The following is a 115,343-nucleotide window of genomic DNA, read 5'->3' as shown; positions in this document are numbered from 1 at the left end:
GCGCTTCGCGAGTCGATCGGCGAGCGTTGGCTCGCGTTTCAGAACGCGCAGCTCGAGAGCATCCCGCCTGCGGATATCTCCGTACTCATGCGCACTCTGAAGCGTTTGATCGAGCAAACCACGCAGGAACGCACTGCGACGGAGGCGGTCAGCGGAGAATGAAGTATCTTTTTCAGATGCGATAAATTTCGATCTGCCGCCGGCCAGGTCTGGCCTCCGCTTTCGGACGATGAAGCGCTCGCCCATCCACATCACCGGAATAGACACAAGACAATGACTTGGGATTTCATCATCATCGGTGCTGGTTCAGCTGGATGTGTCCTGGCCAACCGCTTGAGCGCCGATCCTCAGCACAAGGTATTGCTTCTCGAAGCGGGAGGCGACGACAATCGCTTTGCCATCAAGATACCTGCGCTGGCCATGAAGGCGATGAACAATCCAGAGACCGACTGGATGTTTCCCACTGAGCCTGACCCCACACGAAACAACCGGACCGAGATCGTACCGCGGGGCAGGGTACTGGGCGGTTCGAGTTCCATCAACGCTACGTGGTACGTCCGCGGCAATCGCGGCGACTATGATCATTGGGCGGAACTCGGAAACAAGGGGTGGTCATACGACGAACTGCTGCCTTATTTCCACAAGGTCGAGTGCAATCGCGATGGCGTGAGCGACACCTATGGAAAGTCGGGTTCCATCGTGATCAGCGAAATCCGCGGCGTGCCAAAGTTGACGCGTATCTTCCTCGACGCGATGGAGGAAATCGGCTATCGGAAGAACCCATCGTTCAATGCCGAGCCCACCGAAGGCGTCGCGATTCTGCATTCGACACAACATCGCGGCATCAGATGGAGTGCGGCAAGAGGATATCTCGATCCGGTAAAAGACAGGGAGAATCTCAAGATCATCACGGGAGCACTAGTACGCCGGATCATCATCCAGAACGGCATGGCAGTCGGCGTTGAATTCGACATGGACGGCCGAACGCATCTCGAGCGATGCACGGGAGAAGTCGTCCTCAGCGCGAGCGCGATCAATTCGCCCAAAATACTCATGCACTCCGGGATTGGGCCGCATCAACAATTGGCCTCCGCAGGGATCAGAACCATTGTCGGCAACGAGGCGGTTGGACGCAATCTGCAGGAACATCCCGCATGCCAGGTCAAGGCGTTTGTCAACGTCCGCACGGCGAACCAGGAGTTCAACGCGATAGGGATGATCAAGCACGGCTCCCGCTTCATCGTGTCGCGCTCGGGGCAGGCCACGTTCTCATACAGCGGAATAGGTCTGGTCCGCACCAGGCCCGATCTTGTCTATCCGGATATCCAGTATCACTTCGGTGCCTTCTCTTCGAGCTACACCGACGAAGGAATACGCATGGAGAAGGAAGCGGCGGTGAACCTGCAGCCGAACGTGAATCGTTCGAGGAGCCGCGGCTATGTCCGTCTCAAGTCCGCAGATCCGTTTGCACCCCCAGGCATCCAGTTCAACATGCTGAGCGATCCGTACGATTGCGAGACGCTGATGGCGGGCGCCCGGATCGCGCGGTCGGCGCTCCGTTCAAAAGCGTTCGCCCCGTACGTGACGGGCGAATGCAAGCCTGGCGAAGATGTTCAGACCGACGACGAGTGGCTTGCCTATCTTCGGGAGAACGCGGGCGGGAGTTTTCATCCGTGCGGGACCTGCAAGATGGGGATCGACGCCGACGCAGTTGTTACGCCGGATCTCAAAGTGATCGGCATAGACCGTTTGCGCGTAGTGGATTCGTCGATCATTCCGCAGATTCCAAGTGGCAACCTGAACGCAATCAGCCTGGTGATCGGTGAAAAAGGCGCCGACATGATTCTGGCAGAACGGGCCCGCGCCATGTCCCAGGCTTTTGCAAGCGGGACAACAAAGTAACCACACAACGGCACTTCAAAGAGGAAACCATTGTATGAAATCGTTACTCGTATTGTCCGCAGCTGTCTTGCTCGGTTCGATGTCCGTCCCGGCATGGTCCGCGGAATGTGGCTCGGTGACCATTACGGAAATGAACTGGTCGTCAGCGGCAGTGGTGACCGCTGTGTCGAGCTTTCTCATGGAGCAGGGGTACGGCTGCAAGGTACAGAAGGTGCCGACGTCGACCGTTCCAGCGTTGACCTCGCTTGCCGAAACCGGTAAGCCCGACATCCTGACCGAAGTCTGGCCTGCGGTGGCCGACGTCTACTACACGCTCGAGAAGGAGGGCAAGATCGTGCCGGTCGCGAAGGTGCTCTCCGACGGCGGGCAAGACGGTTGGTGGGTACCGAAGTACCTCGTGGACAAGCATCCTGAACTCAAAACGCTGAATGGCATCCTCGCCCATCCGGATCTCGTTGGAGGACAGTTCAACAACGGCCCGCCGGGATGGGGGTCGACCGTTTCGAACAATAACCTCGTGAAGGCATTCGATCTTCAGGGGCACGGCGTCAAAGTCGTCAGCTTCGGGTCCGGTGAAACGCTGGCGGCCTCGCTTGCCGCAGCCTACAAGGATCAGAAACCCTGGTTCGGTTACTACTGGGCACCGACCTCGCTGCTCGGCAAGTATCCGATGGTCAGTGTGGACATGGGGCCGATCGTTCCCGATATCGCGAAGTGCAATGCACGTCTGGATTGCGCTTCGCCCGGCAAGACCGGGTGGCCGACGGCGCCTGTCCTCACGACGATGTCCAAGCCGTTTCATGACGCGCATCCCGACATCGTCGCCCTGATGAGTCATGTTTCGTTTACCAATTCCACCATGAACCAGCTGCTCTCATGGCAAGAGGCGAACAAGGCCACGGCTGACGAGACTGCCGCCTATTTTTTGACGCATTATAAGGATCTCTGGAAAGGCTGGCTGTCCCCTGAGGCGGCCACCAAGGTCGGTGCGGTGATCAAATAGCGCGACCGTAGCCGTTCAACGGCGGCCCTGGTTGCCTTGTTCCTTGATTGCTTGCGTTGCGCCTCATCGGCTTGGGGCGTAAATGTCAATGCTGAAAACACGGACGCTGGATCGAGTGTATGAACATCTACAACGCTTTTTTTGGCTCGCCGGCCGTCCGGCAGTGGTGCGACGCTGACGCGCAGACGGGACCGGTGTCGCTGGCGCAACTCATCGCGAAGTCGGGTTCTGCCGCGTCAAAAGATGGGAGCGGATGGAATGTGCCGTTTCCTTCCCTGGATGCGCTCAATGCAGACTGCCCGGCCATCCCACGGACGCGCGATTTCACTTCGGGGATCGAGCACGGCTTCCTGCACATTCGCCATGCGTTGAAGCTGGTGCTTGATCCGTTGACGCAACCATTGTCGTGGCTGCTCGACTTCTCGCTGCGTGTGGTAGACGTGGTGCCGTGGTGGCTCGTCACGCTCGCGCTGCTCCTCGTGACTTACGGCCTTTCGCGTTCGAAAAGGATTACAGCGCTCGCTGCCGGGATTCTGCTTTGCCTCGGACTGGTCGATCACCTGCACTACGCGTTGCAGACAACCGCGATCGTCTTCACGTGCACGATTATCTGCATCATGCTGGGCATGCCGATCGGTATCGCGATGTCAAAGAGCGACAAGCTGAAAAGCAGTCTCTTGCCTGTGCTGGACATGCTGCAGACGCTGCCCTCGTTCGTCTATCTGATCCCGCTGATCTTTCTGTTCAGCGTCACGGAGCCGAAGCTCTACGGTATCGCCATCATCCTGTATGCGATCGTTCCCATGATACGACTGACCGACCTGGGCATCCGTCAGGTCGACGGGAGCGTTGGGGAAGCGGCATCTGCGTTCGGCATGAGCTGGTTCCAGAAGCTTGTTGGCGTAGAACTTCCGCTTGCTCTTCCGAGCATCATGGCCGGCGTCAACCAGACCATCATGATGTCATTGTCGATGGTGGTGATCGCCTCGCTCGTATCGGCGCCTGGACTGGGTGTGCTGGTACTTCGAGGAATCAACAACCTCGAGCTTGGCGTAGGTCTGGTAGCAGGTCTTTCGATCGTCTTTCTGGCGATACTTTTCGATCGCGTCACCAAAGCGTCGATGTCGCGCCTTAGCGCCCACACTCAGGGAGAACGGTCATGAGCGGGGACGTGAAAATATCGGTCCGCAACTGCTTCAAGGTCTTCGGACCGAATGCCAAAGCGATGATGCCGCTAATCCGTGACGGCGTCTGCAAATCGGAACTGCTCGAAAAGCATGGCCACGTGATTGGTCTTCACGACATCAACGTCGACATGCGCGCCGAAGAGATCACCGTCATCATGGGTCTTTCCGGATCGGGAAAGTCGACGCTCATTCGTCACCTGAACGGCCTGATTGTGCCTACTGCCGGGCAGATCCTCATGGACGGCCGGGATATCACGGAGCTGTCGGGCCGGGCCTTGCTGGATTTCAGGCGATCCTGCGTGTCAATGGTGTTTCAGAACTTTGCCTTGATGCCGCATCTCACCGTGCTCGAGAACGTGGGACTGGCGAAGAAGGTATGCGGCAAGTCCCGAGAAGCCACGACGCAGGATGCACGGCGCTGGATAGACCGTTTGGGCCTCAGTGGGTTCGAGAGCCGGTACCCGCATCAGCTGTCCGGCGGCATGCAGCAGCGGGTGGGCATTGCACGGGCGTTGACCTCGGATGCGGGCGTGCTGTTGATGGACGAAGCGTTCTCCGCTCTCGATCCTTTGACGCGTGCCGACATGCAGGATCTGCTCATCGAGCTTCAACGCGAACTCTTCAAGACGATCGTATTCATTACACACGATCTCGAGGAAGCACTGAAGATCGCCGATCACATTGTTATCCTGAAGGATGGAAAGGTCGTTCAGCAGGGCGCACCGCAAAGCATCATTCTGAATCCACGCGACGAATATATCGAGCGGTTCGTCAACGACATCAACCGGGCGCGCGTACTCAGAGTCAGGTCAGTCATGCAGCCGGGCGTGTCTACGGTGGCACAGACGACGGACGTCATCGATGGGAATGAGACGCTCGAGGCCGCCATGGTGAAATCGCAAGGCGATCCAGACAGGACTTTCACTGTCACCGAGGCTGGCGCGGTGATCGGTACGCTGGCCATGCGGGACCTGATACGCGCGATCGTGCCGCGTAGCGTGCGCGGCGGACCGCAACAAGGGAATCAAGCTGCAGCCGACGCCCAACCGGTCACCGCCGTTCAAACGACGGTTGTCTGAATTCGGTCGGGCCGCGTCATCGAGCACGAGTTGTTCAGGTCCGCCCCAAACCCGTATCGAACCGAGGAAATGCAGTGCGCTATCTAGACCATTTTTACATCGACGGAAAGTTTGTTCCCGCCTTGGATCGTACGCGGCGTCCGGTGATCAATCCGGCGACTCTCGAACCGGTTGGCGAAATCGCAATGGGAACCCAGGCGGACACCGACGCTGCCGTCAACGCGGCGAGGCGAGCCTTCGAATCGTTTTCGAAATCCGACGTGCGTTTCAGGCTGGAGATGCTTCGCCGTATCGCGGCGCTCTTCGAAAAGCGCCGGGAGGATTTCGCGAGGCTGATGACGCTGGAGATGGGAACCCCGATTTCGTTTTCCCGATCGGCCCAGGTGGAAGGATCTCTGGCTCACATCCAGAATGGAATCGAGATTCTTCAACGCTTCGAGTTCGAGAAAAAGCAGGGCAAGACAACGCTGGTTCTGGAGCCTGCGGGGGTGTGCGGCCTGATCACACCCTGGAACTTTCCGGTCTTGCAGATCATTACCAAGCTCATTCCCGCGCTGGCCGTGGGTTGCACCGTGGTCCTCAAGCCGAGCGAATATTCCCCGCTGAGCGCGATAAGTCTTGCTGAGTTGCTGCACGATGCGGATGTACCGGCGGGTGTGTTCAACCTGATCAACGGCGATGGCGCAACGGTGGGGGCTGCAATGTCGGCCCATCCGGGGCTGGATATGATCTCGTTCACGGGTTCCACCCGAGCAGGGATTCTTGTCGCCAAGGCGGCCGCGGAGACGGTGAAGCGTGTGCACCAGGAACTCGGCGGAAATTCGGCGAACATCATCTTGCCTGACGCCGATATAAGGACAGCAGTCAAGGCGGGTGTGCACGCTGCCTATCGCAATGCCGGACAGTCGTGTACCGCGCCCGGACGAATGCTGGTTCATCGTAGCCGGTACGAAGAGGCGATCGAAATTGCCCGGGATGCAGCAGAGCATTTTCGTTGCGGCGACATATTCGATGAAGCCACCTTGCTCGGCCCGGTAGTGAACGAAGCGCAATACACCCGCGGCAAGGAGTTGATCGCGTCTGCATTGGAGGAGGGCGCGACGCTGGTGACCGGTGGAGCCGATCTCCCCGCCGGCATCGAGACAGGGTATTTCATCCAGCCGACCGTGTTCGCCAATGTGACCCGGAACATGCGAATCGCAAAGGACGAAACCTTCGCGCCGATCGTATCGTTGATTGCCTACGACGATGTCGACGAGGCTGTCGATATCGCGAACGATACCCCATACGGGCTCGCGGGATACGTGCAGGGCAGCGATGAAAGCGCCTCAAAAGTCGCGTCCCAGTTGCGGGTGGGGCAGGTACAGATCAATCAACCGCAATGGGATCCGTCCGCACCGTTTGGCGGCTTCAAGCAGTCAGGCAATGGACGGGAATGCGGCGAATCGGGTTTTGAAGCCTATCTCGAGATCAAGGCAATTCTCAAATCCTGATGTTCCGCGAAATAGGCAGTTGAAAAGTGTTCTCCATCGACAACAGGAACCCGCAAACACCTGCTTTGGACGACACGCATTTCGGAGCAAGACTGCGGTCGGCCAGACATTTCTCTTTTTTGCTGGTCCCGAACTTCAGCATGATTGCGTTCGTGAACGCGCTCGAAGTATTGAGGATGGCAAATCAGGTCAGTGGGCATGACAGTTTCAAATGGTCGGTGTCGGGTATCGACGCGTCAACCGTCCGGGCGAGCAATGGCTTGATGATCCCCGCATTTGCCGCCGACCGGATGGACGAGGCGGACGTTTTTCTGGTTTGTGGCGGCAACGACATCGAGCGAACGACAACCGAGGCTCATCTCAATCTGGTGAAGCGCTACGCGCGCTGCGGCAAGTTCCTCGGCGGAATATGCACCGGCACCTATGTGCTCGCAAAGGCCGGACTGCTAAAGGGCTACACGTGCGCAATCCACTGGGAATATCTCTATGCTCAAACAGAGAGATTTTTCGACGTCGGCTTTGAAGAACGTGTCTTCAGGATCGACCGGGACAGGCTGACCTGCGCAGGCGGCATCGCGCCCGTGGACATGATGCTGGATATCGTCAGACGGTCGATGGGATTGGGTACCGTTGCCATGATCTCGAATCAATTTTCCTTGAATAGCGTCAGAAGCACCGATGCGAGGCAGAAGACGACACGGCATGGATCGTCGAGAAGCTTGGTGTCCGCTATCACCGAGCTGATGGAAAGCAACATCGAAGCGCCCTTGTCGCTCGACACGTTGTCAGGGCGCAGCGGCCTTTCCGAGCGGCAGCTCTCGCGTACATTCAAGATCGCGGTAGGTCAGCCCGTCATGAAATATTACCGCTCGCTCCGGTTACGGCACGCGCGGCAGCTCCTTTTGCAAAGCAGCTTCTCTCTGACGGAGGTGTGCGTCGCGAGCGGGTTTCAATCGCACGCTCGTTTCGCAACCTCGTACAGAGAGGAATTCGGCCTGACACCCGGTCAGGAAAGGGAGCGTGGTGAACACAGGCCGGCGGCCGGGGATCCACGCTACAATTCCAATAGTGGATCAGCGCTCGCATCGCTGGTTGCACGGTAGCGTGAGCAGCCTCGCATGAGTTTCAGCCCGTTCATCGATCAGGTCCGGGAGCTGCGGTAATCGTGACGTTGCTTCGTCGCCAACGGAGATTGTGCACATGGGCTCACTGAAGGAAACACTTCCGCCGCCGAACATGCTGATCACGTTTGAGGCCGCGGGGCGCCATCTGAGTTTTTCGCGCGCAGCCGTCGAGCTGAACGTGACACGGGTCGCGGTAAGCCAGCAGATTCAGGCCTTGGAAGCGTTTCTGGGTGTTCAGCTGTTCCATCGAGTCGACCGCGCTGTGCGGCTCTCAGACAATGGCGCTCGTTACCATGCCGCGATTTCATCCGCTTTGCGGCAGGTTCTTCACGCAACCACGGAAATCAGTTCGCGGCCCATCGACAACATCGTGACGATCAGTGCCACGGCGGGTTTCACCACCTACTGGCTTTTGCCAAACCTCGGTGCGTTTCGCGCGCTGCACCCGGACATCGAACTTCGGTTTATCGTCGCCGACCAGTACGCAGACGGTGACAATAGTGTCGACATTGCCGTCACCTACGGGCTGACGCCGCCGGAAGGGGATTCGGTTCTTCTCACGTCACAGACGATCGCACCCACGTGTTCGGCCACCTATCTCGCGACCAGGGAAGCACCGGAAAAGCCGGCTGACCTGCTCAAGCATCAGTTGATCCATCTTGAGGGGCCTTTTGACCGGCTGACGAGATGGTCCACGTGGTTCACCAATCAAGGTGTGAACATGGATGCCGCCAAGTCCACCATCACGGTGAACACCTATACGAATCTTGTTCAGGCCGTGTTCGATGGACAGGGGTTCGCGCTGATCGGGCCTCCGCTGATGGAGCGGTTCCTGACCAACAAAACGCTGGTGCAGCCCCTCAGAATGGAGCCGGTTCGCTGCCACGGGTTTCATCTGACCGTCCTCCGGCATTCGCCAGTCGCGGCTGCCACGGGAGCCGTAGCAGATTGGATCAAGGGGTCTTTTCTCTGCGATCGCGACGCTGCATAGGTCATCACGCACTGTTGGCACAGGCCTTCGATCTATATCAGGCCGCACCGATCAGCATCAGTCGGCTCCAACCATCGCGTTAACCTTGAGTTAACCTCGCCGCTTATTTTTCCTGCGTTTACGGCGCAATAGTCAACGCGCACCATCTGTCAGTCTCGATCGTTGTCAGACATAGCGCTGCGTGCCGGTCTGCTCGCGCAGGTTCGCCAAGCTCTGTTTGCGATCGCCTACCACCGATGCAGGGAACCCTATGGACATCCGCTATAAGAGTGAAGCCAACGCCTCTAACTCACACCTTGCAGCCGATCGGATCTTCCGTTGCGACGAACTGGTCGCGGAGCATTACGTCAGCAAAGTCGATAGTTCGATAATTGCCGCGTTCGAAGCTATCGATCGCCCGGCTTTGCGCGCGTATCGACTCGAACGACTTCGCGCGCAACTGCGATTGCACGACTATGCCGGGATGTTGCTGGCCGATCCGATAAATATCCGCTATGCGACGGATACGAACAGCCTGGGCGTATGGGTGATGCACGCGCCGAGTCGCTATGTTTTCGTGGCGACCGATGGTCCTGTCATTTTGTTCGATTTCACGACCAGTCGGCACAATAGCGAAGGCATCGAGACAATCGATGAAATCCGCCCGACGATCGCGTGGAATTATTTTCTTGCGGGGCCGCGCGTGCAGGAAAAAGCGCGAGATTGGGCACGCTGCATCGCCGACGTGGTGCGTCAGCATGGCGGCGGCAACAGGCGATTGGCCGTCGACAAGTGCGATCCCTGGGGAGCGGAACTGCTGAAAACTGAGGGAATATCGCTGCATGACGCACAGCCGCTCTCGGAAATGGCGCGCCTGATAAAAGGCCCGCAAGAGATCGAGCAGCACAGAGTGTCGATGGCCGTATGTGATCTCGGCGTTTCGAGAATGAGAGAGGCACTGCAGCCCGGCATCACCGAAAATCAGCTATGGAGTGTTCTCCAGGATACGAACACGGCGCATGGAGGGGAGTGGAGTGAGGCGCGTCTTCTGAGCTCCGGGCCGCGAACGAATCCGTGGTTCAGGGATGTCTCGAACCGCGTGATCAACGTCGGCGATATCGTTGGGTTCGATACCGACATGGTGGGTCCTGGCGGATACCTGTCCGATATTTCCAGAAGCTTCATCTGTCCGGGGAAAGGTCCGTCAACGGAACAAAGGACGCTGTTTGGTCACGCAAGGGATCAGATTGCTCATAACTGCGCTCTGCTCAAACCCGGTGTGACGTTCCGGGAGTTTGCCGAGAAGTGTTGGGAAGTGCCAGAGAAGTACGTGCACAACCGCTACATGATGATGGTGCACGGATGTGGCCTTGTCGACGAATATCCGAGTGTCGCCTATGCCGTTGATTTCGAGGAATGGGGTTACGACGGTACGTTCGAAGAAAATATGGTGGTGTCGGTCGAAAGTTTCATTGGCGAGAAGGGTGGGCAGGAGGGCGTCAAACTGGAAGAGCAGGTGATGATCACGGCGAACGGATCTGTACCACTGTCGAGTTGCCCGTTGCTCGGTGATCTATTGATCTGATCACGTCAATACAGTGGATAGTCGATGGCGTCGAAAGCCGGCGCTAGCCTATCCTGCGATCACTTTTTCAATACCGTTATTCTATTGCGTATTTCGACGTTTTCCTCGAGGTCTTCTGCGTGAGTTTGCGAGGTCGTTCATGTGATTCCGTTAGCTTGATGCCGGAAGTCAGCACGCTTCTTCGCTCTGTGCGGACACTTGCTCGAAGTGAGACGGCGAAACTGATGGGCGGCACGCTAAGGCTCATCCGATAAGGCCGCTTCACTACTTCGACGAGAACGAGTAATCCGGCTCGAGAAGCTGATTCCTGGCCGCTCCCGGCGTGGTGCAAGCGCTCGAAGCGAGTGCCCGCCGAGGCGCTTCGCCCGTGTGCTGGGCGTGACTGAAAATCTAGAACACGCCGAAATCGTCGTTGCTGTCGGGAATCGCGGCGAGCAGGTCGGCAAGCGCGCGCCAGCCGATCAGGCTCGATAGCGTCATCCCTATGCGCAGCCAGCGCTCGGCACGCGAGCCGGACTTCGTTGGCGATGTTGGCGCTCTACGCCGCATTTGTTGGGTTGCGCTTTTCGTTGTTCGGGCGTCGATCGATGCGCGACGCAACAGGCAGGTCTGCATGCCGTTTCTCCAGTGTTGAACGCCTCCGACGCTGCTCGCATCGCGCCTCGCCTCGCGTTTGCCGCAGCTCCACACGGCTTACCGGGCCGCCGTTTCCGTACCGGTCACGCGCGATAGCAGCGCCCCCAATACATGTCGCAACGACGTGGCGCCCAAGCGTCGCTCGCTGACGTTCGCCTCCACGTCGATGCGGCCGGCGTTGTGCGCGTCGTACAGATCGGCGATCAGTTGCGCGTGCCGCTCGCCGAGCCCGGCGCCGCGCAGCATGGCACTCCATTCGTCGCGAGGCAGCCGGTGGGCGGCGATCGTCCGCCCCGACAGTTCCGCCAGGGTGCGCGCGACGTCGAGCGCGCTGACCCGCTCTTTCCCTTCGATACTGACCACTCGCGGCATCGCGCGCGAAGGTCCCTCGTCGAGCAGCAACTGCGCGGCAAGCTCGCCGACGTCCTGCGCGGCGACAGTCGGAAATAGCTTGTCGAGCGGATCATGCAGACTCGGCAGTACACCCCGGCCGAGCGCGACCGGCAGCACGCGGGCCCAGTTCTGCATGTGCTCGGCGGCGCGCAACAGGATCAGCGACGAAGCGACGCCGCGCAACTGCGTTTCGAGGTAGTGGAACAGCGTCGTGATACCGGTGCCGTGCGCGTGCTCGGCGCCGTAGTCGGATAGCGCGAGGAGCCGCGGCGGCGCGGCCGAGCGCAATGCGGTGACGCCCGCGTCGATGATCTGCCGCATCGCGGCCGCGGGATCGTCGTGCGCGTGCGGCACCGGACAGAGCCATTGCACTGCCCGCGCGCCGCGGATGGCGCGCGCGACCGAACCGGCGTCGTTCAGGTCGGCGAGCGCGATCTCGCAACCCATTGCCGCGAGCGTTTCGGCCCGCGTTGCGTCGCGCACCACCGCGCGTACTTCCTGGCCCGCCCGACGCAAGGCGGTTGCACTCGCATGTCCCACGTGACCGGTCGCTCCGAAAATGACGAACACGTCGTGCTCCTTTTGAGGATGGCGTTGACGTGATGGTAGGGACGCCGCGCCCGCGTGGCGCGCAGATCCGGATGACTTTGCGCGGATATGGATGATTTTTTTCGACGATGCCGCGCAGGTCGCGCGAATCGCGTCGGCTGTTGGCGAGCTACGAAATTCCGTCACTCCGGCGAACCCGCCGAAAACGCCGCACAATGCTGGCATCTCGCCGTCATTCAGATCCCTCAGGAGACAAGCGATGAACGCCGTCACTCCGATTCCCGCGCCTGCGCCGCACAGCGGCTCGCGCATCGCCGTGCGCACCAGCGGGGCGCTCGGCTGGCAAGGCTTCGGTGCGGAGCTGGTCGACGTGTCGGCCGGTTTGCATCGGATGCCCGCGTTTCGCCATCACCGGGTGGGCGTACACGTCGGCGCGCCGGTGACTGCGCGCTGTCTGTGCGATGCGCGCCGTCACACGCGGATTCAGGCGCACGGCGATGCGGACGTGATCCCCGCGGGGCTAGAAGGTCAGTGGAGCGATGACGCCGCCTGCACGATTTTCAGCGTCTGGTTCGCCGAAGACTTCGCGCGACGGACCGTCGAGCAACTCGCGTTGAGCTCGCGCGACGCGCAGCTGCGGCCGCGCTTCCAGATGCGCGATCCGCGCTTTCAGCATCTCGCGTGGGCGCTGCGCGCGGAGCTCGAAGCGGACGACGCGTCCGATCCGCTCTACGCCGAAAGTCTGTGCACGGCGATGCTGGTGCGTCTGATGGGCGTCGAACCCATCCCCGCCAACCGGCGGCGCACGCTCGCGCCGCGCACGGCCGCGCGCGTGATCGAGTTCATCGACGCGCATCTCGATCAGCGTCTGACGCTCGACGAGCTCGCCGCGCACGCGCAACTGAGCGTGCCGCATTTCAAGGCGCTGTTCCGCGACACGCTCGGTGTGCCCGTGCATCAGTACGTGATACAGCGCAGGGTTGAGCGTGCGCGAACGCTGCTGCTGCAAGGACGCCTCAGCGCAAGCCAGATCGCGCTCGAGACCGGCTTTGCGCATCAGAGCCATATGGCGCACTGGATGTCGCGTTTGCTGGGCGTGACGCCGCGTGAAGTGCGCGGCGCCGCGCGCGACGACGCGGCGATGTCGGGGCTGGTGAGACTACAGCGTTAGGGCGCGAGTCCTGCGGCGCGCCACCCTTGTCCCTGTGGCGCAACGCATGTCCGCTTCAACCGGGCGCGGCCCCCGTCAACTGCGCATAGACATCATGCGCGAGCTGCAACAGCTCCTTGCGATCGATCCCCCCCGACACCGCATAGCCGAAATCGCCGTCGACCCAATAGAACACGTTGACGGGCCCCGCCTGATACAGCTTGAACGCCGTCGTATTCGCGTTCTCGCGACGATGCGAGATGCACAGCGTGACGCGCTCGCCGTTCGGTCCGCGGTACATGAACTGCGCGGTCGGGCCGTCGTCGCCGGGCAGCAGGCGGCCGCCCGACAGCATGAAACCGCTTTTCGACAGCATCGGCGGGTGGACCTGGGTGCCGAGCCGGTTTGCGAGCCATTGCACGAAGTCCTGCTCGTGATCGGCGCTCATCTCGCTCGGCCGATCGATCGCCGGCATGTACACGACATGCGCGAGCGCCGCCTGGCGCGCGAAGCTCTCGGCGCTGTCCGCGCTGACTGGACGATTTCCTGCCTGGGTAGCGGCCCCTGTGTCGGCCCCTGTGTCGGCTCGATCGATCGCAACGGGCGGAATCAAATCGTTCCTGTGCATGCCGATGCCCACGCCGAGCACGAGCGCGGCAGCCATGCCCGCGAACTGCGCGGCAAAACGCGGCCAGTTCGCGGCCGCTCGCGCGCGGCGCGGCGCGACGGTCTGCAGACGCTTCGGCACCGGCTCGCTGAGCACGCGGTCGTAGCGCTCGTGAAGCAGACCATTGAGCGAAAAGTAATCGCTGACCCGCGCGGCCAGCTCCGGATTCTGTTCGAGCGCGCGCTCCACGTCGTCACGCCGCTCGCCGGACAGCGTGCCGTCCACGTACGCGTGCAAGTCTTCTTCGCCGATCGGCATTTGCGGCTCGCTCATCGCACCACCTGTAATTTCGCACCGGGCTGGGCGCCCGCCATCAAAGCCCGCAGCCGTTCGCGTCCGCGCGACAGCCGCGACATCACCGTGCCGATCGGAATGTTCAGCGCGAGCGCGACATCGGCATAGCTCATTTCCTCCAGACCGACCAGCAGCACCACCTCGCGCTGTTCGACCGGCAGCCGCTGCAACGCGTAATCGAGGTCGCGCATTTCGAGCGAACGCGTCTGGCCCGACGGCACCGCGAGCTCGCTTTCGGCGATGCTGTCGTCGTCGACCGCGACGTGGACCGCGCGCGCCGACGCCTTGCGCGCCTGATTCGCGAACACGTTGTGCATGATCGTGAAGAGCCACGCGCGCAGATCGGTGCCCGGCTGGAACAGCCCGGTGCGGCCGAGTGCGCGCTCGAGCGTGTCCTGCACGAGGTCGTCGGCGAGCTCGCGATTGTTGATCAGCGCCCGCGCGTAGCGCCGCAGACGCGGCACGTGCTCGATCAGCTCGTCACGGACATCCATGGTTGATCCCGGTCAGGGGGCGTGGGGGTGGCATCGGCTTCACTCGCGTCGGTATCGATACGCGCCGGGCCGGTCGCGGAGGCTCTCGTCGCACGGTGCGTTCGAGTTGCAAACACCTGTCAGCGCATTTTATTCCGCGCGGGCCGCGCGCACCGTCGTCAGCGCGCACTCATCACATCGGCGGCGCGCATCAGGCCGTGGGTGCGCGCGTTGCCCGCGACGACGAAGCGCTGCCGCTGCGCGGTCCACGTCAACAGCCGCAACTCGCCGATGCGGCGCGCGGCCCACTGCGGCTCGTCGCGCGCAAACGACGCCATGGTCGACAGCACCACCACCGGCTGCTGATCGCCGTTCAGATACACGAGTTCGTCCGCGCGCTGCAATGGCCCGAGCCGCAGCACGCGGTGCTCTACGAGGCGCAGGCCGATCGCGCCGAGATCCGGCGCGGCCGGATCGGCGCGCGTCGGCGTTGCCGGGGAAATGGGCCGCGCGGCGGCTTCGGCGAGCGCCATCACGGCGGCGTTGTCGAGCGCCTGTGCGGACACCTGAGTCGCCGCGAACCAGCCGCAGGCGGCGATCAGCATCAGCGCGAGCGCTGCGAGCGCGAGCAGAATCCGGCGCCCGCGGCCGGCCGGTTGCCGGCGCATGCGGAGCTGGCGTGATCCGCCGAGGTGTTCATGCGCGGGCTCCTCCGTGGTCTGAAACGTAGCCTGGATCTGCGCGTTCAAGCGGTCGTAAAAGGCGACCCGCCGTGCTTCCGCCGGATGCTTGCCGAGATAGTCGCGCAGCGCCGCGGCGCGCTCGGGTGTCAGCGTGCCGTCGGCGTAGGCCTGAATGTCGCCTTCGGTGGGCGGCGAGCCGGAGGGGTGGTCGGTCGAAGTCATGGTGATGCGCGGTCTTGATGGCGGCTATCAAACTGCAAACACGGCTGCGCGGGCGTTTATTCCCGGCGCCAACGATGTTTTTATCACGCGGCGAATACAGGAATAAACGCCGCCGGCCCGTGGTTCTCCCTGGTGCGAACCCGCACAACTCTCCAAGGAGTCGATCATGAAAAAGCTTTCGTTCATCGCTTTGTCGTTCGTCGTTCTCGCCGCTTCGTCGAGCGCATTTGCACAGGCCAAGACACGTGCTCAGGTGTACCAGGAATTGATCGAGGCCCAGCAGAACGGTCTCGACTACATTACCGACGCGTCGTACCCCGACGTCAGTCCCGTCTTCGCACGTCAGGTCGAGCAGCACAAGATGGCGCTCGCCGCGCAAGCGGCCAACGCCGCGAGCCACGTTGCGAACTCGGGCGCGCCGGCTGTCGGCGTCCATTGAAGCCGCATCGGCCATCGGCGCGCGGATGGGTTTGGACGGGCGCGCCGGTGCCGGATGGAATAGATCGTGGCGCGGCGTGTTTGCCCGTACGTTGGTCGATCAGTCGAGCGACCCATCGATCGATTCATCGATTCATCGATCCATCCGGCAAGGAGTTTCCGTGACACAACCCTCTGTACCCAAACCCAATCCCGCCGGCTCCGGCCCGCGGCCGATCTGCGTGCCGTGCCGGCTCGCCGCGATCGGCGCGGTCGTGCTCGCGCTTGCGGGCGGCTTCGCGTACACCGCGGGCTGGCTCACTCCCGCGCGTCTGAGCGCCCCGCGCATCATCGACACGTTCGAAGCGGTCGCGGGCCCGCATCCCGGCTATCGACGCAATCACGCCAAAGGCCTGTGCGTCGAGGGCTATTTCGACAGCAACGGCAATGGCGCGGCGCTGTCGCACGCAGAGCTGTTCGCGCCGGGTCGCACGCCGGTGTCGGGCCGCTTCGCGGTGCCCGGCGGCAACCCGTCCGCGCCCGATACGAGCTCGCCGGTGCGCAGTCTCGCGCTGCAGTTCCGGCTTCACGATGGCGAACAGTGGCGTACCGGCATGAACTCGACGCCGGTGTTCGCGGTGCATACACCCGCGCAGTTCTATCAGCAGTTGCTGGCCGCGAAGCCCGATCCCGCGACCGGCAAGCCGGACCCCGCGAAGCTGAAGGCGTTTTATACGGCCAATCCGGAGACGCAACCGTTCCAGCGCTGGGTCAAGTCGCACGCGCCGTCGTCGAGCCTCGCGAACGCCGCGTACTACGGCATCAACGCGTTCTGGTTTACCGATGCCCACGGCACGACGCGCGCGGTGCGCTGGGCCGTCGTGCCCGACACGGCGTACGCGCCGATCACCGCGGCGCAGCTGGCCGAAAAGAATTTCCTCGCCGCGGATCTCGACGAGCGTCTGCAACAAGGACCCTTGCGCTGGCATCTGCTATTGACCGTCGCGCAACCAGGCGACCTGATCAGCGACGCGACGCTGCAATGGCCCGACGACCGTCAGCGTGTCGACGCGGGGACGCTCGTGATCGAACGCACGACGTCACAGGAAGACGGCACCTGCCGCGACATCAACTTCGATCCGACGATCGTGCCCGCCGGCATCGCGCCGTCGGACGATCCGCTGCTCGCCGCGCGCTCTGCGGCCTACGCGCTGTCGTTCCAACGCCGCACGCGCGAGGAGGCGCTGCATCCCGAGATCCATCGAACCCAGCCAAACGGAGAGCACTCATGACGCGCACCGGCACTCATTTCAGTCCGCTCGCGCGGCTGCTGCACTGGACGATGGCGTCGCTGATCGTCGCGATGCTGTTTATCGGCGTGGGCATGGTGGCGACGGTATCGCGTGCTCACGATGCGTTGGTCGCGCTGCATCGGCCGCTCGGCATCGCCTTGCTGCTGCTCGTGCTGGTGCGGCTCGCGGTGCGCGTCACGCGCGGCAGTCCGCCATTGCCCACGCGCATGTCGAAGCCCCAACGACTCGCGGCGCATGCGTCGCACGTCGTGCTGTATGGGCTGATGCTCGCGATGCCGCTGATCGGCTGGGCGATGCTGTCGGCGGCCGGCTATCCGGTCACGCTGTTCGGTCCGCTGCATCTGCCGCCGATCGCACCGCACGACGTCGCGCTGTTCGCGCTGCTGCGCGCGCTGCATACGTGGCTCGCGTTCGCGTTGTTCGCGACGGTGCTGCTGCATCTTGCGGCGGCGTTGTTGCATGGGCTGATCCTGCGTGACGGGGTGTGGGGCAGCATGGCGCGCGCAGGACGCTGACAGCGGTCGAATCGGCCGGGCCGCGGTTCGAACGGACCGGTCCCAAACTGTCCGATCGGCCGCCCCTGCTATTTTCGTCCAACGCGTAAAATGGCCGGTTACCACAGGCAAATCGCAGCTGGACAGAATCGCCCGGGCGTCGCGAGTGAGCGTCGCCCGGCGCACTGTTTTGGCCCACGCGCTTGCCTTCGCCGGTTTGAACAGGAATGCACGCGGATGTCGTCAGTTTTCTTCGATCGGGAAAGTATTGCGGAATGGCTCGGTGAGCACACCGTCGCCAAGGCGCGCTCGGTGGGCGCGGTCAGCAACGTCAAATGGCAGGGCGACACGCTGTCGGGCGACGTGCAGGGCTCGCAGCCGCAGCCGTACCGGACGCGGGTTCGCTTTCGTACCGATGGCGGGTCGCCGTGGGCCGAAGGCGCATGCACGTGCCCGGTCGGCCGCAATTGCAAGCACGTTGCGGCGCTGCTGCTCGCGGAACTCGACTACCACGACGAGATGGATCACATCACGCAGGTCGAGGACGACAGCGATCCGGCAACGTCGGAGGTGTTCATCGCCCGACGGATCACGGTCCCGGGCGGGCCGGCGTCCGCATCACCATCACCCTCGTCATCTCCGGGTGTGCGCCCCGAGCTGGTCAGCTGGCTCGAGCGTTTTCGCGCGCGCGCCCGCGCGGCCGACGCCGCCGCCGAAAAAGATGCCGCCCGCAAGGTGGAAGCTCCACGCATGGAGACGCTCGCCTATCGGCTCAACTGGTCGAGTTTTCATCTGCGCCACGAAGTCGTGCTGCATCGCGCGCGCTGCGACGCGGACGGCGTGATCGTCGAAGTCGGCGACAGCTGGGGCGACGTCGAGGGCGCGCTGCTCAGGCAGCCGCGCTTCGTGTCCGACGAAGACCTGTCGATCCTGCGCGGCCTGTGGCTCGGCCGCTCGCGCGAGGATTTGGGCCAGTTCGTGCTGCGCGGCACGAGCGGCGCGGAGACGCTGCAAAAGCTGATCGCGACCGGGCGCCTGTTCTTCGACTTCAGGATCGCGCCGGGGCATGTCGGACCGACGCCGCTCGCTCGCGCCGCCGACCGGCCCGGGCGCATCGAATGGGAGCCGCTCGCCGACGAGCGCCTGCGTCCGGTGCTGCGCACCGAACCGCGCGCGAGCATGGTGCTGCCGACCGAGCCGGTCTGGTACGTGGACGGCGTTGCCAACGAGGCGGGCGTGGTGCCGCTGTCGCTGCCGTTCCAGCAACTGCCCGATTACCTCGCGATGCCGCCAATCTCGCTCGCCGAAGCGCCGCTCGTTGCGTCCGTGTTGCGCGAGATCGCGCCCGAGCTGCCGCTGCCGCCTACCAACGACGCGCCCGCGATTCGGGTGATCGACGTCGAGCCGGTGCCGGTACTGACGCTGAACAGCCACGCGCTGCCCGGTGCGACGAAGGGTATTAAAACGGCGAAATCGGCGAAATCCGCGAAAACCGTGGAGCGCAAGTCCGCGGCGGTCGAGCTGGCTGCCGCGAGCTTCGACTACGACGGCGTCAGCATCAACGCCGACAGCAGCGTGACGCTGGTGCCGCTGCCGGGCGGCGACGTGATTCACATCCGCCGGCGCTACGAAGCCGAGAAAAAGCGTCTGCTGGAATTGCGCAAGACCGGTCTGCAAAAGGTGCCGACGCGCAACATGCATGCGTCGCGTCTGTTGCCCGACACGATGCTTGGTCTGCCCGACGCGGACGCGTGGTCCGAGTTCGTCAACGACGCGGTGCCGGATCTGGTCGCGAAGGGCTGGCGCGTGACGATGGCGCCGGAGTTCCGCTACAACGTGATCGAGATCGACGCGATCGACGGTACCGCGCAGCAAGCCGGCGACGGCTGGTTCGATCTGGAGATGGGAATCCGCGTCGGCGAGCGCAACGTGCGGCTCGAGCCGCTGCTGGCCGACCTGTTCCGGCGCGACCGGCGCTGGCTCTCCGGCGCGCTGGAAAGCATCCGCGACGACGAGCCGATCGAACTGAAGACCGAGGAGAACAAGCGCCTGCGGCTGCGCGCCGATCGTCTGAAGCCGGTGGTGCGGGTGCTGGTCGATCTGTTCGATTCGCTGGGCGGCGCGCTTGCCGAAGGCGCGCCACTGCGCGTGCCCGCGGTCGACGCCGGCCGCCTCGATGCGCTGCACGACACCGGCCGCTGGCAGTTCAGCGGCGACGCTTCGATCCGCGAGCTCGCGCGTCGCCTGCAAGCCGGTCCGGGTCTGCGCGAAGTACCAGTGCCGCGCGGTCTGAAGGCCGAGCTGCGCGCGTATCAGCATCAGGGCCTGAACTGGATGCAGTTCCTGCGCGAACAGGATCTGGCCGGCGTGCTGGCCGACGACATGGGGCTCGGCAAAACCGTGCAGACGCTCGCGCACATTCTCGCGGAGAAGGAGGCCGGGCGGCTCACGCATCCCGCGCTGATCGTCGTGCCGACTACGCTCGTGCACAACTGGCGCGAGGAAGCGCGCCGCTTCGCACCGGAGCTGAAAGTGCTGGCGCTGAACGGGCCGCAGAGGAAGGAGCGCTTCGAGCAGATCGGCGAACACGAACTGATCCTGACCACTTATGCGCTGCTTTGGCGCGATCAGAAAGTGCTCGCCGAACACGACTACCATCTGCTGATTCTCGACGAGGCGCAGTACGTGAAGAACGCGAGCACCAAGGCCGCGCAGGCGATTCGCGGCTTGCGCGCGCGGCATCGGCTGTGTCTGACGGGCACGCCGCTCGAGAATCATCTCGGCGAACTGTGGTCGCAGTTCGATTTTCTGCTGCCGGGCTTTCTCGGCAGCCAGAAGGACTTCACGCGACGCTGGCGCAACCCGATCGAAAAGAACGGCGACGACGTGCGCCGCGCGTTGCTCGCGCGCCGGATCCGGCCGTTCATGCTGCGCCGTCGCAAGGACGAGGTTGCGAAGGAGTTGCCGCCGAAGACGACGATCGTGTGCCCGGTCGATCTCGAAGGCGCGCAGCGCGACCTGTACGAAACCGTGCGCACGGCGATGCAGCAGAAGGTGCGCGCGGCGGTCAGCGCGCAGGGGCTCGCGCGCAGCCACATCATCGTGCTCGATGCGTTGCTGAAGCTGCGCCAGGTGTGCTGCGATCCGCGGCTCGTGCGCACCGCCAGCCGTATCACGGACGGCGCGGGCGCGAGCGGCGGCGAGCGCGCGATGCGCTCGGCCAAGCTCGATCTGCTGCTGTCGATGCTGCCCGAGCTGATCGAGGAGGGGCGTCGCGTGCTGCTGTTCTCGCAGTTCACCGGCATGCTCGCGCTGATCGCCGAGGCGCTCGACGAAGCCGCGATCCCGTACGCGATGCTGACGGGCGACACGGCCGATCGCGTGACGCCGGTCGAGCGATTCCAGCAGGGCGAGGTGCCGCTGTTCCTGATCAGCCTGAAGGCGGGCGGCGTGGGGCTGAACCTGACCGCCGCCGACACGGTGATCCACTACGACCCGTGGTGGAACCCGGCCGCCGAGAACCAGGCGACCGACCGCGCGCATCGGCTGGGACAGGACAAGCCGGTCTTCGTGTACAAGTTGATCGCGGCCGGCAGCATCGAGGAAAAGATCGTCGAACTGCAGGAGCACAAGGCCGGGCTCGCCGACAGCATTCTCGCGGAAGACGCGGCGGGCGCCGCGAAGTTCTCGGACGACGACCTGGACGCGCTGTTCGCGCCAATGCCGGAGATCGAAGGCGCGCGCTGACCGCGCGAGCCGCCGTCCGAACGAGGCAACGCAGACCGGCCGCGCCGACACGTAAGTGGAAAATCCGACGCGTTGCAGCAACGCCAAAGGGGCCAGACTGTAACAAAAAGTCTGTGTGTGTAAGTTGCCGGCGAAGGGGACTTCAACTCATACCAATTTCGGACTCGCGCGGCGTAAGACTTGCGGGCCGGGCGCAAGCTTACAGCGTGTAATAAATGCTTGTGCAGCGGTTACAAAGGAAGTTCTTTCATCTTGAGCACGGCTTTGCGCCGGGCTAATGTAACGTTACTCGCGCGGTTAGACCCCGGCGAGCGTGTGTAGTGTTTTTGGGCGGCGTTGCTTCGACAGGGGCGACGCCGCATTTTTTTGCCCGCGACCCTGACGCGGTGCATCACGCGCTGGCGATCCGTCACCCGTCGCGTCATTGCATCGATCCTACCAATGCGTAGCGTCTGATGCCTTCCCACAAGTTGAGGCTTGCGTCTGGCTTTCAATCTTGTCAATTGCCCCGAATGACAACTCACTAGCGACGAAATCTAACAATGTTTAAACGATTTATTTTGAGATTATTCTTATACTGAATACGCAATTGTTAAATAAGAGTATTTTGAAGGAATCTTAAGACGGATAAGCGGACGTGAGACCAAAGTCCGCGCCATCAAGGCTCTGCGATCTGCAGTGTGACTACGTCGCACGCGCCGCCCGGTGCTGGCCGAGCGGAAGAACGTAAAAAGCGTGTGAACCGTTTTCAATTAGGGTTTTTCGCGACGGATTGTCGGTACACGGCAAGCGAGAAAAATGAGGGTTTTCGATTATCATGATCTGCCCTGCATAATCGCTATGGAAATTAGATATATGCGCTGATTTCGGCTTCACGAAAGTAGCGTCATGGCGGGGGTACGGCGAGGGACCATTAATCAGGAAGTAGCAGCCGGAGTTTTTTGGGAAGCCGGATCGGCGGTGCTGTGCCGTCATCCCGGTCGTCAGCCGGTTTACCGGCCGTCAGCCATGAAGGCGCTGTTGTGTTGTGGGGTTTTATGAGAATTGCTGTCCTCGATGATGATTCGGCTCAGGCCGATCTTGTGTGTCAAACGCTGTCCGCCGCTGGACACGTCTGTCACGCGTTTGGCGCAGGGCGCGAACTCGTGCGCCAGTTGCGTCGCCAGACGTTCGACCTGCTCGTGCTCGACTGGAACGTTCCCGACATGTCGGGCGAAGAAGTGCTGCGCTGGGTGCGCGAGAGCCTGTCCGAGCGCTTGCCGGTGCTGTTCATGACGAGCCGTGGTCGGGAAACCGACATCACTTCGATTCTGAATATCGGTGCGGACGACTACCTGGTCAAACCCGTGTCAGGGGCGGTGTTGCTTGCGCGGGTAGGCTCGCTGCTGCGTCGAGCCTATTACCTGAAGCCGCCGGCGACCAAGGAAGTGTTCGGCGACTTCGAGTTCGACCTGAGCGCCAAGCACGTCGTCGTGCGCGGCACGCCGGTCTCCGTCACGCAGAAAGAGTTCGAGCTCGCGCTGCTGCTGTTCCAGCATATGAGCCGGCCGCTGTCGCGCGCACACATTCTCGACGTGATCTGGAAACAGGCCACCGATATCCCGTCCCGCACGATGGACACCCACGTGTCGATGTTGCGCAGCAAGCTCGGTCTGCGCCCGGAGCAGGGTTATCGGCTCACGCCGATCTACGGTTATGGCTACCGCCTCGAACGGATCGAAGCCGACCCGCCCCCGGCCGCCGACGACGAACCCACTGAAGAAGCGGGGGAGGCGTGACGGCCTGCATGGCTGGGGCGGTGTGGGGCAGTGCCGCCATGCCCGGCCGCCGCGCGGCCGCGTGGCTTGCCGCGGCCTGTCTGATTGCAACGGGCGCGTCCGGCTGGAGCGCGCTCGCGCACGCGCAGCCCGCGCGCGGCAAGTCCGGTGCGAAGGCGTCGCCGGTCTATGCTTCGTACACGACGCACGAAGGCGACACGCTCTACGACATCGCCGCCCGCTACATGGCCGACCCGACCGACTGGGCGCTGTTGAGCAGCCTCAATCACGTGCCCGCGCCGCGCCGCATGCCGGCCGGCATCGTGCTGCGTCTGCCGTCTCAAAGGCTGCGCCAGGATCGCGACACGGCGCGCGTGGTTGCGACCAGCGGTCCGGTCGAGCACGCGTTCGACTCGAGCCCTTACCTGCCGTTGAAAACCGGTGCAACGCTTGCCGAAGGCGACCGCTTGCGTACCGGCGTGAACGGTTTCGCGACGCTCGAACTACCCGACGGGTCGTACGTGACGGTTGCGCAGAACGGCGAACTCAATATCGAGAAGCTGCGGCACGTCACGCTGACCGGCGCGGCTGATCGCATCTTCGACCTGCGCGCCGGCGAGGTGGAGAGCCAGGTCACGCATGCGACGAGACGCGACGATCGCTTTCAGATCCGTTCGCCTTCGGTGGTCGCCGGGGTGCGCGGCACGCGTTTTCGCGTCGATTACGACGGCGGCACGCAGACCACCGCGGTGGCCGTGCTCGATGGCGCGGTCGGCGTCGATCCGGCCACGCGGCATGGCCAGAGCGCCGCGCCGGCGCCAGCGCCAGCGCCGGGCAGACCGTTGCAGGCGTCAGAGCAACTGGTCAAGGCAAGCTTCGGCAACGTCACGCGCTCGGGCGGCGCGATTGGCAGTCCGGTCCAGCTGTTGCCGGCACCCGCGCTCACGAAGCCTGCACGCGTGCAGGACGGCAAAACCGTTGCGTTCGACGTCAACCCCGCCGAGCACGCGGTCGGCTATCGGCTGCAGATTTCGCACGACGCCGATCAACTCGACCTGGTGCGCGACCTGCGCGTGAGCGCACCGCACGCCGACTTCGGCGACCTCCCGGACGGCACGTACTTCGTGCGGGTCGCGTCGACCGATAGCAACGGCCTCGACGGCCTGCCGAACGTGTACGCGTTCGAGCGCCGCCAGTTGGGGCTGGACGCTTCGGCCGCGCAGCGTGCGAATGGCCGCGACTACGAGTTCCGCTGGTTCGTCAGCCACAGCGACGTGCCGACGCGTTTCCGCTTCGTGCTCGCGAAGACGGCCGATCTGAGCCAACCGGTGGTTGATCGTACCGATCTGCCCGGCGGCGAACTCGTGATCACCGATCTGCCGCCCGGCGTCTACTACTGGACGATCGTCGCCGAGCAGTTCGACAACGGCCGCTTCTACGAAAAGAGCAGCCCGGTCCGCTCCTTTACGCTGGCGCGCTGACGCTGTTAGATTCTCGGGGCCGGCCTGGCGGCCGGTCCGTGCTCCCGTTCCCGACCACATCGCCCTTTGCCCGCCACTTCTACGCGACTGAGCCTCGATCCGCGCGCCCGTTTCGGCCGGCGCGCCGGCCGGCGCTTTCTGATCGAGTGGGTCAGCGTTGGCTGCCTCGGCCTCGTGGTGATCCTGCTGACGTCGTTCGGGCACGTCGGCGCCGCCATCGATCTGCTGGTGTACGACCAGTTTCTGAAGCTGCGCGGGCAGCCGCTGCTCTCCGACATCGTCGTCGTCGAGATCGACAACGCCAGCATCGACCAGCTCGGCCGCTGGCCGTGGTCGCGCAGCGTGCACGCGCGGCTGCTCGAGCAGATCGCCGCGGCCAAACCCGCCGCGGTGATCTACGACGTGCTATTCACCGAGCCCAACGTCGACGACGCCCAGCTCGGCCATGCAATCGCGCTGAGCCCGACCTATCTGCCCGTGCTGCTGAAGCCGCCGGACGCGAGCGGTGAGCGCACCGTCGACGAACCCGTCGCGCCGCTTGCGCAGGCCGCGGCCGGGCTCGGTCACATCAATTTCGAGGTGGACAGCGACGGCATCGTGCGCAGCGTCGCCCGCTTCCAGGGCGACGAGCGCTCGCGGTGGCCGCAGCTGACGGTACTCGTCGCCGATGCGGTTGAACGCGGCAAGCTGCATCTACGCGGCGGGTTGCCGCCGCGCCGCTCGAACGAGCCTGCGCGCGGCAGCGACGACGGCGGCGAAGACCGCTTCCTGATTCCGTTCGGCCCGAACGCCGCGAACTACGCGAAGCTCAGTTTCGCCGACGTGCTCGCCGGCAAGGTGCCGACCGACCAGCTGCGCGGGCGCATCGTCGTGATCGGCGTGACGGCGTCGGGTCTGTACGACCGCTTCGCGACGCCGGTATCGGGCGAGCTCGGTCCGCTGCCCGGCGTCTACATCCACGCGAACGTGCTCGACACGCTGCTGACCGGCCGCGAGATCCAGCCGGTCGCGCTGTGGGTCGTGTTCGCGGCGGCGCTCGGGCCGCTTGCCGCGCTGCTTGCCGGCTTTCTCGTGCTGTCGCCGCGCCGCTCGCTATTGCTGACCGGTGCGCTGATCGTGCTCGCCGCGGCCGGCAGCGCGCTGCTGCTCTACGGCGGCAGGCTGTGGATCTCACCGGTGCCGGCGATTCTCGGCGTCGTGATCGTCTATCCGATCTGGAACTGGCGGCGCCTCGAAATGACGATGGCGTATCTGCGCGGCGAACTGCAACGTCTCGCCGACGAGCCGCATCTGCTGCCCGAAACGCCAAAGCGCCGCCGTGAGTTCGGCGGCGACGTGCTGGAACAGCACATGGCGCTGATGGCTCAGGCCGCGCAACGGGTGCAGGACATGAAGCGCTTCGTGTGGGACAGCCTCGACAGCGTGCCGGAGCCGATTCTCGTCAGCGACGTGGCGGGCGTCGTGCTGATCGCGAATCACGCGGCGAAAGCGCATTTCGCGCGGCTCGGCGCGCCGATGCCCGAGGGCCAGCCGATGCGCAGCGTGCTCGGCGGCCTCACGCTCGTCAAGACGATCGACGCCGGCGCGGCCTCGGACAACGAGCGCAATCTGTCCGCGCACGCGCACTGGCCGGCATTGCTCGATCCGACGCGCGGCGAGTTCGCGGCGCTGATGGTGCAGGGCGTCGAGGTGCGCGACGCGAACGAGCGCGACCATCTGCTGCGCTATGCGACCTGCACCAACGCGCAGGGTGAGACGACCGGCTGGATCGCCGGTCTCGTCGACGTGTCGGCGCTGCATGCGGCCGAGCGTCAGCGCGAAGACGCGCTGCGGCTGCTGTCGCACGACATGCGCTCGCCGCAGGCGTCGATCATCGCGCTGGTCGAGATCGAGCGCGCGCGGACCGAGCCGGCGCTCGCGCGCAGCCTGCTCGAGCGGATCGAACGCTACGCGCAACGCGCGCTTACGCTCGCCGACGACTTCGTGCAACTGGCGCGCGCCGAATCGCAGGCCTATGTGCTCGAGCCGCTGAGCCTGACCGAGCTGGTGATCGATGCGAGCGACGAGGTCTGGCCGCAGGCGCACGCGAAACGCATCACGCTGCATACGGAGACCGGCGACGACACCGCAGACGATCCATGGATTTGCGCCGACCGCTCACTGATGACACGCGCGCTCGTCAACATTCTGAACAACGCGGTCAAGTACAGTCCGCCCGACACGCGCATCGTGTGCAGCTTCGCGAGCCAACCTGCGGCAAAGCGCGCGGGCAGCGCGGCGCCGCGCGTGTCGTGCACGATCCGCGACCAGGGCTATGGCATTCCGAAGGAGCAGCAAGCGGGGCTGTTCGAGCGTTTTCGCCGTTTTCACGAGGCGGAGCGGCCGGAAGTGGGCGGTGCGGGGCTCGGCATGGCGTTCATCAAAACCGTCGTCACGCGCCACGGGGGTAGCGTCGAGGTCGTCAGCGCGCCTGGCGAGGGGACGGCCTTTACGATCTGGCTGCCCGCGCTCGACGACGCGCCACTCGACGAATTGAGCTCACCGCGCGCTTGAGGCGCCTTCGACGTATTCGATGTACTAGAGAGAAAAAGAAATGACAAAGATCGCTCATCTCTGTGCGGCGTTGGCCGCGGCGAGCCTCAGCGCTTGCACGGGCCTCGGTGCCGATGTACACGCCGTCTCCGCTAACGGTGCCGACCACGCCGTTGCGCTGCAAGGCGAGCAGACCTATTCGCTCGCGCGCACGCAGCCGCAAGAGGATAGCGCCGACCATCCGCAAGCCGAAAAGCTGCTGAGAGACGAGCTGTCGAAACACGGGTTCGTCGATACGGCGGGCAAGCCCGCGCACTATCTGCTGTCGATCGCGTATAGCACGCGGCCGGCGTCGATTGGCATCGGCGGTGAGGAATGCGCGCCCCCCGATTGCGGCGCGGGCAGCGACGGTCCAGCCGCGCTGCTGTTCGGGCGCGAGTATCAACATGCACTGACGCTGCGCTTTTTCGACTACGCGAGCGGCACCGAGCGCTACAAGGTCAGCGCGGTGTTCATGGATCGCGATGCGGACCCGCTGCATGCGCTGCCGCTGCTCGTGAAAGCCGCGCTCGCGAAGCTACCGTTCGACGCGCCGGCCGACTGGCGCGTGAAGCTCAGTATCGACAAGGCGAGCGGCGTGCCGAACGTCGAGTCGATGAAGCCGCTGCAGCGTTGAGACGCAGCCGGGGTTGTCGGGGCCGTGTCACGGCGGCCGTCCACCTCAGTTATTCCTGCGCCGGCTCATCCGGATCATGGGGCGACTAGCGTGGGAATCAATGCGGGTCCCGAGGGGTTGCGAATGAACCGTCCGTGAAAATCTCGGTTGCGCACTACATTGCGGTAGTCGCGTTCACGGTTTTTGGGTCGCCAGCTCTCAGCATCCAGCGCAAGGTGTCGATGAACGGAATGGACTCGACGGTCGGCACTAGCGAGCGCAGCTTGACCGGCGATCCTGCGAGCATCTTCACCTCCGTTCGTCGGACGAAAGCGGGGTTCACGCGGATTTCCAGCTCATGACCCGTCAGGTCGCTCGCAGACGACAGGATGTCGCGCAGGGTATAAGGCGTGCCCGTGCAGACGTTGACGGTCTCCCCCGCGGCCTGAGAATCAAGTAGCGCTTCGTACACGCTCGCCACGTAACGCACGTCGGAAAAATCGCGCGCCACGTCGATATTGCCCAGTTCAATGGACGACTCACGGCGCGCGAAATGCTCGACGATCTTTGGTACGAGAAAGTTTGAGGTCTGTCCGCGGCCAGTGTAGTTGAACGGCCGCACGATCACGATCGGCAACTGGTCGAACCAGGTGCGCACCATGGTTTCCATCGCCGCCTTGCTTGCCGCGTAGTGATTGACCGGCCGGGTCGCGAAAGTTTCGTCGATCGCATCGCTGGTCACGTTGCCGTAGACGTTTGCGCTGCTCGCAATCAGCAGCTTGCGCGGCGTATGGCCGACCTGCGCGCAGGCTTCCAACAGATTCAACGTGCCGATCACATTTACGCGATAAAAATCGAGAGGATCGTCATGTCCGACGAAGCTGATCGCGGCCAGATGCACGATGTAATCAGGTCGTACGCGATCGATCGCGCTCCGGCACGCATCCGGCGACGTGATGTCTAGCCGCAGGCGCGTCGGCGTCTCCGGCTGGTCGCGGGCGCCCATCGTCTCGATTACGGTGTGGCCGCGAGCACGCAGTTTTTCGACCAGATAACGGCCAGTGAAGCCACTCGCACCGGTAACGAGCGTACGCATCGGTTGCCGCGCCTGAGAAAACGGCACGCTTTTTTCTTCTGTGGAGATTGTCATGTTGTAGCGCAATATCGCCGGGTGTCAGGATTCACGCCCGCTGCGGCCCCTTAGCGCAATATCAAATTTTCGAGCATATATTATGCCATGCTGATCATCGCGGAATGCGGCACAGTCTTGCGTCTTTACCACAAATTTCGACTGCTCCGTTTCATCTGATGATTACTCCACCATTTGAAAGCGCTGCAGTGCTGTGCCGTAGCCTCGGGTCGCCGGGGCCGTGCGTATCATTTACGCTTGACCCGGCTCTTCCCGCGGCCAGCGGTTCTCGAACACGCAATCGGCGAGCGGCAAACGGCTCGCCCAGCGCTCCGTTTCGAGCATCGGCTCGCTGTAGAACGCATCGACGTGGCCGAGGCACAGAATCGCGACCGGCCGCGCGCCTGCCGGCATCGCCAGTAACTGATGCACCGCGTCGACATCGAACAGTGACACCCAGCCCAGCCCGAGTCCTTCCGCGCGCGCCGCGAGCCACATGTTTTGGATTGCGCACGCGACCGACGCGAGGTCCATCTCCGGCAGAGTGCGACGGCCGAACACGTGTCGCTCGCGGCCGTCCATCAACGCAATCACGAGCAGCTCCGCGCAATCGCGCATACCTTCCACCTTCAGCTTCATGAACTCTTCGCGGCGCTTGCCGAGCGCGTCGGCGGTGGCGAGGCGTTCGCGCTCGACGATGTCGCGCAAGCCCGTGCGCAGCGCCGCATCGGTGATGCGCACGATGCGCCAGGGCTGCATGTAGCCGACGCTCGGTGCGTGATGCGCCGCGTCGAGCAGACGCCGCAGCACCGCGGGGTCGACCGGATCGGGCACGAAGTGGCGCATGTCGCGGCGTTCGTATATCGCGCGATAGACCGCGTCGCGCTCGGAATTGTCAAAAGGCTTCGCCATGAAAGAGGGCGGCCGTGAAAGCCGGGTTGGAGGGCCAATAAGCGTGCATATAGGTTGCCACAATCGGGCCGACGCGGAAAACCGCTTCGCCGGGTGCATCGCTGTGTGCGCGTGTGGCGAAGCGCCGCGGCGCCAGCGGCGTCGCGAGCTTCGAGTAGTGAAACGTGTGTCCGGTCAGCGTGCCGTGGATGCCGTCGATCTGCTGCATGCCAAGCGACGTGAAGCGCGTTTGCATCGTCGCGTGACCGGGCAGCAGGCCGAGCATCGGCGTGCTCGTGCCTTGGGCGTCGGTCAGCGTGTCGAGCAGATAGAGCATGCCGCCGCACTCGGCGACCACCGGTTTGTCCGCCTCGACGTGCGTGCGGATCGACGCGGCGCTGTTCACGTTGCCCGCGAGCGTCGACATATGCAGCTCTGGATAGCCGCCCGGCAGATAGAGCGCGTGCGTGTCGGCCGGCAACGCTTCGTCGGCGAGCGGCGAGAAAAAGCTGAGCCGCGCGCCGAGCGCTTCGAGCAGCGCGACGTTGGCCGGATAGATGAACGAGAACGCGGCGTCGCGCGCGATCGCGATGTGCTTGCCGTCGAGCAGACGCGGCAGCACCTCGGGCGACGGCGTGCCGAAATCGACCGGCGGCGGCAGTTCGGCGAGCGCGGTCGACGCGAGCGTATCCGCCGCGCGTTCGAGGCGCGCTTCGAGATCGTCGATTTCATCGGCCTGATGCAGGCCGAGGTGTCGGTCGGGCAGCGTGATCTCGTCGCTCGCGGCGATGTGGCCGCACCAGCGCAACCCGGGCGGCAGCGCTTCCTGCAGCATCTGCGCGTGCCGCGCCGAGCCGACGCGATTCGCGAGCACGCCATGAAACGGCAGTTGCGGTCTGAAGCGCGCCAGGCCGAACGCGAGCGCGCCGAAGGTTTGCGCCATCGCCTGCGCGGAAATCACCGCGAGCACCGGCACGCCGAACGTGGTCGCGAGATCGGCGCTGCTCGGCGTGCCGTCGAACAGACCCATCACGCCTTCGATCAGGATCAGATCGGCTTCTTGCGCCGCCCGCGCGAGCAGGTTGCGGCACGCGCTTTCGCCGACCATCCACAGATCGAGCGATAGCACCGGCGCGCCGCTCGCGCGCGCAAGGATCATCGGGTCGAGAAAATCCGGCCCGGTCTTGAACACGCGCACGCACCGTCCGAGCCGCCGGTGATAGCGCGCGAGACCGGCGGTGATCGTGGTCTTGCCTTGGCCCGACGCAGGCGCGCTGATGAACAGCGCGGGGCACGCCGCGGAGCAAGTCCCCTCGAGGGACGCCGACATCGCTCAGAACTCCACGCCGCGTTGCGCCTTCACACCCTGCTCGCGATACGGATGCTTGATCGCGCGCATCTCGGTGACGAGATCGGCGGCTTCGATCAACGCGTCGGGCGCGTGACGTCCGGTCACGACGACGTGCAGCATCGGCGCGCGCGCGTTGATCACGGCGAGCACTTCGTCGAGCGGCAGGTATTCGTACTTCAGCACGGTGTTCAGCTCGTCGAGGATCACCATCTGGTAGTCGCCGCTTTCGATCATCCGCCGCGCTTGGTTCCAGCCCTTGCGCGCGGTCGCCATGTCGGCCTCGCGATTCTGCGTGTTCCAGGTGTAGCCGTCGCCCATCGTGACGAAATCGCATTGCGCGATCGCGCCGAGGAAGTCGCGCTCCGACGTATGCAGCGCGCCCTTGATGAACTGCACGACGCCCAGCCGCATGCCGTGGCCGAGCACGCGCACGGCCATGCCGAACGCGGCCGTGCTCTTGCCTTTGCCGGTGCCGGTGTTGACGATCAGCAGGCCTTTTTCGACGGTCGCGCCGGCCTGCTTCTTTTCGTGGCCTTCACGGCGGCGTTCGGTCATGCGTTGATGCGATTCGGGATCGGTTTTCATCGAGGGTCCTGGTCTTGAGGGGATGGGAGCACGTCGCTGAGGGCTGCGTCGTTCGGCGCCGCGATCGCCACTGCGATACCGGCGTGCGCGGTCTTGCGTACGATCAGACGTGCGGTTTGCGCAGTTGTCTCCGAGTCTGACGCTGCTGCCGCCAGCAGCGCGCAGGGCTCGCACACACCGTCGACGCCCAGATGCGCGCGAACCGCCGCCGACGGCGACGCGACCGGCACCGCGGCGATCTGCTCGCGGCTGAACAGTCGTAGCGGCAGCCGGTGGCGCGAGCAGAATTCGAGCAGGCCCGCTTCGTCGGCTTTGGTGTCGATCGTCGCGACGGCGCGGATCTGCTCGAAGGCATTCGATCCGAGCGCTGCGCGCACGGCGGCTTCGATGTCCGCGGCTTCGCTGTGCGAGCGGCAACCGATGCCGACGCTCAGCGTTTTCATCGCGTGTGCGTGTGGTGTTGCGCTCGCTGCCGGTTCGCGATGAACGCGGCCGTCGCGTTCCGCCGCTTCACGCGCCAGCGCGAGCGAGGCCACGCCGCCGATCACCACGATCGCCGGCGAGCCGAGCCCCGCGCGCACGACCGCCCCGGCAAACTCGCGAAGCGGCGCGAGCACGTGACGCTGCCCGGGCCGAGTCGCCGATTCGATCGCCGCGCAGGGCGTATCGGCGGACATGCCGGCCGCGAGCAACGCGCCGGCGATTTCGCCGAGCCGCCGCATGCCCATGTAGATCACGAGCGTCATGCGCGTCGCGGCGAGCGCGGCCCAGTCCGGCTCACCGCTGCCGGCCCCGTGGCCGGTGACGAACACGACGCCCTGCGCGTGGTCGCGATGCGTGACCGCAATGCCGAGCGTCGCGGGTGCCGCGATGCCGGCCGTGATGCCGCTGATCACGTCGACGTCGATACCCGCCGCATGCAGCGCCTGCAATTCTTCGCCGCCGCGACCGAACACGAACGGATCGCCGCCCTTGAGCCGCGCAACGCTGCGGCCCGCGCGCAGATGCCCGAGCATTTGCGCGACGATGTCGGCCTGCGCCGTCGACGGATGGCCGCCGCGTTTGCCGACGTACACGACTTGCGCGTCGGCGCGGGCGAACTGCAGCACCTCGGGATTGACCAGATCGTCGACCAGCACGACATCGGCCTGCGCGAGCGCGCGAGTGGCCTTCAGCGTCATCAGTTCGACGTCGCCGGGACCCGCGCCGATCAGCCAGGCGCGCGTCATCGCGGCGTGCATGGCGGATGCCATGCGGAGATGGGAGGAGAGAAGCGGCGTGCGACGGTGCGCGCGGAGGTGAATATAGAGGTCATGCAGTACAGCAAATCCGGGCGAGGTTAGCCGCGCGGCTCGCGGCACATTCTTCAGATAGAACGCCACGACACGCGCGATGCCACGCTGCTACGCCTTCACATCCGTTCCCCGCGGATTCCGGCGGCCGGCGGCGCAACCTGATGCACGGATGCATGCGGCGCCGCTTCCGCGTCTGGCCGGTATCCGGGCTGGCGGCCTCACGCGCTTCGCCTTCCCGTCCCTGTGTGCGGATTCGCGGGGACAGTGGCATCAAAAAACGCATGCGCGGCGCGGCGGAATCGAAGCTCAATCGAATCGCGCGCCGCAGGTCGCTTACCGTTGCGGGGACAGCACAGGTTGAACGCGCGACGCGCTGCCTGTTTCCCGTTTAACTGCACACGCGAGCGCATGTGCGGGCACCAAACGCGCGCATACGATAGCACATGGCGCCTTGCCGGATAAGCCTCTGCGGCGCTTTCCGACACCGTGCGTTCCTTGACTGCGCAAGGCCGCGGGCCTACACTCGCACGCACTTTGGGTGCTCGCGTGCGCGTTCGTGCGCATGCAGTTAAACGGGAAACAGGGAGCCTCTGCTCAGGAGTGGCTAACCTGTGCTGTCCCCGCAACGGTAAGCGAAAAGCGGTTCCGGCTTGTTAGTCGGCACCGCGGGTGCCGGCTTCGATGTCCTCGCGCAAGGTCGCGTCGACATATCACCACTGGACGAGAAACCACTCGTCCGGGAAGGGGAAGCGGCGCTTTCGTCAGCCCGGATACCGGCCCGAAGAAGCAGAACGACCGCCGCGGGGATGCGGCGGCGCGTTCATGACCTCACTTCCGCTTTCTGTATTTCCGTTGTCGCGGCAATGCCGTCGTTCGTCCCCGTGTTTGGTGATCGCTGGCACTGATGCGCATGCTTCATTCGCTCCATTCGCCAGCCGATGCGGACCGACGCGCGGACTTTCCGGCAGACCGATGCAACGCCAAGGGATGGACCTCACGATGCAAACTCAATTGCGCAAGATTCCCGTCACGATCGTCACGGGCTTTCTCGGCAGCGGCAAAACCACGCTGCTGCGGCACATTCTTCAGCATGCGGGCGGCAAGCGCATCGCGGTGATTGTCAACGAGTTCGGCGAACTCGGCATCGACGGGGAAATCCTCAAGGGCTGCGGCATCGGCTGCGATGAAAACGGCGTCGAGACCGAAGGGCATTTGTATGAACTCGCGAACGGTTGTCTGTGCTGCACCGTGCAGGAAGAGTTTTTTCCGGTGATGGAAAAGCTCGCTGAACGGCGCGGCGAACTCGATCATGTGCTGATCGAAACCTCGGGGCTCGCATTGCCGAAGCCGCTCGTGCAGGCGTTCAACTGGCCGCAGATCCGCAACGGCTTCACCGTCGACGCGGTGGTGACGGTGGTGGACGGACCGGCCGCCGCAAGCGGCCAGTTCGCCGATAACCCGGTCGCCGTCGATGCGCAGCGCAAGGCCGATCCGAATCTCGATCACGAGTCGCCGCTGCACGAACTGTTCGAAGACCAGTTGTCGGCGGCGGATCTGGTGATTCTGAACAAGACCGATCTGATCGACGACGCGCGCCAGCACGAGGTGGAAGCCGCGATCCGCGCGGAGATCCCGCCGCAGGTGAAGATCGTGCGCGCGCAGCAGGGGCGGCTCGACCTGCATACGCTGCTGGGGCTCGAAGCGGCGTCGGAAGAGACGATCCATCTGCGTCACGACCATCACGGTTCCGCCGACGACCCCGACCATCACCACGACGAATTCGATTCGGTCGTCGTGCAGGCATCCGTGCCGTCGCGCGACGCGGCGCTCGCCGCTTTGCAGACGCTCGTCGAAAACCACACGATTTACCGTGTCAAAGGGTTCGCCGCATTGCAGGGCGCGGCGATGCGCCTCGTGATCCAGGGCGTGGGCCGGCGCTTCGACAGCTACTTCGACCGGCGCTGGCAGGCGGGCGAAAATGACGAAGGCGCGTTGAGCCGCTTCGTGCTGATCGGCGAAGACCTCGACCAACACGCGCTGCAACAGGCGTTCGACGCGGCGCTCGGCGCGACGTCGAACGCGACGGCATAACGGGCGCACCAGTATGCATCTGCTGCGCACGACGCCGGGCGGCTTCGTCGACGATACGCAGGGCGTGATCCGCATCGATCAGCAGCCCGCCGAGATCGTCGTGCTCAGTTCCGCCGACACCACGCTGTCGCTGCTCGCGAGCGTGGTGCCGCGTCTTGGTGACGGCTTCCCGAGCGTGCGGCTCGCGAACGTCACGTATCTGCGTCAGCCGGCCTCGGTCGATTTCTATCTCGACGACGTGTTGCAGCACGCGCGCGTGGTCGTCGTCGATCATCTCGGCGGAGAAGCGTATTGGCCGTACGGCATCGAGCAGGTCGTCGCGCTCGCGCAGCGCAAACAGCAAATGCTCGCGATGTTTTCCGGCGACCTGCAGGAAGACCCGAACCTGCTCGCGCGCAGTACCGCGAGCCCGGAGTTATGCCAGCGGTTGTGGCGGTATCTGCGCGAAGGCGGCCCGCAGAACGCCGAGGCGTTTTTGCGCTGCATCGCGTATCGCGCGCTCGACTGGGGGCGCGAACCCGAGCCGCCGCGCGCGTTGCCGGCGGCGTCGCTGTATCACCCCGAGCGCGATACGCCCACTGTCGCCGACTGGCAGGCGCGTTGGCGGCAAGACGCGCCGGTCGTCGCGATCCTGTTCTACAAGGCGCATCTGCAGGCCGCCAATACCGCGGTGTTCGATGCGCTGATCGACGCGCTCGAAGCGCAAGGGCTCAATCCGCTGCCGCTCGCGATCACGTCGTTGAAGGATGCGATGAGCCGCGATGTCGTGCAGTCGCTGTGTGCGCAACATGGCGTCGCGCTGGCGCTGAACACAACCGCGTTCGCCGCGTCGGCGATCGACGACCCCGAGCCGCTCGCGCTCGCCGGCGACGCGCCGGTGTTCCAGGTGATCCTGAGCGGCGGCAATCGCGAAGACTGGCTGAAGGACAATCACGGTCTCAACTCGCGCGACATCGCGATGCATATCGCGCTGCCCGAAGTGGACGGGCGCATCATCACGCGCGCGATCAGCTTCAAGGGGCTCGCGTATCGCTGTGCGCATACGCAGGTCGACGTGGTCCGCTATCAGCCCGACCTCGAACGGGTGAGTTTTCTCGCCGAGCTGAGCCGGCGCTGGTGCCGTCTGCGTTCGCTCGATAACGCCGACAAGAGAGTCGCGTTGATTCTCGCCAACTATCCGATGAGCGAAGGGCGCATCGGCAATGGCGTGGGGCTCGACACGCCGGCGTCGGTGGTCGGCATTCTGTCGATGCTGCGCGCTGAGGGCTATCGTGTCGGCGAGTTGCCCGACAACGGCGACGCGTTGTTGAACCGGCTGACAGAAGGCGTGACCAACGATCCCGTGGTACGCGATCTGCGTCCGGCCCTGCAAAGCCTCGCGCTCGACGACTATCGCGCGCAGTTCGATGCGTTGCCGGCGAGCGTGCGCGACGCGTTGAACGCGAGGTGGGGCGAGCCCGAGCATGACCCGACGCTGCGGCGCGGCCGCTTCATGATCGCTGGCTGGCGCTGCGGGCAGGTGTTCGTCGGCATTCAGCCTGCGCGTTCGCGCGAGCAAGGCGACTATGCGAGCTATCACGATGCGGAGTTGGTACCGCCGCATGCGTATCTCGCGTTCTATTTCTGGCTGCGCCATCAGTTCGGCATCGACGCGGTTGTGCACGTCGGCAAGCACGGCAACCTGGAATGGCTGCCGGGCAAGAGCGTCGCGCTGAGCGACGCGTGCTGGCCCGATCTGATTCTCGGGCCGATGCCGCATCTATATCCGTTCATCGTCAACGATCCGGGCGAGGGCAGCCAGGCGAAGCGGCGCGCGCAGGCGGTGATCGTCGATCATCTGATGCCGCCGCTTACCCGTGCCGAGAACTATGGGCCGCTGCAGGATCTGGAGCGCCAGGTCGACGAATACTACGAAGCGTTGATGGTCGATTCGCGTCGCGCGAAGCTGCTGCGTCGCACGATTCTGACGACGATCGTCGAGCATCGGCTGCACGAAGAGCTGAGTCTCGCGGCGCCGAGCGGACAGGACGATGAGGATGCGCTGCTCACGCGCGTCGACGCGTGGCTGTGCGAGCTGAAGGAAGCGCAGATTCGCGATGGCCTGCATACGTTCGGGCAGTCGCCGCGCGGCGTGCAGCGGCGCGATACGCTGCTCGCGCTCGGGCGCTTTCCGATCGGCGATGGCCAGGGCGGCAACGCGGGTCTCGTCGACGCGCTGACGCGCGATCTGCGCATCGACCATCTGTTCGACCCGTTGAGCGTGGATTGGGCCGCCGCCTGGGACGGCCCGCGTCCCGAGCTATTGCAGCGGGTCAGCGACGCGCCCTGGCGACACTACGGCGATACGCGCGAGCGGTTGGAGTTGCTCGCGGGCGAGTTGTTGCGTGGCGTATGCGGTGTCGATCGCGATGACGCGGATCGTTCGCAAGCCGTCCCCGTAGCCGACGAAGGTCTGCCGCAAACGGCACAGGTGATCGCGCGCCTGCGCGACGACGTGCTGCCGCGCCTCGACGCCTGCGGCCCGCAAGAAATGACGCAACTGAAGCGCGGCCTCGAAGGACGTTTCGTGCCGCCAGGGCCGAGCGGCTCGCCGTCGCGCGGGCGGCCGGACGTGCTGCCGACCGGCCGCAACTTCTATTCGGTCGACACGCGCGCGGTGCCGACGCAAGCCGCGTGGGCACTCGGCCTGAAATCGGCGCAGCAACTGATCGAGCGGCATCTGCAGGAGCACGGCGACTATCCGCGCGCAATCGGCCTGTCGGTCTGGGGCACTGCGACGATGCGCACCGGCGGCGATGATATCGCGCAGGCGCTCGCGCTGCTCGGCGTGCGGCCGAAGTGGGCGCCGGGCAGCCATCGTGTGACGGACTTCGAGATCATGCCGATCGAGGCGTTCGACCGGCCGCGGATCGACGTCACGTTGCGCGTATCCGGCTTCTTTCGCGATGCGTTCGCGAACGTGATGCATCTGTTCGATGCGGCCGTGCAAGCCGTTGCCGAACTCGACGAGCCCGCGGAGCTGAATCCGATTCGCGCACGCGTGCAGCGCGAACGCGATGCGTTGATCGCGCGCGGCGTGGACCCCGTCGAGGCGCGCAAGCGCGCCGGCTGGCGCGTGTTCAGCGCGCGGCCCGGCGCGTACGGTGCGGGTCTGCAGCAGATGATCGACTCGCGTCAATGGCAGACCGACGCCGATCTCGCGAACGCATATCAGGCGTGGGGCGGCTATGCGTATGCGCAGAAGAGCGCGGGCGAGGAAGCGCATCAAGCGTTTGGCGCGCGCCTCGCGGCGATGGATGTCGTGCTGCAGAACCAGGACAACCGCGAGCACGACGTGCTCGATTCGAACGACTACTACCAGTTTCAGGGTGGCATGGTGGCGGCGGTGCGGCATCTGGCCGGTCAGCAGCCGCGCGTCTATCACGCCGACCACAGCAATCCGGCCACGCCGCGCGTGCGGACGCTGCACGAGGAGATCGCGCGCGTGATCCGCTCGCGCGTGGTCAATCCGAAATGGCTCGATGGCGTGAAGCGGCACGGCTACAAGGGCGCGGCCGAGATCGCCGCGACCGTCGACTATCTGTATGGCTACGACGCGACCGCGCGCGTGATCGCGGATCATCAATATGCGCTGGTCGCCGATGCTTATCTGAACGACGCCGATACCCGCGCGTTCATGCAACGGCACAATCCCCATGCGCTGCATTCGATCGGCGAGCGTTTGCTCGAAGCGATGCAGCGTGGTCTGTGGCAGCGGCCGGGCGACTATCGCGCGCAGGTGGAAACGCATCTGCTCGTGAGCGAACAGCAGATCGAAGGAAGACAAACGTCAACAACCCCGCCCTGACGGGCCACTGAAGGGCGGAGCTTGAAGCGGTAGATCAGGCTCGGGTTGACCAGACCGAGCGCCGACAGGCGCTACGTTGCTCAGAAGACAGTAGACCCCACCCTGACGTGCTTCCTCAGCGTCAGGCACTGGAAGGGACGGTCGCAGACAAGCGACCGGGTAAGCACGAAACGGATCGTCCCGGTCAGCCCTGTTGTTGCTGACACCTGCTGCGCAACATGGTCGAGGGGAGACTTCCTGCAAGGGAAGCGTCACTAGAGCGTGTTAGGAACTTCGATTGAGACCTGGTATCCTGGCGGAATGACAAAAGCAAACCGCAAAGGGTATCCGACCGATGTGTCGGACGAAGAATGGTTTTTCGCGGCACCGTATCTGACGTTGATGGACGTCGATGCGCCCCAGCGCAAATACGAACTACGCGACATGTTTGATGCATTGCGCTGGATGGCCCGTGCCGGCGCGCCGTGGAGGATGTTGCCCAATGATTTCCCTCCTTGGGAACTGGTGTATCAGCAGACTCAACGCTGGTTGCAAGCAGGCTGCTTTGAGAGCATGGTGAGTGACCTACGCTCGGTGATTCGCGTGGCACAGGGGCGCCAGGGGCAGCCGAGCGCGGTCATCCTCGATGGCCGCACGATACAGTCGACCTGCGAGAGCGGCCCGCGTGCGGGCTACGACGGGTATAAGCGCAAGCGCGGCAGCAAGGTACATATTGCAGTGGACACGCTGGGACAGTTGCTGGCGGTTCACGTGACACCCGCCAATGAACAGGAACGCGCGCAGGTAGCGGAGCTTGCACATCAGGTTCAGCAGGTAACTGGACACACGGTCAAGGTGGCATTTGCCGATCAGGGATACACGGGTAAAGAGCCAGCGCAGGCAGCACTTGACGAAGGCATTGAACTACAGGTGATCAAACTCGAGGAAACGAAGAAGGGCTTTGTACTGCTGCCCCGGCGTTGGGTTGTCGAGCGCAGCTTTGGCTGGCTCAACCGTTTCCGACGTCTCGCACGTGACTATGAGCGGCTACCTGAAACGCTCGCCGGCCTTCATTTCGTCGTCTTCGCAATGCTTATGCTTGTCCACGCGGTTCCTGTACTTCAGAGTTCCTAACACGCTCTAGGCCCGTAAGGGCAACGTTTTTGAAGGAGCCGACATGTCGGTGTTTGTGTTGGACCGGAATGGTAAACCGCTGATGCCGTGCAGCGAGAAGCGCGCAAGGCTGCTGCTCGCGCGCGCTCGAGCCCGCGTGCACCGCGTCGTGCCGTTCGTGATCCGGCTCGTCGATCGCAAAGTGGACGCCTGTTCATTCCAGTCGCTGCGCATCAAGCTCGATCCTGGAAGCAAGGTCACGGGCATCGCTCTTGTGCGCGAGGCCGGGCACGGCGTGGCAGTGCTAAACCTGTTCGAGCTGGTTCACCGCGGCAGACAGATCAGTGAGGCCCTGACGTCCCGTCGTGCCTTTCGTCGGCGCCGTCGAGGTGCAAACCTGCGCCACCGAGCGCCGCGCTTCCTGAACCGCAGGAAGCCCGAAGGCTGGCTTTCGCCGAGCCTGATGCATCGCGTTCACAACACCATGGCATGGATGAGCCGGATCCGCCGTTGGACACCGGTTACGGCACTCTCGTCGGAGCTGGTGCGCTTCGACACGCAGGCGCTCGACAATCCTGAAATCTTGGGCGTCGAGTATCAGCAAGGCACGCTGGCGGGCTACGAGGTGCGCGAGTACCTGCTGGAGAAGTGGAACCGCACCTGCATCTACTGCGATATCACGGATCGTCCGTTGCAGATTGAACACCTGAGCGCCCGTGCGCGCAATGGCAGCAACCGGATTGGCAATCTGGGGTTGGCCTGCAGCGACTGCAACCAGGGCAAGGGTTCGCTCGATGTACGCGAGTACGTCAAGGACCCGACGCGCCTGGCGCGCATCCTCGCTACCGCATCTCGCCCACTCAGGGATGCCGCCGCGGTCAATACGACGCGCTGGGCGCTTGCCAATGCGCTTCGGGCCACTGGCCTGCCACTTGAACTCGCCTCCGGGGGACGTACGAAGTTCAACCGCGTCAGCCATGACATCCCGAAGACCCATGCACTCGATGCAGCGTGTGTCGGGCAGGTGGACAGCATTCGGGGCTGGCAGCGCCCGTCGCTGGCGATCAAGGCCACCGGGCGCGGCAGCTACCAGCGCACGCGCTTGACCCGACATGGCTTCCCCCGAGGATATCTCATGCGGCAAAAGCAGGTACAGGGGTTCCAGACGGGCGACCACGTGCGCGCCGATGTGCCCAGCGGCAAGAAGGCGGGCATCCATATCGGACGCGTTGCCGTGCGCGCAACGGGTTCGTTCAACATTCAGACGGCCTCGGCCGTCGTTCAGGGTATCAGCTACCGTCACTGCGCGCTCGTTCAGCGCGGTGATGGCTATGCATATTCCGTTCAACCCAAGGATAGCTTTCGACAAGGAGATGCGGGCGTAGGGCGTGCTGTGCATGCCGCGCTATCCCTCCCCGGCATGAATGCCGAGGTTTCCCGCGCATTCCGATGAATGGAGCGACGCGAGGAAAGGACGACTTGAATGACGCGGGTTTTGCATCGGCCGCGGGCGCACGGCCGGGTTTTCCGTTTGCGGCGCTGATCGGCCAGGCCTCGTTGCAGCAGGCGCTGGTGCTTGCGGCGATCGATCCGGGCCTCGGTGGCGTGCTGATCAGCGGACCGCGTGGCACCGCGAAGTCGACCGCCGCACGCGCGCTCGCCGAACTGCTGCCGGAAGGACAGCTCGTGAATCTGCCGCTTGGCGCGAGCGAGGATCGGCTTATCGGCACGCTCGATATCGAAACCGTGTTGCGCGACGGCTCGGTGCGCTTCTCGCCGGGGTTGCTCGCGAAGGCGCATCGGGGCGTGCTGTACGTCGACGAAGTCAATCTGCTGCCCGATGCGCTCGTCGATGCGTTGCTCGATGCGGCGGCGAGCGGCGTAAATACAGTTGAACGCGATGGCGTATCGCATAGTCATGACGCGAGCTTCGTGCTGATCGGCACGATGAATCCCGAAGAGGGCGAGTTGCGGCCGCAGCTGATCGACCGCTTTGGTCTGATGGTGGAGTTGCAGAACGCGTTCGAGCCGCAGGTGCGGCAGGCGATCGTCAAAGCGCGCTTTGCGTTCGATCTCGATGCCGCTGGGTTTCGTGCCACCTATGCGGAGCAGCAGGCTTCATACGTACAGCGAATTCGCTCGGCGCGCGCGGCGCTGCCGCTGCTGTCGTTCGATGACACCGTTCATGCGCGCGTGAGCGCGCTGTGCATCGACGCGGCCGTCGACGGCCTGCGCGCCGATCTCGTGATGCTGCGCGCGGCGCGCGCGCTGGCCGCGTTCGAACAGGCGGATGTTGTGACGGTGGGCCATGTGGAGCGCGTTGCCGATGCAGTCCTGCTTCATCGGCGGCGTCAGCATGATTCGCAGCATGCGAATCAGCGCCGGTCGGAAAGCGAGGCGCGGCCACGGGACGTCGCTGGAGGTGCGTCTGGCCCTGCGGCCGCATCCACCTCATCTTCCGCCGACACCGACTGGGGCTACCTGCCTCCTGAGCCGGCCCCGGCTGTGCCCGTCAAGGGTGTCATTCCGCTCGACGCAAAAAAACGCTGAGCCATCGGAAAGGCGCCGCCGCTGACTCGCGCAGCGGTTTTCGATGGCGGCAAGGCGTGGGGGTGGGTTCGCGCGACACGTCGCGCGGCGAACCGGGCAGGCGCATTGCATGGCCGCCGACGCTCGCCGCGATGCGCGAGCGCACGCTCGGTCGGGAGCATTTGCGCTTCGTGCGCGAAATGCCGCGCGGCGGTGTGCTGCATTGCTTCGTGCTCGATTGCTCCGGGTCGATGCTGGCGGGCCAGCGCCTCGCGCTCGCAAAGGGTTTATTGACTGCCTTGTTCGACCGTGCGAGTGCAATGCGCGCCGAGGCTGCGTTGATCTGCTTCGGCGGGGCGGGCGCGGACGTACGCTTCGGTCCTGCCGTGCCGCGCTGGTGGAACGAGCGATGGCTCGCGCCCGTGGGCGGAGGCGGCGGCACGCCGCTCGCTTCGGGCGTGCGCCGCGCCGCGCAACTGCTCGAACTCAGCGCGCGGCGACGACCGGCCCAGCAGCGCTGGTTATGGATTCTGACCGACGGCCGCACGCGCGACGAACCCGCTCGGCCGGCCGATGCCGATGAAGTCGTGTTCGTCGATTTCGACCGTGGTGCGATACGGCTCGGCCGCTGCGAAGTGCTCGCCGATGCGTGGGGCGCGCGGCGCCTGACGCCGGAAGAGTTGATCGGCTGATCGATGTGTACGCAGCGAGGTCGGCGTGCTGCGTCCACACGCGCGTTGCTTCCCAGCCGTAGCGCTTATTTCAGGCCGTTGGACCAGTGCTGCACATCCTCTTGACGGTCGAACACGAACACCTTCATCGCCATCTGTTGAGCGGTATCGAGCTGATCCAGTTCGAGCCCATGCATTGACGGCTCGCCGGGCGTTTTGCCTTTCTGAATGTTGCGGATCACTGCCGTCGTCTCGATCTGCGCATCGTACTCGGCCGATTTCAGCCGGAACGCGATGCGCAGCCGCTCGCTGATCTCGCCCAGGGTCCATGCCGCACTCAACGACATGCCGAGCGCGCTGATGCCCTTCGCGAGTCCGAGGCCTTCGTAAGTGTCGCCGCTTTCGCCGATGCCGAACCGCACGGGCAGGTGCGCATGGACGCGGATCGATTTGCGCTCACGGAGGCGGCGGACCACGCCAGGCTTCGACAACACGACATAGTCGAACGGCATGCGGCAGACCGCTTCGACCGTGCAGACGAAACGGAACACGGCCTGACTCGCGATCGCGACGATCTCGACGTTCTCGCCGGGCGTGAGCGGCAGCGGTTGGCCCTGCTGCATCGGCGGCGTGACGAACAGCGCATGGTTCGGCGCGAAACCGATGATGCGGCATGGGTGCATCGGCGCGCCGCTACCGAGTTGCGAACGCATGCCGATCAATGCGCCGATTTCGAGGTGCATGTCCTTGAGCGTCAGCTCACCGGCCGGGTCGGGCTGGGCGGTGGGCGCAGGCGGTTGTGGTGCGCCGAGGTTCAGCAGGTCGCCGCGTTGGGGGTGAAAGTGTTGGAATAGGAAGGCGCGCTCGTCGGTCGTCGCGAGCGTCGTGGCGCTGGCGAAGAGCAGCGTGCCGTCGGCGTCGACGATCGGCCATGGGAGCGGCGTGCCTACTGGCACCATTTCTGGCTCGAGCGCCGCTGATGGAGCGGCGGGCCGGGTTTCCTCGACGTGTGCGTCGACGGGATTGTCCATAGTGTCGGCAGCTAATTTAAGTGGCGGGATAATCTGAATGACGGCGGGGAAGGGTAAAACTTTAGTTTGGGGAGCGGTGTTTGGATCGAACTGTGACCGGACTGCTTTGTTTCGTTGGTGGCTGAACTTCATTGAATCGGATGACTAACTATTTTGCCTTCTTTTTGGTTTCAGGCTGAGTTGACTCTTTTGGTGGCAGGTGGCAATGCGATGGAGATGGCCGTCTTTGCTCCCAAAAGAAATTCGCAGAAGGGGCTTGACGTGTTGTCGATCGCTCTCCATAATCTCGTTTCTCTGCTGCAGACGCAGCGACGCAAACGAAGCGGTGCCGGGTGGTTGTGGTTCAGGCGCTGCGGGTTGGGCGGATCGATCTTTAAAAACTAACAGCCGATAAGTGTGGGCGCTTGATGCGGAATGCGGCGGCGGATTCTTCGGAGTCTGCTGCAAGGCAAAAGTATCAGAAGCCTCACACAGTATTAGAGGAAGGTTTATCTGTCGAAAGACGGATTGATCATCGTCAGTACGTTGAGTGAGCGACCGGTTCGAGAGAACCGAAAACAGTAACAGGTTTGAACTGAAGAGTTTGATCCTGGCTCAGATTGAACGCTGGCGGCATGCCTTACACATGCAAGTCGAACGGCAGCACGGGAGCAATCCTGGTGGCGAGTGGCGAACGGGTGAGTAATACATCGGAACGTGTCCTGGAGTGGGGGATAGCCCGGCGAAAGCCGGATTAATACCGCATACGCTCTATGGAGGAAAGCGGGGGATCTTCGGACCTCGCGCTCAAGGGGCGGCCGATGGCAGATTAGGTAGTTGGTGGGGTAAAGGCCTACCAAGCCGACGATCTGTAGCTGGTCTGAGAGGACGACCAGCCACACTGGGACTGAGACACGGCCCAGACTCCTACGGGAGGCAGCAGTGGGGAATTTTGGACAATGGGCGCAAGCCTGATCCAGCAATGCCGCGTGTGTGAAGAAGGCCTTCGGGTTGTAAAGCACTTTTGTCCGGAAAGAAAACCTCGTGGCTAATATCCGTGAGGGATGACGGTACCGGAAGAATAAGCACCGGCTAACTACGTGCCAGCAGCCGCGGTAATACGTAGGGTGCGAGCGTTAATCGGAATTACTGGGCGTAAAGCGTGCGCAGGCGGTGATGTAAGACCGATGTGAAATCCCCGGGCTTAACCTGGGAACTGCATTGGTGACTGCATCGCTCGAGTATGGCAGAGGGGGGTAGAATTCCACGTGTAGCAGTGAAATGCGTAGAGATGTGGAGGAATACCGATGGCGAAGGCAGCCCCCTGGGTCAATACTGACGCTCATGCACGAAAGCGTGGGGAGCAAACAGGATTAGATACCCTGGTAGTCCACGCCCTAAACGATGTCAACTGGTTGTCGGGCCTTCATTGGCTTGGTAACGTAGCTAACGCGTGAAGTTGACCGCCTGGGGAGTACGGTCGCAAGATTAAAACTCAAAGGAATTGACGGGGACCCGCACAAGCGGTGGATGATGTGGATTAATTCGATGCAACGCGAAAAACCTTACCTACCCTTGACATGTATGGAATCCTGCTGAGAGGTGGGAGTGCCCGAAAGGGAGCCATAACACAGGTGCTGCATGGCTGTCGTCAGCTCGTGTCGTGAGATGTTGGGTTAAGTCCCGCAACGAGCGCAACCCTTGTCCCTAGTTGCTACGCAAGAGCACTCCAGGGAGACTGCCGGTGACAAACCGGAGGAAGGTGGGGATGACGTCAAGTCCTCATGGCCCTTATGGGTAGGGCTTCACACGTCATACAATGGTCGGAACAGAGGGTTGCCAAGCCGCGAGGTGGAGCCAATCCCAGAAAACCGATCGTAGTCCGGATCGCACTCTGCAACTCGAGTGCGTGAAGCTGGAATCGCTAGTAATCGCGGATCAGCATGCCGCGGTGAATACGTTCCCGGGTCTTGTACACACCGCCCGTCACACCATGGGAGTGGGTTTTACCAGAAGTGGCTAGTCTAACCGCAAGGAGGACGGTCACCACGGTAGGATTCATGACTGGGGTGAAGTCGTAACAAGGTAGCCGTATCGGAAGGTGCGGCTGGATCACCTCCTTTCCAGAGCTTGCATTGCTGCGCAAGCGCTCACGCTTATCGGCTGTGGTTAGTAGAAGCAACGCAGACAGGCTCAGGGGTCTGTAGCTCAGTCGGTTAGAGCACCGTCTTGATAAGGCGGGGGGTCGATGGTTCGAATCCATCCAGACCCACCATCCTTGTCTGTGGTGCAGGCTGGGGCGCCCGTGAGTGCTGTATGACCGGGGGATTAGCTCAGCTGGGAGAGCACCTGCTTTGCAAGCAGGGGGTCGTCGGTTCGATCCCGTCATCCTCCACCAATCCTCAATGCCAAGGGTTCAGCACGAAGTGGGATGCTGAGTACTTTGCATTGGCGATTGAGCCAGTCAGAGCGATATGAGGCAACTCATAATCGGCTGTCGTTCTTTAACAATCAGGAAGAAGTAGTAAAGAGATTCACGAAAGCGTACTTAGAGATGGGTGCGTGAGTAGGTGAATCAGGGTTGTGATTGTATCGATGTATTTTTAAGTGATCGAAAGATTGCTTTGGAATACGGCGCAACACGAATACTCAACCTGTAGCGGAAGTGATCTGCGGTGAGCAATCATTGAGAGACACACCCGTTATAGGGTCAAGCGAACAAGTGCATGTGGTGGATGCCTTGGCGATCACAGGCGATGAAGGACGCGGTAGCCTGCGAAAAGCTCCGGGGAGCTGGCAAACAAGCTTTGATCCGGAGATGTCCGAATGGGGAAACCCACTCCTAATGGAGTATCCATGACTGAATACATAGGTCATGTGAAGCGAACGCGGTGAACTGAAACATCTAAGTAACCGCAGGAAAAGAAATCAACCGAGATTCCCAAAGTAGTGGCGAGCGAAATGGGATCAGCCTGTACTCTTTATTCTCATTGTTAGTCGAACGCTCTGGAAAGTGCGGCCATAGCAGGTGATAGCCCTGTAGACGAAAACAGCGAGGAAGAACTAGGTGTACGACAAGTAGGGCGGGACACGTGAAATCCTGTCTGAAGATGGGGGGACCATCCTCCAAGGCTAAATACTCGTGATCGACCGATAGTGAACCAGTACCGTGAGGGAAAGGCGAAAAGAACCCCGGGAGGGGAGTGAAATAGATCCTGAAACCGCATGCATACAAACAGTCGGAGCCTCGCAAGGGGTGACGGCGTACCTTTTGTATAATGGGTCAGCGACTTACATTCAGTGGCAAGCTTAACCGATTAGGGCAGGCGTAGCGAAAGCGAGTCCGAACAGGGCGTTCAGTCGCTGGGTGTAGACCCGAAACCAGGTGATCTATCCATGGCCAGGTTGAAGGCACGGTAACACGTGCTGGAGGACCGAACCCACTAACGTTGAAAAGTTAGGGGATGAGCTGTGGATAGGGGTGAAAGGCTAAACAAACCTGGAAATAGCTGGTTCTCTCCGAAAACTATTTAGGTAGTGCCTCGTGTATCACCTTCGGGGGTAGAGCACTGTCATGGTTGTGGGGTCCATTGCGGATTACTACGCCATAGCAAACTCCGAATACCGAAGAGTGCAATCACGGGAGACAGACATCGGGTGCTAACGTCCGGTGTCAAGAGGGAAACAACCCAGACCGCCAGCTAAGGTCCCCAAATATGACTAAGTGGGAAACGAAGTGGGAAGGCTAAAACAGTCAGGAGGTTGGCTTAGAAGCAGCCACCCTTTAAAGAAAGCGTAATAGCTCACTGATCGAGTCGTCCTGCGCGGAAGATGTAACGGGGCTAAGTCATATACCGAAGCTGCGGATGCGTGCTTTGCACGCATGGTAGGAGAGCGTTCCGTAAGCCTGCGAAGGTGCACTGGAAAGTGTGCTGGAGGTATCGGAAGTGCGAATGCTGACATGAGTAGCGATAAAGGGGGTGAAAGGCCCCCTCGCCGTAAGCCCAAGGTTTCCTACGCAACGTTCATCGGCGTAGGGTGAGTCGGCCCCTAAGGCGAGGCAGAAATGCGTAGCTGATGGGAAGCAGATTAATATTTCTGCACCATTGTGAAATGCGATGGGGGGACGGATCGCGGAAGGTTGTCCGGGTGTTGGAAGTCCCGGTCGCTGCATTGAAGAGGGTGCTTTGGCAAATCCGGGCACAGGACTCAAGGGTGTGGCGCGAGCTTCTTCGGAAGCGAAGCAACTGGAAGGGGTTCCAGGAAAAGCCTCTAAGCTTCAGTTTCACAGTGACCGTACCGCAAACCGACACAGGTGGGCGAGATGAGTATTCTAAGGCGCTTGAGAGAACTCGGGAGAAGGAACTCGGCAAATTGGTACCGTAACTTCGGGATAAGGTACGCCCTTGTAGCTTGACTGGCCTGCGCCAGGAGGGTGAAAGGGTTGCAATAAACTGGTGGCTGCGACTGTTTAATAAAAACACAGCACTCTGCAAACACGAAAGTGGACGTATAGGGTGTGACGCCTGCCCGGTGCCGGAAGATTAAATGATGGGGTGCAAGCTCTTGATTGAAGTCCCGGTAAACGGCGGCCGTAACTATAACGGTCCTAAGGTAGCGAAATTCCTTGTCGGGTAAGTTCCGACCTGCACGAATGGCGTAACGATGGCCACACTGTCTCCTCCCGAGACTCAGCGAAGTTGAAGTGTTTGTGATGATGCAATCTCCCCGCGGCTAGACGGAAAGACCCCATGAACCTTTACTGTAGCTTTGCATTGGACTTTGAACCGGTCTGTGTAGGATAGGTGGGAGGCTATGAAGCGTGGACGCCAGTCTGCGTGGAGCCGTCCTTGAAATACCACCCTGATCTGTTTGAGGTTCTAACCTTGGCCCGTAATCCGGGTCGGGGACAGTGCATGGTAGGCAGTTTGACTGGGGCGGTCTCCTCCCAAAGTGTAACGGAGGAGTACGAAGGTACGCTAGGTACGGTCGGAAATCGTGCTGATAGTGCAATGGCATAAGCGTGCTTGACTGTGAGACTGACAAGTCGAACAGGTGCGAAAGCAGGTCATAGTGATCCGGTGGTTCTGTATGGAAGGGCCATCGCTCAACGGATAAAAGGTACTCTGGGGATAACAGGCTGATACCGCCCAAGAGTTCATATCGACGGCGGTGTTTGGCACCTCGATGTCGGCTCATCTCATCCTGGGGCTGTAGCCGGTCCCAAGGGTATGGCTGTTCGCCATTTAAAGAGGTACGTGAGCTGGGTTTAAAACGTCGTGAGACAGTTTGGTCCCTATCTGCCGTGGGCGCTGGATATTTGAAGGGGGCTGCTCCTAGTACGAGAGGACCGGAGTGGACGAACCTCTGGTGTACCGGTTGTCACGCCAGTGGCATCGCCGGGTAGCTATGTTCGGAAGAGATAACCGCTGAAAGCATCTAAGCGGGAAACTCGCCTTAAGATGAGATATCCCCGGGGCTTCGAGCCCCTTGAAGGGTCGTTCAAGACCAGGACGTTGATAGGTCAGGTGTGCACGTACAGTAATGTACTGAGCTAACTGATACTAATTGCCCGTAAGGCTTGATCCTATAACCGGTGTGTTTTACCCCCAGCGAGGGGAGCGACACGCACAGGGTTGAGATCGGTGTTGTGCCAGAAACAACGCAACCCCCACACACGAATCCTTTACGCTTCTTCCAGATTGGCTGTGGCGCATACCATTGCGACGCAGCAACCCGTCATGCCTGATGACCATAGCGAGTCGGTCCCACCCCTTCCCATCCCGAACAGGACCGTGAAACGACTCCACGCCGATGATAGTGCGGATTGCCCGTGTGAAAGTAGGTAATCGTCAGGCTCCTTACCCAGTCAGAAACCCCACCCTCCGCGGTGGGGTTTCTGCGTTTACGCGGCCGTTTGCGAGCCTCACTGCTTGCCCATCCGCAGCGCATCCGCGTAACCGGTCAGTTCGAGATAGGCTCGCCCTACATCCGCATTCTGTTGACTCACCCGCACCGCGCCTTCCCAGTACACCGCGCCAGTGGACTGTCGTGAATCGAGTTCCTGATCGTCCATCAGCGGATCGAGTTGCCACGTCTGCGAGCCGGTTCTAACCATCATCGAGACAGGGTACGAAGCACTCGTGCGCGGCGAACGCCACATGCGACGCGGCGTGAAATCGACGTCAGCGGAGCCGAAGTTCATTACTTGTCCATCGGGCTTGCGAAGCGTCGCGTGGGCCCATATTGCATGTCCATCGCGGCTACGCATCTTGAACGCCATCAGGGCTGAGCCGTCCGTCAAATTGGCACCGAGCCAATCCCATCCGACCGCATGGGCGTCGAGATATGTGCTCGACCATTCGTGATCGAGCCAAGCGGTGCCCGTCACAGCTGTATTGCGCGTTGGCTCGTTCCCAGCCTGAACGGGGCGCACGACAGTGCCCCTCACGCGGAGCTGCGGCTCGCTGTAGTAGTAGCTTGCCTGTTCTGGCCGCAGTCCTTTGCGCGAGTAACCGCGTTCGCCCTGAATCAGCGGAGGCTGCGTTGGCGTGAGTTGGAGATGTAGCGAGAATCCGCTTGCGTCGGCGCTGACGTCGTAGTGGCCGTCCGCGGCGCGCATCATTTTCCATGCGTCGAGTTTGACGTCGGTGTTGGCGGGTTTCGCGTAGGCGAGCCCGAGACCTTGCCGAGCGATGCGTTGATCATGAGCGAGGTGTCCGAGAGACGGATCGCTCAGCGCAGCGTGCGCGATGATCAGTTGCGAGGGAGCGAAGGCGCTGGGATCGGCGCGATCGTGACCGGTCGCCGAACGGAAGAAGGTGATCTGGAATCCGAGCGGTCGGTTGTCGGGCGTCGTGAGCCAGCCAGTTGCGTACCACCATTCGGTACGGAAAGCCGGATGGGCACCGCTGTCTTGCGGAAACGAGATCGTATGGTCTGGCGTGACTGCCGCGAAGGCTACCGGCGTGGACGCGGAGAAGTCGCTAGTCGCCGCATGCGACGGCGAAACAGCGGCCAGGCCAACGCAAAATAGGCCACGAAAAAGAAGGTGAAGGCGTCGCAGTGGAGACTTGGAGTCTCCGCGCGAAATCGCAATCGGAGTCAGAGTCAGAGTCGGAATCCGAGCCGGCGCCTGGAATAACGTTACTAGCGTGGACATCGTCGAATTGGCCACATTCGCTCGCAGCGATACGCTCGATACACGCACGATCCGAGTCGCGCATCCGCATAGCGTAGAGCAAACCTCACGAATGCTCGCGCTATCCCAGACCAACACCATTCCCCACGCACGCAGTGCAACTCGCATCACCAGTCCTCCTTCACCGCGCGAACTGCATCGACCGACACAGCGCCGCGTCCCGCGACCACTGCGGTCGTGCACGACAGTACCAGCATCACCACCGCGACGGTGCCGAGCACGAACCACGGTACATGCAGTGACATGCTCCAGTGAAACGACTGCGGATTGACGACGAACACGAGAATCAGGCTGACTGCGAAACCAAGCGAGAAACCGAGCGCAATGCCGCATCCGGTGAGCAGACCGCCCTCCGATGCGAGGATCGCGAAGATCTGCGCGCGCGTCACGCCGACATGGCGCAACATCCCGAATTCGCGGGCGCGCGCGAGCGTCTGCGCGGAAAACGTCGCGGCGACGCCGAACAAGCCGATCACGATCGCCACCGCCTCGAGCAGATACGTGACGACGAAACTGCGGTCGAAGATGACCAGCGTGCGCGCCCGGATCTCTCCCGGTTGAGAAGATTCGAGCGAAGCGCCAAACGGCAATGCCTTCAAACCTGCGACGACGCGTTCGACACTCACGCCCGGCTCGACGGTCACGGCGACATCGGTTGCGGTGGAGTCGCCGGTCAGCCGCCGATAATCGGCAAGCCGAATCTGGATCGCGCCGCTTTGCCGCGCGTAGTCGCGCCAGACGCCGGCTACGACGAACGTCCGGCCATGCTCGCCAAGCGGTAACCGCACACGTTGCCCCAACTTATAGCCATATAGGTCGATCATTGCTTCGGATACCCAAATAGGCATGTCACCGGCGCGAAGTGCGGACGGGGATAGCACCGCGCCGGTCATCTGCAGAGTTGCGCCCGGATCGGCTGCGTCGATATCGCGCGCGAGCAGCGCGACGTCCGGGCGTGCGGGATCGAGCGTCAGATGCGTGATGCGCGCGAACGCAGCGTTGCGGACGCCGGGCACCGTCGAGACGCGCGTCTGTTCGTCCGGCCGCAAACCGCCACTGTCGCCGCTATTACCCCCCGACGCTACGCGCACGTACAAATCGGCGGACAGCAGATGCGTGATCCAGTCGTCGACCGATACGCGGAAGCTGGCGACCATGATCGCCATCGCGACGATCAGCGCGAAGCTCGACAGCACGCCGCCCATTGCGATCGACGCCTGCCCCGGCGCATTCGCGAGACGCGCAATCGCGAGCGTGCCCGTCGCACCCGCACGGCGCCGCGTGCCGCGCGCGCGGCTCGCTGCGCCGAATATCAGTGCGGTCACGCGCGGCATCAGCGCAATGCCGCCAACGAGCAGCAACGCGACCGCCAGATAACCGGCAATAGGTGCATCGAACCACGGCGGCACACGCGTCAGCACGCCGGCGACCAGCAAACAGCCGAACGCGGGCCATGGCGTCGCGAGCCGCGCCAACGCGCTTTCCTCGGCGCCGGCCTTGAGAGCCGCGGCCGGTCGTGCGCGCGCCGCGTCGATGGCGGGCGCGACGCTGCCCAACACCGACACCGCGACCCCGAGCGCGAGAAACACCGCGCTCGCGAGCGGCTCGAAACCGACGCGCGGTTGTACGCCTGGAAAATAGCCACCACCGAGATCGCTGCCGAAAAAGCGCAGCGCACCGCTGGCCATCGCGTAGCCGAGCGCGAGTCCGCACAACGAGCCGAGCAGGCCGAGCAGCGCGCCTTCGAGCAGGATCTGGCGCAGCAGCTGAGCTCGCGTGAGTCCGAGCACGCGCAGCATCGCGAATTGCGAGCGGCGTCGCACGACACCGAGCGCCTGCGTCGAAAACACGAGGAACGCGCCCGTGAACAGCGCGACCAGCGCGAGCACGTTCATGTTGATCCGGTAAGCACGAGACAGACGATCGGTGCGGCTTTCGGTGTCGCGCGTCTCGGCGACCACCCACGCGGTGCCGAGCTGCTGTTGCAGAGCCCGTTTGAAACGTTGCCGATCGACGCCGCGTTCGAGCTGCACGTCGATGCGCGACAGCTTGCCCACCTTGCCGAATCGCCATTGCGCGGCGGCGATGTCCATCACCGCGAGTCGTTGTCCCGGCCGCGTGCGCACGAGCCCGCCCGCGACACGCAGATGCAGGTCCGACGTGCCGCTGCGCAGCGTCACGTCGTCGCCGGTCTTGACGTTCAGCCATTGCTGCGCGGCTGTCGACAGAAATATCGCATCCGAGGCGAGCGTGTCGAACGGGCGGTCAGGCGAGGGCACACCGATCAGATCGGGCGTGATCCGGCTCGCCTTGAAAACGTCGACGCCGAGGACGGGCAGCGCGCCGCTGTGTCCCGGCACCGCGACATCGAGCGCGAGTGCGGGGCTCGCCAGCGCCACGCCCGACTCGTTGGCCAGTTGCGGATAGAGGGACTCGTCGATGAAAGGCTGCGCGCCGCGCACCTGCAGATCCGCTTCGCCGGACAGACTGCGCGCGGCCGCCGAGAATTCGTTGAAGGCCGCGCTGTTGATCAATTGCACCGCGTAGCCGAGCGCGACGCCTAGCGCGATGGTCGCGATTGCGACGAGTGCGCGTCCGCGATGACTGCGCCATTCCGCGGCCAACAGCCAGCGCGCGAGAGCCCGATATCCGGGCGCGCGCGGCGACGGATGAAGGTCAGCGGCCATCGTCGGTCGAGCGGGCTGCGGCGTGCGAGGCATTCGCGGCTTGATCGCGCGCGGCATGCAGGCCGCCGTCGCTCAGGATCAACACGCGGTCGGCCACGGCGGCCGCGGCCTCCGAATGCGTGACCATGATCGTTGCCGCGCCGGTCGCCTTGCTTTGCGCGCGGAACAGGCCGAGCACGTCGTGCGCGGTGGCGGGGTCGAGGTTGCCGGTCGGTTCGTCGGCGAGCAGCAGCGTTGGGCGATGCACGAGTGCGCGCGCAATCGCGACGCGCTGCAACTCGCCGCCGGAGAGATCGCGCGGAAAGTCGTCACCGCGTCCGCCGAGCCCGACCGCCGCGAGCATGTCGAGGGCGCCGGCCGTCGGCAGATCATTGAGCAGCAGCGGCAGCGCGACATTCTGCGCGAGCGTCAGATGCGGCAGCACATGAAAAGCCTGGAATACGAAGCCGAGCTTCTGGCGGCGCAGACGCGTGGCGGCGTTATCGTCGAGTTGCTCGACCGGGCGTCCGTCGATCAGCACGCTGCCGCTATCGGCGTGGTCGAGTCCGGCGATCAGGTTGAGCAGCGTCGACTTGCCGACGCCCGAGTCGCCCATGATCGCGACGAACTCGCCCGCCGCGAGCGTGAAGTCGAGCCGCGCGAGCACGATGCGGCCGGTGCCGTACCGCTTGCTCAGGCCGCGGCATTCGAGTGCGGGTACGACGACGTCGTCACGAAGCATCATGCGAGAAGGTCCGGAAAAGGAGCCGGGCGAGGGGAGCCCGCTGGGCGAATTGAGTGTGCCTCGTCGCGCGAATTTCCGCAGCAGGAAGCATGGCGCCGCGCGGTTTTTTCCGTAAGGTAAATGGAATATTTCGCGTCTGGAGCTGAGCAGTTTCAGCGTTCCTGGATCGAGGCGCTCGGCACAGTTGACGCCCCGCTCACGGGACGATTTAGAGCGCCGCCCCAAAAAATTTTTTTATCGTCGCTCGGGCAAATTTTTGCTTAACGGCTGCCCATTCGTACCGGTAATGGAGCAGCAAAGAGCACGATCCGTTCCAGTCGAATCGGCCCTATAAACAGCGCATGCTTAAAAGCGGCCAACCTCCGCGTAATTGCCAGCTTTTGCCGCCAAATTATCAAGGTCCCGCGCGGTCTTTGTAACAATGTGCAAACGCACATTTTGATGCGTTTTGCAAGCGCCCACGTCACAACAATTTATTGTGGCGCGGATTTCGCCGCTGTTGCGATGCAAAATTATTCTTATCTTGGTAATCTCCCACCCTTGGTCAGTCGGCTGCGGGTAAACGTGTAGCGGGAAACCCCTCCACGCGTCAATTTCAGCGAACTCCAACTTACATTTCCATTTCGATGCCTGCTGTTTCTGGGGGTGTTGACGCGGCGTTTTGTACTTCAAGTTTTGACAGAGCACATGCCATTGCCTCTCCTAAGTCTTCTCATCTGGATCCCCATCGTTGCCGGGTTCGTGGTTCTGCGCGCCGGGTCCGACGCGGCGCGTAATCGCACGCGCTGGCTCGCGCTGATCGGCGCGGTGGCGGGTTTCTTGCCGGTGATCCCGCTCGTGGCGAACTTCCGTAACGACGTGACCTCGATGCAGTTCGTCGAGAACGTCCGCTGGTCGCCGACGTTCGATATCGCATGGCATGTGGGAATCGACGGGATTTCGCTGTGGCTCGTCGCGCTTACCGCGCTGACGACGATCATCATCGTGATCGCGTCGTGGGAGTCGATCACGCAGCGCACCGCGCAGTACTTCGGCGCATTCCTGATGCTGTCGGGCTTCATGCAGGGCGTCTTCACGTCGCTCGACGGCATGATGTTCTTCATTGCGTTCGAGGCGACGCTGATCCCGTTGTATCTGCTGATCGGCACGTATGGTCAAAAGAACCGCACGTATGCCGCGGTGAAGTTCTTCTTCGTGTCGTTCCTCGGCTCGCTGATGATGCTGATGTCGCTGCTCTATCTGTATAGCCAGACGCACAGCTTCGACCTCGCCGTGTGGCGCGAAGCGCATCTCGACATGGTGCCGCAGGCGTTGATCTTCCTCGGCTTCCTCGCCGCGTTCGGCGTGAAGGTGCCGATGTGGCCGCTGCACACGTGGCTGCCCGACGTGCACCTCGACGGCCCGACCGGCGCCGCGGTGATGATCGGCATGCTGAAGATCGGCGGCTACGGCCTGCTGCGTTTCGCGCTGCCGATCGCGCCGCAAGCGAGCCACTTCTTCGCGCCGATGATGATCACGCTGTCGCTCGTCGCGGTGATCTACTCGAGCCTGCTTGCACTCGTGCAAACCGACATGCGCCGCCTGCTCGCGTATTCGACGGTCGCGCACATGGGCCTCGTCACGCTCGGTCTGTTCGTCTTCAACCGCTTCGGCCAATCCGGCGCAATCGTGCAGATGATCTCGTACGGCGTGGTGTCCGGCGCGATGCTGTTGTGCACCGGCATGCTCTACGACCGCACGAAGAGCGCATCGATTGCCGAATACGGCGGTGTCGCGAACACGATGCCGCGCTTTGCCGCTTTCGTGATGCTGTTCTCGATGGCCAACATCGGTCTGCCGGGCACGTCGGGTTTCGTCGGCGAATTCATGGTGCTGATGGGCGCGATCCGCTTCAACTTCTGGATCGGCGCGATCGCCGCGACCACGCTGATCCTGAGCGCGGCCTACACGCTGTGGATGTACAAGCGGGTGATCTTTGGCGCGATCGCCAATGCACGCGTGGCGAAGCTGAAAGACCTCGGCAAGCGCGAGTTCGTGCTGCTCGGTGCGTTGGCGCTGCTGGTGCTTGCGATCGGTCTCGATCCGAAGCCCTTCACCGATGCGATCGATCCGTCGGTCGGCACGCTGCTCGCGCAATCGGAACGCTCGGCGCTTCCTTCGGATAACGTGCCGGCGGAAGGTGGCGAGCATCTGCAGGCAGCGGCGCCCGGACCGGCACCCGTCGCCGCGCACACTCCGGGTTAAAAGAACAGAGCGCAAGAGCCGTTGTCGCATCCGCGCGTCAGGATGCGGCGACGCTCTTGCGCTTTTGCGCGTCGCAACCCATCCCTTTGTGAATGTCCGCGCGGCCGTAGTGCCGCGAAACCGCTGCGCGTCCAGCGAGTTTTAGCGCTTATTTCAGGGGACTTTTGCGATGCGTCAACTTTTCGATGCTTCGTTTTGAAGCGTCGCAAACGACGCTGGTGAATAGGGTGTGCGGGGAAATGCGGCAACGTGTCGCACTGCGTTGCGGCGCAATAGATCGTTGCTAAATCGAGTGTTTATTAGCCTTCGATGCCCCCCTATTATGCGAGCGCTTATTAATGGAGAGCCGTCGAATGACGTTCGTTGAAGTCAAAAAAACGAGGCAGTGGATATGAAAGGACGGACGCTTGGAAGGCCGGCAGGTTTCATTTCCGCCAGCCTCATGTTGCTGCTTTCGGGTTGCAGCAACCTCGATATTCTGAATCCGAAGGGGAGTGTGGGACTGGCGGAGCGTGATCTGATCGCGACTTCGACGTGGGCCATGCTGATTGTCGTGGTGCCGGTCATTGCGCTGACGCTGTATTTCGCGTGGCGTTATCGCGCGTCGAACAGGAACGCCGAATACCGTCCCGGTTGGACGCATTCCACGGCGATCGAAGTCGCCGTCTGGACGATTCCGACGCTGATCATTCTGTTCCTTGCCGTGTTGACGTGGAAGAGCACACATGAGCTCGATCCGTATCGTCCGCTCGAGTCGCAGGTCAAGCCGATCAACGTCGAAGTCGTCGCACTCGACTGGAAGTGGCTGTTCATCTATCCGGACCTGGGCATCGCGTCGGTGAACCAGCTCGCGATTCCGGTCGGCACGCCGGTGAACTTCCGGATCACGTCGGACACGGTGATGAACTCGTTCTTCATCCCGCAGCTGGGCGGCCAGATCTACGCGATGGCAGGCATGCAGACGCGCCTGCACCTGATCGCCGATCACACCGGCGACTACGCCGGTCTCGCGGCGAACTTCAGCGGCAAGGGCTTCTCGGACATGAAGTTCCGTACGCTCGCGACGTCGACCGAAGACTTCAACGCATGGGTTGCGAAGGTGCGCGCTTCGTCGGACCGCCTCGACATGGACCGTTATCACGCGGTGTCGGAGCCGAGCGAAAAGGACCCGGTGCGTTACTTCTCGACCGTCGATCCGAAGCTCTTCAACAACATCATCGCCCGCTACAACAACGGCAACGTCATCGACAACATGAAAGACGCCAACTGTGCGCCTAAGGGGTAACGCATGTTCGGAAAACTAACCCTCGATGCGATTCCGTATCACGAGCCAATCATCGTGACTGCGGGCGCCGGCATGGTGCTCGCCGCACTGGCCGTGCTCGGCGGAATCACGTATCTCGGCAAATGGCGCTACCTGTGGAGCGAATGGCTGACGTCCGTCGATCATAAGAAGATCGGCGTGATGTACATCGTCGTTGCGTTCATCATGCTGCTGCGCGGCTTCGCCGACGCGATCATGATGCGTATGCAGCTCGCGCTGTCGTACCTGAGCCCGGGCTTTCTGCCGCCGCATCACTACGACCAGATCTTCACCGCGCACGGCGTCATCATGATCTTCTTCATGGCGATGACGTTCATGGTCGGTCTGATGAACCTCGTCGTGCCGCTGCAGATCGGTGCGCGCGACGTCGCGTTCCCGTTCATCAACTCGCTGAGCTTCTGGATGACGGCGGTCAGCGCCATCCTGATCAACGTCTCGCTGGTGATCGGTGAATTCGGCCAGACCGGCTGGCTCGCTTATCCGCCGCTGTCGGAACTGCAGTTCAGCCCCGGTGTCGGCGTCGACTATTACCTGTGGAGCTTGCAGCTCTCCGGTATCGGCACCCTGCTGACCGGCGTGAACTTCTTCGTGACGATCGTGAAGATGCGCGCTCCGGGCATGTCGTTCATGAAGATGCCGGTGTTCACGTGGACCGCGCTGTGCACGAACGTGCTGATCATGGCGTCGTTCCCGATCCTGACCGTCACGCTCGCGTTGCTCGGTCTGGACCGTTACCTCGGCATGCACTTCTTCACGAACGAAGCCGGCGGCAACGCGATGCTGTACCTGAACCTGATCTGGGCCTGGGGCCACCCCGAGGTGTACATCCTGATCCTGCCGGCGTTCGGTATCTTCTCGGAAGTCGTCGCGACGTTTGCGAAGAAGCCGCTGTTCGGCTACAAGACGATGGTATGGGCAACCTGCGCGATCATGGTGCTGTCGTTCCTCGTGTGGCTGCACCACTTCTTCACGATGGGCTCGGGCGCTGACGTCAATGCGTTCTTCGGTATCGCGACGATGGTGATTGCGATCCCGACCGGCGTCAAAGTGTTCAACTGGCTGTTCACGATCTACAAGGGCCGGCTGCAATTCACGACGCCGATTCTGTGGACCCTCGGCTTCATGGTCACCTTCACGATCGGCGGCATGACCGGCGTGATGATGGCGATTCCGGGCGCGGACTTCGTGCTGCACAACAGCCTGTTCCTGATCGCTCACTTCCACAACGTGATTATCGGTGGCGTGCTGTTCGGCTATCTGGCCGGCTTCAACTACTGGTTCCCGAAGGCGTTCGGCTTCAAGCTGAACGAGAAGCTCGGCAAGGCCGCGTTCTGGTTCTGGCAGATCGGCTTCTGGGTTGCGTTCACGCCGCTGTACGTGCTCGGCTTCATGGGCATGACGCGTCGTCTGAATCACTATGACAACCCGGCATGGCATCCGTGGCTAATCGCCGCCGCGTTCGGCGCGGTGCTGATCGCAATCGGTATCGGTTTCCAGTTGCTGCAGCTGTTCGTCAGCATCCGCGATCGCAATCTGCCGGAAAACCGCGATCTCACGGGCGATCCGTGGGACGGTCATACGCTGGAATGGGCGACGAGCTCGCCGCCGCCGGCTTATAACTTCGCGCACATCCCGACGATTCGCTCGCTCGACGCGTTCACCGAAATGAAGTCGCGCAAGGGTGCCGAAAAGGTGCCGGTGTATCGCGACATTCACATGCCGTCGAATACGTCCGCGGGTCTGCTGGTGGGTCTGTTCTCGCTGGTGCTTGGTTTTGCAGGCGTGTGGCACATTTGGTGGCTTGCGATCGTCGGTTTTGTCGGCGCGATCGCCACCGTGATCATCTACAGCTTCCAGGACAACGAGGGCTATTACATTCCGGCCGACACCGTCGCGCTGATTGAAGAGAAACACAACGGCGGCGCTGGTGCCGTGGCCGGTGTCGGCGCGCGTGCCGATGCACAGGCCGCGCTGGAGGTGGACTGATGTTACAGAAGACTATTGCGGTTGAACCGCAACTCGCGCCGGACCATGTGCCGTCGCACTCGGTGTTCGGTTTCTGGCTGTACCTGATGACCGACTGCATCATCTTCGCGGCGCTGTTCGCGGTGTTCGCGGTGATGAGCCACCAGTTCGCGGGCGGACCGAGCGGCAAGGACCTGTTCGAGATTCCGGGCGTCGCGCTCGAAACGACGATGCTGCTGCTCTCGAGTATCACGTACGGCTTCGCGATGCTCGGTGCGCACAAGAACCGCAAGGGCGTGCTGCTTGGCTGGCTCGGCGTGACGTTCCTGCTGGGCCTCGCGTTCCTCGTGCTGGAAATGCGCGAGTTCTCGCACCTGATCGCCGAAGGCGCGGGTCCGAGCCGCAGCGCGTTCCTGTCGTCGTTCTTCACGCTGGTCGGCACGCACGGTCTGCACGTGACGTTCGGCCTGATCTGGATGGTGGTGCTGGCGCTGCAGGTGATGCGTCATCGTGACCTGACCGAGCGCGACATGATCCGTCTGACGTGCCTGAGCCTTTTCTGGCACTTCCTCGACGTCGTGTGGATCGGCGTTTTCACCTTTGTCTATCTTGCGAGCGTGATCTAAATGGACCATAGCCATAGCGCCCACGGCGCACACTCGGAAGGCGGTCACGGCAGCTTCGGCAGCTATACGGCGGGCTTCGTGCTGTCCGTTATTCTGACCGTCGCGGCCTTCGCGATCGTGATGACCGGCACGTTGACGGGCCAGAGCGCTTTGTTCGCGATCGCGGGCCTCGCGTTCGTGCAGATCCTCGTGCATCTGGTGTTCTTCCTGCATATGAACACGTCGTCGTCGCAACGCTGGAATGTGACGGCGTTTGCGTTCACCGTGCTGACCGCGGTGATCGTGGTTGGCGGGACGTTGTGGGTGATGCATAACGTCAGCATGAATATGATGTCGCGGTAAGCGGATAACGCTTTAGCGTTGGCGTCGGAAAAAAGCCCCGCAAGATTTCGGTCTTGCGGGGCTTTTGTTTTGTCTTGACGGTTTGCGTTTTACTGCGCTCGTGACGCGCGCTGTTGCTGAAGTCGCCATATGGCATGGCGAATTGCATTGCGGCTCCAGCGCGAAGCTTTGAGAAGCGGCCGCATCCGGTTGCCGCGCACTTTCTCCAGCGGCCGCGCGGCCTGTGGCGCGAGTTGTTCGACCACGGCTTCCGGCGTCGTGAAGAGGCGCGTTTTCCAGTCGTAGTTTCTTTGCAACAGCGCGCCGAAGCCTGCGAGCGACGATAGTTTTACAAACCTTATAGGTAGTTTTGCAACCGCTTCTAAGTGCAATACGCAATTCCAATGGCTATATTCTCCTCTATCAAGAGGGCGTTTGAAGCTTTGAACAAATGATTGGCTGCGAGACGATTCTTTCGGGTGTTAGAATTCGCGCCCATATACCAACATCGACCAGCAATTGTTTGATTGGATGCATTAAACGGCGAAGGTTCTCTCGTGCACAACACGAAAAGCCAGCTCGGGAAATGCGGCTACGTTCGGCCGATGAAGAAATAAAACTAAACGATTCAACCCGGGCGTCGCATATTGCGCAAGGCGCGGCGTTCACCTCTCTCATTGCAAAGGATCGAATCCATGTGCGGCATCGTCGGCGCGGTTGCGCAACGTAACATCGTTCCCGTCCTGGTCGAAGGACTTAGGCGGCTCGAATATCGCGGCTACGACTCGTGTGGCGTGGCCGTGTTGACGGCAGACGGTCCGCAGCGATTGCGCAGCGTTGCGCGCGTGGCAGAACTCGAACAGCAGGCGCACGAGGCGCAATTCAAAGGCGTGACGGGCATCGCGCACACGCGTTGGGCCACCCACGGCGCGCCCACAATGAATAACGCGCATCCGATCTCGTCGCGCGACACGCTTGCAATCGTTCACAACGGCATCATCGAGAACTACGAGTCGCTGCGCGACACGTTGCGGGAAAAGGGCTACGAATTCGTCTCACAGACTGATACTGAAGTCATCGCCCATTTGATCCACAGCCTATACCGGGGCGATCTGTTCGGTGCCGTACGCGCGGCCGTGCAGCAGCTTACGGGCGCCTATGCGATTGGCGTGGTGCACAAAAGCCAGCCGCATACGGTGGTGGGCGCGCGCGCCGGCTCGCCTCTCGTCGTGGGCTACGGCGGGGGCGAGAACTTCATCGCCTCGGACGCACTCGCCATTGCAGGCAGCGCCGCGCGCATCAGCTACCTGGAAGAAGGCGACGTGTGCGAGATCTCGCTCGAGGGCGTGCGCATCGTCGACCGCAGTGGCAACATCGTGACGCGCGAGGCTCGTGACGTGCAAGCGTATGTGGGAACGGTCGATCTCGGTCCGTATCGACACTACATGCTGAAGGAAATTTTCGAGCAGCCGCGCGCGATTTCCGACACGATCCAGGCGCTCGACACGTTCGACGCGAGCATCTTCGGCGAAAATGCGGGCGCAATCTTCAAAGACATCGATAGCGTCCTGATTCTCGCGTGCGGCACGAGCTATTACGCAGGCCTTACCGCGAAATACTGGCTCGAATCGGTGGCGAAGATCCGGACTGAAGTGGAGATCGCGAGCGAATACCGCTATCGCGAGTCTGTGCCGAATCCGCGTGCGCTCGTCGTGACAATCTCGCAGTCGGGGGAGACCGCCGATACGCTTGCCGCGCTCACGCATGCGCAGTCGCTCGGCATGGCGCATACGCTGGCTGTGTGCAACGTGGCGACGAGTGCGCTGGTGCGCATCACGGAACTCAAGTTTTTGACGCACGCAGGGCGCGAGATCGGCGTGGCGTCGACGAAGGCTTTCACGACGCAGCTGGTTGGCCTGTTCATCCTCGCTGTGACGCTCGGCAAGCTGCGCGGCCACATGAATGCGGAGCAGGAAAGCGCGTACCTGCATGAGCTGCGCCACCTGCCGTCCGCCCTCAACGGCGTGCTCGCGCTGGAGCCGCAGATCATTGCATGGTCGGAGGAATTCGCCCGCAAGGACAGCGCGCTCTTCCTCGGGCGCGGGTTGCATTATCCGATCGCGCTCGAAGGCGCGCTCAAGCTCAAGGAAATCTCGTACATCCACGCCGAAGCGTATCCGGCGGGCGAACTCAAGCACGGACCGCTCGCGCTCGTGACTGAGGCGATGCCGGTGGTGACGGTGGCGCCGAACGACGCCCTGCTTGAAAAACTCAAGTCGAACGTACAGGAAGTGCGCGCGCGTGGCGGCAATCTTTATGTGTTTGCCGACGTCGACACGCACATCACGAGCGAAGGCGGCATTCACGTGATCCGTATGCCGGAGCACTACGGGCTGCTTTCACCGGTTCTCCATGTGGTGCCGCTGCAACTGCTCGCATATCACACGGCATGCACGCGCGACACCGATGTGGACAAGCCGCGCAATCTCGCGAAGTCCGTGACGGTGGAATAAGAGACCAAGACGAAACGAGTTAAGAGAGCCGAGCGGAGTGCCGGTCGAGCCATTCGCGGTGGTGTAGTAGAAGCGCACGAGCGCCATCGGATTGCTGCTCGTCGTCAGTTCACCCACGTGGTACGAAAGCGCGAGCGTCTTCGCCGATCTCAACCGGAGCCGGACGCGCAGCCGCTCGCCCACGTCGCGGAGCGTCCATGATGCACTCAACGGCATGTCGAGCGCGCTTTGCTGTTCGCGCTTCGCTATGGTACGAAGTGCTGGCGATAGAGCCAGCCCAAGTGGCAAATTGCGTTGCGACTCCAGCGAAAAGCCTTCAATAGAGGCCGCATCCGGTTGCCGCGTACTTTTTCCAGCGGTCGTGCCGCGTGCGGTGCGAGCTGTTCGACCACGGCTTCCGGCGTCGTGAAGAGGCGCGTTTTCCAGTCGAAGTACAACGGATAATGCAGCAGCACCCCCGCGCACAGCATGTCGAGCGTCAACGTGCGTTCACGCCACGGGAGCGGCGCGAGGGCGTCGTGGGTGAGTCCCCACCCTGCGTAGAACGGCAGCCCGTAGGTGAAGACCGCTTTGCCGCGCAAGAGCGCGTCGAAACCAGCAAGCGATGAGAGAGTGTGAACTTCATCCGCCGCATCGACAAGAGACAGCAGGTCCGCTTCGGTATCGACGACGTCGGCAAGCTGCTGTGCGTCGATCAGTCCGTTGCGGTTACCCGAGAGCACATCGGGATGGGGCTTGTAGATTACGAAGGCATCGGGGCGCAGGCGGCGCACTTCGCGGAGCAACGCGTCGGCGGTACCGATTGCTCGCGTGCCGAGGCGGATCGATGCATCGTCGGCGACCTGGCCGGGGACCAGTACGATCTGCTTGCCGACCGGAGCCGTCCATGCAGGACGTCGGCGGCCGAGGTTGTACTTGGTGACACCGAGTTGCACAACCTTCTTGCGAAGCGCTGCGGCGCGTGCCAGTTCGGCGCCGCTGAACTCGGTATTGTTGAGCAGTACGCTTAAATCGCTCGGCTGGCTCGCATCGAAGTACAGACCGCGGCGATCGATCACCTGACTTCGCGGCGCGATCATGTCGGAACCGAGACCTGTCGAGTGGAAGAAGCCGTCTTCGATCCTGACGTGACGAACTTCCGGAGCGAGGCCGTCCGCGCTGCGCGCGCCCCACAGGATCGCGGATTCGTGAGATTCCACCGAATGCGGCTCCGCCGTCCAGCGTAAGGACGAATTGCCCGCCGTGACGTAAGGCGTCGCAAACGGGCGCTTCCACCATTGGAAACGCAGTGCCGCTACGTCATGCAGATCGGCGAAGCGTTGCTGGACCGTATGCTGCAACTCGATGCTGTCGAGTAAATCGTCGAGAGTGCCACGTGTGTACGTGGACGGATTCAGATAGCGCGTCGAGCGCACGAACACGACGTCGAACAAGGTGGCGAGCGTAGGGCGCGCGGTACGGTTCGTCAACGGTTGGTCGTCATGCGTCAGGCCCCAGCCTGCATAATACGGGGCGCCGAATACATGGACGTGAGCGCCGGCCAAAAGAGCATGCATGCCTTCCGACGCGCTTAGCGTGTAGACGTGGTCGACATGAGTCAGGGCGGCGCACAGGGACTCGTGGTCGGCGAAACGTCTCGTGCCGACGGGCAACATCGGTTCCGATGATGCGGACAGCCAGCGACCCCGTCCTTGATCGTTCGATTGAGCGATCCAGAATTCGGCTTGTGGATGGGCGCTCGTGGCGGCTTGCACCATTCGCGCAAAAGCTTTGAATGAGTGATGCGTCGCGCGCGCGCTCAATCCTTTTGAGCGCACGCGTTCGTCGATGAGTAGTACGCGTTCTTTGCTTCGTGGTTCCAATAGCGCGACGGGGCAGCAAAATCGCGAGTTGCGTATTGGCGATGCGTGACTGCGCGCGAACCTCTGCATTAATCGTTGCGATTCGGCGACTACTTGGGAGCTGTGATGATGTTCGATTGCGGCCGCGAGTGCTTCGTTCAATGCGGCGGCGAAAGTTTCGGCGCAGGCGTCGGCAAGCGGCATCGAGAACCACGACAACAATGGTGTGCCGGTCGGTCCACGTGACCAGACCGGGCCCGGCCACGCAGCATCAATTTGCGTGCCAAGTAGACGTGCGACGCGCAATGCAATCCGGCCATGTACCCGATCAATCCACACATGCTCGACGCTCCATTGTCGGAGTCCACTCCACAAACGCAAGCCGCGCGTGAGACTACGCAGATCGATTGGGACGTTCGTGGATGCCTCTTCACTTACGATGACGTGTTCCTTCATTTAGCGCAGCGTTTCAAGAAAGGCATCGACGCGTTCGAAATGCTCAGCCCACGTTGGTTCGCGAAATCGCTCGATACGGCCAAGTTGCGCATCGCGCTCGGGGCTCTTCGTCTGCGCGTAAGCATGGATGCGGGCGAGCCAGCCGGGGCCGTCGAGCGGGTCCAGATAGTCGGGGATGGTGTCAGCGATCTCGTGAAAGACGGCGAGATCGCTCGCGAGTACGGGCACTCGCAGCGCGAGCGCCTCGGCGAGCGGCATGCCGTAGCCTTCGACGAACGACGGGAACAGGAGCGCCTGGCAGTGTTGTAGATAGGCGTGCAGTTTTTCGTCGGAGCAGTCGGCTTCCTCTATTAAGACGCCTTTTAGTGACTCGCAGCGTTCAAGCAAGTCGATAACGTTCTCGCATTCCCAGCCGCGTCGACCGACTACCACGAGCTTTGGTGTGGCGGCGCCAAGTTGTTCGGCGAGGCGGCGCCAGACGTGCAGGATAAACCAATGGTTCTTGCGCGGCTCAATGGTGCCAAGCATCACGAAATACGGCATGGCGATTGGGCGCGTCGCGAGTGGGCGGGGGGTAACACCGGAGCCGAGGTGGGCGACAACTGTCGGCGGAAGTGGAAGGTTGGCGCGTTGGGCTTCGGCGGCGAGAGAGTCGAGTGTGGCTTGCGAATTCGTGATGAGCCCACTTCCGTGCTTCAACGCGGTGTGTATGCGATTGCGATGTGTGGCGTCGACGCCGGGGCGGCAGTATTCGGCGTGAGTCAACGGGATTAAATCGTGGACCATGAATACAGGGCGAATGTCGCGCTTTGCCATTGCGTCGTAATACCGGCCAAATTCCATGCCATTATGGCTAGTGTGCAGAAGAATCCCGCGCAGCTTGATCTCCCGCAGACGACTAAGGCAAGCGCGTGCGACCATAACCCGGATTGCGTTTCGGTTTTGCCTCGAGGAAATTAATAGTGCAAACGTTTGCTGCGAATCTCGCTCGCTTAGGACTGTGGAGAAGCCACGTTCGCTGAGAACAGCGCGGGCGTTGTTGCCATATTTTTCAATATACGCGAGACCGACCCGGTCTACGCCCGTTGGCAAAAGGCCGTCATAGAGGCGTGTAAGGAGACGCGTGACGTCCAGGAAAATAGTTGACACGGGAGCGGAAATGTCTCTTGTAGCGGGTAGACGGAAGTTGCGAGTCTTTTACTTGTGGCTTTTTGATTACAGACGTTCATTCTACCTCCGTACGTGAGAGAATTTGTCGCTATGCTTTGTTACAACTGGCTACAATTTTCTGCGTGAGGGCGTTTTACGTGGGTTGACGGGGATGAGGCCAAGATACTGGCTGTCAATCGACGACTTGGGGTGATGCTAGTCTGCCGATATGACATACCTGAGTGAGCAACGCAAGGTCCAAGGGCGGGCGAGCGCAAAGCACCGACAATCAATAGATCGATAGTAATGAAAGCAAGTTATACAAGTCCTATGGCAGTAACTGCCGCCATCATTTCTGGGGACAAGCGAGCGTCAATAAAGCGTCAACGCCCTCTGGTAGTCTGGTTTACCGGTATGTCTGGGGCAGGCAAATCAACATTGGCCTGTATGCTCGACAAGGAATTGCATTTCCGAGGCCTTCATACCGCGCTACTTGATGGTGACGGCCTCCGTCTTGGTCTCAACAGTGACCTGGATTTCGCTGATGCTAGCCGGCGCGAAAGTGTTCGCAGGGCGGCGGAGGTCGCATTCCTGATGTTCGAGGCGGGGTTGATTGTCATCACCTCGTTGATTTCTCCGTTTCGAGCTGACAGGGATGCTGCTCGAGCATTGTTTGCGAGTGGGCAGTTCATCGAAGTGCATGTAGATGCGCCAATCGAGGTTATTGAGGCGAGGGACCCGAAAGGGCTTTATAAAAAAGCTCGCGAGGGTAGATTGGCGAAATTCACAGGAATCGATTCACCTTATGAACCCCCTGTAAATCCGGAGCTGCGTCTGAACACCGCCGAACTGACGCCGCACGATGCGCTGCAACGCATCCTGTCTGTACTCGGAGTGCTACGGATCGAATCGATCACCGCATAGTGCCGGTCATTTGGTTTGGGCCACTGGAATACGCGGTGTGTACCCGAATCGAACCGATGAACGGCTTCAGGCAGCTGGAATTTCAATTTTCATAACAATGTGTCATTTGACTCGACTGCGTGAGACAATTCGCGCCGAACCTTTATGACCCACTTACTCTTGCAATAAATGTCGCCTCCGTCTTGTAGTGTTATTTTTATTGCGGCCATCATTGGCGCCTTTTCGCTTAGCGGCTGTTCAAGTATTCCAACGTCGGGTCCCAGCCGTTCTCAGGTCGGCGCCAGCGTATCCGGTGCCAACCCCGCCGGTATTCAGATCGTCGATGTGACGGACGATGTCGCGCGAAGGTTGTTCGCGGAGCGCCACACAGGAGATTTCTCTGCCGAGTTGGGCGACAGTACGTATTTCCAACAACAACTCGGCGTGGGCGACACAATCGAGGTGTCGATCTGGGAGGCGCCGCCCGCCACGCTGTTTGGCGCGGCTCAAATGGACTCGAAAGGTTCCGGCAGTAACGCGCGCGTAACTGTGCTTCCAGATCAGAATATTGAAGGAAGCGGCAATATCAATGTGCCATTCGCGGGTGAAGTGAAAGCGGCGGGAAGGACCCCGGCGGAATTGCAGCGCGACATTGCGGCACGCCTAAAGAATATCGCTCACGACCCTCAGGTGCTCGTAAAACTGTCACGAAATGCGACTTCATATGTCACAGTTGTCGGAGACGTGGCCAATAGTACCCGGATGCCGTTGAGCGCGCGCGGGGAGCGGCTTCTCGATGCTCTAGCCTCAGCCGGTGGGGTAAAGCAACCAGTCGACAAGATCACGCTTCAGGTCACGCGAGGCCAAACAGTTGCATCGTTGCCGCTCGAAACCGTGATTCGCGATCCTCGACAGAATGTCCCGCTGCATGCGGGCGACGTTGTGACGGCGTTGTTCCAGCCGTTCAGCTTCACCTCGCTCGGCGCGACTGGCAAGAATGAGGAAATCAACTTCGAAGCACAAGGAATTACGTTGGCTCAGGCCTTGGCGCGCTCTGGCGGGTTGCAAGATTCCCGTTCGGATGCGCAAGGCGTTTTCATTTTCCGCCTCGAAGATGCAAATGCGCTACCTTGGCCGAATACGCCCGTACGCACGACTGCCGACGGCAAAGTGCCTGTGGTTTATCGCGTGAATCTGCGTGATCCGAACTCGTTCTTCGTCGCACAAAGTTTCATGATGGACAACAAGGATCTTCTGTACGTGTCGAATGCACCGATCGCTGAACTGCAGAAATTCCTGAATGTGGTTTTCTCTGTTGCATATCCGGTGATTACAGGCGTTCAGACCTTTAAGTGATCCTTGATGTGAGGACGACGCGGAGTGCGTCGTTCGTATTCCGGGTCTTTGTCAAGTATGAACAAGTCAGTGATCGACTTCGTCTCCGAGCGGTTTTCATCCGCAAGAATGCGAGATGCCATCAGGGAGTTAGCGGATCGTCTGAAAAAAATGCCGCGTATGCCGAAAGCAATCGCCCGACCTCTAGTTCGCGCGAGACGCGTTCGACTGGTGCCCGATGCCAGTCGCACTATACAGGACTCACACGCCAGGCGGTTGCTCGTTGATATCTCTGTCATCTTTCGGAGCGATTCTCGCACAGGAATTCAGCGTGTTGTTCGGGCCATCCTGGCACAGTTACAAAATGAATGTCTGAATGGAATCGTCGTTCAGCCGGTGGTTGCGACGCGAAAACACTCATATCGGCTTGCGACGTGGTCTCCCGAGGAAGCTCAATTGGGCGATATAGTGTTTCCCGCGCGAGGGGACGTCTTCCTGGGACTCGATCTGTCAGCGCACATTATTCCAGCGCGTTTGTTGGAAATGGCTCGTTGGAAGGCTGCTGGCGTTCGGTTTTACTTCGTGATTTACGACCTGTTGCCGCTCGAAAATGAGGAATGGTTTTCGGCGAAACTTGTGCGAGCTTTCAGAAAATGGATAACTGCAGTGGTCATCCTAAGTGATGGTGTTTTTTGTATTTCACGCGTCGTAGAAAATGCTTTCAGATCTCTTCTGAAAAATGAGTACGGCATGCGCGACGGGGAAATAGCGAGCGAAACAATCCCCGTAGGTGCGCATATCGCGGATAGCGTGCCCAGCAAAGGGCTGCCAGATGGGTTCGCCGACGTGTTTGACAAATTCATCGGACCGATCGTGTTGATGGTTGGCACGGTCGAACCACGAAAAGGACATCGGGAAATATTTGACGCGTTCGATCATCTTTGGAAGATCGGTTGCAGAACAACGCTCGTGATAGTGGGGCGCCCCGGGTGGAAAACTGAAGCGCTACAGTCAAGCATTCGTGCACACCCGCAATTTGAACACTCCCTTTTCTGGTTCGATCGTGCTAGCGACGAGGCGCTGGAGCGCCTTTACCAAGGGTGTTCAGGAGTTGTCGTTGCGTCGAAAGGGGAAGGTTTAGGGTTGCCACTTCTTGAGGCGTTGAGCTACGGCAAGCCCGTACTTGCGAGGGATCTGCCAGTATTCCATGAAATTGCTGGAGAAGAGATTAGCTATTTTGAGCAATTTACGGACACGGAGACGCTCGCGCGGCGAATCGACGCGTGGCTCAATACGACATGCAAAAAACAGACCTCTACGAAGGATTTGAACTTTCTGCCGCTACACTCATGGCGTGACAGCATGGAATGCATGCTCGCGAAGATATATAACGTGACGTCCAATTAGGGCGCTCTGGAATTTGCAGATCGGATACGACGAGTGACCGCTCCGAAATGTCCTGCACGTCCCGCAGATAAATAGTCCCCTCAAATATCGACGAGTACTCAAAAGTTTAGCAGTGGAATTGATTTTGACAGTGTGGTTACAGAAGATGTGGCAGTGTGATGTGCTGCCTATATATTAGTCGTTGACTTGCATGATTCGATGATAATTATATTGACATGATCGATAAATTTTACCGAGCTTTCGAAGAGCGCCATCGCGGTTCGAGAGAACTGATCAAAGGGCGACTGCAGGTATACCTACCGTTTGTCGATAATCTGTTGGCGACCTATCCGCGTGCGTCTGCGCTGGATGTCGGGTGTGGTCGCGGCGAATGGCTCGAGATACTGCGGGATCGGGGATTCGATGCGTCCGGTGTGGACCGCGACGAGGGAATGCTCAGATCGTGCAAGGAACTCGGTCTGAATGTGCTGAACGGTGACGCGATTGCGTATCTTCGTACTTTACCAGCAGACCATCTGGCAGTTGTATCTGCATTCCATGTCGTAGAGCACATTACATTCGATGAGTTAAGAAGCTTGGTGTCTGAAGCTCATCGCATCCTTAAACCGGGTGGATTGCTCATCATGGAAACCCCCAATCCGGAAAATATCACAGTCGCGACGAACGGCTTTTATTTGGATCCGACGCACACGCGTCCCATTCCAAAAGAACTCCTTTCGTTCTTGCCGGAATTTTATGATTTCGCACGAACGAAAATTCTTCGGTTGCAGGAATCAGTGGAGATATCGCAGAACAACTCGCCGACACTCAACGACGTGCTTCGTGGTGCCAGTCCCGACTACGCGGTCATTGCACAGAAAGCGGCGGAATCCGACGTGCTGAAGGCGTTCGATATACCGTTCGCCAAAGACTATGGTCTAGCTCTCCAAACCCTGGCGGCACGCCACGAAGTGGCGAATCTGACGAGACTCAAGGGGCTCGAGTCGAACGTCGATTTGCAGCGAGATTCGTTCGAATGTCGCCTTGGCGCCCTTGAGTCGGACGTTGACGTGGTGAAGTCGTTCGCGCGTAATACGGAAGACCGCGACCTCGAGAATCGCAGACTTAACGACGCACTTCTGCGCGAAAAGGAACTCAACATAGAAAGTCAGAACGTTGCTGGACGTCTATTTCAGGACGTCCATGAGCGTAGCCGGGCAATGTTGCAGTCGGTTTTATCCGACGCCGCGGAGAGGGAGCAGCGGAAGGAGAGGGAAGTAGAAGAGAGGCTGTCCAGACTCAGGACTGGCGCGGCCAAATTGCGCGAAGACTTATTACAAGAGAAAGAATCGAATCTAAAGGGTCAGCGTCTGGCAACTGAAGCGGTTTTTCTCGCCCATCAGTATAATCATGAAACGCTCGAATCGGTTGTGCGTGCATTTTCTGATAGGGTAAAGGAGCGTGAAGACACCTCTGCAAATCTTGGTCAATGTGTTCAGACACTTTCGGAAACCTTGGCGGCTGCAAGAAATTCGGCGGCTGCATCCGAAAAGGAACTGAGAGAGTTAGTTAGCCAGGTTCACGAACGCGCTCGTGCAGACCTTCTGACGATGCAAGCGCGATCTGTGGACGGACAAAGGCAACTCATCGATACGCTTCGAGAATTTCAAGCGTCAGATGAAGTTGTGAGAGATAACGCGCGACTGACATCGGAACTGACAGTAGTTCAAGAGCGAGCTCGTGCGGACCTTCTGAAGATGCAGGATCGCGTTTCGGACGGACAAAGAGATTTCATCGACACACTTCGAGAGCTTCAAGCGTCGGCAGAGGTGGAACGAAAAATCGAACGCCACGCGTTTGAAGAGAAGATTGCCTTGTTGGTGAACGAGGTTGCGCGGCAGAGAGGCGATCTTGTGGAAGTGCAGAAGCGTCATGCGGAAGAGCACAGCACTATACTTGCCGAATATCGCTTCTCGGTCGAAGACACGGTGAATAAACTCGGTGCTTTCGACGTGCGACAAGTCGGCACGGAAGAGCGCTTGGCGAGCATCATGTCGACTCTAAGTGCAGATCAAGCACGGGTTCGCCATGAGCTGCAAGCAAAGCTTGACGAAATGCGTTCACTTACGCTCGCGATGCTGGAAAATCAACGTACGGTCAATAGTTTCCTGAATCGCCCGATTCGAAATCTGTTGAGATCGATTTTTAAATTTGGTTTTGTTTCGAGTGGTAACGATCTGAGTAAACGTTCGGCCAGTTTATTAATGAGCGACGTCGTTGAGATCGAGGTGGGCCGTTTCGTTCAATCCGAAGAAGACGACGAACACGAAAAAACCGATCTGATGCAATTGGATGAAGCGGAAGATTACCGAGAAAATGCTATGAAAGAACTGGAGAATGCAAGTGATCTGCTGGAGCTGAATGGGCAGACTTTTGTTAAAGCAAGCTATCGCAGTCTGTTGGGCAGAGACGCGGACCCGGATGGTACCTCTTATTACCTCGGTAGATTGAAATCCGGTTGTAGCAAAACTTCCGTCATTTATCAAATCATGGCGTCAGAAGAGGCTCGTAATTTCGATACGCCGTTGAAGGGTATAAAAGATATTTTGAGGCGGGAGAAGCTGTCTCGACGCTGGGTCTTTGGTTATTTTTTGAGAAGATCACAACGTTTTCAAAAGATTCAACATTTGGAAAACGCTCTCGGCGGAGTCATGGATCGGCTATCGAATCTCGATTCCAGGTCAAAAAAAATCGAGCATGATCTCTCTTTTATTGCAGCGAGGCTATCGGAGTGCAATTCGTCAATCTCTTTGGTCCATGAAAATACTGAAGTCCTGGCAAGGATGAACCTCAACCGAGGCGTGGTTAGCCCTATGGCACTTGGGACGGTCAGCCTCAACTTGCAGGCAGATACCAAGTTACCGGACATTTTGTCCAACGAGGAAGCAATCGCGCGCGTACGCGATCTGATTGCTGAAGGGAGATGAACGGAATGAAGATAGCTATTACTACGGTGCAGGTTCCGTTTATCACCGGCGGCGCCGAAATGCATACGAACAACCTGAAACGCGCCCTCCAGGACGCGGGGCATCAGGTTGAAATCGTGACAATGCCGTTCTGGTTTAACCCGCCGTCACTCGTTCGCGACCGCATGGACTCGTGGGAAAAGGAAGACCTGACGGCATATCTCTCCGGCTCGATCGACAGGGTTATTGCGCTCAAATTCCCGACCTATTATTTGAAACATCCGAACAAAGTAGTGTGGTTACTGCATCCGCACAGTTCACTATACGATTTTTATGATACTCCGTATGGAGCGCCAGCGAACGATGCAGCTTCGGTCGCTTTGCGAAACGACGTCTTGAAAAGAGACGCGAATTATTTGTCGGGGGCAAAGAACGTCTTTACCGTTTCGAAGTACTTGTCGAATGTCATGGACCAGACGATCGGTGTTCGGGGGCAGGCGTTATATCACCCGCCTCCCGTCGTCGACGCTTTCCACTGTGAAGATGCCTTCCCGTACATTTTCTTCCCGAGCAGACTGGAAAGCCAGAAGCGCCAGCAACTTCTCATTCAAGCGATGCAATATGTGAGCGCGCCTATTACGGCAGTCATTGCAGGGAATGGCGGGCAATACGAGCCTTGCCGTGATCTGGTACGGCAACTCCATCTGACCGACCGGGTCAAGTTCGTTGGCAATCTTGAGGGGCCGTCGTTGTGGACGTACTACAGTCGGGCATTTGCGGTGTATTTCGGTCCTTTCCACGAGCCATACGGCTATATCACGTTTGAAGCGATGTTGTCTTCGAAGCCCGTCATCACATGTAGAGATTCAGGCGGACCGACAGAGTTTGTGCTGGACGGGGAAACCGGTGTCGTTACCGACCCGAATCCGGTATCGATCGCGAACTCGATCGATACGCTCTGGGGGAACAAAAAGCGAGCAAGCGAGATGGGGCGGGCGGGACGGAAACGATATGAGAGCCTGGGGTTGTCATGGGATAACGTCGTCTCTCAACTAACCCGTTGATCTCACACAGCAGCGTGCAACTGCTGCACACAACGAAAATATTTTTAGAGAGTTTCGCATGAACATCGCGATCATCGCGCCGAGCTCTGTTCCATTTGTGATGGGCGGTGCCGAACACTTTTGGCTGGGATTGCAAAGGTACATCAATGAGGAGACGACGCATAACTGTGAACTCTTCAAAATTTCGTCTGTTGGAAGCAATCTTCTCGAGATAATTTCATCGTATGAGAAGTTCTCGAAACTTGATTTTTCGTCGTACGACACGGTGGTGACCGGAAAGGATCCCGCGTGGATCGTTTCGCATCCCTCGCATATCGTGTACATGCTCCATAAATGCCGCGGCGTATACGATACCTATCACTTCTTTAACGAACCAATCGAATGGACGGGGAAAAATCCGAAAATCATTGAGTTGAATACCATGATGTCGGAGCTTCTCCGAAATGATGAAATAGGTAACGACTCGCTTTGCCCATTTTTCGATGAACTGCGGAAATGTTTGTTAGAGGGATCGATAGACGCCCACGAGGCAAGGTTTCCTGGACCGTTCTCGCGTCGCATCGTCCATTTCCTCGATGATTTTTCGATGAAAAAAGGACGTATCAAGGCTTACTATTCAATTTCCGATACAGTGGCGCGGCGAGCGGAATATTTTCCGGAGGGCGCTAAAGTCGAGGTCGTGTATCCGCCTCCGCGCATGGGCGAATTCTATTGTGGATCGGATGAACACCTGTTTACCGTGAGCCGACTGGATAGCCCGAAGCGGATTGACCTGATCGTCGAGGCGATGCGCCATGTCAAATCGGATATTCCTCTGATCATCGGCGGCGATGGGCCGGAGCGCGAGCGTCTACTCAAGCTGGCCGAAGGAGATTCTCGTATTAGATTTGTTGGGAGTCTTTCAGACGATGAAGTGCGTGAATATTATGCGAATTCGTTAGCTGTCCCGTTCGTGCCCTATGACGAAGATTATGGGCTCATCACGGTAGAAGCGATGAAAAGCAGTAAGCCGGTCATCACAGCGTCCGATGCGGGCGGTGTGACAGAGTTCGTGGTCCACGGGGAAACCGGTTTTTGTGTTCCGCCCAACGCTGTCGATCTGGCTTCCGCTATTGACTACCTGTGCGAGCATCGGTCAGAGGCCAGAAGGATGGGCGAGCGCGCTGCACAAAAGGTCGCCGAAATCGACTGGCAATCGGTCGGAAAGCAGGTCCTTGGGATTGCTCGGGTGGCGAAAACAACGAGAAAGCTTCTCTCAGGCACTCAACGGTCCAGCAAAAAGCCGCGCCTCGTCGTTGCGTGTACGTTTCCTGTCTACCCACCGAGAGGAGGCGGGCAGTCTCGGATATATAACTTGTATAAAGAATTGGCCCGAGAGTACGACGTTACGATTGTCAGCATCTCCAATATGGAAGAATCGTATCGAAGCCTGCAGATAGCCCCGGGTGTATGCGAGATCACTGTTCCTAAATCAAGCGCGCATCAGGAGGCGGAAAATGAACTGAGTAAAACCGTCGACTGGGTGCCCATAACGGACATCGTTGCAGACAAGTTGATGCATTTGACGCCCGATTACATCGATGCGCTTTCGAAGGCGTGCGTAGATGTCGATATCGTGGTTGCTTCGGGTCCATATCTGGTAAAGACGCTGCGTGTGGCTGCTCCATCCGCGCCTCTTTGGTACGAAGCACACAATATTGAATTGCTGTTGAAGAGGGATGTTCTGCCCAATACTGACAGTGCGAAAGTTCTGCTTGATATGGTCGCCGTGACTGAGGCTGAGGCTTGGTTGAACTCTGAATTAGTTTATGCGTGTGCTGAGCGTGATCTGCAGGCGCTCGCAGAAGCCTATGGTCCCGCAGCAAATCATCAGATCGTCGTTCCAAATGGATTTTCGAAGGATGATGTTACTTTCACGACTGCGGGGGGGCGTCGGCAAGTCAAAGCGGCACTTCGAACCGACAGAAACCCAACCGTGCTTTTCATGGGAAGTTGGCATGGACCAAACCTGGAAGCCGTGGAGCAGATCGCGAAATACGCGAAATCGCTTGACACGTTCACGTTCCTGGTTGCCGGTAGCGCCGGGCTGAAGTTCAAAGGAGAGCGTTTGCCCTCGAACCTCAAACTTCTGGGAGTTCTGGACGACGCCGAAAAGCAGGTTGTCTTGTCTGGAGTTGATCTGGCAATCAACCCGATGGTTTCTGGCTCAGGCAGCAATCTGAAGATGCTGGATTATTTTGCATCTGGTGTGCCTGTGATCTCAACGCCGTTCGGCGCGAGAGGTATCGATGCGGTTGCTGGAAGACACTACCTTGCATCAGATATCGGGGAATTTCAATTCGCGATTCTCGATTTTTTTGCAAGAGCATACGACGCGTCATCGATGTGCGCCGAGGCAGCCGAGTTGGCGAACAAGGAGTATTCGTGGAGTGCCATCGCTGAGAAGATGCTCAAGGAGATGAGGAACAGGCTACCCGGTCGCTTGGCTAAGGCATCTTGATTTGGCTGAACTCTGACTTCGTGGGCGTTGGGGGTTCGAAAATTTTCGGGTACCCGACCCTGCGAGTTCTCAATGGCAAACACAATATGGACAATCTTCCAGTTTTTCCTGGTCGGATAGTCTTCGACCACTTGCCGAAAACGGCGGGAATGGCTACGAATCGCTGGCTAACTGGTGAACTCGGGCAAGCCTGTGTATCGCCCAATCTGGTGGGCGCGCATTCATTGCTTGTGCGTGCATACGGGGGGGCATATTCGGTCGTATCTGGACATCTCCACTTTGATGGAGAGGGCCTCGACCCGCGGTACAGATATGCCACGTGCGTACGGGAGCCTATTGATCGCGCGCTCTCTTGGATATTCTATGTGCTCAATAATTTCTCTTCCGTGGAACTTTCCGGGCTGTGGAAGGAGGTCGAAGCTTTCGTCAAAAGTGAAGGGGAGCAAGTAGGCGGCGCGTTACTGCCGCACATTTGCAATCCATACGTGGAGCATTTCTGCAGGATTTTTGACGCAGGTGTTCAGACCGATGAAGGCAAGATCGCTTCATCGCTTGCGTCAATTGAGAAATATGACGTAATCGGGTTTTATGACGATATGCCTGGTTTTCTTCGCGAACTTGCGGCGTTGGTTGAGGTTCCGTCACCTGTGCGACTTGAGAAGGTCAACGTTACGAATGAACGGCCAGATGTTGTATCTCTGTCTCCGAAATTTTTGCGACGATTGTCGGAGCTGAATAGCCTGGATATTGCGTTTTGCGAGCGCCTCATGGAGATAAGACAGCGACGGGATACGCAACGCCCTGTATTGTTGGGACTGACAAAGCCGAAATGGAAAAAGTACGATCTGCCACGCGACCGCTCGTGGTCTGCTTCGGAGTTCCTGTTGACTTCGTTTAGGCAAAACGGATCGCACTTCACTAGAGGTCAAATGCTGCAATTCGATTTGGAATTTTCGGTCGAGCAAACGTTTGCAGACATCGAGGTTGGCATTCAATTGTTCGATGCCGCGCAGCAGTGGGCATTTGGTACAAATTCCGGCTTATTAGGTACGCGGTTGAAGAATGCTGGGGCAGGCCGCTATCGCGCCCGGTACTATCTGGCATCGGATTTGCCCGATGGCACCTATTCGGCAGGTTTTTCGTTTGTCGGAAAGTCGGGAGACGTCGTAGCTCAACTTGCGTGGCATGATTGTTTGTCGACGTTTCATGTGTCATCGCCGCGAATAATTGCTGGTGTCGGCTATGCATCCCTGCCCGCCGATTTCTCAATCAGAAAAACGGATGATGAACCTGTTCACTTGATTCGCCACGGAGATGGTCATCTAGAGTACGATTCGGTACCGGCGGAGGTTACGTGCAATTGCATTTTCGAAGTGTCTGCCAAATTGCATAACTCATCAGATCAGAACTGGACAAACGTCGACCGTTTTGCCATAAACGTTTCTTACCACTGGTTGGATCAGGAAGGGCGTGTCATTGTGTTCGACGGGTTGCGGTCGCCTATCGAGACTGTTCGGTTGCGTTCAGGGGCGAGCACGGACGTACGAGTGCGTGTCTTGGCACCTCCCGCGCCCGGGCTTTATCACCTTTCAATCCTGCCTGTTCAGGAAGCAAATCAGTGGCTGGATGACTGCGGATTTACAGTGTCGACTGTCGGCATTTCAGTAATTTAATAGCGACGCCGGCGGCTAACAGACGATCGTTATAGTTGTTCTTGACGTCTAGATTAGCAACGGTTGCGACTTTGAAGGGAGCACGCTTGCAAGTAATTATGGCGGTGGATGCACTTGTCCCGCCCCTGACTGGTATTGGAAGATATACATGGGAACTGGCGAGCAGGCTAGATAGTGTCCAGGATATGGTTCCGCGCTACTTGCGCGGTAACTCATGGGTTTCGTTAGACGGGCAGCCTACCAACCATGTCTTGCGAAAGTTGCCGCGCGCGCTGAGGGAGTGGCACCAGCATTGGCTTGGTCAGAGGGCGGTTTTTCACGGACCAAACTACTTTGTTCCCCAGTGGGCGGAAAATTCCGTCGCTACGATTCATGACCTTTCGGTACTCAAATTTCCGGAAACGCATCCAATCGAGCGGATACGTCAGTTTGAACGACTGTTCGATGAGTCGATAAAGCGAGCGCGCATTTTGCTGACGGATTCTGAGGCAGTGCGTGATGAACTACTTTCGCACACCGGTCTGTCACCTGAATCAGTCGTGTCTGTCCCGCTTGGTGTCGGGAGCACATATCGCCCAACGGACGAAGCTAACTGGACTGCGATGTTTCAGGGGGAGGGGTTGAGTTTCAAGCGTTACGTTCTTTGTGTTTCAACGCTGGAGCCACGCAAAAACCTCGATAGGGTACTGGCCGCGTATCGTTACATGCCAGACGCCACCCGCCGCGCTTTTCCGTTGGTTATTGCTGGCGCAGAAGGATGGGCTGGTGATGCACTCCACAACGCATTGGATGATGCCGAGAGGGAAGGCTGGTTGCGCCGGCTCGGGTATGTGCACGAGTCCAGACTGTCCACGTTGATGGCGGGCGCCGCGTTGTTTGCTTTTCCCTCGCGATACGAGGGATTTGGCCTGCCGATGGTGGAGGCGATGGCTTGCGGTGTTCCCGTGATCAGTGCTGATATCCGGGTGTTACGTGAGGTTTCACTTGGTATGGTGAACTATGTCAATCCTGACGACGTAGAGGCCTTCGCTTCCTTGATTCAGCACTGCCTGGAAGACGCGGATGTCGGTCGCTCGGCGCAAGCGTCTGTCAAGCGCGTGATCGACACGTATAGCTGGGATGTGTGCTTCGAACGAACAGCCGAAATCTATCGTTATGTATCTAGTCTGGGGTAACGAGTGCGGGTGCGAGCGTACCCGCGCAGGACTTTCCGATCGGGAAGTCAGCTAAGGACGGCTATCCTGGACGCGATGGGCGTACTTGCGCATAGCGTCCAGCCTTAGGCGGTAGCTTTGAATCTCAAAGGCCCACCGTATCGGCGCCGCCACTTAGGGTTTATCAGAACGAAAATCCAGTCTCGTTGCGACGCATGTCGGCTTCGACCATCAACTGTGCGAGTTCTTCTAGCGTGGTCTGCGGCTCCCAACCCAATTCCTTGCGAGCTTTGGCTGGATCGCCGATCAGAAGGTCGACTTCGGCAGGGCGGTAGAACTTCTGATTGATCTTGACGATGGTACGTCCAGACGCAATCTCGATGCCTATCTCATTCTCACCACGTCCTTCCCACGCGATCTCAAAGCCGGCTGCACGGCCAGCAATGCTGATGAAGTCGCGAACCGTTTCGGTACGGTTCGTCGCGAGAACGTAGGTGTCGGGTTTATCGGCTTGGAGCATTCGCCACATGCCTTCAACGTATTCCTTGGCGAAACCCCAATCTCGCCGTGCGTCGAGATTTCCGAGTTCCAGTACATCGAGTTTTCCAAGGCGGATTTTAGCGAGGCTATCGGTGATCTTTCTCGTCACAAACTCGCGTCCACGCAGTGGGGACTCGTGATTGAAGAGGATGCCGCTACTAGCATAAATGTCGTAGCTTTCGCGATAGTTAACCGTCGTCCAGTGAGCAAAAAGTTTAGCGACACCGTAGGGGCTGCGCGGATAGAACGGCGTAGTTTCAATTTGCGGAACGGCTTGGACCTTGCCGAACATCTCCGACGTGCTCGCCTGGTAGAAGCGGGTAGCCGAATTCGTCAAGCGAATTGCCTCGAGCAAATTGAGCGCTCCTAAGCCCGTGATTTCGGCAGTTGTGTTGGGCTGGTCGAAAGACACACCGACGAAGCTTTGGGCAGCCAGATTATAGACTTCGGTCGCTCCGGTGTTTTGCAGCAGTCTGATACTGGAGCCCAAATCTGTTAGATCATATTCTAGGAGATGCAAGTTGGGATGCTTGTCAATCCCGAGCGTTTCTATACGCCACATGTTGACGGAGCTTGTCCGGCGATATGTGCCATAGACAGTGTAGCCTTTATCGAGAAGAAGTTCGGCGAGATATGCGCCGTCCTGGCCGGTGATACCCGTAATGATCGCGGTGCTCATGCGTTTGGTCGTTAAGTTTATGCGTAGATGTCCGATTATCTGACGCGGCAGATCCATGCCGCCTGTATCCGGAATTTATTCACCCAAGCTGTTGCTGAAAGAGAACTGGACGGCGACCGCCCTCTTGCTGAAACCAGCAAGTATGTGCGGGAATGCTTAAATGCGGCATCATCTACCCGGCCGAAATGTTCCCCTGATAGAAGGCGAAGGCTTCGTCGAAGTCGTTGAAATTATGCAACTCTCCTTTTGCGAGCACTGCAGCTCTATCGCAGTGCTGTCGAATATAGTTGGCGTCGTGGCTGACTATGATCAATGCGCTATCGCGCCTCCGGTCAAATAGCTCGTGATGACACTTTTCGTGAAACCGACTGTCGCCGACGGCAATGATCTCATCGATGAGAAAGCAGTCAAAGTCGATCGCCATCGAAATGGCAAACGCCAGACGCGCTCTCATACCCGCGGAGTACGATTTGACCGGCTCTCGCAGGTAATAACCGAGTTCCGAGAACTCCTGGACGAATGGCTCGGCAAGCTTCGCGTTCGCCCCGTAAACCCGACAGATGAATCTAAGATTGTCCATTCCCGTCAGGCTCCCCTGGAATGCGCCACCGAAAGCCAAGGGCCATGACACGCTCATTCCACGGGATATGCGTCCCGAAGTCGGCAACTCCGCGCCGCTGATAATGCGGATCATTGTCGACTTTCCTGCGCCGTTTCTGCCAAGAATCCCGACTTTCTCACCCTTCCCGACGCGAAGATTGACTTTCTTCAGCACTTCGTGCTTGCCTTGCCGGGTGTGGTAGGTCTTGGAAACGTGCATCAGATCAATCATTCCGGTTCCACTCGCAAGCTGGCGTCCCGAATCAGCAATAGTCCGAGTAGCAGGAGGACAAGATCGGATACAACCATATATCCAACGTCGTAATGGGCTTTAATCGTTGGGCCGAAGAAACCGCTGCGAAGCATTTCCACGCCATGCACCATCGGTATCAACAGGATGAACTTTTGTGCTGCAGGCGGAATCCATTGCACGAGGAACGCGCTACCCGAGAGAGGAAATAGAAGATAGGCGATTGTGTGCCAGACGCGATCGATGGTCTCGCTGCGTTCGCTCAGAGCGCCAATCGTAAAGCCCAACCCTGTGCCGAGGATGACAAGGTAAATCCATCCTCCCAGCACCAACGCAATGTCGTGAGGGGGCTCCATCAGGCCGAGGCAGATGAACAGGATGCTCAGGAACATGAACGACATCGTCGCACCAGACACCTCTAGTAGTACCCGAGCGATGAACAGATCCAATACGCGAACGTTCCGATGATAGAGGAGGCTTTGATTGGGAAGAATGGCCAGCGCGCAGCGGTTGGCACAGTTTCGCCAAAGAAGAACCGTGGAATAGCCCGTCACCGCAAATGCGGTAATGGGCAGATTCATTCCATGTGTGACCTTACTGATCGTCCATAGCGCCGTCACGCCCAAAGTGAAGGACATAGGCTCAAAGAAGATCCAGAGAAATCCGATGTTGTGTCGACCGTAACGCGTCAGAATCTCACGCATGAGCAGCGCACCTACGACACGGCACTGTATTTGGAATGAGCGGTTCAGAGTCGGATGATGCCTTGCGTCGGTGTTCGAATCAATCATGATGCTCACGAATTCCGGCGAGCAGCAAACTCAGCACACCCCAAACGATCATGCCGAGTACGAAAACCTCGAGAATCGATTTGAGGCGTTTGGGCTCGATAGCAACATCAGGTGTATTGGGTTGAATGAGTCGCTCAAGATATAGTTGTTTGCGCTGAGCTTCGGCACGTGCGCTTTCCAGCGCGGCCATCGCAGAAGCAAGTTGCTTGTCGGCGAACTGGGAATCGAGTTGCAGACGCGCGTAAACTGCGGCCTTGTTTGACAGTGAGTTTTTGCCTCCGGTCACGTCGCCCGTCGCCATCGCGATCTGTTTCTGAAGCGTTTGGATGCTGGTCTTTAGAACTGGAATTTGCGGATTTTGCGGGGCGATGGACAGCAACTGCATCAGTTGGGTTTGCGCTGCGAACATCTGAGTCTGGAGTGCCGTGACTTGTTGGAGTTGCAGCGCGGATTGCTTCTCCGGGTCGAATACCGTGTATGCATCGCGGTACGTTGCGAGTGCGGCAGCGGCGTCCTTGGCTTTGGCCGCCGCCGAGTCGGCTTCACGCTGCGCGAACTGAACTGTGTCCGCAGCAGCTCTCGTGTTCATCTGATTGACAAGACGCTCACTCATTTCGAGCAACTTCTCGTTGATGTTCTCGGCGTCTTTGGCTGTGTAAGCGCGAATCTGCAGCGTCGTAATAGCCGAAGTTGAATCCAGGTCGACCGAGACGATGTGCTTGTCATAGTACTTCCACAGCGCTTCGAAACTGTCGTCAAGCCCACGTGAGAAGTGGCTCAGAAAATCTCCGTGATTGCCATAGGCATCGGCAATGTAATCGTGTCGATTCAGCTCCTTGAGCGCGTCCCGTGACTGAATATAGTCAATCACCGGATAGGTGTCGTCTTGTGCGCGTGAAAATCCGGTGCCTTGTAGTAGAGCGCCGACAACACCGGCTTGACTTTGCCGCTGCGCGCTGCGTACCACAAAGCGCGATTCCGAAACGTAAACGTCCGAGGCAACGAGTCCAAAATATGCAACCGCAATTGTGGTTGGCAGGACGACAGTCAGCGCGAAGATGCGGTTGACTGACTTGATCCGTTCGACCAGTCCTTTTCTTTGCCCCAAGGATGCTCGCGCTGCATTGTTGCTAGATACTGTTTCCAACGTTCTATCCAACTTGAAATAGTTCTTTCCATTCCTCACCCACCGGTCAGGCGGGCAGAGGGAAGAGCGGAAGCGCCCGCAGGTGCACGTGGTCCCAACCCGGTCGCAAACGTTTTGCGTGCGCCAATACCAATCTTGATCCGATACTTTTGGCGGACGCTAACGCGATTGAAGTGTGACAAACCTCTCTCGAAAATGTCGACGTACGCTTACCGAAAGGGGCGGCTGATTATATCCACCCGATATGCCTTACGCCATCAACCTTCGTGTCCTTCCAACAAATTTCTTTAAATTTTCTTCTCTTTGTTAATTTTTAACTCGTAATGCTGTATTCTCCGATCCTTGCTTAAGGTCAGCATCCACAATTCCAACGATTCCGAAGTCTCCGGGGAAGGTCGCGTCGATGAAGCGTTCCTTTTGGCACGGCTCGGTCCGCTATTGACGTATTCGCATGCACCGCTCCTTTCTCGCCCTGCAAGGCACGGCTTCTCCGTTCTTCAGCCGTCTTGCCACTGCGCTGCAAGCGCGCGGGCATGGGGTGCGCCGAGTTAATTTCTGCGGTGGGGATCTGGCCTACGCTGGCAATAGCGACGCGTGGAATTTCCGCGGACAAGCGGCCGGGTTATCCGAGTGGTATGTCAATCAAGTGAAAGCCGGCAATTTCACCGACGTAATAATGTTCGGTGACTGCCGCGAAATTCACCGCCCAATCCACCCTATAGCCGAGGCCCACGGCCTGCGCGTCCACGTATTCGAAGAGGGCTACGTCCGCCCGCACTGGCTGACGCTGGAAAAACACGGCGTAAATGGCCGCTCGCAATTACCCCGCGATCCCGCCTGGTATCTCGATCAGCGCCGTTTCACGCCACCAAGCCCGGTAGGAAAGCCCACCGGCTACAATCTTTTCGAACGCGCATTCCACGACATCCGCTACCGGGCCGCCAACTCGCTGTTCGCGCCGCGCTTTCCGCACTATTGCAGTCATCGTCCGAGAAACGGTTTCTTCGAGTACGCGGGCCTCGCTACTCGCGCATTGCGTCAGCGTCAGCATCACAAAGATTCGGATCAATTCACCCGCGATCTGCTCGACGCAAAGCAGCCGTACTACATCTTCCCGCTGCAACTGAATTCGGACGCGCAGATCGTCGTGCACTCGCCATTCGAGGGCGTGCGCGAAGCCATCACCAAAGTACTAACGTCGTTCGCCAATCACGCACCCGCGGACACGTGGCTGGTTGTCAAAAACCACCCACTCGACACCGGCTTGATCGACCACCGCAGTCACGCGCTGCAACTCGCGCGTGACCTCGACATCACCGACCGCCTGCGTTTCATCGACGCCGGCCATCTGCCGACGCTGCTCGACAACGCGCGCGGCGCCGTGGTGGTGAACAGCACGGTAGGCCTGTCGGCACTGCATCACCGCCGCCCGCTGATGGCACTGGGCACGTCCATCTACAACATGCCTGGCCTGACCTGGCAAGGTTCACTCGATGACTTCTGGACCCGGGCCGACCAGCCGGACATGAACCTGTACCAGGCCTTCCTCGACTACGTCGTCCACCACACGCAGATCAACGGCGACTTCTATACGAAGACCGGCATCGCCATGGCGGTAGCCGGCGCGGTGCAACGCCTGGAGGCAGCCACGCATGCATAAAGCCGGGCCGCGCCACATCGTGATCACCGGCGCGAGCGCCGGGCTCGGTCGCGCGCTCGCATTGGCTTATGCGGCGCCAGGCGTCGAACTCGGCCTCATCGGCCGCGATCCCGACCGCCTCGAAGCGTCGGCGCAGGCCTGCCGCGCAAAAGGCGCAAGCGTGCAGACCGCCCTGATCGACGTACGCGACGCGCAAGCCATGCAAACCTGGCTGGAGCAATTCGACGACACACACCCGATCGACCTGCTCATCGCCAACGCGGGCGCCGCCAGTACGCTCTCATCAACAACCGACTGGGAAGACCAGAAGCGCACGGCCGCAATCGTCGACACGAACTTCTACGGCGCAATGCACGCCGCGCTGCCGGTGATCGCGCGCATGCGCGCGCGCAAACACGGCCACGTCACGCTGATCAGCTCACTCGCCGCACTGCGCGGCATGGCAATCTCACCGGCTTATTGCGCAAGCAAAGCAGCGATCAAAGCCTACGGCGATTCAGTCCGTCCGCTCCTGTCGCGCGACGGCATTCGCATGTCGATCGTTTTGCCGGGCTTCGTCAAGACCGCAATGAGCGACGTGTTCCCCGGCGACAAACCTTTCCTCTGGTCAGCGGACAAAGCCGCCCACCACATTCAGCGCAAGTTGAAAGCAGGCCGCGCCGAAATCGCGTTCCCGAGCCTGCTCGCGTTCGGCATGCGGCTATTGCCGTTACTGCCGGCGGTCCTCGCCGATGCAATCCTTGGCGGCCTGTCGTATCTGCCACGCGAGGAGCACTGAGTGAACGCGACGCTCGCGCTCAGCTTCACGGCCGCGGCCGGCCTCGCGCTTCTGCCGGAAGCGCTCGCGCAGCCGCGCGCGTCGCTGCGTCGCTCGCCGTTGGCGTTCGCGTTGCACGTCGCAGCGATCGCATTCCTCTGCGTGTGCGTGTTGCTGATCACCGGGCGCGTGCGCTTTTCGGCCTTCGTCGCGATCGCACTGGTCGCTCTGCTCGCAGGCGTCAGCAACGCGAAATACGCATCGCTCCGCGAGCCGTTCGTGTTCACCGACCTGAGCCTCTTCAGCCAGCTATTCGCGCATCCACGTCTTTATCTGCCGTTCCTGAGCGTGGGCACCGTAATCGCGATCGTGCTCGGCATCGTCGTGGTCGTCGCGGCGTATGTCGCGGACACGCCGCTCGCGCATCCGCCCATCACCGCGCTTTTGTTCGCCGCGTGCGCCTCGATCACAGCCGCCTACACGTGCGCCGCGCGCCTGCCGCTAACTCTGCGCGCCGTCGACGATCAGCAGCGCCACGGTTTCTTCGCGGTCTTCATCGCCTATCTGCTGAACGGCATGCGCCCGGCGACCGTGCGTCAACTGCGCGCCGCGCTTGCGAAAGGTCCGTTTGCGAGCGGCAAGCCGCACACGATGCCCGACGTGATCCTGATCCAGAGCGAATCCTTCTTCGACGCGAGGCGTCTATCCATCTCGATCGATCCGGCGATCCTGCGCAACTTCGATCTCGCGCGCCGTGAGTCAGTCCAGCACGGCGAGCTGACGGTGCCCGCGTGGGGTGCGAATACGATGCGCACGGAGTTCGCGGTGCTGACCGGCGTAGACGAAACGCAACTCGGCTACGCGCGTTTCTATCCGTATGCGTTCGTGCGGCGCGCGTGCGCGTCGCTCGCGTCGTGGTTCAAGCACGGCACCTATCAAACGCTCGCGATTCACCCGTACTACGCGGATTTCTTCGGCCGCGAGCGGGCCTTCAAACATCTGCAGTTCGACCGCTTCGTCGACATCGAGGCATTCGCGGACGCACCGCGCACGGGCCCGTACGTCGCCGATATGGCGGTCGCGGACGCGATCATCGAAGCACTCGACGAACCTCGTGAGAAACCCGCGTTCATCTTCTCGATGACGATGGAAAACCACGGCCCGCTGCATCTGGAAACGGTGCGCCCCGGCGAGGCCGCCGCTTTCCATTCGCTCGGCGACGACGAACAATGGCGCGACCTGACCGCCTATCTGCGCCACCTCGCGAATGCCGATGCGATGCTCGGCCGGCTGCTCGCCGCGCTGCGCGCGCGGCGCCGCGACACGGTGTTGTGCTTTTATGGCGATCACGTGCCGGCGCTATCGCACGTCTACGCTCAGTTCGACAACGAACCGGCACACAGCAACTACTTCATCTGGCGCAACTATGGTGATGCGCCTGCCATCCGAACAGATCTTTACGCCGGGCAACTTGGCGTCGCCCTGGTAGAAGCGCTCGCGCCAGCCGTATCGCGTGAGGAGCCGACACGCACGCCGCACCCAACAGAAGAACGATGACCAAACAGATTGCGATTGTGGGGATGGCCTGCCGCTTCCCCGGCCATGTTGAGAACCCGGAAGATTTCTGGGCGTTGCTTCGCGACGAAACAGATGCGGTCACGCAAGTGCCGGCCGAGCGTTTCGGCACGGAGTTCTACCAGCATCCGTCGAAGCGCGAAGCGGGCAAGAGCTATACGTTCTCCGCGGGCGTGCTCGACGACGTCGCTGGTTTCGACGCGTCGTTCTTCGGCATCTCGCCGCGCGAAGCGCAGCAGATGGATCCGCAGCAGCGTCTGCTGCTCGAACTCGCGTGGGAAACCTTCGAGGACGCCGGCGTGCGTCCGCGCGACATGGAAGGCAGCAACTGCGCGGTCTATGTCGGCGTCGCGAGCCCGGACTACGGCAATCGTTTCGTCGACGACCTGAACGCGGTCGACCCGTATTCGGCGACCGGCAACACGCTGAGCATCGCGTCGAACCGTCTGTCGTATCTGTTCGATCTGCGCGGGCCGAGCGTGTCGGTCGACACCGCGTGCTCGTCGTCGCTGGTCGCGCTGCACCAGGCGTGTCAGGCGCTGCAGGCAGGCGACGCCGAAGTGGCGCTCGCGGGCGGCGTCAATCTGCTGCTGCATCCGTTCGGCTTCGTCACGTTCTCGAAGGCCTCCATGCTGTCGCCGCGCGGCCGCTGCCGTGCGTTCGACGCGACCGGCGACGGCTACGTCCGCTCGGAAGGCGGCGCGCTCGTGATGCTGAAGACGCTGGAGCGCGCGCTCGCCGACGGCGACACGATTCATGCGGTCATCGCCGGTACAGGCGTGAACTCGGACGGCTACTCGCAGGGCGGCATCAGCGTCCCGGGCGCGGCGACTCAGGCCGCGCTGCTGCGCACGGTCTATCAACGCGCGGGTGTCGATCCGCGCTCGCTCGCTTATGTCGAAGCGCATGGAACCGGTACCGCCGTCGGCGATCCGATCGAGGCGCGCGCATTGATGAGCGTCGCGTCGGCGGGGCGCGACGTGGACCGGCCGCTGTTGATTGGCTCGGTGAAGACCAACGTCGGTCACCTCGAAACGGCGTCGGGCATGGCCGGCCTGATCAAGGCGATCCTGTGCCTGAAGCACCGCGCGGTGCCGAAGACGCTGCATTTCGAAACGCCGAATCCGGCGATCGATTTCGTCGGCGGCCGGCTGCGTGTCGTCGATCGTCTGACGCCGCTCGAATCGCCCGATGGCGCCGACGCGCCACTGGTGGTCGGCGTGAACTCGTTCGGCTTCGGCGGCACGAACGCGCACGTCGTGCTGCGCGAAGCGCCGGCTTCCAGCGTCACCAAAACGCCGCAACCCGAAAGCGGCGACGCAACGGCACCGCTCACGCCGCTCGTGCTGTCGACGCGCGCCGCGGCCGCGTTGCCGAACCTCGCGGCGCGCTATCTGGCATCGCTCGATGAAGGCGCGTCATGGAATCTGTTGGCCGCGAACGCAGCGCATCGCCGCCAATGGCTCAAGCATCGCGCGATCGTCGCACCGTCGACGCTCGCCGAAGCGCGCGCGGCACTCGTCGAACTGGCCACGTCGGTGCAGGAGCACGCGGACATGGCGCTCGTCAAAGGCGAAGCGCCGGCCGACGACGGTCGTCTCGCTCTCGTGTTTTCGGGCAACGGCTCGCAGTGGGCCGGCATGGGCAAGCAGTTGCTCGAACAGGAGCCGCTGTTCAGCGCCGCGCTCGAAGAGCTCGACGCATTGTGGCGCGCCGACGGCAGCGCTTCGCTGCTCGACATGTTGCGCGAAGGCGTGAGCGCCGAGACTCTCGCGGCCACCGAGCATTCGCAGCCGCTGCTGTTCGCGATCCAGGTCGGCGTGGTGCGCGTGCTCGAAGCACGTGGCGTCGCGTATGACGTGTGCGTCGGCCACAGCGTCGGCGAAGTCGCGGCAGCATGGGCGTCGGGCGCATTGACGCTCGCGCAGGCCGTGCGCGTGCTCAAGATCCGCAGCCGCGCTCAGGCGAAAACGCGCGGCACCGGCCGGATGGCGGCCGCCGGTCTCGGCGAAGCGGCGATGCGTGCGTTGATTGCGCAACACGATCTCGACGCGACGGTGGAAGTTGCCGGGGTCAACAGTCCGCAGGCGGTCACGCTCGCCGGTTCGTTCGATGCGTTGAAAACGCTCGAAGCGGCCGTCAAGGCGAGCGGCCGTTTCTTCCAGATGCTCGACCTCGACTACGCGTTCCACAGCTGTCAGATGGATCCGATCGCGCTGGACGTGCTCACCGGTCTCGCGGCCCTCGCGCCGGGCGCGGCCACGCGCGGCTTCGTATCGACGGTGACGGGCGACGAACTGGCCGGCACCGAGCTCGACGCACACTATTGGTGGCGCAATATCCGCGAGCCGGTGCGCTTCGGCGACGCGATCGCGCGCATCGCGCAGAACGGCGTGCGTCTGTTCCTCGAGATCGGCCCGCATTCGATTCTGCGCACCTACGTGACGCAAACGCTCGACGACGCGCGCATCGCGGGCCGTTCGCTGCCGACGCTCAAGCGCAATCACGACAGTGCGCAGACGCTGCATCACGCGCTGCACGCGATGATCGCGAACGGCGCGAGTGTCGACGTCGATCGTTTCGCGCCGCGTACGTTGCTCAGCCAACGTGTGGCGCTGCCGTCGTATCCGTGGCAGCACGAGCGCCACTGGCTCGGCCCGACCGCCGAGGCCTACAACCTCGTATACCGCCGCCGCGAGCATCCGCTGCTCGGCTATCGTCTGCACGAGCACGCACTCGCGTGGGAAAACCAGCTCGACCCCGCGGGTCTGCCGATACTGGCCGATCACGTCGTCGATGGCGGCGCGGCGTTTCCGGGTGCCGGCTATGTCGAGATGGCGCTCGCCGCCGCGCGCGTGCATTTCGGCACTGCGAGCTGCGCGGTTGAGAACGTCGAAATCCGTCTGCCGGTCGTGTTCCAGCCGCAGCATTCGAAGCTGTTCCGCTTCACCGTCGACGTGCGGACCGCGAACTTCACGATCGAAACGCGTGATCGCATGTCGGACGAAGCGTGGTCGCTGAACGTGACCGGCCGTTTGCTCGCGAGCGGTTGCGCGCTCGGCGACGCGTCGGCCAACCTGCCGCTTTTCGATCTGACGAGTCTGCTCGCGCAGCCTGCGATGTCGGGCGACACGCTGTACGCGAACACCGCCGCGATCGGCCTGAACTACGGCCCCGCGTTCCGCTGGGTGCGTGCGGTCCACGTGGACGCGAACGCCGACATGGCGCTTGCCGAAGTCGACATGCCCGCGGTGCTAGCGCAGTCCGCCGACGCCGCGAACGCCTATGCATTGCATCCCGCGCTGATGGACAGCGGTTTTCATCCGCTGTTCGCGCTGCTCGCTTCGCCGGGGCATGGCGAGATCGAGCATGCCGCTTATGTGCCGGTTCAACTCGGTCGCATCGACTATCTGCGCGGCGACACGATCCGCTACGTGCTCGCGCGCATCGAGCGGCGCAGCCCGCATTCGGTCGTCGCATCGTTTGAATTCGCCGACGCGCAGGGCGAGATCGTCGCGCGTCTGAGCGCGTGCCGGTTCCGCCGCGTCGATCTGCTGAGCCGGCGCCAGCAGGCGCCCGGACGCTACACGTATATCGTCGAAGCGAAGCCGCTTGCCGCCGACCTCAACGCCCATACGTTGCCCACGGCCGCCGCCTTGCTCGCCGATGCGACGAACGCACTCGCCACGCAGGAAGGCGAAGCGCGCCGACACACGCATCTGACCGAGATGCTGCCGCTGCTCGACGTGCTCGCTGGCGCTTATGCGCTGCAGGCGCTCGACGCGCTGGACGTGTTCGCGCAGCCGGCGCTGCCCGATTGCGCGCATCCGGCGTTGCTCGCGCGACTCGTGCAGATCGTGATCGAAGATGGTCTGGCGCGTCGCGATGGCGCGCGTCTCGTGCGCGACGACGACGCCTGCGCCAACTTGCCTGCGATCGACGAACTGTGGCGCGAACTGCTCGCGCAATCGCCCGCGCATGTGGCCGAACTGACGCTGCTCGCGCATTGCGGCGCGGCGCTGCCCGCCGTGCTGCGCGGCGAAGTGAGCGGCGCGCAGATCCTGCCGCCGTCGCGCAGCAGCCTCGTCGAGCATTTCTTCGAAGCGTCGCCGACGTGGACGCATGCGAACGCGCTGACCGGCGCGTGTCTGCATCGTGCGATCGAAAGCTGGAGCGAGCCGCGCCGTCTGCGCGTGCTCGAACTCGATTCGCCGCTCACCGACGTGCTGCAGCCGCTCGCGATTCACGTGCCGGTCTCGCGTTGCGATTACACGATCGCGGGTACGCGCGAGCAGTTGAGCGGCTTCGACGCGACCGAGCATCCGTCGCTCCATGTCGCGACCGTCGAGTTCGGCGATGCGCCGCGTCTCGTCGGCGTCGATGCGGGCGAGCGCTACGACGTCGTGGTCGCGAGTCACGTGCTCGCGGCACAAAGCGAACCGCGTGCGTTGCTCGCGGCATTGCGCGGCTGGCTCGCACCGGGCGCGCTGGTCGTGATCGCGGAACCGCGCAACAGCCGTTTCGCGGATCTCGTGTTCGATCTCGACGCGGACGCCGCGCATGCCAACGCGCGCCGCGCGGCGTGGCTGTCGCCGCAGGCGCTGACGCAACTGCTCGAACAGGCCGGCTTCGAACAGGTCGCGCGCCATTCTGAGCAGGGGCTGGATCTCGAAGGTGCGCCGACGCTGCTGGTGGCGCGCGCGCCGCGCGAAGCGGCCGGGAACGATGCGGCGGGCGCGGCTCAGGCGAGCGCGTTGCCCGCGCACTGGTCGTTGCTGTACGCCACGTCCGATGCGATCGACACCACGCTCGCCACGGCGCTGCGAGCCGCCGGCCATACGACATCGAGCACGACGCGCGAGGCGTTGCAGCACGATATGAGCAGGCTGGCCGCGCCGGCTGGCGTCGCCCATCACGTGGTGTTCGTCGCGCCCGATCAGCCGTTGTCGGTCGACGCGGACGGCGCCGAAGTGATGCACGCGCAGCGGCAGACCACGCTCGCGCTCGCACAGCTCGTGCGCGATCTGGCGGCAGCGTCGAACGAAATGCGCCCGCAACTGTGGATCGTTACGCGCGGCGGCGCGCCAGTCCCGACGCCGTTCGTGGAGGCGGCGTCGCTGCGTCCCGAGCAGGGCGCAATGTGGGGGCTCGTGCGTGTGCTGGCCAACGAGCATCCCGAGTTGTCGTGCCGTCTGATCGATGTGTGCGGCGCGACGCAATTCGAAGCGGGCACGCTGCTCGCGCGCGAACTGCTCGCGTCCGACGGCGAGGAAGAAGTGCTGCTGACGCCGCGCGGCCGCTACGTGACCCGCATGCTGGCCACCCCGAACGCGGCGCTGCGCGACATCGTGGCCGAGCCGCTGCGCGCGCGCAATGAAGCGGCGGTGCTCGGTTTCGCGTCGCCGGGTTCGTTGCGCAACCTCGAATGGTTTCCGCTGCCGCATAGCGAGCTCGCCGCGGACGAGGTCGAGATCGAACCGGTCGCGACGGGCCTCAATTTCCGCGACGTGATGTACGCGATGGGCCTGCTGTCCGACGAGGCCGTCGAAAACGGCTTCGCGGGCGCGACGGTCGGCATGGAGCTGTCCGGGCGCGTCGTGCGCGTCGGCCGCGACGTGCAGCGTTTCGCGGCGGGCGATGCGGTGCTCGGCTTCGCGCCGGCGTCGTTCGCGAGCCATGTGCGCACGAAAGCCGAAGCGATCGCGCACAAGCCCGCGCGTCTGACGTTCGAGGAAGCGGCGACCGTGCCGACCACGTTCTTCACCGCGTACTACGCGCTGTGCGAGCTGGCGCGTCTGCGCCGTGGCGAACGTGTGCTCGTGCACGGCGCGGCGGGCGGCGTCGGGATCGCTGCGATCCAGCTCGCGCGGCATCTCGGCGCGGAAGTGTTTGCGACCGCGGGCAGCCGCGAGAAGCGCGAGTTCGTGCGTCTGCTCGGCGCCGATCATGTGTTCGATTCGCGCAGCCTCGCGTTCGCCGATCAAATCCGCGAGCGCACGCAAGGCGCGGGCGTGGACATCGTGCTCAATTCGCTGGCCGGCGAAGCGATGGTGCGCAGCATCGACACGCTGCGCCCATTCGGTCGTTTCCTCGAACTCGGCAAGCGCGATTTCTATGAAAACAGTCGCATCGGCTTGCGGCCGTTCCGGAACAACATCAGCTATTTCGGCATCGATGCGGACCAGTTGATGAGCGCATTGCCGGGGCTGACCGCGCGTTTGTTCGAAGACGTGATGCAACTGTTCGCGGACGGCGTGCTGCATCCGCTGCCGTATCGCGCGTTCCCGGCCGAGCGCGTCGAGGAAGCGTTCCGTCACATGCAGCAGGCGCGGCAGATCGGCAAGATTCTCGTCACGTATCCGGCGGGCACGCCGAGTCCCGCACGCTCGGCTCACGACGGTGCCACGCTGCAGCTCGATCCGGCGGCCGCGTATCTGATCGTCGGCGGCACCGGCGGGCTTGGTTTTGCGAGCGCGCGCTGGATGATGTCGCGCGGCGCGCGTCATCTGGTGCTCGCGAGCCGCTCGGGCACGCTCGCGCCCGAACTGGCCGAAGAGATCGCCCGCTGGCGCGCAAGCAACGGCACGCAAGTGCGCACGGTCGCGTGCGACGTTACCGACGCGGCCGCGCTCGATGCGTTGCTCGCCGACCTCGCGCAACGCGGCATACCGTTGAAGGGCGTGCTGCATTCGGCGATGGTGATCGACGACGGTCTCGTGCGCAATCTCGACGACGAGCGCTTTGCCGCGGTGCTCGCGCCGAAGGTGGCGGGCGCATGGAATCTGCATTGCGCGACGCGCGAGCTGGCACTCGATTTCTTCGTGGTCTATTCGTCGGCGACGACCTTCCTCGGCAATCCGGGACAATCGAGTTACGTCGCGGCGAACAGCTTCCTCGAAGCGCTGATCACGCAGCGCCGCGCGGCCGGCTTGCCCGGCACCTGCTTGGCATGGGGTCCGCTCGACGACGTCGGCTTCCTCGCGCGCAACGCGGACACGCGTGAAGCGCTGCAGGCGCGGATCGGCGGCGTGTCGATCAGCTCGGCCGAAGCGATGACCGCGCTCGAACGCGCGCTGGTCTCGATGCATGCGGGCGAGGCGGTGGTGCGGCTCGATTGGCACGCACTCGCGCTCGGCATGCCGGCGGCGCGCGCGCATCGCTACACCGAGCTGCAGACGCGCGGCAGTCACGAGCCGGCGCATCAGGGCAGCAGCGTGCAGATGCGCGAGCAGATCGCGGCGATGCCGTTCGACGACGCGCGGCGACTGGTCGAAGAGACGTTGCAGGCGCAGATCGCGCGCATCCTGCACATGTCGCCGGAGAAGATCGAAACCGGCCGCTCGATTCTCGACATGGGCATGGATTCGCTGATGGGCATGGAGCTCGGCATGGCGGTCGAAGAGCGCTTCGAGGTCAAGCTGTCGATCATGACGATGGCCGAGGGCGCGACCGTGCATTCACTCGCCCAACGTATCGTCGAATCGATCCAGACGCAGGATGAAGCTGCCGAGCCGAACGGCGCGGCCGCGCAGATGGCGGCGCAGGTCGCGGCGGTCGCCGCGCAGCATGCGCTCGATGTCGGCGCTCATGCACTGGCCGACGTGGCCGATGCGCTGTCCGCGCAGTCGAGCGCGACGGAGACGGTCTGATGCGCGCGCCCGCGGGCTGGAGTCATCGCGAAGGGACGCTCGCGCGCGTGCTGACCGTGAGCGGCCATGGCCTGCACACGGGCCGGCGCGTGAACGTGCGGATCCTGCCGGGCACGGCAAGCGGTCCGCGCGGCATCCTGTTCCGGCGCATGCAGCAGGGCCGCGTGCTGGCCGAATTCGCGGTGAGTCCCGCGCTGCGGCGCGGGCAGCCGTTGTGCACGATGCTCGAAGCGGCCGATGGCGTGCGCGTGCGCACGGTCGAGCATCTGCTAGCTTCGCTGCTGGCGTGCGAAATCGATCGCGCGACGGTCGAACTCGACGCCGAGGAAGTGCCGATTCTCGACGGTAGCGCGCAACCGTGGCTCGACGAAATTCGCGCGTGCGGACGCATCGAACTGCCGCATGCGAAGCGCTTCATTCGCGTCCTGCGGCCCGTGAAGATCGTCGACGGTGCGGGCACGCGCGACGAACGCAGCATGTCGATCGAACCGGCGGCCGCCTATGAAATGAGCGTGCGCAACGATCTGAAGGGTTTCGGCGAATTGCGCTGGGACGGCGCGCTGACCCCCGCGAGCTTTGCCGGCGAGATCGCGCCGTCGCGCTCGTATGGACGCGTCAAGTGGGCGATCCCGGCGATCGCGGCGGGCTACGTGCGCGGCATGCCGATTCTGCGTGGCGCGCGTCTGTCGTGCACGGCGGCGATCGTCGGCAATCGGGTGCTCGGCGGCATGCGCGTGCCCGACGAGTTCGTGCGCCACCGGGTGCTCGATCTGGTCGGCGACATGGCGATGGCCGGCGCGCCGCTGCTGGGCCGTGTGAGCGCGCTGCGGCCGAGTCATGAAATGAACTATCGGCTCGTCGCCGCGCTGCTCGCGGATCGCGATGCGTGGGAATGGGCCGAATTCGCGGGCTGAACGTACAGGATTAGCGAAACACTATGGGACTGGGTGATCACCTTCGTCAGCAACTCGCCGCGAAGGCGTTGATGAGGCAGCTCGAACGCGTGTCCGACGAGGCGCGCGAGCCAGGCTCGCCGCTCGCGGCGAGCGGCACTCGCGCTGCGCAGGATGCCGCGCGCGCCGAGTTGTGCAGGTTCGAAAGCATGCAGGGCTATCAGCAGGTCGAGATTCTGCGGCAGATGGGCGACAAGCTGCAGGTGCAGTCGCCGTTCTTTCGCGTGCATGAAGGCGTGGCGGGCGCGACAACGCGTATCGGCGGCGCCGAATATGTGAACTACGCGAACTACAACTATCTGGGCCTCGCCGGCGATCCGCACGTGTGCGCGCGCGCGAAAGAGGCGATCGACCGCTATGGCACGTCGGCGTCGGCAAGCCGCATGGTGGCGGGCGAGCGGCCCGTGCAGCGCGAACTCGAAACGGCGCTCGCGTCGTTTTACGAGGTCGACGATTGCGTCGTATTCGTCAGCGGCCACGCGACCAACGTGACCGTGATCGGCTCGCTGTTCGGTCCCGGCGACCTGATCGTGCACGACTCGCTCGCGCATAACAGCATCGTGCAGGGTGCGCAATTGAGCGGCGCCAAACGGCTGAGCTTCCCGCACAACGACTGGCAGGCGCTCGATGCGTTGCTCGCGCGCGTGCGGCACGATTACCGCCGCGTGCTGATCGCGATCGAAGGCCTGTACAGCATGGACGGCGACATTCCCGATCTCGCGCAATTCGTCGACATCAAGCGTCGTCATGCGGCGTTCCTGATGGTCGACGAGGCACATTCACTCGGCGTGCTCGGCGAGCGCGGCAAGGGCGTGCGCGAGCATTGCGGCGTCGCGAGCGGCGATGTCGATATCTGGATGGGCACGCTGAGCAAAACGCTGGCGGGTTGCGGCGGATTTATCGCCGGCACCCAGGCGTTGATCGATATCCTGCGTCATCTCGCGCCGGGCTTCCTGTATAGCGTGGGGCTCGCGCCGGCATTGGCGGCAGCGTCGCTCGCGGCGCTCGAGCGTCTCGCGGCCGAGCCCGAGCGGGTCGCGCGCTTGCGCGCACGCGGGCGGCAGTTCATCGACGAAGCGCGTGCCGCCGGTCTCGATACCGGCAAGAGCGCGGGATACGCCGTCGTGCCGATCATTTCCGGCAGCACGCTGAAGGCCGCGCAATGGGCGAACGCGATGTTCGCCGAAGGCATCAACGTGCAGCCGATCTTCTATCCGGCCGTCGAGGAAAAGGCTGCACGTTTGCGCTTTTTCATCTGCTCGACGCACGAACCAGAACAGATCAGCCGCACGATCGTCGCGCTTAGGCGCATCGCTCGCTAACCACACACACAACGAATCGAACCCGGGGCAGCCTGCCATGTATGCCGTAGAACCTGCGCGCGCGAATTCGCCCGTTCGCGAACACGAACCGCTCGCGCTGCGCTTTCGCGCCGCGCGCGCCGGCGATGCCGAAGTCTGCGCGCCGCTGATCTTCGCATCGGGCGTGCGTGAGTTCGGCTTCTTTCTCGGCGAGCCGTCCGAGGCGTGCATCGAGTTTCTGGCGTTCGCGTTTGCATCGAAGCTCGGACGCTTTTCGTATCAACGCCACCGTGTGGCCGTGACTGAAGACGAACAGCCGGTCGCGGTGCTCGCGCTGCATGACGGACGCCATACCTGGTTCGACGATCCGCACGTCGCGCTGATGCTGGTGTTGTTCTTCGGCCTGCGCCGCACGGTTCGCATGCTATTGCGCGGCCTCGTGCTCGAAAGCGAATTGCCGGCGCCGAAGTCGACGCAGACGCTGATCGCCCATTGCGCGACGCATGAGCGCCTGCGCGGCACGGGGGTTTTCAGCACGCTGTTCGCGGATGCGATGCGCGTGTGTGAGTTGATGAGTCCGCGGACTCGCGCGGGGCGTGGCGAACCCGATCGGCACCAACTCGTGCTCGATGTACTGGTGAGCAACAAACGCGCATACGCGCTGTACCGGCGGCTGGGCTTCGTCGAATTGCCGCGCAGGGCGCCGGTTTCGGCGCGCCTGCCGCGCGAGCTCGAATCGGTGCGGATGGAGTGGGTTGGCAAGGAATAAGCGGGGCCGGCCGAAAGAGATGGCCGAAACATACGACCCAAGCGCGCGGCAAACGCGCGAGGCAGTCAATACATAAGACACAAACGAGGACCTGAAAACATGAACATCCATCCCGTAGTTCTTTGTGGCGGCAGCGGCACTCGACTGTGGCCGATGTCGCGCGGCGGCTACCCAAAGCAGTATCTGGCACTGACAGGCGAGCACACGCTGGTCCAACAAACCGCGTTGCGCCTGCGCGGCATCGCCGACGTCACCGCGCCGATCGTCGTCACGAACAACGAGCAGCGTTTTCTCGTCGCCGAGCAGTTGCGCCAGGTCCACGTCGGTTCGTCGCGAATTGTGCTGGAGCCGGCGAGCCGCAATACGGCGCCGGCCATTGCCGTGGCGGCATTGCTAGCGTTGCGCGACGCGCCCGACGCGTTGCTGCTCGTCCTGCCCTCCGATCATGTGATCACGGGCAACGCCGCGTTCCGCAAGGCAGTCGAAGCGGCAGCGGAGATTGCGAAGGACGGGCGTCTGGTCACGTTCGGCATCACGCCGACCGAGCCGCATACCGGCTACGGCTACATTCGCGCGGGCGCGGCACTGATCGACGGCACCCAGACGTTCACGGTCGATTCGTTCGTCGAGAAGCCTGATGCTGAGACGGCACAGCGTTTCATCGATGTGGGCCGTTACTATTGGAACAGCGGCATGTTCATGCTGAAGGCGTCAACCTATATGGACGAGTTGCGCCGCTACCAGCCGGACATCGCGCGTCAGGCCGAACTCTCGCTGCAGAGCGCGCCAGACGGTCACGATTTCGTGCGCCTCGATGCCGAGGCGTTCGCCGCCTGCCCGAACATTTCCGTCGACCACGCAGTGATGGAGAAGACCCAGCGCGCGGCCGTCGTCGCGGTTGCCGATCTCGGCTGGAACGACATCGGCTCGTGGAACGCGCTCGCCGATATCGCCGAGCGCGACGCGCAAAACAATGCGCTGATCGGCGACGTGCTGACCGACGCGGTCAGCAACTCGTATATCCGCGCCGAGCATCGGCTCGTGGCGGCGATCGGGCTCCAGAACGTCGTGATCGTTGAGACCGCGGACGCGGTGCTGGTCGCGCATCGCGACCAGGCCCAGGACGTGAAGAAGATCGTCGCGCAGCTCAATGCAATGGGGCGCCACGAGTCGGTCACGCATCGTCGCGTGGTGCGGCCGTGGGGTTCGTACGAAGGCATCGATAGCGGCGAGCGCTTCCAGGTCAAGCGCATCGTCGTCAATCCGGGCGCGCAGCTGAGCCTGCAGATGCATCATCATCGCGCCGAGCACTGGATCGTCGTGAAGGGCACCGCGTTGGTGACGAACGGCGACAAGGAAATCATGCTGGCCGAAAACCAGTCGACCTATATTCCGCTCGGCGTCACCCACCGCCTGTTGAACCCGGGCAAGATTCCGCTCGAGCTGATCGAAGTGCAGTCGGGCGCGTATCTTGGAGAGGACGATATCGTTCGGTTCGAAGACACGTACGGGCGTGCGACGAAGGTGTAAAACCGCAACGTTTAGCGTCTGCGCCGCGTCTCGCAGGTCATTGTCGAGAGACAGATGGCCTTTTTCGTGTGCGCCCACGACGGGTCCTCTTGTGAGAGCAAGCGCCATCGCAAGTTGATTACAGCGAGCGAAGCCAAGCAAAGGGTGACCTATTGTGGGGAGGAAGCGTGGAGCGGATCGCTCTTCGCATGGCCTAACGCAGCGTTTCAGCGCCAATCTTCAGGCGTGCGTTCCGGCGCGATGTTGCCGATCCACCATCAGTGCACAGGTTAGAAATTTCGATTGCACGCAAGTGAGCGAACATGATATCCAAAACCATTTTCAAGGCGTATGACATTCGTGGCGTGATTGGCAAAACGCTCGACGCCGACGCCGCGCGCTCCATCGGTCGCGCATTCGGCAGCGAAGTGCGCGCGCAGGGCGGCGACTCGGTCGTGGTCGCGCGCGACGGGCGCCTGTCGGGCCCGGAGCTGATCGGGGCGCTGTCCGACGGCCTGCGTGCGGCCGGCGTCGATGTCGTGAACGTGGGCATGGTGCCCACGCCGGTCGGCTACTTCGCGGCGAGCGTACCGTTGAAGCTGGCGGGCGGCGAGCGCCGCGTCGACTCGTGCATCGTCGTGACCGGCAGCCACAATCCGCCGGACTACAACGGCTTCAAGATGGTGCTGCGCGGCGCCGCCATTTACGGCGAGCAGATCCTCGCGCTGCATCAGCGCATCGTCGACGAGAACTTCGCCGACGGTAGCGGCAGCTACGCCGAATACGACATCGCCGACGCGTACCTCGAGCGCATCGCGAGCGACGTGAAGCTCGCGCGTCCGATCAAGATCGTCGTCGATACCGGCAACGGCGTGGCCGGCGGCCTCGCGCCCAGGCTGTTCAAAAAGCTCGGCTGCGAACTCGTCGAGCTGTTCACCGAGGTCGACGGCAACTTCCCGAATCACCACCCGGACCCGGCGCACCCGGAGAACCTCGAAGACGTGATTCGCGCGCTGAAGGAAACCGATGCGGAAATCGGCTTCGCGTTCGACGGCGACGGCGACCGCCTGGGCGTCGTCACCAAGGATGGCCAGATCATCTACCCGGACCGTCAGCTGATGCTGTTCGCCGAAGAGGTGCTGTCGCGCAACAAGGGCGCGCAGATCATCTACGACGTGAAGTGCACGCGCAATCTCGCGAAGTGGGTCAAGGACAAGGGCGGCGAGCCGCTGATGTGGAAGACCGGCCACTCGCTCGTGAAGGCGAAGCTGCGCGAAACCGGCGCGCCGCTGGCGGGCGAAATGAGCGGCCACGTGTTCTTCAAGGACCGCTGGTACGGTTTCGACGACGGCCTGTACACCGGCGCGCGTCTGCTCGAGATCCTCACGCGCGTCGCCGACCCGAGCAAGCTGCTGAACTCGCTGCCAAACTCGCACTCCACGCCCGAGCTGCAACTGAAGCTCGAAGAAGGCGAGAACTTCGAGCTGATCGCGCGTCTGCAGCAAAACGCGAAGTTCACCGGCGCGGACGACGTCGTGAAGATCGATGGTCTGCGCGTCGAGTATCCGGACGGCTTTGGCCTTGCGCGTTCGTCGAACACGACGCCGGTCGTCGTGATGCGTTTCGAGGCCGACAACGACGCGGCGCTCAAACGCATTCAGGACGACTTCCGCCGCGTGATTCTGGCGGAGAAGGCCGATGCGAAACTGCCGTTCTGACGGCTGATGCGGCGGCGTGCTTCGAAGCGCGTTCAGACGGATCGAAGCGTCGTTGCTACCGAACGCGGCGCGGGTTGCCTTACCGCGCTGCGTTTTTCATGTCTTTTATATGTGACGCCCGCCCGCTGATGATCGCAAGGCGTTGGTCTACGAAGGGGGACCGGTCCGGAAGATGACGAGGTCCGCCTCAAACACTGGCTCCGTGAGCCGACCCGCTTCATATGCCAATTCGTCGCACGCAGCCGCCACCCCAAGCGCACAATACTTGGGGGCCGCGCCGAACCCACACGCCAGGAGCACGCGTGATCCGGCCCAAATTCATTGAATACTGCGACGCATGGCCCGAAGTCAAAACTGCGTGTACGGGTCAGATCACGTAGCTCCCGGATCGCCGCCGGCAGAAGGAAGCTTGAACGCTGCTCGTGCAGATTGAGACGACACGTGCGTATCAGTCGTTCCTCGACGGGCTTCGTCTGGCTGGGGGCATCGACACCTCCTCTGGAGGCCCGGAAACGGAGCAGGTGAACTTGCCGCCGCGCCTGGAATCGCTGCTGAAAGTCATGGAAGAGACCGAGTGCTCACCAGCGTTCGAGCTTCATTTCCAAAGGGTCGTCTTGCCGGTCGATATTAATCAGGGCGGAACCCACAGGGTCAAGGTCCCGGTCGAGCTTCAACAGGGCTTCGAACAGGTGCTTCGTGCCGTCTTGTATCCATCAAAAGACCAACGTCATCAGAACGGCCGATACATGCATACATTGTCTGCGGCATCTATCGGCCGTGCGGTCGGATACGTCCGCTGCTGCTGCGCTCGACATGCCGACTATTCTGGGCGCAGGAGGCCTGGGCGCACTTGGGATACTACCGTGGTACGGTGGACTGGTGGCGAAAGGAAATTGAAATGGGTGCGACAATTTTTACGCTAGTTCTGGGCGTTTCCATCGCCGGATTTCTGATGTGGGCGAACCACAACGGCGCCAAGCGGGATCGTGAGCGCGAGTGGGGAAATTGAAATGGTGGCAAACATCATCACTCTCGTTGTTGGCGTGGCCATTGCAGCTTTTTTCACGTGGACGGCCAAAAATGGCCGGCGCGCCGATCGCGAACGCGAGTGGGGCAAACGCGACTGAAAAATTGGCCTTGCGCTGAATTGCAGGTATAGGGCTGCACCCTTAGGGAGCGGCTTTTTTTCATCTTTTTCGACCATTGAGCGCGCCTTCGGGCGCGCTTTTCTTTTGGTGAGATCAAAAATGAATCATGCATCCATAGAGCCTGTGGGCTACCCGCGATCCGTTGCCTCGGCGACCGGAAACGGAAGCGTCGTTGCCGCGATCGCCGGCGCACGCGCCGATGCGTCGCCGTGCCATCAGCGGCTGGACGTCGAAGGCAAGACCGTCGGCCAAGTCTGTTCGTGGCTCGGCAAGGTGTTGCGCGGGACGGAGCTTGAGCCGGAGTGCTCGTGGCTGCCAACACGCTCGACGAGCCCAACGAGGCAACCAGCGGCGCGCGCATGGACCGGATCTGGCACGCGCACAGCGTCTGGAATTGCGTGGCTGTCTACGTTGACATTGGGCAGATCCGAGGGCTAGATCGTCCACGTTGACTGGATAACGCGTACGGAAATACCGGGCGCTGTCGGCCGCGGCTGAGCCGTGATGCCGCTTTTGCGCGCCAAGGTGTTAGTCGCAAATCAGGCATGGCAACTGGCGCGTCTTATTGCCAATGCGATCGACGTCGCTTAACCCGTTTCCTCGCGTTGCAAGGCGCAACCGTCAATTCAACCCTCTGCGGGCACTCGGCCCGACAAGGGGACGATTGCCCGTTTTTTCTTTTCCCGGAGCAATCGTGTATCAACTCTCCTTCGCAGGTCTTTCTCTCTCCATCGGCACGGTGCTCGAAGTACTCGCAGCCTTCAGGACTGACGCCCGGCTCTCGACCTCTTCGAACTGCTGCGGGGTGAATGCGAGTGCCGGTTCGGGTTTCGCTATGCGGGGCCGGAGTACGGTCGCACCCGGCATCACAACGGGCGGCATGAAGTTCACGTCGCATACGCCTCGCGGAAGGTTGGGCTGTTCCCAAAGCGGTGATCGACGAGTATCAGCCCGTGTGCCAGCAGTGGGGCGCCGATTATGTTGGCCGGCGCTCATCTTGTTTGACGCGCGGCGCCAGCCAGTCCGACAGCGCTAACACTCGCTTGGCGGTATTGCAGAAGCTCTGCACTTCATGATGTTCTGGGGCATAAAACGGACGCGGGCGACGATAATGCCCTTACGTATGTCCAGTCCGGCGCAGGGCGGATAGAGCACCTGCATGCTGCCCTCCTGCAAGATCGAGAATGGCGGCGGCGACAACCCTCGTTACTGGATTCTGGTAAGCGTGCTCCGGCAAAGCGACACCCGCGGTCGGGCACAATTTGGGGTACTCGCAGGGTTGCAGGTCAAACTCTCAAGCAGGCTCAGTGCATCAGATAATGGGCCGACCTTCGCGGCCGCTGCTTCGTGGTCGTATTTCTGCCCAGGTCCGGCTGCAGTGGTCGTTCGCTTCATCCTTCGGTGTCGGGCAGAACCCGATGAATCATTCTCACGAATTGGAGTTTCCACCAAACCGTGGGTGGTTCACTTGGCTGGCGTCGCGATCATTCGGAAACCTATGCATTTTATTTTCCATGCACCATGATGACATTGTCTGGCGCAGGCTTGACTTTGCGATCCTGTGTAAATACTGGGTTAGCGAAAGTCCTCCGGAAAGAGGGATCGCTAACCTCGTTAATCAGGAGAGTTCAGATGACGTTTGATGAAACGCCTCGATGCAAGCGCGGTGGCAATCTCGTGTGTACTGACTGTGAATGCATTTTTGAGAAGCGCGCGCATGGACGACACGAAGGGCGATGCACGGTCAAATACGCGATTGCCCAATCCACAGAAGATAGAGAGATCAAGGGGGCAGTGCGAGGCTTGCATTGCCGACGGTGCATGGTGGGATGCGTCGACGAACCCGACAACTGGCTAGCTTCCTATGTCCGTACGAAGCTAAGAGCGATGGCGGGCGATGGATTTTCGGTATCCCGCCACACCGCTGAACTTACCGCGCACGCGTTGCAGGATCATTTCCTTTGGGAGACGGATGCCGTGCTAAAGCGAATCCTCGATCTCGCAGTCCTACGGTATTTGCGTGATGGATCGAGCACCATCACGCAAGAGGACGTCAAGCTAGCGTTGCGCCTTGTTATTGATGACGGCCGGCGTCCCATTTGAACCTGAACTGGTCGCAGTTGTGTCCGAATCGATTGTCGGCTACGACGCACTGTCGACGAACCTGAAACGTTCCGATCATTGAGGCAAAGGGCGGCGCCAACCTCACCGAACCAGTGCCGCCACACGTTCCCGCAATGCCGGAGTCGTCATCGCAACGACGAGCGCTTTCGGGCGACGCGCAGTGGGCAAATCCTTTGCAGGACGGGGCGATCACGTAAAACTCGATGCAACCGTTCTGGTGTGGCGCGAGCGCACAACGGGTGAAAACTTCCAATGCCGCGAAATTGCCGTCGACTGTGCCTTAGCGAGGGATATAAAATCCCGGCAGCTTCGACCCGACAACAAAAGTCACTTTGTGAGGTCACAAGAAAGCTGGTTCGTTCAATCCGATGGCCTAAGTTGGACGAAGGTCGAATTGACGTATGAATTCAGCGCGGGGAACCCGCCGAGCAGCGGCGGGTACCGTTCACCAAACCGGCGCTTCTTGCCGCAGTCGCGCTTCTAGGTGCCAGGCGCGTCCGCGGAATTCCCAGCGTAAGTGGTCAATGGGGTCGCGACGTTTCATGAGTGCGACGCGCGTCCTGCACCAGCGACACGATATCCGCATCCAGTTCCGCGGTCATGATTCGGGAGAGCGCGCTTGCAACGCCCGCTCGCGCTACGGCCTTCCTTGCGTCGCAATATATATTGACAGCGCATCCCTGGACGAAGTGGCGGCCCTCAAACGGATGGACCACGCCGGGACCACTGTACTTTTCAAAGAATCCATGAATTCGTTGCGTAAGCATAATGTCGATTGGTAGGTGCGGGAAAGTGCCATCGCGGCGCGTGCTCATGATTAGCGGATCTTCAGCGATGGCATTGAGCAGGAACTCGAGCGAAATTGCGTCGCGGTTCCGGCCGACAACATCGTTAGGGGCGGGGTGCAGTATCGACTTTAAAACCAGGCTTCCCCACGGGGTAGTGCGATGCCAAACGGCGGCGCCTTTTAACTTCGCGTGTCGACGCATGTATGCATGACGTCATGCGTAGGGACTCGGCCCCGGTCGCCCACCGATACATATGCGTCTTATAGTCAATGCGCCGCGGCAGGCGCGCTAGTGCGCTGTTCAGAGCGATGGCGTCGGTGAGCAGTGGTGGTAACGGCTCACAGCGAAGACTGAGAGCCCGAGCGACAGATTCTACAAGGGCCTTTTCAATCTCTGTCATGCCATGGAACTGATTCATTGTAATTTCCCTATAGTTCAATGGAGCAATGTGAGGGCCAGCTGATTCAACTGCACAGATGCCGGCAGCGCAATGCCAATACGGGCGCGATGGGAGTACTCTCATGTCTCGAATGGGATAGGTACGCAGTCTTCGGCAACCAAAAGCCCATTTGCTGCACGGACCAACGGACCCTGAGGGGAAGTGGGCCGTCGATCCGTGTTGACTAAAATCCCTTAATCGAGCGTTGACGGCTTCGCCCGCTTCCGGCTGGTGGCCGGGACCAGTTCGGCACGCCACTCGTCCTGCGAGATGGCTGGTATTCCGAGTGCATCGGCTACGCGTTTGAACGTATCAGCCGCATCCAGAAGATCGCGCTGTGCGATCACCTTGTGGGCTAGCGCGTGCATGATTTTCTCCGGCGCACCGTTGAGCCGCGCTTCAGTCAGTTCTGTTTCGAAGTCGACTGCGCGGTTCAGGACAGCGGCGATCGGCATCTTGAATTGCTGCGCCTTCGCAAAAGATGTTGATACAGGAAGCGTAGCCTCCGGCGACACCGCGATGCCTGCTTCCCGTGCATAGTCAACGACCACCCGGTAGCCATCCTCGATGGCGGCGTTTGCTGGGGCGTCGGTACAGAGGATCCGGATGCAGGATGGCGCTACGCCCGCTGCACAGATAGCGCCAAGCGTTTCTACGGTAGCCTGCTGTGACGCTGCGTCCGGAGACGTCGAGACAATGATCGTCTTCAGTTCGGTGAGAACGGTACGCCTCGCCAGAATGAATGCGACCGTTGCCTCCCGATATTCAGGTGACACATCGATAATTCCCCCGCGCCGCGAGGTCATCAAGGTGCAGTAGTGATCCTGAAGTGCATTTTCAATGTCCGTCATATTTTGGTTGCTCACTTGCTCGCCGGTCGCACCGAGCAGGCTCGGATTCAGAAGCAAGCCTCCCGTCCGTGCATGAAGAATTTGCGCGGCCGAAGATTGCGCGGCACTGTTCGAGCTTTGGAAGTGAGCCACAATCAGATGAGTCATGGTTATTCCTTCGATAGATGTAGATAGAACGATGAATCGCGTTGACGACGACATTGCTTAGATGATCGCGTTGGCCGCGCGAGCCGTATCCTGTTCGCACGCTTCGCGCTTGGCCAGGCGTCTGCGATCCCGGGCGTTTTTTGAGGATTCGAGCGGCTCGTAGGTCCGCAAGCGAAATGCGGCCCACTGTCGGTTCTCGGCGGGGCGGCGAATGCGCGGGATAACAACGGAGCGCAATATCTTGCCGTTGTAACCCGCGTGCAGGCAGACAAGAAGGACCGCGCTAAGCGCGACCAGCGCGTCATCGACATGGCAGTCCCGGTGGTCGAGATAGCTCGCGTACGCGCGAAGCGTATCCTCCGGAATATCGAGGATGGAAGCTGGCGACAGACTTTGCGAGCGCAGGAAGTCTTCGAACTGCAACCAAAGTGGCAGCAGTGTTTCGACGGCCTTTTTGCTGCTATACCGATTAAGCGTGGCGCGGGCGTCCCCGGTGAGTGGTGATTCAGGCACGTTGTCTTGCTCCTTCATAGACGTTCAGGTCATTTCCGTTTTTGATAAGGATCACAGATTAATATTGCTTATGTCTGGTTTGTTTCCCTCCCTGGTTGATTTTGAGACGCCGTCCGTGCGCCCGCCCTTGTCGTCCTGGAGGGGTGCCGTCGCCTTGAAGGTGGTCTTCCGGACGACCTGTTGCCAACGTCTGCAGCTTCCTCGTTCGCGGTCTGGGAACGAAGTCGCTCGGCAACTGGATTTTTTCGGGGAACCGGTGGCGGATCTGCCGGCAGTACACCTCAAGGATCATCTTCACCCGTGACGGGCCGTGTCCAAGGCGGTCGGATAGTTCAGTCAGTACATCGACGGGCGGTACACCGCGATCCAGTGCGGCGTTCGCGAAGTCGACGGCATACGTGAATCTCAGGCTGTGACTGGCAAGCTCCCGGCGCATTGGCAGTTGATCGAAGCGCAACTTGAGGCGGGATTTGGCGCTTTTCAGACCGCTATGGCAGCCGCTTACCAGCTCGAAATTGCGGTCGCGGCAGTACGCCAACGCTGCGTTGATGGCCTCGAGCGTTTCGTCGACGTGATCCGCAAGCACTTCGGTGCGACGCGGACGCGCGTTCTTGGCGCCCCGCTCAATAGGCAGGCGAAGATCGCCCTTCAAAATCAGATCTCGCCAGGTTTCCAGTGACTTGCCACACATGAGTGCTTCGCGCATGCGAAGTCCAAGCCAACGCATCAGTCGGATCACGTGCCCGACACTTTCATCCAACGCATGTGCCGCGGCGAGCAGGTCGTTGAATTCCTGCTGCGTGCGCGCGCGATGCCTGCCATGTCGGTCCCGTCGCTCAAGCTGCAGGTCCCGGCTGTTGGTTGAACCGGACATGTCCTGTCCGGCCGTCGCCTGTATCACTGAGAGCGACGCCCGATAGTTCGCCAGCGTGCCGGGTTTCATGGCCCCCGCAACGAGAAACCAGACAAAAAACTCGAGCATCCAGTCTTCCGCTTCATTGACTGTTTCCAGCGTGTGACCAATCCGGGTTGCAAAACGCGAAAACTCGCTCCAATGCAAGCGACGCTGCTTCTGTGAGTCCATGCTTCCGCCTGCTTCGCGGCTCATCTGTGCGGCATGGTTGACGCCTCTTGATCTTCGTCCCATACGTTTTTTCTTTCCTGTGGCCGGTTGTTCCGCCTCTACCTGAACCTCACGCGCGGGGCGGGGCGCGAATGAGGGCACCCTGTTGCCATCGGCTGCGATGGCGACGTGCCCCCCATGGAGGACACGTAATTGAGCGGGATCAACGAGGGCGCGACGTTGATCTGCTGTGTGGTTCGAAAGTGCAAAAAATGGGGCAGAGGCGGTTTAGCTAAGGGTCCCCGGGTGGCACCGGTGGAAGGGTCTGCGCGCTTGGAAGTGAGAGCCCAGGGCCGGACGAACATCACGCGTCGCATGGCGACGCATTCGATGTCCAACCGCATTTGTGTGCATGCAGCACATGGGCGATGACGGCTCGTGTGAGGGCGAGCACGATGTGGGCGGAAACTCGGGTGAGCAAGTCACGTCGAGCTCGCGTTGGGAGGCGAGGGAAATGTTTGATGTGCGCCGGAGCGGCGCGTCGCAGACCGAAACCATCGACGGGCTCGAGTCGATCGAGCGTCTCAACGATGCAGAGCAAGCATACGATTATTCGCAAGCGGACAATCGACGCATGCAACCACGGTCGCACGCGGAACCAGCTCAGTCGCCTGGATAATTCGCGCGAAAGAAAGAACTCCGCGCTCGTTGACAGCACAAGCAGTAAGAACACGGGCGGTTCAGGCCGCGTGCTTTGTCATGGTGGTGTGCTGCGAACTGCAGCCAGACAGGCGAATTACGCTGGACAGACTACGAGAGCCGTGCCCGGGGCATTCGTCGATGCGTCAGAGACGCGTAAAAGCTCTTTGCGCCGGGCGGACCACGAGAGCCGTGCCCGAGGCGGTATCGATGCGTCAGAGACGCGTAAAAGCTGTTTGCGCCGGGCGGACCACAAGAGCCGTGCCTGAGGCGGTATCGATGCGTCAGAGACGCGTAAAAGCTGTTTGCTCCGGGCAGACCACGAGAGCCGTGCCCGAGGCGTTCTTAAAAAGGCTTTTCGGGCAGTGCAAGGGAGCTCGACCCAAGTCGTCACTGTTGCAGGGTGCCAGTCAAGCAATTGGCATGGTTACCATGCCGAGCCGTTGCGTCTGAGACGCGGAACGTGGAGCAACATTACCACAGCCTTTTCCGTTTGCAAATCGTGATCATCTGATTTTGTGGGACCAATGCCAAACTGCCGGATTTTACTGGCGTAAGACAGCGAAAGACGCCAAAAAACAAGCGTCTTTCACGGCTTTACCTCGAACAGCTGGAGCGATGACAACGACTAAACGTCGAGCCGCCTCCAAGAATTGCGCTCGAACTGAAGTGTTGTTTGCGACAGAACGACCTGGTCGCGAGAACCCTGACGCGATCCCCGCGCTTGCCCAACTGTGTCTCGATCGACCGCTACGGCACGTCGGCGTCGGCGAAGCGCATGGTCGCGGGCTAGCGGCCGATGCAGCGTGAAATCGAAATGGCGCTCGCGTTGTTCTACGGGTCAACGATTGCGTCGTGTTTGTCAGCGGCCACGGGACGAAAGTGACCGTGATCGGCCCTCCATGCGGTCTGTCGACCTGGTGTGCACGACTCACTCTCGCATAACAGTATCGTGCAGAGCGCGGAGAGAGCCGCGCCGAACGGCTGAGCTTTGCCCACAAACCGGCGCGGGTGTCTGATCGTCTAGTCGCGCGGGCCGCGCTTGCGCGTGGGCGCAGGTTCATTGACGAAGCGCGTGCCACCGAACTCGACACCGGCAAGAGCGCCGGCTATGCGGTGGTCCTCATCATCACCTGCAGCACGGTGAAGGCCGCGCAATGGGCGAATGCGCGTTCGCGAACGGAATCAACGTGTAGCTGATTTTTATCCGACGGTCGAAGAGAAAGCCATGCGGCTGCGCTTCTTGATTTGACCGCGGGTTCATACGAGGGCATCGATAACGGCGAGCGCTTCGAGGTCAAACGCATCGAGGTCAATCCGGGCGCACGTCGAGCCTGCATATCACCATCATCGCGCCGGGCACTGGATCGTCGTGAAGGGCACTGCGCTCGTGACGAACGGCGACAAGGAGATCATGCTGACCAAGAGAGGGTCAACGAGGCGAAAAGCGCGGTCGCACGGAATGCTCGTGAGGCCGAACGCCTCACGGGCTGGATCCGCCTGCACTGTGAGCTATACAACGCGGCGCTCGAGGAGCGCATCGACGCTTACCGTAAGCACTGCAAGTCGATCAGTTACTATGACCAGCAGAATGTGCTGCCCGAGATTAAGGCTGCGCGTCCTGAGTTCGTCGAGCTTGGCTCGCACGCACTGCAGCAGACACTGCGCAGGCTGGACCTCGCGTTTCAGGCGTTCTTCCGACGCTTCAAGGCCGGCCAGACGCCTGGCTTCCCGAGGTTCAAGGCCAGCAAGCGCTTCTCAGGCTTCTGCTATCCCGATCCGGCTGGCTGGAAGCTCATGCAGCACGGCGGCCGTGGTGCCACGTTGCGCATCGGTAGCGGCAAGCACGCCATGTCGATCCGCGCGCGTGGCCAGCATCGTTTCGGAGAGGGTGCCCGGGCGAATGACCTGACGATCACGCGCAAGAATGGCGGGTGGTTCGCCTCGGTCACGTTGCGCGTATCGGAAAGTGCGTGCGCACGTGCCCGTACCGGCGACGCACATCGCGGCGTGGACTTCGGTCTCAATGACTGGGCCACGTTCGACGATGGCGAGACAGTCGCCAACCCGCGGTTCGTGCGCAACGAAGTGCCGCGGATGGCAGACCGTCAGCGCCAGCAGGCGCGCAAGAAGCGCGGCTCCATACGATATCGACGCCTCGGCGCCCAGGTGGCGAAGCTGCACGAGCGCATCGGTAACCTGCGCCGCGAATTTCTGCACAAGGAAACCAAGCGCATGGTCAAAGCGTGCGCGGTGCTCGCGACTGAGGAACTGCGCACACAGAATATGAGCCGTTCGGCCAAAGGAACGCAGCAAAGGCCGGGGCGGATGGTCAAACAGAAGGCCGGGCTGAATCGCGAGATTCTCTCGGCCGGATTGAGCATGGCGCATCAGATGCTCGCGTACAAAGTGGTAGAGACTGGTACGCGGCTGCATGTGGCGAACACGCGCCAGTTAAAACCGTCGCAGCGCTATGCCGCGTGCTGGGCGATTGCGCCCAAGACGCTCGCGCAACGCACGCATGTCTGCCCGCATTGTGGGCACACAGCGCAACGCGACCGAAACGCAGCGTCGGTCGTGCTGATCGATGCGCACACGCCAGGAACTGGCGTGGCGGCGAGACCGGAACTTCTGTCGCGGCAACGCGCCAAGTCAAAGTCTGCGACCCGCGAAACCCCCGCTACAACCGCGAACGAGATTGAGCGGCGGGAGAGTTCATCAACTTCTGGAAGTACATCGCGCACCCTAGACTGGCACGCACGTGGGACAGCCCGAAGGAAGTGATGACCCCCGGCGCGCTCGGTCCCCTCGTCAAGGAGCTGCTGTACGTGGCGGTCAGCGTGACGAACAACTGCGGCTATTGCGTCGCGAGCCATACGGCGGCAGCGCGCCGCGCCGGCATGACCGACGAAATGTTCGGCGAGCTGCAGGCAATCGTCGGGACGACTAATGAAACGAACCGGCTTGCGGTCGGCTATCGTGTGCCGATCGATCCGGCCTTCGAGTAAAGCGCATGAAACTCGCGATGCGGCCCGGTCGTACCAACCCGGGCCGCAACCTGTGCATTATCGCGCCGTCGAACACGACGGCGCGTGGCGTCGAGCTTACAGCGGAATGATCTTGACCGGCTCCGAATGGCAGGGCGGGGTGTAGACGGGCCCACAGCCATAGTGCTCCGGCTCGCAGGGGTTGTAGTGGGGCGGGTTGTAGTACGACGGGCCGCAAACCGGCGGCTTTTCGCCGTAACACGAAGGCTCGTACTCATGGGGGTAGCACGAGTGGCCGCCGCGCACGGACTGGGCAGCGATGTGGTCGAGGTCGTCGCAGCGCGACAGATCGGCAAGGGTCAAGTGGGACATGATGAATCTCCGGCAACGTTGGATGGGTATCGAGCGTGCGAATGCTTTGCGCTCGAGCGTTCCAGTTGCACGCACCATGCCATGCGGCGCAATTCTACGTCCGTGCTGGCTCGAGCGCTGATCGACCGGGCCCACGCACCGGCAAACTGATCGTCGTCAACCAACTTGCGGCAGGCCGGTGTCGTTGAGTCGCCAACACGTCGGCCGGTCAGCGCATGCCCCATCCCGCGAGCAATGCCGGCAGCTCGGCCATGTCCCTGAACACGTGCACCGCGCCCGCGCCATGCAACGCGGTCGCGCTGCTATGGCCGAGGTGCGTCGGGCAATAGCCGAATACCGTCGCGCCGGCCGCGACGCCCGCGGTCGCGCCCGTCACCGTATCTTCGATGACCGCGCAGCGTGTCGGCTCGACGCCGAGTCCCGCGGCGGCGGCGAGGTACACGTCGGGAAACGGCTTGCTGCGCGGCATTTCGTGGCCGCTGAAGATGTGTCCGCCGAAGCAGTCGAGGATGCCGGCCTTCACGAGCTGCAATTCAATCTTGACGCGATCCGCTCCAGACGCCACCGCAATGCGTCCGTTCAACCTCTGTTGCAACGTGCGCACCGCGAAAGGCGCGCCGTCGATCGCGCGCAACTCATTGTCGAGCGCCGCGTTGCGACGCGCGCGAAATTGCGTCAGCCACTCGGCCGTGATTGCAAAGCCGGTGCGCGCCTCGATCAGAGCGGCTTCGTCCTTGACCATCTTGCCGACGAAAATGCGCATCGTCTCTTCGACGCTCAAATGCCAGCCGAGCTCGCCGAGCATCTCGGTGAGCACGCGGTTCGTGATGGGTTCGGAATCGACGAGCACGCCGTCGCAGTCGAAAAGTACGGCGTCGAAAGGAAAATCGGCCATCGGCAAGGGTACGGATAAGATTCGTTAAGCCGGCAAGGATACCTCACCGACCCCCGGGCCGCAGCGCGCCCATCTGCACCGGAAGCGCGTTATCCGGTCCATACGAATGCTGCGGCGATTGACATGTCGCGCACGACTGCTGACCCGACGCGGACCGCGTCCTGTCGAAGAAGATCTGTTTGCCGAGCACGGCGACCGCGCTGAGCGGCGCTCGCGGCGGGCGCATCAGATGCGCCGGGTGGATTCGCACCGGTGATCTCCTCGACGATCCCGCCCACCACGGGCGGCATCCGTTCGGGATAAACGAGTGCGTACACCCAGAACGCGGCAAAGCCGAGCACGACAGTCGCCGCGCTCTGCGCAAGCAGTCGTAGCCACGCGCGGCGGGTGTTCACGGAGTCCGGTTCATCGCCGGCAGGCAGCGGCGCCGGCGCGAATACGTCTGACTGTCGGTCCATCGCGTTGACGGATAGATCGATCGGATACTTGAACAGGGACGTAGACGGAAATATCAGTGGCTCAATCGAGCCAGCGCGCAAGCACTGGCCCGATCGTCGTCACGGATCGCTGTCGCGCGTGCCGAGCACCACACCACAAATACAGCTGCGACGCACGAACGGCACACGCGCGGCTCACGCTCAGGTCGACGGCGGCGAGGACAGCCTGGTGCCGAGGTTTTCGTCGAGATACAGCGGCGGGGTGTCGCCCAACCCCGAGAAATTGAACATATTCAGGATGCTGCCGGCCGTTGCATCGAAAGAGCCGCCGCCGATGCGCTGGCCGTCGAGCCAGTTGTCCTCGATGAAGCGCACCACCGACGCCTGCGTGATTGGCGTGTCGTCGACGAAGTTGACCTTCGCCCACGGCGACACGACGATGAACGGCGTGCGCGTTCCCGGCCCGCAGCGGCCGTTCACCACGGCGCCGCTGACACCTTGCGGCTGCACCGCACCCGGGGCCGTGCACTGGCCCGGCGCGCTCAGGTTGTCGCTGCCGGCAACCGTTGCGCCGCCCACCGATTGCGGGCTCGTCGAGTCGAATGACGAGCTCGTCGGGGCCCTGTAGCGATGGTCATACCAGCCGTCCGAAT

General features: G+C 61.4%; 76 protein-coding genes, 2 tRNA genes, 3 rRNA genes, 5 pseudogenes and 2 riboswitches (2 of these 88 cut by a window edge). Of the genes and pseudogenes, 57 read left to right on the top strand and 29 right to left on the bottom strand.

Going from position 1 to position 115,343, the window contains the following annotated elements; all coding sequences use genetic code 11:
• The 9 genes from L0U84_RS28550 to L0U84_RS28510 form a co-directional block, all read left to right on the top strand.
• Positions 1-162, top strand: partial view of a flavin reductase gene (locus tag L0U84_RS28550; RefSeq protein ID WP_233855085.1) — the final stretch only. It extends 855 nt beyond the left edge of the window; 162 of the gene's 1,017 nt are visible here — the last part of the coding sequence; its start codon lies beyond the left edge, outside the window; its stop codon occupies positions 160-162.
• 111 nt (positions 163-273) lie between these two features.
• Entirely contained in the window at positions 274-1,902 is a 1,629-nt protein-coding gene (locus L0U84_RS28545) for a GMC family oxidoreductase (protein ID WP_233855083.1), read from the top strand.
• Positions 1,903-1,936: 34 nt separating this feature from the next.
• Entirely contained in the window at positions 1,937-2,905 is a 969-nt protein-coding gene (locus L0U84_RS28540; protein WP_233855081.1) for a glycine betaine ABC transporter substrate-binding protein, read from the top strand.
• Between the two features lie 119 nt (positions 2,906-3,024).
• Positions 3,025-4,068: an ABC transporter permease gene (locus L0U84_RS28535; RefSeq protein ID WP_233855079.1), complete on the top strand. Its 1,044-nt coding sequence runs from the start codon at positions 3,025-3,027 to the stop codon at positions 4,066-4,068.
• The gene (locus tag L0U84_RS28530; protein WP_233855077.1) at positions 4,065-5,171 is read left to right on the top strand and encodes a quaternary amine ABC transporter ATP-binding protein; all 1,107 of its coding nucleotides are present in this window, start codon (positions 4,065-4,067) and stop codon (positions 5,169-5,171) included. Before L0U84_RS28535 ends, L0U84_RS28530 begins: the two co-directional genes overlap by 4 nt.
• 74 nt (positions 5,172-5,245) lie before the next feature.
• Positions 5,246-6,664, top strand: a complete 1,419-nt coding sequence (locus L0U84_RS28525) for an aldehyde dehydrogenase family protein (RefSeq protein WP_233855075.1) — start codon at positions 5,246-5,248, stop codon at positions 6,662-6,664.
• A gap of 26 nt (positions 6,665-6,690) precedes the next feature.
• Positions 6,691-7,767 (top strand): GlxA family transcriptional regulator, encoded by a 1,077-nt coding sequence (locus tag L0U84_RS28520; protein WP_233855073.1) that lies wholly within the window; start codon positions 6,691-6,693, stop codon positions 7,765-7,767.
• A 97-nt stretch (positions 7,768-7,864) separates the two neighbouring features.
• Positions 7,865-8,779 (top strand): LysR substrate-binding domain-containing protein, encoded by a 915-nt coding sequence (locus tag L0U84_RS28515; protein ID WP_233855071.1) that lies wholly within the window; start codon positions 7,865-7,867, stop codon positions 8,777-8,779.
• A gap of 250 nt (positions 8,780-9,029) precedes the next feature.
• On the top strand, positions 9,030-10,343 hold the full coding sequence (locus L0U84_RS28510; RefSeq protein WP_233855069.1) for a M24 family metallopeptidase: 1,314 nt from the start codon (positions 9,030-9,032) through the stop codon (positions 10,341-10,343).
• 693 nt (positions 10,344-11,036) lie between these two features.
• On the opposite strand, the gene L0U84_RS28505 is transcribed toward L0U84_RS28510, so the two are convergent.
• A complete protein-coding gene (locus L0U84_RS28505) occupies positions 11,037-11,942 on the bottom strand; it encodes an NmrA family NAD(P)-binding protein (protein ID WP_233855067.1) in 906 nt (301 codons plus the stop codon).
• Positions 11,943-12,180: 238 nt separating this feature from the next.
• Between L0U84_RS28505 and L0U84_RS28500 the strand changes: the two genes are divergently transcribed.
• Entirely contained in the window at positions 12,181-13,092 is a 912-nt protein-coding gene (locus L0U84_RS28500) for an AraC family transcriptional regulator (protein WP_233855065.1), read from the top strand.
• 55 nt (positions 13,093-13,147) lie between these two features.
• Here the strand turns inward: L0U84_RS28500 and L0U84_RS28495 are convergent, their stop codons facing one another.
• The 3 genes from L0U84_RS28495 to L0U84_RS28485 all read right to left on the bottom strand — a co-directional run bounded on the left by L0U84_RS28495 (position 13,148) and on the right by L0U84_RS28485 (position 15,410).
• Positions 13,148-14,011, bottom strand: a complete 864-nt coding sequence (locus L0U84_RS28495) for an anti-sigma factor family protein (protein ID WP_233855063.1) — start codon at positions 14,009-14,011, stop codon at positions 13,148-13,150.
• Positions 14,008-14,526 (bottom strand): sigma-70 family RNA polymerase sigma factor, encoded by a 519-nt coding sequence (locus L0U84_RS28490; RefSeq protein WP_129963093.1) that lies wholly within the window; start codon positions 14,524-14,526, stop codon positions 14,008-14,010. Before L0U84_RS28490 ends, L0U84_RS28495 begins: the two co-directional genes overlap by 4 nt.
• A 158-nt stretch (positions 14,527-14,684) precedes the next feature.
• Positions 14,685-15,410 carry an anti-sigma factor family protein gene (locus L0U84_RS28485; protein WP_233855061.1) on the bottom strand — a complete coding sequence of 242 codons (726 nt, stop codon included), beginning with the start codon at positions 15,408-15,410 and terminating at the stop codon, positions 14,685-14,687.
• 166 nt (positions 15,411-15,576) lie between these two features.
• Between L0U84_RS28485 and L0U84_RS28480 the strand changes: the two genes are divergently transcribed.
• The 8 genes from L0U84_RS28480 (at position 15,577) to L0U84_RS28445 (ending at position 27,827) form a co-directional block, all read left to right on the top strand.
• Positions 15,577-15,849 carry a DUF4148 domain-containing protein gene (locus tag L0U84_RS28480; RefSeq protein ID WP_233855059.1) on the top strand — a complete coding sequence of 91 codons (273 nt, stop codon included), beginning with the start codon at positions 15,577-15,579 and terminating at the stop codon, positions 15,847-15,849.
• A 160-nt stretch (positions 15,850-16,009) separates the two neighbouring features.
• A complete protein-coding gene (locus tag L0U84_RS28475) occupies positions 16,010-17,119 on the top strand; it encodes a catalase family peroxidase (RefSeq protein WP_326491206.1) in 1,110 nt (369 codons plus the stop codon).
• A complete protein-coding gene (locus L0U84_RS28470; protein WP_233855057.1) occupies positions 17,116-17,655 on the top strand; it encodes a cytochrome b in 540 nt (179 codons plus the stop codon). Before L0U84_RS28475 ends, L0U84_RS28470 begins: the two co-directional genes overlap by 4 nt.
• A 216-nt stretch (positions 17,656-17,871) precedes the next feature.
• On the top strand, positions 17,872-21,381 hold the full coding sequence (locus L0U84_RS28465) for a DEAD/DEAH box helicase (protein WP_233855055.1): 3,510 nt from the start codon (positions 17,872-17,874) through the stop codon (positions 21,379-21,381).
• Between the two features lie 1,037 nt (positions 21,382-22,418).
• A complete protein-coding gene (locus L0U84_RS28460; protein WP_233855053.1) occupies positions 22,419-23,159 on the top strand; it encodes a response regulator transcription factor in 741 nt (246 codons plus the stop codon).
• Positions 23,160-23,197: 38 nt separating this feature from the next.
• The gene (locus L0U84_RS28455) at positions 23,198-24,619 is read left to right on the top strand and encodes a FecR domain-containing protein (protein ID WP_233855051.1); all 1,422 of its coding nucleotides are present in this window, start codon (positions 23,198-23,200) and stop codon (positions 24,617-24,619) included.
• A 66-nt stretch (positions 24,620-24,685) separates the two neighbouring features.
• Positions 24,686-27,172, top strand: a complete 2,487-nt coding sequence (locus L0U84_RS28450; RefSeq protein ID WP_233855049.1) for a CHASE2 domain-containing protein — start codon at positions 24,686-24,688, stop codon at positions 27,170-27,172.
• 40 nt (positions 27,173-27,212) lie between these two features.
• Positions 27,213-27,827 carry a DUF4136 domain-containing protein gene (locus L0U84_RS28445; protein WP_233855047.1) on the top strand — a complete coding sequence of 205 codons (615 nt, stop codon included), beginning with the start codon at positions 27,213-27,215 and terminating at the stop codon, positions 27,825-27,827.
• A gap of 154 nt (positions 27,828-27,981) precedes the next feature.
• On the opposite strand, the gene L0U84_RS28440 is transcribed toward L0U84_RS28445, so the two are convergent.
• From L0U84_RS28440 to cobA, 6 genes and pseudogenes are all read right to left on the bottom strand, one after another.
• Complete coding sequence (locus L0U84_RS28440; RefSeq protein ID WP_267939965.1) at positions 27,982-28,956, bottom strand: GDP-mannose 4,6-dehydratase; 975 nt, start codon at positions 28,954-28,956, stop codon at positions 27,982-27,984.
• A gap of 231 nt (positions 28,957-29,187) precedes the next feature.
• Entirely contained in the window at positions 29,188-29,847 is a 660-nt protein-coding gene (gene bluB, locus L0U84_RS28435; protein WP_233855045.1) for a 5,6-dimethylbenzimidazole synthase, read from the bottom strand.
• On the bottom strand, positions 29,831-31,156 hold the full coding sequence (locus L0U84_RS28430; RefSeq protein ID WP_233855043.1) for a cobyrinate a,c-diamide synthase: 1,326 nt from the start codon (positions 31,154-31,156) through the stop codon (positions 29,831-29,833). The genes bluB and L0U84_RS28430 overlap by 17 nt, the downstream gene beginning before the upstream one ends.
• Before the next feature lie 3 nt (positions 31,157-31,159).
• Complete coding sequence (gene cobO / locus L0U84_RS28425) at positions 31,160-31,762, bottom strand: cob(I)yrinic acid a,c-diamide adenosyltransferase (protein WP_233855041.1); 603 nt, start codon at positions 31,760-31,762, stop codon at positions 31,160-31,162.
• Complete coding sequence (locus L0U84_RS44070) at positions 31,759-32,205, bottom strand: cobalamin biosynthesis protein (RefSeq protein WP_326491225.1); 447 nt, start codon at positions 32,203-32,205, stop codon at positions 31,759-31,761. The genes cobO and L0U84_RS44070 overlap by 4 nt, the downstream gene beginning before the upstream one ends.
• A gap of 60 nt (positions 32,206-32,265) precedes the next feature.
• Positions 32,266-32,991, bottom strand: a pseudogene (gene cobA / locus L0U84_RS44065) (uroporphyrinogen-III C-methyltransferase); the annotation flags it as partial.
• 244 nt (positions 32,992-33,235) lie between these two features.
• Positions 33,236-33,496, bottom strand: a riboswitch (cobalamin riboswitch).
• 80 nt (positions 33,497-33,576) lie between these two features.
• Positions 33,577-33,853: riboswitch (cobalamin riboswitch) on the top strand.
• Positions 33,854-34,056: 203 nt separating this feature from the next.
• Here cobA and cobW point away from each other — a divergent pair.
• The 6 genes from cobW to L0U84_RS28390 all read left to right on the top strand — a co-directional run bounded on the left by cobW (position 34,057) and on the right by L0U84_RS28390 (position 43,308).
• Positions 34,057-35,148, top strand: a complete 1,092-nt coding sequence (gene cobW / locus L0U84_RS28415) for a cobalamin biosynthesis protein CobW (RefSeq protein ID WP_326491205.1) — start codon at positions 34,057-34,059, stop codon at positions 35,146-35,148.
• A 13-nt stretch (positions 35,149-35,161) separates the two neighbouring features.
• The gene (cobN, locus tag L0U84_RS28410; RefSeq protein ID WP_233855022.1) at positions 35,162-38,995 is read left to right on the top strand and encodes a cobaltochelatase subunit CobN; all 3,834 of its coding nucleotides are present in this window, start codon (positions 35,162-35,164) and stop codon (positions 38,993-38,995) included.
• Positions 38,996-39,295: 300 nt separating this feature from the next.
• Positions 39,296-40,108, top strand: a complete 813-nt coding sequence (locus L0U84_RS28405) for an IS5 family transposase (protein WP_233855020.1) — start codon at positions 39,296-39,298, stop codon at positions 40,106-40,108.
• 43 nt (positions 40,109-40,151) lie between these two features.
• Positions 40,152-41,540 (top strand): RNA-guided endonuclease IscB, encoded by a 1,389-nt coding sequence (iscB, locus tag L0U84_RS28400; protein ID WP_233855018.1) that lies wholly within the window; start codon positions 40,152-40,154, stop codon positions 41,538-41,540.
• Positions 41,537-42,637, top strand: a complete 1,101-nt coding sequence (locus L0U84_RS28395) for an ATP-binding protein (protein ID WP_233855007.1) — start codon at positions 41,537-41,539, stop codon at positions 42,635-42,637. Before iscB ends, L0U84_RS28395 begins: the two co-directional genes overlap by 4 nt.
• 56 nt (positions 42,638-42,693) lie before the next feature.
• Entirely contained in the window at positions 42,694-43,308 is a 615-nt protein-coding gene (locus L0U84_RS28390) for a vWA domain-containing protein (RefSeq protein WP_233855005.1), read from the top strand.
• Between the two features lie 65 nt (positions 43,309-43,373).
• Here the strand turns inward: L0U84_RS28390 and L0U84_RS28385 are convergent, their stop codons facing one another.
• A complete protein-coding gene (locus tag L0U84_RS28385; RefSeq protein WP_233855003.1) occupies positions 43,374-44,318 on the bottom strand; it encodes a flagellar brake protein in 945 nt (314 codons plus the stop codon).
• A gap of 571 nt (positions 44,319-44,889) precedes the next feature.
• On the opposite strand from L0U84_RS28385, the gene L0U84_RS28380 reads away from it, so the two are divergent.
• From L0U84_RS28380 to rrf, 5 genes are all read left to right on the top strand, one after another.
• Positions 44,890-46,420, top strand: a 16S ribosomal RNA gene (locus L0U84_RS28380).
• A 74-nt stretch (positions 46,421-46,494) separates the two neighbouring features.
• Positions 46,495-46,572 (top strand) — tRNA-Ile (locus L0U84_RS28375).
• Between the two features lie 47 nt (positions 46,573-46,619).
• Positions 46,620-46,695 (top strand) — tRNA-Ala (locus L0U84_RS28370).
• 310 nt (positions 46,696-47,005) lie between these two features.
• A 23S ribosomal RNA gene (locus L0U84_RS28365) occupies positions 47,006-49,886 on the top strand.
• A 155-nt stretch (positions 49,887-50,041) separates the two neighbouring features.
• Positions 50,042-50,155: ribosomal RNA gene (gene rrf, locus L0U84_RS28360) — 5S ribosomal RNA — on the top strand.
• Together the 16S, 23S and 5S rRNA genes with 2 tRNA genes alongside form the textbook arrangement of a ribosomal RNA operon.
• 68 nt (positions 50,156-50,223) lie before the next feature.
• Here rrf and L0U84_RS28355 read toward each other — a convergent pair.
• The 3 genes from L0U84_RS28355 to L0U84_RS28345 all read right to left on the bottom strand — a co-directional run bounded on the left by L0U84_RS28355 (position 50,224) and on the right by L0U84_RS28345 (position 54,909).
• Entirely contained in the window at positions 50,224-51,459 is a 1,236-nt protein-coding gene (locus L0U84_RS28355) for a lipocalin-like domain-containing protein (RefSeq protein ID WP_233855001.1), read from the bottom strand.
• Between the two features lie 146 nt (positions 51,460-51,605).
• A complete protein-coding gene (locus L0U84_RS28350) occupies positions 51,606-54,185 on the bottom strand; it encodes an FtsX-like permease family protein (protein WP_233854998.1) in 2,580 nt (859 codons plus the stop codon).
• A complete protein-coding gene (locus L0U84_RS28345) occupies positions 54,175-54,909 on the bottom strand; it encodes an ABC transporter ATP-binding protein (protein WP_233854996.1) in 735 nt (244 codons plus the stop codon). The genes L0U84_RS28350 and L0U84_RS28345 overlap by 11 nt, the downstream gene beginning before the upstream one ends.
• A 687-nt stretch (positions 54,910-55,596) precedes the next feature.
• On the opposite strand from L0U84_RS28345, the gene L0U84_RS28340 reads away from it, so the two are divergent.
• The 5 genes from L0U84_RS28340 (at position 55,597) to cyoD (ending at position 61,410) form a co-directional block, all read left to right on the top strand.
• Positions 55,597-57,153 carry an NADH-quinone oxidoreductase subunit M gene (locus L0U84_RS28340; RefSeq protein ID WP_233854994.1) on the top strand — a complete coding sequence of 519 codons (1,557 nt, stop codon included), beginning with the start codon at positions 55,597-55,599 and terminating at the stop codon, positions 57,151-57,153.
• Positions 57,154-57,544: 391 nt separating this feature from the next.
• Positions 57,545-58,438 carry a ubiquinol oxidase subunit II gene (cyoA, locus tag L0U84_RS28335; protein WP_233854992.1) on the top strand — a complete coding sequence of 298 codons (894 nt, stop codon included), beginning with the start codon at positions 57,545-57,547 and terminating at the stop codon, positions 58,436-58,438.
• Between the two features lie 3 nt (positions 58,439-58,441).
• A complete protein-coding gene (gene cyoB, locus L0U84_RS28330; RefSeq protein WP_233854990.1) occupies positions 58,442-60,463 on the top strand; it encodes a cytochrome o ubiquinol oxidase subunit I in 2,022 nt (673 codons plus the stop codon).
• Positions 60,463-61,068: a cytochrome o ubiquinol oxidase subunit III gene (gene cyoC, locus L0U84_RS28325; protein WP_018425052.1), complete on the top strand. Its 606-nt coding sequence runs from the start codon at positions 60,463-60,465 to the stop codon at positions 61,066-61,068. The genes cyoB and cyoC overlap by 1 nt, the downstream gene beginning before the upstream one ends.
• A complete protein-coding gene (gene cyoD, locus L0U84_RS28320; protein ID WP_129963997.1) occupies positions 61,069-61,410 on the top strand; it encodes a cytochrome o ubiquinol oxidase subunit IV in 342 nt (113 codons plus the stop codon).
• Positions 61,411-61,499: 89 nt separating this feature from the next.
• Here the strand turns inward: cyoD and L0U84_RS28315 are convergent, their stop codons facing one another.
• Entirely contained in the window at positions 61,500-61,781 is a 282-nt protein-coding gene (locus L0U84_RS28315) for a hypothetical protein (RefSeq protein ID WP_233854988.1), read from the bottom strand.
• 303 nt (positions 61,782-62,084) lie between these two features.
• On the opposite strand from L0U84_RS28315, the gene glmS reads away from it, so the two are divergent.
• Positions 62,085-63,902: a glutamine--fructose-6-phosphate transaminase (isomerizing) gene (glmS, locus tag L0U84_RS28310; RefSeq protein WP_233854986.1), complete on the top strand. Its 1,818-nt coding sequence runs from the start codon at positions 62,085-62,087 to the stop codon at positions 63,900-63,902.
• 245 nt (positions 63,903-64,147) lie between these two features.
• Here the strand turns inward: glmS and L0U84_RS28305 are convergent, their stop codons facing one another.
• Positions 64,148-66,199 (bottom strand): capsular polysaccharide export protein, LipB/KpsS family, encoded by a 2,052-nt coding sequence (locus L0U84_RS28305; RefSeq protein WP_233854983.1) that lies wholly within the window; start codon positions 66,197-66,199, stop codon positions 64,148-64,150.
• Positions 66,200-67,348 carry a glycosyltransferase family 4 protein gene (locus L0U84_RS28300; RefSeq protein WP_233854981.1) on the bottom strand — a complete coding sequence of 383 codons (1,149 nt, stop codon included), beginning with the start codon at positions 67,346-67,348 and terminating at the stop codon, positions 66,200-66,202.
• Positions 67,349-67,654: 306 nt separating this feature from the next.
• On the opposite strand from L0U84_RS28300, the gene cysC reads away from it, so the two are divergent.
• The 8 genes from cysC to L0U84_RS28260 all read left to right on the top strand — a co-directional run bounded on the left by cysC (position 67,655) and on the right by L0U84_RS28260 (position 80,350).
• Positions 67,655-68,272 (top strand): adenylyl-sulfate kinase, encoded by a 618-nt coding sequence (gene cysC / locus L0U84_RS28295; protein WP_233854979.1) that lies wholly within the window; start codon positions 67,655-67,657, stop codon positions 68,270-68,272.
• A 168-nt stretch (positions 68,273-68,440) separates the two neighbouring features.
• Entirely contained in the window at positions 68,441-69,607 is a 1,167-nt protein-coding gene (locus L0U84_RS28290) for a polysaccharide biosynthesis/export family protein (RefSeq protein ID WP_233854977.1), read from the top strand.
• A 69-nt stretch (positions 69,608-69,676) separates the two neighbouring features.
• Positions 69,677-70,993, top strand: coding sequence for a glycosyltransferase family 4 protein (locus L0U84_RS44060; RefSeq protein ID WP_233854975.1), 1,317 nt, complete (start codon positions 69,677-69,679; stop codon positions 70,991-70,993).
• Positions 70,994-71,208: 215 nt separating this feature from the next.
• Positions 71,209-73,959: a methyltransferase domain-containing protein gene (locus L0U84_RS28280; RefSeq protein ID WP_233854966.1), complete on the top strand. Its 2,751-nt coding sequence runs from the start codon at positions 71,209-71,211 to the stop codon at positions 73,957-73,959.
• A 5-nt stretch (positions 73,960-73,964) separates the two neighbouring features.
• Positions 73,965-75,002 (top strand): glycosyltransferase family 4 protein, encoded by a 1,038-nt coding sequence (locus tag L0U84_RS28275; RefSeq protein WP_233854964.1) that lies wholly within the window; start codon positions 73,965-73,967, stop codon positions 75,000-75,002.
• A gap of 58 nt (positions 75,003-75,060) precedes the next feature.
• The gene (locus L0U84_RS28270; RefSeq protein WP_233854962.1) at positions 75,061-77,502 is read left to right on the top strand and encodes a glycosyltransferase family 4 protein; all 2,442 of its coding nucleotides are present in this window, start codon (positions 75,061-75,063) and stop codon (positions 77,500-77,502) included.
• Positions 77,503-77,588: 86 nt separating this feature from the next.
• On the top strand, positions 77,589-79,175 hold the full coding sequence (locus tag L0U84_RS28265) for a Wzt carbohydrate-binding domain-containing protein (protein WP_233854953.1): 1,587 nt from the start codon (positions 77,589-77,591) through the stop codon (positions 79,173-79,175).
• 86 nt (positions 79,176-79,261) lie between these two features.
• Positions 79,262-80,350 carry a glycosyltransferase family 4 protein gene (locus L0U84_RS28260; protein WP_233854951.1) on the top strand — a complete coding sequence of 363 codons (1,089 nt, stop codon included), beginning with the start codon at positions 79,262-79,264 and terminating at the stop codon, positions 80,348-80,350.
• A gap of 163 nt (positions 80,351-80,513) precedes the next feature.
• On the opposite strand, the gene gmd is transcribed toward L0U84_RS28260, so the two are convergent.
• The 4 genes from gmd to L0U84_RS28240 form a co-directional block, all read right to left on the bottom strand.
• Entirely contained in the window at positions 80,514-81,548 is a 1,035-nt protein-coding gene (gene gmd / locus L0U84_RS28255) for a GDP-mannose 4,6-dehydratase (RefSeq protein WP_233854949.1), read from the bottom strand.
• Between the two features lie 172 nt (positions 81,549-81,720).
• Positions 81,721-82,380, bottom strand: coding sequence for an ABC transporter ATP-binding protein (locus L0U84_RS28250; RefSeq protein WP_233854947.1), 660 nt, complete (start codon positions 82,378-82,380; stop codon positions 81,721-81,723).
• Entirely contained in the window at positions 82,377-83,189 is an 813-nt protein-coding gene (locus L0U84_RS28245) for an ABC transporter permease (RefSeq protein ID WP_233854945.1), read from the bottom strand. The genes L0U84_RS28250 and L0U84_RS28245 overlap by 4 nt, the downstream gene beginning before the upstream one ends.
• Entirely contained in the window at positions 83,182-84,336 is a 1,155-nt protein-coding gene (locus L0U84_RS28240) for a hypothetical protein (RefSeq protein WP_233854943.1), read from the bottom strand. The genes L0U84_RS28245 and L0U84_RS28240 overlap by 8 nt, the downstream gene beginning before the upstream one ends.
• Before the next feature lie 451 nt (positions 84,337-84,787).
• Between L0U84_RS28240 and L0U84_RS28235 the strand changes: the two genes are divergently transcribed.
• The 9 genes from L0U84_RS28235 (at position 84,788) to L0U84_RS28195 (ending at position 102,227) form a co-directional block, all read left to right on the top strand.
• Entirely contained in the window at positions 84,788-85,996 is a 1,209-nt protein-coding gene (locus L0U84_RS28235) for a capsule biosynthesis protein (protein WP_233854941.1), read from the top strand.
• Complete coding sequence (locus L0U84_RS28230) at positions 85,989-86,774, top strand: SDR family NAD(P)-dependent oxidoreductase (protein ID WP_233854939.1); 786 nt, start codon at positions 85,989-85,991, stop codon at positions 86,772-86,774. Before L0U84_RS28235 ends, L0U84_RS28230 begins: the two co-directional genes overlap by 8 nt.
• On the top strand, positions 86,775-88,310 hold the full coding sequence (locus tag L0U84_RS28225; RefSeq protein WP_233854937.1) for an LTA synthase family protein: 1,536 nt from the start codon (positions 86,775-86,777) through the stop codon (positions 88,308-88,310).
• The gene (locus tag L0U84_RS28220) at positions 88,307-95,977 is read left to right on the top strand and encodes a type I polyketide synthase (protein WP_233854935.1); all 7,671 of its coding nucleotides are present in this window, start codon (positions 88,307-88,309) and stop codon (positions 95,975-95,977) included. The genes L0U84_RS28225 and L0U84_RS28220 overlap by 4 nt, the downstream gene beginning before the upstream one ends.
• On the top strand, positions 95,977-96,891 hold the full coding sequence (locus L0U84_RS28215) for a UDP-3-O-acyl N-acetylglycosamine deacetylase (protein ID WP_233854933.1): 915 nt from the start codon (positions 95,977-95,979) through the stop codon (positions 96,889-96,891). The genes L0U84_RS28220 and L0U84_RS28215 overlap by 1 nt, the downstream gene beginning before the upstream one ends.
• Before the next feature lie 23 nt (positions 96,892-96,914).
• On the top strand, positions 96,915-98,252 hold the full coding sequence (locus L0U84_RS28210) for an aminotransferase class I/II-fold pyridoxal phosphate-dependent enzyme (RefSeq protein WP_233854931.1): 1,338 nt from the start codon (positions 96,915-96,917) through the stop codon (positions 98,250-98,252).
• A gap of 37 nt (positions 98,253-98,289) precedes the next feature.
• Positions 98,290-99,000: a GNAT family N-acetyltransferase gene (locus tag L0U84_RS28205; protein WP_233854929.1), complete on the top strand. Its 711-nt coding sequence runs from the start codon at positions 98,290-98,292 to the stop codon at positions 98,998-99,000.
• Positions 99,001-99,099: 99 nt separating this feature from the next.
• Positions 99,100-100,530, top strand: a complete 1,431-nt coding sequence (locus L0U84_RS28200; RefSeq protein WP_233854927.1) for a mannose-1-phosphate guanylyltransferase/mannose-6-phosphate isomerase — start codon at positions 99,100-99,102, stop codon at positions 100,528-100,530.
• A gap of 302 nt (positions 100,531-100,832) precedes the next feature.
• The gene (locus L0U84_RS28195) at positions 100,833-102,227 is read left to right on the top strand and encodes a phosphomannomutase/phosphoglucomutase (protein ID WP_233854926.1); all 1,395 of its coding nucleotides are present in this window, start codon (positions 100,833-100,835) and stop codon (positions 102,225-102,227) included.
• Positions 102,228-103,146: 919 nt separating this feature from the next.
• Here the strand turns inward: L0U84_RS28195 and L0U84_RS28190 are convergent.
• A complete protein-coding gene (locus tag L0U84_RS28190) occupies positions 103,147-103,431 on the bottom strand; it encodes a hypothetical protein (RefSeq protein ID WP_233854925.1) in 285 nt (94 codons plus the stop codon).
• A 1,576-nt stretch (positions 103,432-105,007) separates the two neighbouring features.
• Here L0U84_RS28190 and L0U84_RS28185 point away from each other — a divergent pair.
• A complete protein-coding gene (locus L0U84_RS28185) occupies positions 105,008-105,478 on the top strand; it encodes a hypothetical protein (protein ID WP_233854923.1) in 471 nt (156 codons plus the stop codon).
• 1,442 nt (positions 105,479-106,920) lie between these two features.
• Here the strand turns inward: L0U84_RS28185 and L0U84_RS28180 are convergent.
• The 3 genes from L0U84_RS28180 to L0U84_RS28170 are packed head-to-tail and all read right to left on the bottom strand — an operon-like array spanning position 106,921 to position 109,321.
• The gene (locus L0U84_RS28180) at positions 106,921-107,724 is read right to left on the bottom strand and encodes a hypothetical protein (protein ID WP_233854921.1); all 804 of its coding nucleotides are present in this window, start codon (positions 107,722-107,724) and stop codon (positions 106,921-106,923) included.
• A 57-nt stretch (positions 107,725-107,781) separates the two neighbouring features.
• Positions 107,782-108,255, bottom strand: coding sequence for a hypothetical protein (locus L0U84_RS28175; RefSeq protein ID WP_233854919.1), 474 nt, complete (start codon positions 108,253-108,255; stop codon positions 107,782-107,784).
• A 40-nt stretch (positions 108,256-108,295) separates the two neighbouring features.
• On the bottom strand, positions 108,296-109,321 hold the full coding sequence (locus L0U84_RS28170; RefSeq protein ID WP_233854917.1) for an integrase domain-containing protein: 1,026 nt from the start codon (positions 109,319-109,321) through the stop codon (positions 108,296-108,298).
• A gap of 1,417 nt (positions 109,322-110,738) precedes the next feature.
• Between L0U84_RS28170 and L0U84_RS44255 the strand changes: the two are divergent.
• The 4 genes and pseudogenes from L0U84_RS44255 to L0U84_RS28155 form a co-directional block, all read left to right on the top strand.
• Positions 110,739-111,034 (top strand): annotated as a pseudogene (locus L0U84_RS44255) (aminotransferase class I/II-fold pyridoxal phosphate-dependent enzyme); the annotation flags it as partial.
• Between the two features lie 171 nt (positions 111,035-111,205).
• Positions 111,206-111,437 (top strand): annotated as a pseudogene (locus L0U84_RS28165) (mannose-1-phosphate guanylyltransferase/mannose-6-phosphate isomerase); the annotation flags it as partial.
• Positions 111,338-112,783, top strand: a complete 1,446-nt coding sequence (locus L0U84_RS28160; protein ID WP_442794085.1) for an RNA-guided endonuclease InsQ/TnpB family protein — start codon at positions 111,338-111,340, stop codon at positions 112,781-112,783. The pseudogene L0U84_RS28165 and the gene L0U84_RS28160, both read left to right, overlap by 100 nt.
• A pseudogene (locus L0U84_RS28155) lies at positions 112,720-113,007 on the top strand (carboxymuconolactone decarboxylase family protein); the annotation flags it as partial. The gene L0U84_RS28160 and the pseudogene L0U84_RS28155, both read left to right, overlap by 64 nt.
• A 96-nt stretch (positions 113,008-113,103) precedes the next feature.
• Here the strand turns inward: L0U84_RS28155 and L0U84_RS28150 are convergent.
• The 4 genes and pseudogenes from L0U84_RS28150 to L0U84_RS28135 all read right to left on the bottom strand — a co-directional run.
• The gene (locus L0U84_RS28150) at positions 113,104-113,358 is read right to left on the bottom strand and encodes a hypothetical protein (RefSeq protein ID WP_233854913.1); all 255 of its coding nucleotides are present in this window, start codon (positions 113,356-113,358) and stop codon (positions 113,104-113,106) included.
• A gap of 208 nt (positions 113,359-113,566) precedes the next feature.
• Positions 113,567-114,253 (bottom strand): HAD family hydrolase, encoded by a 687-nt coding sequence (locus tag L0U84_RS28145; protein WP_233854904.1) that lies wholly within the window; start codon positions 114,251-114,253, stop codon positions 113,567-113,569.
• A 61-nt stretch (positions 114,254-114,314) separates the two neighbouring features.
• Positions 114,315-114,792: pseudogene (locus L0U84_RS44050) on the bottom strand (cytochrome c peroxidase); the annotation flags it as partial.
• Between the two features lie 99 nt (positions 114,793-114,891).
• A protein-coding gene (locus L0U84_RS28135) for a phospholipase C (RefSeq protein ID WP_233854902.1) crosses the window boundary here: on the bottom strand, positions 114,892-115,343 show its end. Its footprint extends 1,381 nt past the window's final position; the window shows 452 of its 1,833 coding nt (coding positions 1,382-1,833); its start codon lies beyond the right edge, outside the window — the gene reads right to left on this strand; its stop codon occupies positions 114,892-114,894.

The organism is Paraburkholderia sp. HD33-4 (assembly GCF_021390635.1).
Taxonomy (GTDB): Bacteria; Pseudomonadota; Gammaproteobacteria; order Burkholderiales; family Burkholderiaceae; genus Paraburkholderia.
The sequence above is the reverse complement of the archived record's forward strand: the minus strand, read 5'-3'. Positions and strand labels throughout refer to the sequence as shown.

Coding starts and splice junctions, on each gene's coding strand:
- L0U84_RS28545 (WP_233855083.1), top strand. CDS start 274: ATGACTTGGGATTTCATCATCATCGGTGCTGGTTCAGCTGGATGTGTC.
- L0U84_RS28540 (WP_233855081.1), top strand. CDS start 1,937: ATGAAATCGTTACTCGTATTGTCCGCAGCTGTCTTGCTCGGTTCGATG.
- L0U84_RS28535 (WP_233855079.1), top strand. CDS start 3,025: ATGAACATCTACAACGCTTTTTTTGGCTCGCCGGCCGTCCGGCAGTGG.
- L0U84_RS28530 (WP_233855077.1), top strand. CDS start 4,065: ATGAGCGGGGACGTGAAAATATCGGTCCGCAACTGCTTCAAGGTCTTC.
- L0U84_RS28515 (WP_233855071.1), top strand. CDS start 7,865: ATGGGCTCACTGAAGGAAACACTTCCGCCGCCGAACATGCTGATCACG.
- L0U84_RS28510 (WP_233855069.1), top strand. CDS start 9,030: ATGGACATCCGCTATAAGAGTGAAGCCAACGCCTCTAACTCACACCTT.
- L0U84_RS28500 (WP_233855065.1), top strand. CDS start 12,181: ATGAACGCCGTCACTCCGATTCCCGCGCCTGCGCCGCACAGCGGCTCG.
- L0U84_RS28495 (WP_233855063.1), bottom strand. CDS start 14,011: ATGAGCGAGCCGCAAATGCCGATCGGCGAAGAAGACTTGCACGCGTAC.
- L0U84_RS28490 (WP_129963093.1), bottom strand. CDS start 14,526: ATGGATGTCCGTGACGAGCTGATCGAGCACGTGCCGCGTCTGCGGCGC.
- L0U84_RS28485 (WP_233855061.1), bottom strand. CDS start 15,410: ATGACTTCGACCGACCACCCCTCCGGCTCGCCGCCCACCGAAGGCGAC.
- L0U84_RS28480 (WP_233855059.1), top strand. CDS start 15,577: ATGAAAAAGCTTTCGTTCATCGCTTTGTCGTTCGTCGTTCTCGCCGCT.
- L0U84_RS28470 (WP_233855057.1), top strand. CDS start 17,116: ATGACGCGCACCGGCACTCATTTCAGTCCGCTCGCGCGGCTGCTGCAC.
- L0U84_RS28465 (WP_233855055.1), top strand. CDS start 17,872: ATGTCGTCAGTTTTCTTCGATCGGGAAAGTATTGCGGAATGGCTCGGT.
- L0U84_RS28460 (WP_233855053.1), top strand. CDS start 22,419: ATGAGAATTGCTGTCCTCGATGATGATTCGGCTCAGGCCGATCTTGTG.
- L0U84_RS28455 (WP_233855051.1), top strand. CDS start 23,198: ATGCCCGGCCGCCGCGCGGCCGCGTGGCTTGCCGCGGCCTGTCTGATT.
- L0U84_RS28445 (WP_233855047.1), top strand. CDS start 27,213: ATGACAAAGATCGCTCATCTCTGTGCGGCGTTGGCCGCGGCGAGCCTC.
- L0U84_RS28440 (WP_267939965.1), bottom strand. CDS start 28,956: ATGACAATCTCCACAGAAGAAAAAAGCGTGCCGTTTTCTCAGGCGCGG.
- bluB (WP_233855045.1), bottom strand. CDS start 29,847: ATGGCGAAGCCTTTTGACAATTCCGAGCGCGACGCGGTCTATCGCGCG.
- L0U84_RS28430 (WP_233855043.1), bottom strand. CDS start 31,156: ATGTCGGCGTCCCTCGAGGGGACTTGCTCCGCGGCGTGCCCCGCGCTG.
- cobO (WP_233855041.1), bottom strand. CDS start 31,762: ATGAAAACCGATCCCGAATCGCATCAACGCATGACCGAACGCCGCCGT.
- L0U84_RS44070 (WP_326491225.1), bottom strand. CDS start 32,205: ATGAAAACGCTGAGCGTCGGCATCGGTTGCCGCTCGCACAGCGAAGCC.
- cobW (WP_326491205.1), top strand. CDS start 34,057: ATGCAAACTCAATTGCGCAAGATTCCCGTCACGATCGTCACGGGCTTT.
- cobN (WP_233855022.1), top strand. CDS start 35,162: ATGCATCTGCTGCGCACGACGCCGGGCGGCTTCGTCGACGATACGCAG.
- L0U84_RS28405 (WP_233855020.1), top strand. CDS start 39,296: ATGACAAAAGCAAACCGCAAAGGGTATCCGACCGATGTGTCGGACGAA.
- iscB (WP_233855018.1), top strand. CDS start 40,152: ATGTCGGTGTTTGTGTTGGACCGGAATGGTAAACCGCTGATGCCGTGC.
- L0U84_RS28395 (WP_233855007.1), top strand. CDS start 41,537: ATGAATGGAGCGACGCGAGGAAAGGACGACTTGAATGACGCGGGTTTT.
- L0U84_RS28385 (WP_233855003.1), bottom strand. CDS start 44,318: ATGGACAATCCCGTCGACGCACACGTCGAGGAAACCCGGCCCGCCGCT.
- L0U84_RS28355 (WP_233855001.1), bottom strand. CDS start 51,459: ATGTCCACGCTAGTAACGTTATTCCAGGCGCCGGCTCGGATTCCGACT.
- L0U84_RS28350 (WP_233854998.1), bottom strand. CDS start 54,185: ATGGCCGCTGACCTTCATCCGTCGCCGCGCGCGCCCGGATATCGGGCT.
- L0U84_RS28345 (WP_233854996.1), bottom strand. CDS start 54,909: ATGATGCTTCGTGACGACGTCGTCGTACCCGCACTCGAATGCCGCGGC.
- L0U84_RS28340 (WP_233854994.1), top strand. CDS start 55,597: ATGCCATTGCCTCTCCTAAGTCTTCTCATCTGGATCCCCATCGTTGCC.
- cyoA (WP_233854992.1), top strand. CDS start 57,545: ATGAAAGGACGGACGCTTGGAAGGCCGGCAGGTTTCATTTCCGCCAGC.
- cyoB (WP_233854990.1), top strand. CDS start 58,442: ATGTTCGGAAAACTAACCCTCGATGCGATTCCGTATCACGAGCCAATC.
- cyoC (WP_018425052.1), top strand. CDS start 60,463: ATGTTACAGAAGACTATTGCGGTTGAACCGCAACTCGCGCCGGACCAT.
- cyoD (WP_129963997.1), top strand. CDS start 61,069: ATGGACCATAGCCATAGCGCCCACGGCGCACACTCGGAAGGCGGTCAC.
- glmS (WP_233854986.1), top strand. CDS start 62,085: ATGTGCGGCATCGTCGGCGCGGTTGCGCAACGTAACATCGTTCCCGTC.
- L0U84_RS28305 (WP_233854983.1), bottom strand. CDS start 66,199: ATGAAGGAACACGTCATCGTAAGTGAAGAGGCATCCACGAACGTCCCA.
- cysC (WP_233854979.1), top strand. CDS start 67,655: ATGAAAGCAAGTTATACAAGTCCTATGGCAGTAACTGCCGCCATCATT.
- L0U84_RS28290 (WP_233854977.1), top strand. CDS start 68,441: ATGTCGCCTCCGTCTTGTAGTGTTATTTTTATTGCGGCCATCATTGGC.
- L0U84_RS28280 (WP_233854966.1), top strand. CDS start 71,209: ATGATCGATAAATTTTACCGAGCTTTCGAAGAGCGCCATCGCGGTTCG.
- L0U84_RS28275 (WP_233854964.1), top strand. CDS start 73,965: ATGAAGATAGCTATTACTACGGTGCAGGTTCCGTTTATCACCGGCGGC.
- L0U84_RS28270 (WP_233854962.1), top strand. CDS start 75,061: ATGAACATCGCGATCATCGCGCCGAGCTCTGTTCCATTTGTGATGGGC.
- L0U84_RS28265 (WP_233854953.1), top strand. CDS start 77,589: ATGGACAATCTTCCAGTTTTTCCTGGTCGGATAGTCTTCGACCACTTG.
- gmd (WP_233854949.1), bottom strand. CDS start 81,548: ATGAGCACCGCGATCATTACGGGTATCACCGGCCAGGACGGCGCATAT.
- L0U84_RS28250 (WP_233854947.1), bottom strand. CDS start 82,380: ATGATTGATCTGATGCACGTTTCCAAGACCTACCACACCCGGCAAGGC.
- L0U84_RS28245 (WP_233854945.1), bottom strand. CDS start 83,189: ATGATTGATTCGAACACCGACGCAAGGCATCATCCGACTCTGAACCGC.
- L0U84_RS28235 (WP_233854941.1), top strand. CDS start 84,788: ATGCACCGCTCCTTTCTCGCCCTGCAAGGCACGGCTTCTCCGTTCTTC.
- L0U84_RS28230 (WP_233854939.1), top strand. CDS start 85,989: ATGCATAAAGCCGGGCCGCGCCACATCGTGATCACCGGCGCGAGCGCC.
- L0U84_RS28220 (WP_233854935.1), top strand. CDS start 88,307: ATGACCAAACAGATTGCGATTGTGGGGATGGCCTGCCGCTTCCCCGGC.
- L0U84_RS28215 (WP_233854933.1), top strand. CDS start 95,977: ATGCGCGCGCCCGCGGGCTGGAGTCATCGCGAAGGGACGCTCGCGCGC.
- L0U84_RS28210 (WP_233854931.1), top strand. CDS start 96,915: ATGGGACTGGGTGATCACCTTCGTCAGCAACTCGCCGCGAAGGCGTTG.
- L0U84_RS28205 (WP_233854929.1), top strand. CDS start 98,290: ATGTATGCCGTAGAACCTGCGCGCGCGAATTCGCCCGTTCGCGAACAC.
- L0U84_RS28200 (WP_233854927.1), top strand. CDS start 99,100: ATGAACATCCATCCCGTAGTTCTTTGTGGCGGCAGCGGCACTCGACTG.
- L0U84_RS28195 (WP_233854926.1), top strand. CDS start 100,833: ATGATATCCAAAACCATTTTCAAGGCGTATGACATTCGTGGCGTGATT.
- L0U84_RS28190 (WP_233854925.1), bottom strand. CDS start 103,431: ATGGTCGAAAAAGATGAAAAAAAGCCGCTCCCTAAGGGTGCAGCCCTA.
- L0U84_RS28185 (WP_233854923.1), top strand. CDS start 105,008: ATGACGTTTGATGAAACGCCTCGATGCAAGCGCGGTGGCAATCTCGTG.
- L0U84_RS28180 (WP_233854921.1), bottom strand. CDS start 107,724: ATGACTCATCTGATTGTGGCTCACTTCCAAAGCTCGAACAGTGCCGCG.
- L0U84_RS28175 (WP_233854919.1), bottom strand. CDS start 108,255: ATGAAGGAGCAAGACAACGTGCCTGAATCACCACTCACCGGGGACGCC.
- L0U84_RS28170 (WP_233854917.1), bottom strand. CDS start 109,321: ATGGACTCACAGAAGCAGCGTCGCTTGCATTGGAGCGAGTTTTCGCGT.
- L0U84_RS28150 (WP_233854913.1), bottom strand. CDS start 113,358: ATGTCCCACTTGACCCTTGCCGATCTGTCGCGCTGCGACGACCTCGAC.
- L0U84_RS28145 (WP_233854904.1), bottom strand. CDS start 114,253: ATGGCCGATTTTCCTTTCGACGCCGTACTTTTCGACTGCGACGGCGTG.